Genomic DNA, 113625 nt, shown 5'->3' with positions numbered 1-113625 from the left:
TCCGAATTGGCGAGCCGCTGCTCCCAGGCCTTGCGCGCCTCGGCGCCGCGCGAGCCCGCTTCCTTCCAAGCGGCCGCGATGTCATCGGGGACGACGAAGGGTTCGCTCGTCCAGCCGAGGTTCTCCCGCGCCTCCGCGACGCCTTCCTCGCCGAGCGCCGAGCCGTGAACCTTGGCCGTGCCCGCGTTCTTCGCGCCGAAGCCGATGACGGTCTGGCAGGCGATAAGGGTCGGGCGGTCGGAGGTCTTCGCCTCTTCGAGGGCGCGGTCGACGTCCATCGCGTCCTGGCCGTCGCAGGCGATCGTCCGCCAGCCGGACGCTTCGAAGCGCGCGCGCTGATCGGTCGAATCGGACAGCGAGACCTTGCCGTCGATGGTGATGCCGTTGTTGTCCCAGATCACGCAGAGCTTGCGCAGCTTGAGGTGACCTGCGAGCGCGATCACCTCCTGGCTGATGCCCTCCATCAGGCAGCCATCGCCCGCGATCGCCCAGGTGCGGTGATCGACGACATCGTCGCCGTAGATCGCGTTCAGGTGCGCCTCGGCCATCGCCATGCCGACCGCGTTACCGAGGCCCTGGCCGAGCGGGCCGGTCGTCGTCTCGATGCCCGCGCCGTGGCCGTATTCGGGGTGGCCGGCGGTCTTGGAGTTGAGCTGACGGAAGTTCTTGAGGTTCTCCATCTCCCAGCCCGGATAACCGTTCAGGTAGAGGAGGCTGTAGAGCAGCATGGAGCCGTGGCCCGCCGACAGAACGAAGCGGTCGCGGTCCGGCCAGTCCGGCGTGCTGGCGTCGTACTTGATGTGCTTGGTGAAGAGCGTCGTCGCCGCCGTCGCCATGCCCATGGGCATGCCCGGGTGGCCAGAGTTCGCGCGCTGCACCGCATCCATCGACAGCGCCGCGATGGCGGTCGCCATACGGCTGTGAAGTTCCTGATCCATCGGGTCCCGTTCGTCTTTCGTCTCGCGCGCGATGGGATGCACCGCGCCCCGGTAAGGGTCAAGCGCGCGGCGCGGCCAGGGCCAGCACGCGTCGCGCGGACTTGATGACCGGAAGCTCGATCATCTTGCCGTCGAGCAGGGCGACGCCGCCCTCGGCGGCCTCGAACGCATCGACGATCCGCTGCGCCCGCGCGACCTCGTCGGGCGTGGGGGCCAGTGCCTCGTGGATCGGCCCGAGCTGCGCGGGGTGGATCGCGGCGCGGGCATGAATGCCGAGCGTCTTCGCGCGCCGCGTCTCCGCCTTCAGCCCCTCGGGGTCCTTCACGTCGAGGTAGGGCACGTCGAACAGCACCTTGCGCGCCGCTCCGAAGGCGAGCGCGCAGGCCGACCGCGCGTAGAGTTGCGCCTCCCAGTCGAGTGTGCAGCCGATGTCGGCCGCGAGGTCGATCGCACCGTAGACGCCGGCGACGACCGCGGGGTGATCGGCGATGGCGCCCGCGGTCTGGATCGCGCGCGCCGTCTCCATGACGGGGATCAGCATGGGCGCGTCGTAGGCGGCCGCGACCGCGTCGAGCTCGCCCGTGCCCGTGGGCTTCGGCACCATCACGAAGCGAACGCCCGTCGCGCCCTTCAGCGCTTCGAGGTCGGCCGCGCCGACGTCGGAGCCGACCGCGTTCACGCGCAGGCCGACGGTCGCCTCGCCCTCATACCGCGCGAGGAAGTCGAGCGTCGCTCGCCGGGCTTCGTCCTTGCCGCCCGGCGCGACCGCGTCCTCGAGGTCGATGCAGACGAGGTCCGCCCCCGCCGACGCCGCCTTCTCGAAGCGGTCCGGCCGCGCGCCCGGCACGAAGAGCAGCGAGCGCCAGGGACGCGGTTCCGGTCCGCTCATGGCAGGTCGTAGTCCAGCGTGTAGGCATGCTGTCCGCCGGACACCTCGATGTCCATCGTCCCCTTGATGCCGGAGAGGTCGCCGCTGCCTGAGTCCGGAACGATGCCGATGACGAGGTCCTGCCCCGCCGCGGACATGACGCCTCGATGCGACAGCGCGAAGCCGCCGCTTCGGCCGCCCAGGCTGCCCTCGAACCGCTCGATGGCGACGTAGGCGGCGGAACCCTGGACGGGCGTCATCGCGGTCAGCATCTGACCTTCCGAGCGGCCGGCGAGGTCGCCTTCGAAGGTCTTGGAGAGCGTCATCCGGCCGAGCGTCGCCCCCTCGCCCTCGTTTTCTTCCACCGGCTCCATCGAGACGCTGAACGTCCCCCTTGCCTGGTCCATCGCTTCGGCTCCCGGTGACTGAACGGACAGGAACGCGGCCAGAACTAGCGTGCTCGCGCGCATCCGGCGGCTCCCTCGATCCTTCCGGTAGGGGCTACCACGCGAGGGCAGCGGCAGATACCGCCGCGCTGCTCATAGCACCGGCGCCAAGAGCCGCGCGCCCCGGACCGCCAGCTTGAACAGCACCGAACGCTGCTGATAGTCCGTCTCGACGTGCTCGCGGGCCTTCTCGAAGTCCTTCTCGATCATGTCCTCGACGCAGGCGGCGAAGCCTTCGTCCGCGACGATCACCGTCACCTCGAAGTTCAGGCGGAAGCTGCGGTTGTCCATGTTCGCGGTGCCGATCATCGCGATGTCGTGGTCGATGAGCACGGCCTTCTGGTGCAGGAAGCCCCCCGTGTACCGGTAGGCCTCGATGCCCGCCCGCTCGGCCTCCTCGATGAAGTCGAAGCCTGCGAGCCAGACGGCCAGGTGGTCGGGCTTGTCCGGCACCATCACCCGAACCTCGACGCCCCGCAGCGAGGCCAGCTTCAGCGCGGACATCACCGCTTGGTCCGGTACGAAGTAGGGGCTGACGATCCAAAGCCGCTTCTGCGCCGAGTTGATCGCCGCGACGAACATGAGGCTACCCGTCTCCAGGTTGTCGGCGGGGCCCGTCGGCAGGATCATCGCGATCTGGTTGCCGTTCTCCGCCCGCTGCGCCTGCCATTCGAGCGGCAGGACCTCGCCGGCGGCGAACTCCCAGTCCTGCTGGAAGGCCAGCTGCGCCGCCTGCACTAGCGGTCCTTCGATCCGCACATGCGCGTCCCGCCAGGCGCCGAAGCGTTTGCTCTCGCCGAGGTACTCGTCGCCGACATTGTTGCCGCCGACGAAGGCGACGTTGCCGTCGCAGACCACGATCTTGCGGTGGTTGCGGAAGTTGAGCTCGAACCGGCCCCGCAGCGGACGACGCGCACCGAAGGCGGAGACCTTCACGCCGGCCTTGGTGAACCCGGCCCAGTAGCTGCGCGGCGTCGTGAAGCAGCCGATCTCGTCGTAGAGGAGACAACACCGCACGCCCCGCCCCGCCGCCGCGACCATGCGGTCGCGGAGGCGTCGTCCGAGGTCGTCGTCGCGGAAGATGTAGAACTGGACGAGGACGTAGGCTTCCGCCCGGTCGATCGCCTCGAAGATCGCCTCGAAGGTCTCGTACCCGTCCTGAAGCAGCGTGACGCAGTTGCCGGTCGTGTAGCCCGCACCGCCGATGTCCTCGGCGACCTCCAGGCCGCGCGCTGCGTGGCGCGGGCTCTCGGGTTCGTAGGCGAGGAACCGCTCGACCTCGGCCTTGGTGCGCACCCGTTCCTGCGCTCTTTTGAGGCCGGACGCGTAGGCGCCGAAGTGCCGTCGGCCGAACACGAAGTAGAGCGGCACCGCGGCGTAGGGCAGCGCGAAGAGCGCCAGCATCCAGGCCAGCGTCCCCTGGGCGGTGCGGTTCGCCATGAGCGAATGCAATCCGCATCCGACCGCGCCGATGTAGAACACCACGTCGAACCAGAAGAAGATCGTAGAGCTTTCCACGCGGGCGTCCCTTTCGGCCGTCGTCCTTGCGAGGATCGCGCCGCGCTAAGCGTGTTCGCGGGTCACGTCAGCCTTGATCGGCAGGTGGTCGGAGGCGCTCCGGGCGAGCGGCGTGTCGTGGACGCTCGCCGACACCCTTAGGCTTCCGCAGTGATAGAGGCGATCGAGCCGCGCCACGGGCTTGATCGCCGGGAAGGTCCGGCCGGGCGCGTGCTCGGTGAGGGCGCCCGCCAGGGGCTCGAGGCCCTTCCCGGCCGAGGGCCACTCGTTGAGGTCGCCGCAGAGGATGAGCGGCATCTCCGCCCGGTCCGCATACTCCGCCAGGGTCTCGGCCTGCTTGCGGCGGTAGCGGGTCGTGAGCGCGAGGTGCGCCCCGACGACGATCAAGGGGCCAGAATCGAGTTCGACGACCGCGGCCACCGCCCCCCTCGGTTCGAGGTAGGGCAGGTCCAGCCGCTTCGCCTTCAGAAGCCGGACGTGACGCTTGAGCAGGATCGCGTTGCCGTGCCAGCCGATGCTGCCGGGCCGGACGGCAACGTCGGCGATCCGGTAGTCCGTCATGCGCGCGATCGTCTCGCGCGGCAGGGCGGAGATCCGCTCGCCGAACCGCCGATCCGCCTCCTGCAGGACGACGACGTCGGCATCCATCTCGTTGAGGACCCCCAACGTCCGCTCCGGGCGGCGCCGCATGTCGTGCCCCATGGCCTTCTGGATGTTGTAGGACGCGATCCGGAGCATCCCTCTCCGATAACCCGCAGTCCCAGCCGAAGGAAAGAGGCGCGGCGCGAGGGGCCCGCAGCACCTCCCGCTTTGGTCCCAGGCGAAGTCGCGTAAGGTGATGTTGCAAGGCAGCAGATTTCAGGGACCAACGCATGACCTCGATCGTCCGGACAGAAGGGCGCGGCGCGGCGCTCGGCGCGCTTCTCCTTCTGAGCAGCACAGCCCTCTCGACCGCCCTCGCACAGGACGCGCCGATCGTCCTGCCCGGCGCGCCGGGGCAGGACGCCCAGGCGCTGTCCGCCGAAGAGGCGATCAAGGTCTCGGACGCGCGCTACTCTCCGGCGGACGTCGCCTACCTGCAGGCGATGATCCCGCACCACTACCAGGCCGTGGTGATGGCGCGGATGGCGCCCGAACGGACCAACAACGAGGACGTCCTCGCGGCGGCGGGCCGGATCGAACGCTCCCAGCTCGACGAGATCTCGTTCATGCAGACCTGGCTCTCCGATCGGGGCGAGGACGCCCCCGATCCCGAATCGACCGACCACATGCACGAGGTCTCCGACGAGGCGGCCAAGGCCCACCGCGCCATGGGCATGGCGACGCCCGAACAGATCGCGCAGCTCGAAGCCGCGCAGGGCACCGAGTTCGATCGGATGTTCCTGGACCTGATGATCCCGCACCACGAGGGCGCGGTCACGATGACCGACACCCTTCTGCACCAGCCGGGCTCCGCCTACGAGCCCAGGCTGTTCGACTTCACCGGCGAGCTCGTCAACGACCAGACCGCCGAGATCAACCGCATGAACCGCCTCCTCGCGGGCCTGTCGGAGGACGAGCGGGTCGGCCTCGCGGCCGGCGTGGACGATGCGGGTCAGGCGGCGAAGAACCTGACCCTCCTCGCCTCCCTGCCCAAGCCGCCTGGCTTCTTCGACCCCTCGAACCCCGCAGGCCTGCCGCCGGTCCTTCCCGCAGAAGATGAGGCTGGGGACCAGGACGACACTCCGGAAGATCGGGGCGAGGAGACCGCCGAGGAGGAAGCTGCCGACGAGGCCGAGACCGCCTCGCGCGAGGAGGGCGAAAGCGGCGACTCGATGACCCAGTACGTCGAGCGCTACCCGCACCTCGCCTTCTGGAACACCGACATGGCCTTCGCCGGCGACACGCTCGTCACCGGCAACTATCACGGCTTCAACATCTACAAGCTCGACCAGGAAGGCATGCCGACGCTGACGAGCTCCGTCGTCTGCCCGGGGGGCCAGGGCGACGTGTCGATCGTCGGCGACCTCCTCATCATGTCGGTCGAGCAGACCCGCGGCCGCGTCGATTGCGGCCTGCAAGGCATCGAAGAAGACGTCAGCGAGGAGCGCTTCCGCGGGCTTCGCATCTTCGACATCTCGGACCTCTCGCGTCCCAAGCAGGTCGGCCAGGTCCAGACCTGCCGGGGCTCGCACACCCACTCCGTCGTCGCGGCAGACCGCAGGCGGATCGTCGTCTACAACTCCGGCACCTCCTCGATCCGCGACGAGAAGGAACTCGAAGGCTGCGTCGAGGGCCTGCCGGGCGAAGAGCGCAGCGCCCTCTTCAGCATCGACGTGATCGAGATCCCGGTCCGCCGCCCCGAACGCGCGCGGATCATCTCGAGCCCGCGCGTCTTCGCTGACGACGAGACGGGGCGCATCGCGGGGCTCTGGTCGGGCGGCGACCACGGCGAGGGCACGCAAGAGACGCGGCGTACGGACCAGTGCCACGACATCACCGTCTTCCCCGAGAAGAACCTCGCGGCGGGCGCGTGCTCCGGCAACGGCATCCTCCTCGACATCTCGGACCCGATGAAGCCCAAGCGGATCGACGCCGTGAACGATGACGGCTTCGCCTACTGGCACTCCGCGACCTTCAACAATGACGGCACCAAGGTGATCTTCACCGACGAGTGGGGCGGCGGGGTGCAACCGCGCTGCAAGGCCTCGGACCCGATGAATTGGGGCGCGGACGCGATCTACCGGATCGAGGACGGCAAGCTCGTCTACGAGAGCCACTACAAGATGCCTGCGCCGCAGTCGGACACGGAGAACTGCGTCGCGCACAACGGCTCGGTCGTGCCCGTCCCGGGCCGCGACCTCTTCGTGCAGGCCTGGTACCAGGGCGGGCTCTCGGTGATGGACTTCACCGACGAGAAGGACCCCGTCGAGGTCGCCTACTTCGACCGCGGTCCGATCATGGAGGACCGCACGGTCATCGGCGGCTACTGGTCGACCTACTACTATGACGGCAAGATCTACGGGACGGAGATCGTCCGTGGTCTGGACGTCATGGCGCTGGAGCCGAGCGAGTACCTGACCGAGAACGAGCTTGCAGCCGCCGCGCTCGCCGACTTCGGCGACGCCTTCAACCCGCAGCAGCAATTCCCCGTCAGCTGGCCCGCCGAGCCCGTCGTGGCGAAGGCCTATATCGACCAGCTCGTCCGCAGCGGGACGGTGACGGAGGACGCGGCGTCGCGGATGATGGCGACGCTCGACCAGGCCGCCGAAGCGCTGTCGGGCTCGGGCCGCGACCGAGACCTCGCCGGCGCGGTCGAAGGCCTCGCCGAGGGCGTCTCCGCGAGCGACGCGCAGGGCCAGGAACGCGTCGCCGCCCTGACCGGCACCCTCGCCGGCATTGCGGGCCGCTTGCGCTGAGAACGAAGAGGGGCGGCCGCGCCGCCCCTCTTATCGTTTGCGTCCGCGCCGCCCCCGGCGTAAGCGCCTCCCCGGCCTTAGGGGTATAGCTCAGTTGGTAGAGCATCGGTCTCCAAAACCGAGGGTCGTGGGTTCGAGTCCCTCTGCCCCTGCCAGGCCGCCTTCGGACACCCGCCTGCACGCTTAGGTTGGCCCGGGCTTGCGGTGCGGCGTACAACTCCCGGAATCATCCGGAGTTTCTTCCATGTCTGCCGCCTTCTACGACCGCATCGACGCCGAGATCGACGAGACCAAGTCCGCCGGCCTCTACAAGACCGAGCGTCTGATCGAGGGCAAGCAGGGCCCGACCATCTGCGTTCAGGGCCGAGAGGTCCTCAACTTCTGCGCCAACAACTACCTCGGCCTCGCCGACGACGCCGGGCTCGCCGAAGCGGCGAAGGAGACGATGGACACGCACGGCTTCGGCCTGGCCTCCGTGCGCTTCATCTGCGGCACGCAGGACATCCACCGCGTGCTGGAGCGAGAGATCGCCACCTGGCTCGGCTTCGACGATTCTATCACCTTCGCCGCCTGCTTCGACGCGAATGGCGGCGTGTTCGAGCCGCTGCTCGGGCCAGAGGACGCGATCATCTCGGACGCGCTCAACCACGCTTCGATCATCGACGGCGTCCGCCTCTGCAAGGCCAAGCGCTACCGCTACGCCAATAACGACATGGACGACCTCGAAGCGCAGCTTCGCAAGGCGGACGAGGACGGTGCGCGGACCAAGCTCGTCGTCACCGACGGCGTCTTCTCCATGGACGGCGTCATCTGCGACCTCGCGGGGCTCTGCGCGGTCGCCAAGCGCTACGACGCCCTCGTCATGGTCGACGACTGCCACGCGACCGGCGTCCTCGGCGAGACGGGGCGCGGCACGGCGGAGCATGCGGGCGTCATGGGTCAGGTCGACATCCTGACCTCGACGCTGGGCAAGGCGCTCGGCGGCGGCATGGGCGGCTTCATCTGCGCCCGGCAGAACGTCGTCGACCTCCTGCGCCAGCGGGCCCGTCCCTACCTCTTCTCGAACGCCCTCACCCCCGCCCTCGTCGGCGCCTCGCGCAGGGCGATCGCGATGGTGCGCGATGGCGACGCCCTTCGCCGCCAGCTGGTGCGCAACGCGGAGCGCTTCCGTTCGCGCATGGCGCAGTCCGGCTTCGACCTCATTCCTGGCGAGCATCCGATCATCCCGGTCATGCTGCACGAGGCCCCCCTCGCCCAGGAGATGGCGACGCGGCTGATGGAAGAGGGCGTCTACGTCACGGGCTTCTTCTATCCGGTCGTGCCGAAGGGGAAGGCGCGCATTCGCACGCAGATGTCGGCGGCGCATACGGACGAGCAGGTCGATGCCTGCGTCGACGCCTTCGTCCGGATCGGACGGCAGCTCGGCGTCATCGGCCGCAAGGGCGCCTGATCAGCTTTCTTCCTTCGGCTTCGCGAAGGTGCGCGTCGGCCGTTTCTCGGTCGGCCGCTGCTCCTCGTCCCCCTCCCCTTTCATCATCCGGCCGTAGAGCGCGGAGAGCGGCGAGGCGCTCAGGCCGTGCAGCAGGATGCTCAGGCCTGCGGTCAGAGAAGCCACCACGGCGACCGTGCCGCCGGGGTCGCGGGCGTAGTCGTCGGTGACGATGACGACGTAGAGGATCGTCGCGAGGCCCCTCGGTCCGAACCAGCCGATGAAGAGCGCCGTCGGCGCCCGCACCCCTGCCCCGATCAGGCAGATCGCGACCGGCAGCATCCGGATGACCGTCAGGCTCAGAAGCGCGTAGACCACGTGGTGCGGCCTCACCTCGGCCAGCGCGTCCGGCAGCAAGGTCGCGCCGAAGAGAAGGAAGGCGAGGAGGATGAGGACCTGCCCCTCGCTCTCCGTGAACTCTTCCACGAAGCCGTCCGACGACCGCTCGGCCGACCGGCCGAAGGCGAGCCCCGCGACGAAGGCCGCGATGAAGCCGTTCCCGCCCAAGACCTCCGCGCCGGTATAGGCGAGCGCCGCGATGGCGAGGGCCGTGACGGCGGCGTAGGTCTCCGTCTCCCACCCCTTCTTGCGCGCCGCCTCCGCCGCTCTGCCGCCCAGAACCCCCGCGACCGCGCCCGCGAGCGGGCCGAGCAGCAGCTGACCCGCCACGAAGCTCGTCCAGCCGAGCGCGTCCCGCTGCGCGATCTCGGCGCTCTCGGGCGCCGTCAGCGCGGCGAAGAAGAGGACGGCGGGCAGCGCGATCCCGTCATTGAGGCCGCTCTCGACGTTCAGGGTCTGACGGACCCTGGCGGGCACCGCGGGGTCGGACACCGTCGCCTGGCCGAGGGCCGCGTCGGTCGGGGCGAGGATCGAGGCCAGGAGCGCCGCGCTGGCGAGGTTCAAGGCGGGTAGCATCGCCGCCCCCACCGCCGTGCCGAGCAGGATCGTGAGCGGCAGGCCGATCAGCAGCAAGCGGACCGGCATGCCGCCCTGGCGGCGCAGGGACAGCGGATCGATGCGAGACGCGTCGGAGAAGAGAACGAGCGCCAGCGTCACCTCCGCGAGCGTCCGCACGAGCGACGATTCGAGCGGCGGGAACACCCCGGCCCCGCCCCGCCCCAAGATGAACCCCGCGACCGTCATCACCATCGGTCCGGTGATGGCGTGCCGTTCGAGGGGCTTCGACGCGATGCCGTAAGCGGCGACGACGAGCGCGGCGATCAGCATGGGCAGGGCGTGTTCCATGAACAGGAGCTACAGCCGCGCCGCGCGTTGGGCACGCCCAGTGAGCATCACCGCGCCGCTCGCGCGGGGGCCTCGCAGAACCCAAACCTGCCAAGACCAGCGCTGCCTTCGTGACCCTAGGGCCAAGTGCCCCGCTGATCGGCAGAGTCGGTCTCGGACGGCGACGACCGTTCTTGGATCTCTTGCGGATGCCGCGGCGTCCGGCGATCCCGGACGCCGCGACGCCTCAGGCTCGAGGTGCCATCATCGCGCTATATCGAGCTCGCCGGCAGGATCCACCCACTCCCCGTCTCGCCTGACCTCGAAGTGCAGATGGGGGCCGGTCGACTGGCCGCTGCTGCCGACCGCGCCGATCCGTTGTCCGGCGGCGACGTCTTCGTTCCACTGAACATCGATGGCATCGAGCTGCGCGTAGCGCGTCAACAGACCGGCCCCGTGATCGATCACGACCGTAAGGCCATAGGCCCCCTGCTCGCCGGCTTGGGTCACCCTTCCTCCGCCTGCGGCCGAGACCGGAGTGCCGCGCGGCGCCGCGATGTCGATGCCGCGATGGTTCGCGGGCTCGCCGACGATGGGGTGGGTGCGCGGTCCGAAGGCGCTCGTCAGCTCACCTTGCGTCGGGACCACCGACAGGCCGCGGCCCTGGGCCGCGCCCGCGATGGCCACGGCCAGGGTCGCGGGGACGACGGCCACGCCAAGCGCGAGGGACCGCAAGGGACGCCGCTTGCCGCTCGCGGCCGACGGGCGCAGGATATGGGTCATTCTCATCCGGTGATCTCCTAGGTTCCGGGGTGGGAAAGCCGCCGGGCCGCCGTGCAGGGCGGTTCCGGCGGCGTGCTTCAGCCCTAGGAGGAGAGCCTCCGCATAGGACCGACGCTCGGTGGCCGCGCCCTCGAGGGCGGCGGCATCGCAGGCGATCTCGGCGGCGAGGCGGCATCGGTCCGCCTGGCGCACGAAGAAGGGGTCGTGCCACAGGACGGCCCGCACCGCGGAGAGCAGGAAGAAGAAGCGCGGATCCCCGCGGCGCAGGTGCGCGCGCTCATGCGCTAGAACGAGGCGCGCCGCCGGGGCGCGGCCGAAGTCCTGCGGAACGACGATCCTGCCGAAGGCCGCGATCGGCGCATCGACCTCGGCACTGGCGAACACGCCGTACCCGCCGGCGCCGACCGCCTTCGCCACGACGCGGCGCAGACGGAGGACCGTCCCCGCAAGGAAGGCGAGGCGAACGAGCGCCGCTCCCGCCCACGCCCATAGGACCAGGGAGGGCAGCGCAGACAGCACGTCGAAGGGCCAAGCCATCCCCTGGGCGGTGACGGCCGGTGAGACCGCCGCGGGACCAAAAGCGTCCGCAGCGACGGGCAGCGGCACCGACCATGACCAGCCGCTTCGCAAGCCCAGAAGAGCGAGCCCAGCGCAGACGAGTGGCGCCACCATGGCGGCCGCCGTCGTCTTCTCGTAGCGATCGCCTTCCGGGGGCCGCCCGGGCCAGCGCAGCGCGGCGACGAGGGCGTTGCCGGCGGCGGCGGTGAAGAGAAGGATGAGCGCCTGCGCCGCACTCACGGCGTCTGCTCGTCGCGCAGCAGCGCCTCTAGCTCCTCGACCTCGTCGCGCGTGACGAGCCCAGTTCCGACGAAGGCTGCCGCAGCGGGCGGACGATCGGCGCCGAGAAGGCTGACCGCGAAGCCGCGTATGAGATCCGCGAGCGTTTCGAGGCGAGGACGCGCCGCCGCGAAGGTCTTGACGCCGTGTACGGTCTGCGTCCGCAGCGCGCCCTTCTCCACCATGCGGTCGAGCGTCTTGCGCGTTGCCGAGAGCGACCAGCCCGTCGCCTCCGCGCTCGCCTCGTGCAGCTCGCGAGCGCTTGCCCGGCCGAGCGACCACACCGCGCGCATCAACACGACCTCGGAGGGCGCTAAGCGAGGAGGATCGAACGACGCCATGCGACAGATGTCGCGGACATGCGACAGTACGTCAAGAGCGAGGATCGACGGTCGCCATGACGCTTCGACCGCCAGGAGATGCCGGCCAGCGCGGCCAACCTACCGCACCCGACTCCTCGCCACTCGGCTTGAGGCCCACTCATCGGCGCAGCACGTCGCGCGCTGCGTTGACCCGCGCGGCCAGGTCCGCCGAACCGCCTGCGTCGGGGTGCGCTTGCGCGATCAGCCGCCTGTGCGCTGCGTCGATCTTGGCGTCGGTCGGCGTGCCCTCAAGCCCGAGGATGCGGCACGCTTCGGCCTTCGTCATCGGGCCGGATCGACCCGCCGGATCGGGGGGGGCCGGCGCCCGGCGAGCCAGCAGGCCGCCCGCGACGATGAAGGCCACGACCCCGAGCGGCACGAGGCGCACCGCGCAGAGGATCACACCCACCAACGCGAGCGCTCCTACCGTCACCGCTTTGCGGCGACGGCGGGGGAGGCGCGACAAGCGCCGCCTTACGTCGGTACCGAAGAGAAGTGTGCCCCCACCCAACAGCAGCAGGAGCAGGAGGACGGGGCCTGACACCCCGCCCCTTAGGCCGCTCGGCGGCCGCCCGAAGCGAGCTGCTCGAGCAGCGCGGCGTCGGGCAGGACTTCGTTCGCGGAACGCGGCGCTTCGACCGTCTCGGGCACTTCCGCCTCGGCGACCTCGTCGAACACCTCTTCCGTCTCGGGGGCCTGGGCGTGCTTCGGCATGTCGGGCGCGAGGTCCTTGGCGACTTGCTCGCGCACCTGCGGAAGGCGCAGCGCGGCGAGAAGGCTTCTGACCTCCTGGCGCGCCGCGAGGTGAGACATCGAACCGAGCTTGCGCGGCGCCCCCTTCCCGCCGAGGTCGAGCAGCGTCATCCCCGCCGTGAAGAGCTCGCGGTAGATCACCCGCTCGCCGAAGCCGCGAGCCTGGCGGAACTGGATGCGCTTGGAGAGTTGGTCGAGCTTTTCGCCGACGGCCTTCTTGTTCTTGGCGTTTGTCGCTGACAGGCGGTTCCTGGCGACGACCCAGTCGATCCCGCCGAGGACACCCGACTGCGCGCGGTGCTGGCGCGCCGCCCAGACCATCTCGGCGTAGAGGCTTGGCCCTTGAATCTCGCCCGTACCGGGATCGATTCGTGCGAGGAGGTCGTAGTCGACGAAGCTGTCGTTCATCGGCGTGACGATCGTATCCGCATGCATGTGCGCGATGCGGGAAAGGTGGGTGTCGGCGCCGGGACTGTCGATGACCACGAACTCGCAGCCCTGATACTCCATCAAGGTACGGCCGAACGCATCCTGCTCCTGCGCCTTGGCGGTGGCCCGGCTGTCATGGTTCGAACCCTGCACCGGCAGGAACTTCGGCATGGGAAGGTCTTCGGGCGTCAGCTTCTGCGCCACGCCCCACTTCGCCCGGTTCTCGAGATACCGGCTGAGGCTCTTCTGGCGCAGGTCGAGGTCGAGGACCCCGACTTTGTAGCCCGAGCGGATGAGTGCGATGGCGACGTGCATGGCGACGGTCGTCTTGCCGGACCCGCCCTTTTCGTTACCGACGACGATGACGTGTGTATCTGTCATGATGAGGCTCCTGCCAGGAAACAGTGCATTCGGACGGTGACTTCCCTCAAAGCCTGTCCATCGCCGCTCCCTCCATAGGGATAACAGCGCAGTACGTGCCCTGATCTTCCAGGATCGCGCAAGCGTCTTGCGCGGCTCCCTCGTCGAGCGGACCTGCCAGCAGGCGGACGAATTCCCCCTGCCCCGGCACGTCGACATACATGGTGAGCGGCGATAGCCCGTTTAGGACGTCGCCGAACTGTTTCGTGAGAACCTGCCATCCTTCCTCCGCCTGCGCCATGGCGCGGTAAGAAGCAAGGTGAAGGGCGGCCGCTTCGGGCCCTGCGGACGGCGCAAGGCTGGCTAGGACTTCCGGTTCGGCAACGGGTTCATCGGCCCCCTCAGGCCGTACGACGTCGTCCATCACCGAGCGGGTCTCGCCCGTGAAGGTCTGCCCCGCTTCTGCTTCCGCGGCGGCATAGCGCACGGGCGTCGGCGCCTCTCGGCGTATCACGATCTCGTCAAGGTCGGGCAGAGGGCCGCGCGAAGGCGCTGTCCACGCCGCCGGTTGCCTCAGCGGTGCGGGCTCTACCTTCTCGGCTCGGTAGGCGACCGATCTGTAGACGGTGCCGCTTTCGATCTCCGGCGCCGCGTAGCCCGTGCTGCGCAAGGTACGCGCGGCCGCGGAGGGCGCCTTCGCCGTCACGACCGGCTCCGCCGTCCCGCTTGCGCAAGCGCCGAGCAGGCAGACGACCGGCAGGAGCCGGACCGGGTTGCGGATCGGGAGCGCGTGTCTCATGGACGCTAACGTTAACCCTTCTGGTTTACGAAACCTTTACGCCGGTAAAGAGAATACGAACATCATGCACGACCTAACCGTGAGTCGCAGTCGCGAAGAGCTGACGAAGGCGCTTTCGCGCTGGCGTTCGGGCGGAGAGCGCATCGTTCTCGTCCCGACCATGGGCGCGCTGCATGAGGGGCACCTCACGCTCGTCCATGCCGCGCGGCGGCACGGGGACCGCGTGGTCGCCTCGATCTTCGTCAATCCGACTCAGTTCGCCCCGAACGAGGACTTCGACGCCTACCCCCGCGACGAGGAGGCCGACTTGGGTGCGCTGCGCAGGGCGGGCTGCGACCTCGCCTACCTGCCGGCGCCGGCGGAGATGTACCCCTCTGGAGACGAGACCCGCGTCGTCCCCGGCGCCCTGGCCGAACCGCTCGAAGGGGCGTCCCGACCGGGCTTCTTCACGGGGGTTTGCACGGTCGTCGCGAAGCTCTTCGGTCAGGTCAGGCCCGACACGGCCGTCTTCGGAGAGAAGGACTACCAGCAGCTCCTCGTCGTGCAGCGCATGGCGGCGGACCTCGCCCTCGGTGTTAAGGTCGTCGGCGTTCCGACCGTCCGGGAACCCGACGGCCTCGCTCTATCCTCTCGCAACCGCTACCTCAGCCCGCCAGAGCGCCGCATCGCCGCGCGCCTGCCAGAAACGCTCGGCAAGGTCGCCGGGCGCGTCCGCGGCAGCGTGGCGACGGACACGGCGTTGGCTCAGGGCCTGCAGGATCTGCGTACGGCAGGCTTCGAGCCCGACTACCTCGAGCTGCGCCGACGTGACGACCTTAGCCCCCTGCCCCCGCGCGCCCTGCGCCGTGACGAGCTGCAAGCCGCCCGCCTCTTCGTCGCGGCGAAGCTCGGCAGGACCCGGCTAATCGATAACGTTCCGCTAGCGGAGTAAGCCTTTCGCCTACTCCGCCGCGACCGCCACGGCGCCTTGCTCGGCGAGTTGCGCGAACGCACCGAGGATCGCGTCTATGTCGTCCTCGGTGTGCGCCGCCGACAGGCTGAGGCGAAGGAGGCAAGCGCCCTTCGGCGTCGCCGGCGGCACGGCGAGGTTCACGTAGACGCCCGCCTGCATCAGCTGCTGCCAGCCCATCACCGTCTCGAGGTCCGACGACCGCCGCACGGCGACGATCGGGCTCGGCTCGGCGCAAAGGGTGAAGCCCATCTCCGACAGGCCGGCGTGGAGCTGCTCGGCGCGGGCCCAGAGGTTCTGCCGAAGCCCCTCGCCCTCGCGCAGCTTGGCGAGGGTCACTCGGGTCGACGCGATCGTCGCGGGGCTCGCCGAGGCGGTGAAGGTGTAGGGCCGCATGATGCTGCGGATGCGGTCGAACTCGGCATGCCGCGAGGTGCAGAAGCCGCCCACCGAGGCGAGCGACTTCGAGAAGGTGCCGGAGAAGAAGTCGACCTTGTCCAGGACGCCCTGCATGTCGGCGACGCCGCGGCCTTCCTCGCCGTAGACGCCGACGGAGTGGGCCTCGTCGACGAAGAAGTAGGCGCCGTGCTTCTCGCATACGGCGGCGAACTCGCCGAGCGGCGCGATGTCGCCGAACATGGAGTAGAGCCCTTCGACGACGACCAGGGCGGACCCCTTCGTCTCGGGCAGGAGACGTTCGAGCTTCTGGTCGAGGTCGTCGGGCCGGTTGTGCTTGAACCGCACCATCTTGGCGTCGGACATCCGGCAGGCGTCGTAGATCGAAGCGTGGCTGTCCGCGTCGATCAGGATGAGGTCGTCGCGGCCCGCCAACGTGCCGATCGCGGCCAGGTTGGTCTGATAGCCCGTCGTGAAGACGATGCAGCTCTTCATGCCGAGCCAGTCGGCGATCTCCGCTTCGAGGTCCTGGTGCTCCGCGTAGGACCCGTTCGCCATCCGGCTGCCGGTCGTGCCGGTGCCATGGTGGGCGATGGCTTCCGCCGCCGCCGCCTTGGCGTCTTCGTCGAAGGTCAGGCCGAGATAGTTGTTCGTGCCCGCGAGGATGATCTCGCGCCCGTCGACCCGCGCGCGGGTCGGCGTCAGGATCTCGTCGAACCGCATGCCGAGGGGGTTCTTCGGCATCATCTCGGCCATCTGGTAGCGCTCGAGGAACGCTGCGTACTTGTCGAAGATGCTCATGAATGCCTCGTTAGGGGGCGGCCCTGCCCGGCCTGCGCCCGTGTCAATATCTTCTGATCCGCCCGGGACGTGCCGAGCAGCGGTCGCAGCGCCGCGGCGAGAGGCGGGGAGTTAACGGCGGGGCCCGCGGCCCGCCAGTCGGAATGGAGCATTTCCCGCGCCTTCCCCGCCCCGAACACCGCCGGGCGGCGTGTCACCCTCGCCGCGAAGTCACAAACAAGTCCCGCCATGCGTAGCAGGAAGGGAGGAACGGGCAAGAGCCGCGCGGGATGTCCCGCCGTCGCGGCGGCGCCGGCGAACGCTTCCCAGGAGAGGTCGGGGTAGCTCGCCGGCTCCGAGAGGGCCTGCGGCTGGCTGGGTTGCATGGCGGCGTCGAGGAGGTACTCGGCCAGCGCATCGGCGGGAATCGCGGCGAAGCGGCGTCCGCGCCAGCCCCGTCCACCGGGGACCGGCAGCAGCCCGCGCCGCAGCGCCGCGAGGAGAGGCTCGGTCGCTTCGTCACCGGGACCGAAGACGGCGGGCGGACGCACCACCGCAACCGGCATCTCGCCCACGGCGCGGCGAACCGCGGTCTCGCCGAGCCGTTTGGAGCGCGCATAGGCGGAAAGCGCGGGCGCCCGCGCCGCTTGCGAACTCACGAGGACGAATCGGCCGGCACCCGCCTGGCGCGCCGCCTCGGCGATGCGGGCGGCGCCCACGACGTTCACCTCGTGAAAGCCCCGGTCGCCGAGAGACGCCGTCGCCCCGGCCACGTGCAACACGGCGGTCGCCCCGTCGCACAGGCCGCGAAGCGCCGCCTCGTCACTCAGGTCGCCGCGCACCCACTCGGCCCCCTCCGGCCCGGGGCGGGTCCTGTAGAGCGCGCGCACGGCGACGCCCCGGCCCGCGGCGGCGCGCAGAACCGCGCGGCCGACCAGGCCGGTGGCGCCGGTCAGCGCCAGCACGGGCCGCTCAGTCTGTCCGGTCAAGCCGGGCCGCTCCGGCTGCCCGTCATCAATTCACGCACCGCTCGCCCTCCGGGGATGGGACTGTCCCAGAAAGAGTATTCTGTAACAGTTCGGCGACGAGCCGGGAAGCGCACGAAGGACGGCGGCTTGTTTCACTCCTCCTCGCGGCGCTACCGCGCGGGCCTCGGGCGTTGGCGGACCGGCGACCCTCGGCTGAGCCCCGGCCGGTCGAGCGGGCTAGTCGGCTCTTGCCGCTTGGGAAAGGCCGGCAGGATCGCGCCGGCCGCTGCTGGCGCCGCACGCGCGCAGCTTGGCATCGCAGCGGGCGACGCACCGGCCGTACGGCTCGCTGCCGTGCAGGTAGCGCTCGTTACAGTCCGAGATGCAGGAAGCCCGGTCGGCGTCCCGTACCTCGCAGCGCGCCGCGCTCGTCGTGGGGATGCGCAGCATCTCGCCCTTCCCGTCGCCGTTCCAGTCGGGCACCGGGATGTAGTAGGTCTCGCACGCCGCGAGCACACAGAGGGCGAGGATCCATAAAGGCGGGCGCATGCTCTTCCCCATGCTTTGCGTCCGAAGAAGCTTCGTACCCGAGTGCCTTCTAAAACGCGAACGAGTGAGGCGGGAGGCCAGCGCCGCTTCGCAACGCGGACCGCCAGCGTTCGAGTCGCGCGCGGTAACACCCAGAGTGGAAACCAAACCGTTTCGCGGTTTGGTGCGGACGGCGGGACTCGAACCCGCATGGCCGAAGCCGACGGATTTTAAGTCCGGTGTGTCTACCGATTCCACCACGTCCGCGCCCGAGCATTGAAGCGGCGCCACCATTTTGAAGCAAGCCGCTGTTGTCGGATTAAACTTCGGCGGGTTACCCTTCGTTCAGGGAAGACACCTGCCGCGCTTCGGCGGGGGGTGAGGCAAAGGGGCATCGATGATCTGCGCATGTATCGGCGCGGCGTTCGCCGCCGTCGCGGCGGCCGCACCGAGCGCTTCGCTCGGAGAGGACGTCGACGCCTTCGGCCGGATGCCGACGCTGCGGCACGTCAGCGTCTCACCGAGCGGAAACCGCGTCGCGGCGCTCTACCGCGACGGCGGGGCAGAAGAGTACAGCTTCATCGTCTTCGAGTACGGCGACCAGTTCCAGATGCGCTACGCGGGCAAGCAGAACGAGCAGTTCCGCGTCAGCGAGCCCCACTGGATGCGGGATGACCGGATCGTCTTCTCCGTGCGATTCGGCGCGATGCGGCACAGGACGGATACCGTCGAGACGAGGCTCATGTCGCTCGACGTGGAGACGGGCGAGATCATCCCCCTCTTCGACGCGGAGCAGCGCCAGGGGGTTGCGGAGACCCGCGGCAGCATCGCCGCCCCCGTTCAGATTCAAGACCGAATAGTCTCGCTGACCCGCCAGGACCCGGACAGCCTCCTGGTACAGTACTGGAACGGCGACGTGTACGGTAAGATCAACCACGTCTACGAGGTCGACGTCGACCGGACGAAACGGCACAAGCGGGTGCATAAGGGCCGGGACGACATCTACGATTGGAAGGCGGACGAACTCGGCGAGATTCGTTCGGGCTGGGGCCTGGAGGGCGGCAAGGAACCCCGCCTTCGCATGCTCGACTCCCGAGGGAAGTGGCAGGACCGTTCACGCAGAGTGGCCGAAGATGCCCCTACCTTCAGCGTTCTCGGCTTCCCGCGGGCGCCCGGCAAAGCCTTCGTCGCTTCCGCCCACGAGACCGAGACGGCCGCGCTGTACCTCTACGACGTCGATTCGGACCGGTTCGAGGAGCAGCTGTTCCACAGTCCCGTTTCGGACGTCTACGGCGTTTACCAACAACGCGGTACCGGCGAGGCGCTCGGCGTGATCTACGCCGAGGACGAAAGCCTGATCCACTGGTTCGGGCAGAACTTCGTGCGCGATGCGATCGACGTGATGGAGCGTACCTTCCCAGGCCGGGCCGTTACGCTGACGGACCTGAACGCCGAGCAGACCCACGCCGTCTTCCTCGTCGACGGCACGAACGAAGCCGGCAGCTACTACATCTTCGACATCGCGAACCGGCAGGTCACCGCCCTGCCCACGCAGTATCCTACGCTGGAAGGTCGGGCGATGGGCGCGGTCGTCCGTGTCGACTACGAGGCGCGGGACGGACTTTCCATCCCTGCCTACTTGACGCTGCCGCCGGGGTTGTCGCTCACGGACGCAAAGGACCTTCCCTTCGTCGTCATGCCCCATGGCGGTCCGACCGCGCGCAGCTTCGCTCAGTTCGACTGGCGGACTCAGTTCCTTGCCTCTCGCGGTTACGGCGTTCTGCAGATGAACTTCCGTGGTTCGTCCGGCTACGGTGAGGCCTTCCGCAAGGCAGGCGACCGCCAGTGGGGCCAGGCGATGCAGGACGACATCACCGACGGCGCCGAGTGGCTCGTCGCCCAGGGCTACGCCGATGGCGATCGCCTCGCCATCATGGGCGGTTCTTACGGCGGCTACGCCTCGCTGATGGGCGTGGTGAAGACGCCGGACCTCTACCAGTGCTCGGTCGCCTATGGCGCCGTGACGGACCTTCACGCCCTTCTACGGGACACGCAGCGTTATCGCGGGGGCGAGTACATGACCCGCCACATCGGAACGCTATGGTCCGACCGCGCGATGCACCGGGAGAACTCACCGATGCTGCGGGCCGACGCGATCAAGGTTCCCGTGCTGCTGGTCCACGGCGAAGACGACCGCGTGGTCGACGTCAACCAGAGCCGCGGAATGGCGAGTGCGCTCAAGCGGTCGGGCACGCCTCACCGTTACGTGGAGCTTCCGGCGGGAAGCCACTACGTCGACGTGGGCGACAACCGGATGGTCTTCCTTCGCGAGGTGGGCAGCTTCCTCTCGGAGTGCCTCGGCGGGCCCGAAGAGCGTGCCGATTCAGGCGCCGCTGCCGATCCCCGCGGGTAGAAGCTCGTCGAGGAGTATGCCCAGCGTCTCGCGGTCGACGGGCTTGGGGATGACGAGCCGCTCGGGGTGGGCGCGTACGACCTGCGCCGTCTCCGTGCCGTACCCCGTGACGAAGGCGAAGGGGACGCCCGCCGCCGCGAGGGCGTCGGCGACCGGCGCGCTCGTCTCGCCCGCGTCGAGCGACACGTCGAGCAGCGCCGCGGCCAGTCCGCCCTTCTCCACCGCGGCGCGGGCGGTGTTGGCGTCCCGGTGCGGGCCGACCACGTCGAGGCCCCGATCCTTCACGGCCTGCGCGAGGAGCATGGCGGTCATCGGCTCGTCCTCGACGACGAGGACGAGGTCGGCGGCGCGGGTCGGGGCGGGGTCGATCAAGGCTCTACGGTCTCGGGTTGGAAGAGAAGAACGCTTCCGGCGGGGTGGGGGTTCGCAATCGCAGCAAAAGAAGGCGTCAGCAAGCCACGACGTTGACCGCGAGCCCCCCTTCGGAGGTCTCTTTGTACTTCGCGTTCATGTCCTTACCCGTCTGGCGCATGGTCTCGATCACCTGATCGAGGCTGACCTTGTGGGCCTCGCCGGACCGCAGCGCGAGGCGCGCGGCGTTGACCGCCTTCACCGCGCCGATGGCGTTGCGCTCGATGCAGGGGATCTGGACGAGGCCGCCGACCGGGTCGCAGGTCAGGCCGAGATTGTGCTCCATCCCGATCTCGGCTGCGTGCTCGACCTGCCGAGGCGTCCCGCCCCAGACGGCGGCGAGCCCCGCGGCCGCCATGGAGCACGCCACCCCGACCTCCCCCTGGCAGCCCATCTCCGCGCCCGAGATCGAAGCCTTCTCCTTGTAGAGGAGCGCGATGCCGCCCGCCGTCAGCAGGAAGTCGCGGATGCGCCCGGTCTCGGTCACGCCGTCCATGGCGCAGTAGAACTTCACCACCGAAGGCAGGAGGCCCGCCGCCCCGTTCGTCGGGGCGGTCACGACCTGACCGCCCGCCGCGTTCTCCTCGTTCACGGCCATGGCGAAGACGTTGAGCCAGTCGAACAGCGCCTCGCGCTCGTTGGGCAGGCTCCGCGTCAGGGACGCGTAAAGGGCCGGCGCCCGCCGCGCGACCTGAAGGCCGCCCGGTAGCTCGCCTTCGGTCGAGAGCCCCCGCTCAATGCAGGCCGCCATCGCGCGCCAGACCGCGTCCAGGCCCGCCAGCGTCTCTTCGCGCGGGCGCAGCTGGTCCTCGTTCTCGAGCACCACGTCGGCGATCGACAGGCCGGAGGCGTCGCAGGCCGCCAGGAGCTGCGCGCCGGTCGTGAAGCGGTGCGCGGGCGTCGCGGTCTGCGGGTCCGCGACCCCCATCTCGTCCTCGCGCCGGACGAAGCCGCCGCCGACCGAGTACCAGACCTGGCTGAACAGCGCCTCGCCCTGGCCGTCCAGCAGCGTCAGCCGCATCCCGTTCGGATGCGCGTCCGGCACGTCGCCGGGCGGCGCGAAGCGCACGTCGCGCTTCTTTTCGAAGCCCACTCCATGCCGCCCGAGAAGCGCGATCCGCCCCTCGCTCTCGACCTTCGCCGTCATCTCCTCGATCGCGGCGGTCTCGATCGTCTCCGCCCGCTCTCCGAGCAGGCCGAGCACGCAGGCCCGGTCCGTCGCGTGCCCGATCCCGGTCAGCGCGAGCGAGCCGTAAAGGTCCACGAGGACCCGTTCGGCCTTCTCCAGGCACCCCTCGCCCTCCGCCTCCTCGAGGAAGCGGCGGGCGATCACCATCGGGCCCAGCGTGTGGGAGGAGGACGGACCGATGCCGACCTTGAAGACGTCGAGGACGGAGAGCATCCGTCGCACTTAGGCGTTCGGACGCGCCGCTGCGACCGTTAGTCCCTCACGGGTCCGTAGCCCTCGACCATCTCCGGGTTCACGCCCTGCGCACGGAACAGGCTCTCGACCGCCAGCGCCGCTTGGCGGGCGACCTTCTCGTCGGCGGACTTGCAGACGATGCAGAGCGGCCCGCCTTTGCCCGTCTTGCCCGGATAGGAACCGATCTTCAGCCCGTGCATCGCCTTCTCGAGGCTGACGAGGCCGTCCGCGATCGTGCTCTCCCCGCCCTCGCCGATCACGGTGTAGACCGCCTGGCGCTCGCCCTTGGGCAGGTCGTCCATCACGGCGCCCAGCATGGCCTCGAAGATCGCCGGCACCCCTGCGAAGACGAAGGTGTTCTCGATCCGGAACCCCGGCGCGCCGGAGACCGAGTTCGGCACCAGGCTCGCGCCTTCGGGAATGCGCGCCATCCGCCGCCGGGCGTCCGTCACCTCCTGGTTCTTCTTCGCGTACCATTCGGCGAGCACTGCAAGCGCATCGTCTCGGACGGGCGCCTTCACGCCGAAGGCCTCGGCGACCGCCTCGGCGGTGATGTCGTCATGGGTCGGCCCGATCCCGCCCGAGGTGAAGAGCACGTCCACCCGGCCCGACAGCGTGCGCACCGCGTTCACGATCGCCTCTCGGTCGTCGGGCACGATCCGCACCTCGCTCAGGGTCACCCCCCGCTCGTCCAGCGTCTGCGCCAGGGTGTAGATGTTCGAATCGCGCGTGCGGCCGGAGAGGATCTCGTCCCCGATGGCGATCATCGCTGCGGTGGGCATTTTAGGAGCGTCGTCTGTCATCGCGCCCCGCTAGCGCCTTCGCGCGCGTGCAGGAAGTCCCGCCCTTCCCTGCCCGCCCGGCATGGTCTACGACGGAGCCTTCTTTCGTTCACTCTTCGTTCCAGGGGACCGCCCATGGCCAAGACGGCGCGCGCCGACCTCTTCGAGTCCGACTATTCGGCCAAGGACATCGAGGTCCTGGAGGGCCTCGAGCCCGTCCGGATGCGCCCCGGCATGTATATCGGCGGCACGGACGAGCGCGCGCTGCACCACCTCTTCGCCGAGGTGCTCGACAACTCGATGGACGAGGCGGTGGCGGGCCACGCGACCCGGATCGAGGTCGAGCTCCACGCCGACGGCAGCCTGTCCGTCGCGGACAACGGCCGGGGCATCCCGATCGACCCGCACCCCAAGTTCAAGAACAAGTCCGCGCTCGAGGTCATCCTCACCACGCTGCACGCGGGCGGCAAGTTCACGAACAAGGCCTACGCCACCTCCGGCGGCCTTCACGGCGTCGGCGTCTCGGTCGTCAACGCGCTCTCGGACCTCCTCACGGTCGAGGTCGCGCGCGACCGCACGCTCTACCGGCAGAGCTTCGAGCGCGGGCACCCCACCGGCAAGCTGAAGAAGGTCGGCGAGACCCACAACCGTCGCGGCACCACCGTCACCTTCCATCCGGACGCTGAGATCTTCGGCGAGGGCGCGGCCTTCAAGCCCGCGCGCCTCTACCGCATGGCCCGCTCCAAGGCCTACCTCTTCGGCGGGGTCGAGATCCGCTGGGCCTGCGACCCCTCGCTCCTCAAGGAGAGCGACCCCACCCCCGCCAAGGACAGCTTCCACTTCGAAGGCGGCCTGTCGGACTACCTCCGCTCCGTCATCAAGGAGCGTCCGACCGTCACCGAGGACCTCTTCGCGGGCCGCATCGAGAAGGAGGGCGGGCACGGCACGGTCGAGTGGGCGGTCGTCTGGGGCCAGGCGGGGCTCAACACGCCCGCGGGGCCGATCGCGGACGGTTTCTCGGCCAGCTACTGCAACACGATCCCGACCCCTGAGGGCGGCACGCACGAGCAGGGCCTGCGCCAGGCGCTGACCCGCGGCCTGCGCGCTTACGGCGAGATGACCAACGTCAAGAAGGCCGCCTCGATCACGGCCGAGGACGTCCTCGGCACGGCGGGCGCCCTCCTCTCGGTCTTCGTCTCGAACCCTGAGTTCCAGGGCCAGACGAAGGACAAGCTCGCGACGACCGAGGCGACCAAGCTCACCGACGCCGCCATCCGCCCCGCCTTCGACCACTGGCTCGCCGACCATCCGAAGCAGGCCGACAAGCTCCTCGAATGGGTCATCGACCGCGCGGACGAGCGCCTGCGCCGCCGCAAGGAGAAGGAAGTCTCTCGGGCGTCGGCGATGAAGAAGCTCCGCCTGCCCGGAAAGCTCGCCGACTGCACGGCGAAGGACAGGACGAACACGGAGATCTTCCTCGTCGAGGGCGATAGCGCCGGTGGCTCCGCCAAGCAGGCCCGCGCGCGCGAGACGCAGGCCATCCTCCCGCTCAGGGGCAAGATCCTCAACGTCGCCTCCGCCACGCGCGACAAGATCGCCCAGAACCAGGAGGTCCAGGACATCGCCCAGGCGCTCGGCGTGGGCCTCGGCACCAAGTTCGACCTCGACGACCTCCGCTACGACAAGGTCATCATCATGACCGACGCGGACGTCGACGGCGCCCACATCGCCGCCCTCCTCATCACCTTCTTCCAGTACGAGATGCCGCAGCTCGTCCGAGACGGCCGCCTCTTCCTCGCCCAGCCGCCGCTCTACCGCCTGACCCAAGGCGGAAAGACCGTCTACGCCCTCGACGACGAGGACCGCGAGAAGAAGCTCGCCAAAGAGTTCAAGTCCGGCGCCAAGGTCGACGTCGGCCGCTTCAAGGGCCTCGGCGAGATGAACGCCGGCGACCTCAAGCAAACGACGATGGACCCCCGTACACGGACCTTGGCGCGCGTAAGGATGCCCGCCGACGGCGAAGCCGCGGCGAGCGTGGCTGACCTCTTCGACCGCTTGATGGGCAAGAAGGCGGAGCCGCGGTTCCGGTTCATCCAGGAGAACGCGGCGTTCGTTGGGGAGGAGTTGGATGTCTGAGGAGGAAACGAAAACTTTCACTAGCTATACGCTCGAACTGAAAGATACCTCCGACCTACTTGATCAGTTTCAACTATGCCTTGAGGCATATCTAGAAAACCCCTCGCATTCGGGTAACGCAGTAACCTGTGCTATGCTTGCTTGGCACACACTAGAGTGGCACCTATGGGATATCTGCGCCAGTAAAGATCTATTCTTAATAGAGCGAAAGAATGCGCTTGATGAGCATAAATGTCTTTGGTTTATAAAAGATATTGCCGAGGGAACGAAGCACGGTCGAGATCTCGACAAAAAGAAAAGGTTGGTATTCAGCCATCGAGTTCAGAACGGTGAGTTCGGACCTGATTTTGGTGAGGGTTTCCTCATCGACGATATCTTCCTGACAGAAGAAGATGGTGCTACATATCGAATGAGTGAAATAGTTCGGGAAACTGAACATTTCTTATCATCGGCTATTGGTTCTAAATGTAGCGACTCGCCTCGCTCGTAGGCCGGTCATGTTACGCGGCCCCACCCCAGTATCTCCGGCTCGCGACAGACCAGGAGGCTCCGTTCCCGAACGAACCGCCGGGCCGCACGGCCCCGTGCTGCGACCGCCCTACGCAGGGACCGCCCCGCTCGCGTCGCCCTGGGGCTATATCACTCAGCACTAGCTATCTCGGTCGGGCTTAAGGGAGCAGAAACCGTTCGGAAACTAGGGCCTACGCGGCATCTCATCTACGCGTTACCTTGGGGCCCGCATGCGAAACATCAGTTCCGTTCTTTTGGCAGCATCGATCACGCTGACCGGCACAGCAACCGCGCAGGAGACGAGCTCTTATGCGCAGATTCACGGCGGACTCTTCGTCGTCACCGACGACGCGCTCGACACGAACGCTGTTCTGCCGGGATCGGAAAATTATGATGTTGCAGCGTACATCGACTATGAACCCGGTATCGCGATTGGCGCCCTCTATGGTCACCGCCTATCCGCACGTTTCGCGCTCGAGGCGGAAGTGACGTATCGCACGACGAAAGCTAATGGCGTCGGGCTCATCTTCGATGGCGAAGACATCGGCGAAAGTTCGAAGATCGATCTCGATGGCTCCCTAGACACCTTCGCGTTCATGGCGAACGGGGTCTACACTTTACCCATCCTCGGCAGGTTCGAGCCCTTTGTCGGCGGCGGCGTCGGTTACATCATGCCGGATACCGCGGATGACGTCGATGCGGACGGACTAATTGGGTATCAAGCTAAGGTGGGCGTAGCTGTCCCCATCGGATCGAACAGCTTTGGGATCGAGGCTGCTTATCTAGGCACGGGTGGGTTTGACGAAAGTGATGGCGACACAGAAGTAACCGTTGGATATGGCGGTGTAAGCGTTCTCGCGGCCTACAGGTTCGGGTTCTGAGCTGTTTGCTATTGTCATATCTCGGCCGTCTCGTAGGGCGGACGTGCTCCGGCTTCTCATACTTGCGATAGGCCAGCAGGCTTTGTCCGCGAACGGGCGGCCGCGCGCCGCGACCGCCCTGCTCGCGTCGCCCCGGGCTCGTCCCGGGGCCCAACAGCCGGACCCTCGACCCTCTTGGCGGTAACGCTTGCGCGCCTCCGCGTCGCCGCACCCGACCGACACTTCACGAGATGGACCCCCGGGACGGGCCCGGGGTGACGGTGGGGCTAGCCCGTCCAGCCGCCGAGGTCCCACCACAGGTCGCGCCAGTCGGGGTTCTGCGCCTCGATCAGGTTCAGCTTGTAGGCGCGCGGCCACTTCTTGACCCGCTTCTCGTGCGCGATGGCATCCGCGATGCGTTCGAACCGTCCGTACCAGACGAGCCGCGTGCAGCCCCAACGCGCGCAGAAGGTCGAGCCCGCCCCTGCCCGGTGCTGCCCCACCCGGCGCGGCAGGTCCCCCGTCACCCCGGTGTAGAGCGTCCCGTTCCGCCGGTTCGCCATGATGGTAACGAAGCTGTCGGCCACGAACGGAAGGCTGTGGCCGTTCGCGCGCTTACGCCAGCCCAACCGTCACCCCGGGCTCGTCCCGGGGTCCATCTCCGAGAGGTGCCACGAAGCGCGACGATGGCGAGCCGCCCGGCGGCTCGGACCTGCCGGACCAGGGAGGCCGCGCTAGCGGAGGGCGCAGGTGTTGGGCCCCGGGACGAGCCCGGGGCGACGGGAACCTTATCCCCGCCCTTCCGCTCCGTGCCATTCTCCCCCCGTCGCGGCAGGACCGGGGCGGGGCGGACAGCTGACGTCTCCCCTGCCTGCCGCCACGAGGTCACGTGCTGTCCGAGTCTGGATGATGGAATGCATCCCACTTGGTCAGGTTAGACACGCGCCGGGTGAGCTGAAGAACGGCCCCGGCGGATCGCGCTGAGGAGCGTGGAGGACTTCGTGCCGCGCGCGGCGAGGGTTTGGGACCCCTTGCGCCGCAGACAACCACACTACTCCCCGAACTGCGGCGAGCCGCGCGCGGGACACCCCGGACCATCGTACCACCGCGCAAGCGGACGATGAGCGCTGCCTCGCTTCCGATCTCGCTGCCCCGCACCGCTGGCGCCCGGGGCCGAAGGCCCGTGCCGCCAGCCCGCGCTCAAGCAGGCGGGCGGTCAGCCCGCCGGTAGCGCCACAAAAGAGAGGGCGGACGATCGGGGCTGCGCGTCGCCCGCTCTTGCCAGACGCGCCCGCTCGCGGCATCCCCCGCGCATGGAACATGCGCCCGAGACCATCCAAGAACACGGCCTGACGCTGCAGGAGTACGACCGGATCGTCTCCTCGCTCGGGCGGGAGCCGAACCTCCTCGAGCTCGGCATCTTCTCGGTCATGTGGTCCGAGCACTGCTCCTACAAGTCCTCGCGGCGCCACCTCGCGAAGCTCCCTACCAAGGGCGAGCGGGTGATCCACGGGCCGGGCGAGAACGCGGGCGTCGTGGACATTGGGGACGGCCAGGCTGTCATCTTCAAGATGGAGAGCCACAACCACCCGAGCTTCATCGAGCCCTATCAGGGCGCGGCCACCGGCGTCGGCGGCATCATGCGCGACGTCTTCACCATGGGCGCGCGGCCCGTCGCGATGATGAACGCGCTGCGCTTCGGCTCGATCGGGCACCCCAAGACGAAGCACCTCCTCGCGGGCGTCGTCTCCGGCATCGGCGGCTACGGCAACTGCATGGGCGTGCCGACGGTGGGCGGCGAGACGAACTTCGACCCCGCCTATGACGGCAACATCCTCGTCAACGCGATGTGCGTCGGCATCGCGGATCAGGACAAGATCTTCCTCTCCGCCGCGGAAGGGGCGGGCAACCCCGTCGTCTATGTCGGCTCCAAGACCGGCCGTGACGGCATCCACGGCGCGACCATGGCCTCGGCCGAGTTCGACGACGCCTCCGAGGAGAAGCGACCGACCGTGCAGGTCGGCGACCCCTTCACCGAGAAGCTCCTCTTGGAGGCCTGCCTCGAGCTGATGGCCAAGGACGCGATCCTCGCGATCCAGGACATGGGCGCGGCGGGCCTCACCTCCTCCTCCGTCGAGATGGCTGCGGGCGGCATCAAGGCGGGCGCCGGCGGCTTCGACATGGACCTCGACCAGGTGCCCCAGCGCGAAGAGGGCATGACGGCGTACGAGATGATGCTGTCGGAGAGCCAGGAGCGCATGCTCATGGTGCTCAAGCCCGGACGCGAGGACGAGGCCCGGGCGATCTTCGACAAGTGGGGCGTCGACTTCGCGGTTATCGGCACGACGACGGACAGCGGTAAGCTCGTCATTCGGCACAAGGGCGAGGTGGTCGCGGACCTGCCCGTAGGTCCCCTCGCCGACGAGGCGCCGAACTACGACCGCCCGCACACGCCGCTGCCCGAGGCGGTGAAGCTCGAGGACCCGAAGGTGGTCGTGCGCGAGGCGGAGGTCACGCTGACCGCCGGCGAGCGTTCGCTGGACGAGGTCGCGGGCGCGCTGATCGAGGAGACGCTGAAGGGTCGCCCCGGCGTCGCCGCCGTCGCCGCGCGTGAGGACGACGGCAGGCTGACCCTTTACGCCCGCGCCGCGATCGACGCGGGCTCGGACGTCTTCGCGCCCCTGATCGAGGCGGCGGAGAACCTGAAGGCGGCGGGCATGGTCGCCGACGCCCGGACCGAGACGGCGGAGACGACGGCGAACCTCGCCGACACGCCGTCGGGCGACACCCTCCTGACCGCCCTCGCCCGCCTGGCCGGATCGCCGGACCTCTGCTCGCGCGAGTGGATCTGGTCGCAATACGACCACACCGTCATGGGCGACACGGTAGAGGGCCCAGGCGGCGACGCGGCCGTCGTCCGCGTTCACGGCACGGACAAGTCGCTCGCGATCTCGACGGACGTGACGCCTCGCTACTGCCTCGCGGACCCCAAGATGGGCGGACGCCAGGCGGTCGCCGAGAGCTACCGCAACCTCTGCGCGGTCGGGGCGGAGCCGCTCGCCATCACCAACTGCCTCAACTTCGGCAACCCCGAGAAGCCGGAGATCATGGCGCAGTTCGTCGGCTGCCTCGAAGGCATAACCGAGGCCTGCGAAGCCCTGACCATGCCCGTCGTCTCCGGCAACGTCTCGCTCTACAACGAGACCAGCGGCAAGGGCATCCCGCCGACCCCGGCCATCGGCGCGGTCGGCCTGATCGGCGACGTCGCCAAGGCGGCCCGGATGGACACGGCTCGCCCGGGCGACGCCCTCGTCGCGATCGGCGTCACGCGCGGCTGGCTCGGCCAGTCGCTCTACCTTCGCGAGCTCTTCTCCCTGACCGAGGGCGCCCCGCCCCCCGTCGACCTCGCCGCCGAACGCAAGGCGGGCGAGCTCGTCCGCCGCCTGATCGAGAGCGGACAGGTCGCAGCTGTCCACGACGTCTCGGACGGCGGTATCCTCGTCGCTGCGGCCGAGATGGCGATGGCTTCAGGCGAGGGCCTCGCGCTGACGACCCCGGTCAAGGAGCGTCGCGCCGCCTTCTGGTTCGGCGAGGACCAGGGCCGCTACCTCCTCGCCGTGCCGGCGTCCGAGGCCGACAGTCTCGTCGTCAAGTCGGCGATGGCGGGCGTCCAGGCGAGCCGCCTCGGCGTCTTCGGCGGCGAGGCGGTCGTGCTCGACGGCAAGGACTGCCTCAGCCTCTACGACCTCGCCGCGATCCACGCTGGCACCCTCCCCGCCCTGTTCGAACAGGAGACCGACCCCATGCCCATGGCCGCAGACGACATCAAAACGCTGATCCTCGAAGCCATGCCGGACGCCGAAGTTCAGATCACGGACCTCGCGGGCGACGGCGATCACTACAAGGCACGGATCGAATCGGCCGCCTTCGAGGGGCTGAACCGGGTGCAGCAGCACCAACTCGTCTACCGCGCCCTTAAGGGCCGGATGGGCGGCGAGCTTCACGCTCTCGCGCTGGAGACCGCGCCGAAGAGCGAATGACCGGCCTCGGCTTCGGCGCCACCGGCGCCTGGGCGTCGCGCATCGTTTCCGAACGCCGCGCAGGCGAAGTGCTTGAGGCGGCGCTGGCGGCGGGGGTCCGAGCGATCGACACCGGACCGTCCTATGCTAGCGGCAACGCCGAGCCTCGGCTCGGCCGCGTTCTCAACTCCCTAGCCCCAGACGGCCTCTACGAGGGCGAGCGGCTGCTTCTGAGCAGCAAGGTCGGAACGAAGCTCGGCGAAGGCGGCCGGCTGATCAAGGACTTCCGGCCTGAAACGGTCGAGACGCAGATCGCGAACAGCCTCTCGGCTCTGCGCGTGTCGCAGTTGGACGTCGTCTACCTGCATGGACCCGATGAACATGGCTTCCGCTCCTCCCTTCCGGCGTTAACTCGACTGAAACAATATGGCTCGCTCAAGGCGATCGGCATCTGTGCCGATCGGGACTGGTTGATGCAGGCCGCGCGCCACGAAGCGGTCGATTGGGTGATGGCGCCGTACAACGCGCTCAATTCGCACAACGGCGCCGCGCTTCGTGAAGCGAAGGCGAATGGCAAGAAGATCGCCGTTGTCGCGCCGTTGGCGCAGGCGCTGTGGCGGCGGGACATTCTCCTCCCGAGCGGTCCCGCGGGCATCTGGTATGCAGCCCGCACCTTGCGCAACAAGGGGGAGGGGCTGACCGCGGCCCGCCAGGCCATATGGCTGCGGGACGTACCGGAATGGGATCCCGTCTCGCTCCTACTGGCCTTCGTGCGGGTAACGCTGAGCCCGGACCTTATCCTCACCACTACGACCAACCCGCGCCACGTCGCGCAGTCGGCGCGGGCTCTGAACCGCCCCGTGCCGCCTGACCTAGAGGCGAAGCTTCAGGGTCTGATCGTCTCGTAGAACAGTCGCTCGCCGCGCTGAACGAGGATCTGCACCGCGTCCGCCTGTACCTCGCGAAGCCGCTCGAGCTGCCTCGCGACGTCGGCCGGCTCGCGGGCCTCGTCCCATCCTATTTCGAGGATCACGTCGCCCTGGCGCAGCGTCTGGGAGATCGGACTCGACGGGTCGACGGCAGTGACGACCACCCCCGCCACGTCCTTCGGCAGTCCGTAGGCCTCGCGAACCTCTTCGGTCGCCGCCTGGAGCGTCAGTCCGCCTGCCGAGATGGCGGGGGTTCCCTGCGCGCGCGCCAAGGCCCGCTCGCGCCGGTCGACGGTAACTTCGAGCGTCAGGCGTTCGCCGCCGCGCAGGACGGTGACCGGAACCGTCTTGCCGACCGGCGTCTCGGCGACGGCCCGCGTCAAGTCCCGCCGCTCGCCGATCTCGGCGCGGCCGAAGCGCAGGATCACGTCGTCCGGCAACAATCCCGCCTTGTCGGACGGCCCGCCGGGTGTCGGTCGGACGACCAGAGCGCCTCTACGGTCCGGCAGACCGAGCCGCCTCGCCACCCGGTTGTCGACCTCGTTGAGCGTCACGCCGAGGAAACCCCGTTGCGTTTCGCCGTACTCGATCAGCTGATCGACCACGTTCTGCACGAGGCTGCTGGGCACGGCGAAACCAACACCGACCGAGCCGCCCGTCTGACTGAAGATGACCGTGTTCACACCGATGACCCGGCCCGACATGTCGAAGAGCGGACCGCCGGAGTTGCCTCGGTTGATGGCTGCGTCGGTCTGAATGAAGTCGTCGTAAAGGCCGCTATCGATGTCGCGGTTACGCGCCGACACGATGCCGGCGCTGACCGATCCGCCAAGCCCGAAGGGGTTGCCGATCGCGACGACCCAGTCGCCGACCCGCGCGGCGTCGCTATCGCCGAAGCTGACATTGGCGAAGGTCCGATCCGCATCGATGTCGAGGACTGCGATGTCGGTCAGCGGATCGCTGGCCCGCAGCCGGGCGGGAAGCTCGGTCCCGTCCGAGAGGATCACCAAGATCTCGTCGGCGTTGTCGATGACGTGGTTGTTCGTCACGACGACGCCGTCCTCGGTGACGATGAAGCCGGAGCCGAGCGAGACGCCTTGCCGCTCGTTGCCTTGCGAGTTCTGCGACGTCGAGATGTTCACGACCGCCGGCATGACCGCTTCCACGAGGTCCGCGAAGCTGTCTGGCGCCCCCCGTGCAAACGCGATCGAGGGCAGCTGCAGGAGTAGGAGAAGCGCGAACGCGAGGCGGATCATGAAAGCTCCACGAGGGGTGCCGGGGAGCCTAACCCCTCTGCCCCGCCCGGCAAAGAGGGCGGGGCGTCGCGCGGTGTCGTATCAACGCTCGGCGGGCCGACCACCATCTTGCTCGAAGTAGCGGAAGAACTCCGAGTCGGGAGAAAGGACGACCGTGTCGCCGGAGCGTAGCGACCGCTGATAGGCGTTGAGCGAGCGGTAGAAGGCGAAGAACTCCGGATCGCGGTTGTAGGCCTGAGCGAAGATCGCGTTGCGCTGCCCGTCGGCCTCACCGCGGATGCTTTGCGCTTCCTCCTCCGCCTCCGCCAGGATCGTGACGACCTGCTTGTCGGCCTGAGCGCGGATTTCCTGCGCCCGACGGTCGCCATCCGCGCGGATGCGCTGCGCCTGCTGATCGTAGTCGGACTTCATCCGCTCATAGACGTTCTGCGCGTTCTCGGCCGGAAAGTCCGCCTGACGGATGCGCACGTCGACGATCTGGACCCCGAGGGCCTCGGCCTCCGCCGCGACGCTCTGCTGGATCGCGGACATGACCTCGACCCGCTCGCTGTCGATGATCTGACTGATCTGCTTGCCGCCCGCGACCTCCCGCATCGCCTCGCCGAGCACGTTCGTCAGGCGGTTGTTGAAGCTGTCGCGCATGCTCTCGGGGTCGCGACCGCCCTGGCTGAACCGTTGGAAGTACTGCAGCGGGTCCGTGATGATGTAACGCACGAACGCATCGACGAGCAGGCGCTCCTCGTTCGCGACGATCAACTCGATGGGGTTGCGAAGGTCGAACTCCAGGTTCCGCGAGTCGAGGAAGATGACGTTCTGCGCCAAGGGGACCTTGGCGTGCAGGCCGGTCTCATCGTCGGTCAGAACCCGGACGGGATCCCCGAACTGGAGCACGATGGCCTGCTGGTCCTCTCGCACGGTGAAGAGGACGGAACTCAGGACGAAGAGGGCGATGAAGCCCAGTACGATCAGAAGGACGCGTTTGGGGGTCATGGTCAGTTGCTCCCGCCGGTGTTGGCGCGCCGGTTCTGATCCTGCCGCGCGAGCTCATTGAGGTTGAGGTAGGGCATGGTCCCGCCTGCGTTCTCGTCGATGACGATCTTGTTCATGTCGCCGAGCACTTCTTCCATGGTCTCGAGGTACATGCGGCGGCGGGTGACCTCGGGTGCGCGGGCGTACTCGTCGTAGATGTCGACGAACCGCGCGGCGTCGCCTCGAGCCTCCGCCACCACGCGCGCGGCGTAGGCCTCGGCGTCGAGCACGGTCTGCCGGGCCTGACCCCGAGCGACGGGCACGCGCTGGTTCGCGTAGCCGGTCGCGACGTTGACGCGCTGCTCCGCGTCGGAGCGGGCATTGACGACGTCGAGCTGGCTGTCGCGCACTTCCTGAGGCGGGGTCGCCTCGCCGAAGTTCACGCGGATGACCTGAATGCCGCTGTCGTAGCTGTCGAGCGTCTGCTGAAGGATGTCGGCGGTACCTTCGTTGACGATGCTCCGGCCCCGGCTGATGATCGGACCGAACTCTTCGCCCCCGACCACCTCGCGCAGCGCGGCCTCCGCTGCCGACTTCACGAGGCCCGTGGGGTCCTCGATGTTGTAGGCGAACTTCGCCGCGTTCGGCAGCTCGCCCGGTGCCGTGTCGGCGTCGTCCTTGATGCGGTAGTTCACCTGCATGTCGACATCGACGATGTTGAGGTCAGACGTCAGCATCGAGGTCCGCCCCCCCTGCCCCCGACCGATGGTCACCGCCCGGTCGCCCTGAACGTCGACGTCCACCACGCGCTGGAACGGCCAGGGCATGTGCCAGTTGAGGCCGGGCCCGGTCAGGCCGGTGAACTTGCCGAAGGTCGTCACGACGCCGCGCTCGCCGGGTTGGATCTGGTAGATGCCGGAGGCGAGATAGAGGACGCCGAGCGCCGCCGCCCCGAAGAGGAAGGCGCGGCCCGAAGGCAGCTGGATCGGATCGCCACTGCGCGGCGGCCGCTTGCCGCCGCCGCCCTTACGGAATCGCTCACGGCCCGAGCGAAGCAGCTCCTCGAGGTCCGGCGCGGACTGGCCGGGGCGCCGGCCATTGCCGTTCGAAGGGCGGTTGCCCTCCCCCGGCTGTTGGCCCCAGGGGCCTTTGTTTCCGCTGCCAGGCTTGTCTGTCCAGGGCATGACCGTCCTATTCTATCTATGGAGAGCCTCGTGGCCCACCGTTCCCAGCGTATTCGTCCCCGCTATATGTGTACGCCCGCGCCTCACGCAAACGAGACTTGGGGTACGGGGCCCCGCGACCCGAGGTAGCGCTTATGCTGGACCGAATGAAGAACGCTGCAAGACGCGCGCAGATCGAAACCAAGGGCGCCCGGCTCGTCGACGAGGCCGCGCCCGGCGCTCGCCTGACCTGGCGGGAGGCCGAGGGAGGCCTGGCGGCGACCGTCGTCCTACCCGAAGGCGCGCCTGACACGTTGAAGCCGCGCATCGAGGAAGGCCTCAGCAATCTCGGCGCGACCCGAGTCCTGGTGGTCGAACAAGGCCCTGCGCGACAGCCGTCCCAACCGGCGGCGGCACCGCGCGGCGGCCATGACGACCCGCTGCGCCTTGGCGGCGCTCGCCGGACGGAACCGCCGACCAAGTCGCGCCCGCGCGGTGTGCGCCGTGTCGTCGCGGTCGCGAGCGGCAAGGGCGGCGTCGGCAAGAGCACGGTCGCGAGTCGCCTCGCACTCGCCCTCGCGGAGAAAGGCGAACGCGTCGGCCTCCTCGACCTCGACGTCTACGGCCCCTCCATCCCGGTCATGTTCGGTCTCAGCGAGAAGCCCGCGCTGCGGGACGGCGCCATGCTGCCCCTCCGCGCTCGGGGCTTGTCGCTCCTGTCGATCGGATTCCTCGTCGCCGAAGATCAGGCGCTCGCTTGGAGGGGGCCGATGGTCATGGGGGCCGTGCGCCAGTTGATGGAGGAGGCGGACTGGACCGGCGAGGACGGCGCGCCGCTCGACACGCTCGTGGTCGACACGCCGCCGGGCACCGGCGACGCGCATCTGTCGATGATCCAGCGGCTCGCGCTGGACGCGGCCGTGCTGGTGACGACGCCGAGCCCCCTCGCCCTCGCCGATCTTCGCCGCGGCAAGCAGCTCTTCGAACGAACAGGCGTTCCGGTCCTCGGCGTGGTGGAGAACATGGCGAGCCTGCCCGGCGGCCCCGGCCCGTTCGGCGAGCCGCTGAGCGAGGGCGACCTCGAGGCGTTGAACCTCAAGCGGCTCGCGAGCCTCCCGCTCGACGCGAAGCTGGCGGCGCTGCCGGCCCGGACGGACGCCGTCGGCACGGACTTGCTCGGGTCGGTTGCCGACCTGGTGGCGGCTGTCGAGGTGTGAGTCGAGCGTTCCGCCGACTGCAGGCGTGACCCGGAGAAAGGGCGGGCCGGAGCCCGCCCTCTCAGTTGATCGCGGTGCTGACGGGCGCGCTCGGACGGCCTGCGCCCCCGAGCCTGAACGCTTCCCGGCCCGAGAGCCGCGCGCCGTTCATGGTCAGTCCATCGTCGTCCGCCGACAGCGACAGCGTGTCTCCGTCCGCGACCGCGCCGGAGAGGATGGCTTCGGCGAGCGGGTCCTGCACCGCCTTCTGCACGACCCGCTTCAGGGGCCGGGCACCGAAGGCAGGATCGTAACCCGCCTCGGCGAGCCATGCGCGGGCCGCGTCGTCGAGCGCGATCTTGATCTTCCGCTCGTCAAGCAGGCGCTGTAGCCGCGCGATCTGGATGTCCACGATCGCGCCCATCTGGTCCCGCTGCAGGCGCGAGAACAGAATGATCTCGTCGAGTCGGTTCAGGAACTCCGGCCGGAAGGCCGCCCTCACCGCGTCCATGACGGGTTCGCGCACGTCCTCTACGTCCGCCCCTTCGCGAAGGGACGACATGAACTCGGACCCGAGGTTCGAGGTCAGGATGATCAGCGTGTTGCGAAAGTCGACCGTGCGCCCCTGCCCGTCCGTCAGCCGACCCTCGTCGAGGACCTGGAGAAGGACGTTGAAGACGTCCGGGTGCGCTTTTTCGACCTCGTCGAAGAGGACGACCTGATAAGGCCGCCTGCGGACGGCCTCGGTCAGGACGCCGCCCTCCTCATAGCCGACATATCCCGGCGGCGCGCCGATCAGGCGGCTGACGGCGTGCTTCTCCATGAACTCGGACATGTCGATCCGCTGGATCGCGCTGTCGTCGTCGAACAGGAAGGCCGCAAGCGCCTTGGTCAGCTCGGTCTTGCCCACGCCCGTGGGGCCAAGGAACAGGAACGAGCCCAAGGGCCTGTTCGGGTCCTGAAGCCCGGCCCTCGCCCGGCGAACGGCGGCGGAGACGGCGGTGACCGCCTCGTCCTGGCCGATGACGCGGCGATGCAACGCCTCCTCCATGTGAAGGAGCTTCTCGCGCTCGCCTTCCAGCATCTTATCCACGGGGATGCCGGTCCATTTGGAAACGACCTGCGCGATGCCTTCGGCGTCGACGACCTCTTGGACGAGGCTCGCCTGATCCTCTGCATCCTCGGCGACCGCCAGCTTGCGCTCCAGTTCCGGAATGCGGCCGTACTTAATCTCGGAGGCGAGGCCGAGGTCGCCCCGGCGCTCCGCATCCGTCAGTTCCTGGCGAGCCCGGTCGAGCTGCTCCTTCACTTCGGTTGCGGAGGCAAGGGCCGCCTTCTCGGACTCCCAACGCGCAGTCATCTCGGCGGACTGCTGCTCGAGATTCGCAAGCTCCTGCTCGAGCTTGGCGAGTCTGTCGCGGGAGGCCTTGTCGTCCTCGCGTCGCAGCGCCTCGCGCTCGATCTTCATCTGGATGACCTGGCGGTCGATCGCGTCGAGCGCTTCGGGCTTACTGTCCACCGCCATGCGGAGGCGCGACGCCGCCTCGTCGACGAGGTCGATCGCCTTGTCCGGCAGGAAGCGGTCGGTGATGTAGCGGTTACTGAGCGTCGCCGCGGCCACGATCGCGCTGTCGGCGATCCGCACGCCGTGGTGCAGCTCGTACTTCTCCTTGAGGCCGCGCAGGATCGAGACCGTGTCCTCGACCGTCGGCTCGCTGACGAAGACCGCCTGGAAGCGCCGCGCCAGCGCCGCATCCTTCTCGACGTGCTTTCTGTACTCGTCGAGCGTCGTCGCGCCGACGCAGTGAAGCTCGCCGCGCGCGAGGGCCGGCTTAAGGAGGTTCGACGCGTCCATCGCGCCATCCGCCTTCCCGGCGCCGACCAACGTGTGCATCTCGTCGATGAAGAGGATGATGCCGCCCTCGGCCGACTGAACCTCGGACAGGACCGCTTTGAGCCGCTCCTCGAACTCGCCTCGGTACTTCGCCCCGGCGATGAGCGCGCCCATGTCGAGCGCGAGGAGGCGCTTGTCCTTGAGGCTCTCGGGCACGTCGCCGTTGACGATGCGGAGCGCGAGGCCCTCCGCGATCGCGGTCTTGCCGACGCCGGGCTCGCCGATCAGCACGGGGTTGTTCTTGGTACGCCGCGACAGGATCTGCATCGCGCGGCGGATCTCTTCATCGCGGCCGATGATGGGGTCGAGCTTGCCGCTCTTCGCCCGTTCGGTCAGGTCGGTCGCGTAGCGTTTGAGGGCGTCGTACTGCCCCTCCGCCCCGGCGCTGTCCGCCGTGCGGCCCTTGCGGACCTGGTTGATGGCTTCGTTGAGGCTCTGCGCGTTGACGCCGGCCTTCTTGAGATGCTGAGCCGCCTCGCCTTCGAGGCTCAGCGCGACGAGGAGCCGCTCGGCGGTGACGAAGCTGTCGCCCGCCTTCTTCGCGATCTCCTCGGCGCGTACGAAGACCTTGTTCAGGCTCTGGGAAAGGTAGGTCTGCGCCGACTGCCCCTCGACCTTCGGCAGCTTGGCGAGCGCAGCGTCGACGAGTTGAAGCGCGGTCTCGGGTTGCCCGCCGGCCGAACGGATCAGGTTCGCAGCCAAGCCTTCGCTGTCGTCGAGCAGCGCTTTCAAGAGGTGATCAGGCGTGATCTGCTGGTGCGACTCCCGCACCGCGATCGTCTGCGCAGCCTGGATCATGCCGCGGCTGCGGTCGGTATAGGTCTCGAAGTTCATCCGTCCTCCAAAGAGCAACGAGTTGGTGGCACCCCCGAAGGCGACGCCGGTCCGCATGAATGTGGTGTGGGATTTATGTCACGCAAGAGGGGACGGTATAGGTTCCTTGAAGCGACACCGGGGCAGGCGTACCTCCGATTATCGATAAAGTTCAGAGGTTCCCGATGAAGTCCGTTACGACAGCCGCCCTCCTGACCAGCACCGCCCTACTCGCCCTCGCCTCGGTCGCGACCGCGCAAGGTACGCCCAAGCCAGCCACGACCGAGCAGACCGACAAGGGGGAGACCGACGAAGACGCCAATGCGGCCTTCGACCGGATCGTCGACGAAGCGACGAGCGAACTGTTCAAGCTGCAGCCTGCCTATGCGAGCGTCCTCAACATTCCCGAGGAGCAGGCGGGGGGGAGATACAAAGATCGCTTCGGCACGCCGGGGATCGCGGGCTACGAGGAGATGAAGGCTTACTCGGATGAGGTCGAGGCGGAACTCGAAGGCCTAGACGCCTCTGCGCTCACGCCCGAACGTCAAGAGTACCTCGCGATCCTTCTCGGCGATCAGGAGAACGCCGACGAACTCGACGCGATCGAGGAGAAGACCGGCTACTACCTCGCCGGGGGGTACAATAGCCCGTACGTCGTCAACCAGATCGGCGGCATACACACGAACCTGCCGCAGCTGATGACGCAACTGCACGGGCTCGCCTCGGCGGACGATGCCGACGCCTACGTCACGCGGCTCGGCCTCTTCGGCGAGCAGTTCGACGGCGCGATCGAGGTCATGAACGCCAACGCCGAGGCCGGTGCGATCCCGCCCGACTACGCGATCGACGGCGCCATCGCGCAGGCGAAGATGTTCGTCGACGGACCGGCGAGCGAGAACGTCCTCGTCACGCACCTTACGGACACGCTGCCCGAGATCGGCGTCGACGACGTCGACGGCTACCGTCAACGCGCGACCCAAGCGGTCGAAGAGACCGTCTACCCCGCCTATCAGCGGCTCATCGCCGCGCTCGAGGAGCTGCGGCCGCAGGCGACCCATGAGGCCGGGATCTGGGACATTCCCGAAGGGGAACGCCTCTACGACGCGCTCATCGTCGCGAATGGCGAAAGCGAGCTCGACGGCGACGGCGTCCATAAGCTCGGCCTTAGCGAGGTCGCGCGGATCGAAGGCGAGATGGAGGCCTTGTTCGAAGAGATCGGCATGACCGAGGGAACGGTGGGCGAACGCCTCGCCGCGCTCACCGCCGACCCCGAGCAGGTCTTTCCCAACACGCCGGAGGGCAAAGAAGAGCTGCTATCCTACACGCGCGGGCTCGTCTCGGAGGCCGAGGGCGTGATGGGCGAGTACTTCCTCGTGACGCCTAAGAACTCCGTGGTCGTGGAGCCCGTTCCCGCCTACGCCGAACAGGGCGCCGCGGGCGGCTCTTATATGTCGCCGGCCGAGGACGGGTCCCGCCCCGGCATGTTCATGATCAACCTGCGCGATACCGCTATCCAGCCGCGCTATACGCTGCCGACGCTCGTCTATCACGAGACGGTCCCGGGCCACCACTTCCAGCTCGCGCTCGCGACCGACGCCAAAGAGACGCCTCTGCTCGTGCGCCAGTCCGCGTCCTCCACGGGCTTTGCCGAGGGATGGGGTCTCTACGCCGAGAACTTCGCCAAGGAGATCGGCATGTATAAGGACGACCCCGAAGGCGACATCGGCCGTCTGCAGGCGGAGATGTTCCGTGCCGTCCGCCTCGTCGTCGACTCAGGCATGCACGCGAAGCATTGGAGCCGCGAGAAGGCCGTCGACTACATGGTGAAGACGACCGGCATGGAGCGTTCGGACGTCGAGAGCGAGATCGAACGCTACTCGGTCTGGCCAGGCCAGGCCCTCGCCTACAAGACCGGCATGCTGAAGATCCAGGAACTGCGGGCGCGCGCCGAGGAGGCGCTCGGCGACGACTTCGACGTCGCGGCCTTCCACTACCAAGTGCTGCGCGACGGCGGCGCGCCTCTGCGTGTCCTCGAGAAGCGCATCGACGAGTGGATCGCCAAGGGCGGCCCGGCGCCGAAGCTCGCCGCGAGCGACACGGCGGGAAGCAAGGAGAAGTCCAACGAGAAGGGCTGATCGCCCAGGGGCGGGGAACCCACACCCCGCCCCGCCCGTTCGGCTTCCTCTCACACAAGGGAGCCTTCCCATGCGCTACAACCGTCTCGGCAACACCGGCCTCTTCGTCTCCGAGCTCTGCCTCGGCACTATGACCTTCGGGCACTCCGAGGGGATGTGGAAGTCTATCTCAGGGCTAGGTCAGGACGAGGCCGACGATCTCGTTCGCACCGCACTCGACGCCGGGGTCAACTTCTTCGACACGGCGAACGTCTACTCCGAGGGGCAGTCCGAAGAGACGCTCGGACGCTCGCTGAAGACTCTCGGCGTGGCTCGCGAGGAGGTCGTGATCGCGACCAAGGCCTTCGGGCAGATGCACGAGGGGCCGAACGGACGCGGCGCCTCGAGGTATCACCTGATCGACGCCTGCAAGGCGAGCTTGAAGCGGCTCGGCCTCGATCACATCGACCTCTACCAGATCCACGGCTTCGACCCGGCGACGCCGATGGAGGAGACGCTCGAAGCGCTCGACATCCTCGTGAAGCACGGTCACGTCCGCTACGTCGGACTGTCGAACTGGGCGGCTTGGCAGGTCTCCCGCGCTCAAGGCATCGCCGAGCGGCGCGGCCTCTCCCGCTTCGCCTCTCTGCAAGCCTACTACACGGTGGCGGGCCGCGACCTCGAACGCGAGATCATCCCGATGCTGAAGGCAGAAGGCATGGGCCTCATGGTCTGGAGTCCGCTCGCGGGCGGCCTGCTGTCGGGCAAGTACAGCCGCGACGACAAGGGCGAGGGACGGCGTGCCGACTTCGACTTCCCGCCGGTGAACGAGGACCGCGGGTTCGACACGGTCGACGTAATGCGCCGAATCGCGAAGGAACGCGACGCCAGCGTCGCACAGGTCGCGATCGCTTGGCTCCTTCACCAACCCGCCGTCACGAGCGTCATCGTCGGCGCCAAGAAGAAGCACCAGTTGGAGGACAACCTCGGCGCCCCGGAAGTGAACCTTACAGGCGACGACCTGGCGGCACTCGACGAGGTCAGCGCCCTGCCGAAGGAGTATCCCGGTTGGATGTTCGAGACTCAGGGCACAGCGAGGCAAGAACAGTTGGATAGCCAGCGCTAGTTCGGCCTAAGCCGGCCCGTGCAACGGGCCGGCCGGTCCGCCGGGTGTGTTAAAATTCGTTGACCTCCTCTCATGATGTGAGACCTTATCTCACAAAACAATAACGAGGAGGATGCCATGCCCGATTTCTCACGCCGTCATACCCTTGGGTTGCTCGGAAGCGCTGCCCTCTTGCCCGCTTTCCGTGCCCGTGCAGGGACCGTATCGCAGGCCGGGCAACGTCCGGCAGGGAACGGGCCCGGGCTCAAGGACCTGGCGGCGGAGAAGGGCATCCGCTTCGGCTCGGAGATCAACTTCGATCAGCTTGGCGATGAAGCCTACACCGACCTGTTCAAGCGCGAATGCGCGGTGATGGTGCCGGGTGGCGAGCTGAAGATGTACACGATCGAGGACGAACCGGACGTGTGGAACTTCGCGCCCGGGGATGGCCTCATGGCGTTCTCGAAGGAGAACGATATAGGAATGAGGGGGCATACCCTCCTGTGGAACTATCCGCGCTGGCTGCCCGATTGGGTCAACGCGCAGGAGTTCGGATCGTCGCGCGAGGCGGCGAAGTTCCTGACCGACTACATCTCCCGTGTCGCCTCTCATTACTCGCCGCACGTCTACTCCTGGGACGTCATCAACGAGAGCTTCAACGACGAGACGGGGGAGCTTCGAAGCTCTGTCTTCAGCGACGCGATGGGTTGGGACGTCATCGATCACTGTTTCCACGTTGCGAAGGAGAACGCGCCGACCGCGACGCTCGTCTACAACGACTACATGTCCTGGGAGGACAAGAGCGCGAACCACCGAGCGGGCGTCTTGAAGCTCCTCGAGCGGCTCAAACGCGACGAGGTTCCCGTCGATGCGCTCGGTGTGCAGGCTCACATCATGCTGGACCCCGAGGTTCCGTTCACGACACAGAAGCAGCGGGCTTGGGCGGACTATCTAAAGGAAGTCTCGGACATGGGCTACGACCTTCTGTTCACGGAGTTCGACGTGAACGATCGGCTCTATGACGCCGACGACGAGACCCGCGACGCGGAGATCGCCGCCTTCGCTCAGGATTACATCGACGCCTCGCTCGCCAACGAGAAGGCGACGGACTTCCTGCTGTGGGGCATGGCGGATCATTACAGCTGGCTGCAAGCGTTCCGGAAGGAGGGACAGCCGCCGGCCCGCCCCCTGCCCTTCGGCACGGACTACCAACCGAAACCTCTCTACGACGCGATAGCAGCTTCTCTGCGTGCCGCGCCGGTCAGGTAGCCGAGGCTGAACGGCCGAGCCTACATGTTCGGGTAGTTCGGCCCTCCGCCGCCCTCAGGCACGGTCCAGACGATGTTCTGGGCCGGGTCCTTGATGTCGCAAGTCTTGCAGTGGACGCAGTTCTGGGCGTTGATCCGGAACTGCTGGCCGGTGCCGTGGTTCGCTTTCGGTCCGGCTTCGACGAACTCATAGACGCCCGCGGGGCAGTAGCGCTGCGACGGTCCCGCGTAGACGGGCAGTTCGGTCGTGTACGGCACGTCCTCGTCACGAAGCTTGAGGTGGGAGGGCTGGTCCTCCTCGTGGTTCGTGAAGGAGTAGGCCACGCTCGTCAGCCGGTCGAAGGTCAGGACGCCGTCGGGCTTCGGATAGTCGATCGGCTTGTGCTTCGAGGCGGGCTCGGTCGCCTCCGCATCCGTCTTGCCGTGCGGCAGCGTGCCGAAGGGCGAGAAGCCGCCGGGCAGCTTGGATAGCCAGAGCTCCGCCCCCGTCATGGCGATTGCGCCGAGGATGGTGCCGTGCCGCGACCAGAGCGGCTTCGCGTTGCGGACCTTGTAGAGTTCCTCGCGCACCCAGGACGCATCGTAGCGGGCCTGGTAGCCGTCGAGCAGGGCGGGCGTCTCCGCCTCGCCGAGCGCCTCGAAGGCGGCTTCGGCCGCCATCATGCCGGTCTTCATCGCGTTGTGGTTGCCCTTGATGCGGGGCACGTTGACGAAGCCCGCAGCGCACCCGATCAGCGCGCCGCCGGGGAAGCTCAGCTTCGGTACGGACTGGAACCCGCCCTCGGTGATTGCCCTTGCGCCGTAAGCGACGCGCTCGCCGCCCTCTAGGAAGCCGCGAATGTCAGGGTGCGTCTTGAAGCGCTGGAACTCCTGGAACGGCGAAAGGTAGGGGTTCTTGTAGTTGAGGTGCGTGACGAGGCCGATCGAGACGTAGTTGTCGCCGAAGTGGTACATCCACGAGCCGCCGCCCGTGTCGTTCTTGAGCGGCCAGCCGAAGGTATGCTGGACAAGCCCCTTGCGGAAGTTCGCGTCCGGCACCTTCCAGAGCTCCTTGACCCCGAGGCCGTACTTCTGCGGCTCGGCGTGCTCGGCGAGCGCGAACTCCTCGATCAGCTGCTTGGAGAGCGAGCCCCGCACGCCCTCGGCCAAGAGGGTGTAGGTGCCGAGGAGCTCCATGCCGGGCTCGTAGGCGTCCTTCGGCTCGCCGTCCTTGCCGATGCCCGCCTCGCCGACGATGACGCCGCGCACCCTTCCGTCCTCGGCACGGAGCACGCGGGAGGCCGCCATCATCGGGTAGATCTCGACGCCCATGCCTTCAGCCTTCTCAGCCAGCCAACGGCAGACGTTCGCCATCGAGACGGCGTAGCAGCCCTCGTTCTTGACCATCTTCGGCAGAGCGAAGTTCGGCAGCGGCAGGCTGCCCGCCGCACCGAGGTACAAGAAGCGCTCGGCCGTGACGGGCGTGTCGATCGGGCAGCTCGCATCCTCGCGCCACTCCGGCATCAGCTCGTCGAGGGCGCGGGGGTCGAGGACCGCGCCCGACAAGATGTGCGCGCCGACCTCGGAGCCCTTCTCGACGACGACGACCGAGACCTCGCGGCCGGTCTCGGCTTCGAGTTGCTTGAGGCGGATCGCCGCGCAGAGGCCGGCGGGCCCGGCGCCGACGATCACCACGTCGAACTGCATGCTCTCGCGCGCGGTCGGGGTCTCGTCGATCATGGGCGCTTCCTTTTCGTCTTCTCGCTTTGCCGGGGACTTAGCGCAGAATGCCGCGATTTGTCAGCGCGGCGCGCCGAAGCGTTCCGCCCACTCGGCCAACTGCTCGTCTTCCACCTTGCGGAACAAGACGTCCGGCGCGGTGAACGCGGCGCCGTGCGGCAGCCGGTCGAGGAGCGCCCTCGCCTCGCCTTGCGGCCAGGAAGGCGCGTCCTCGATCCCGAAGACGGCGAGCATCTTGTGCGCCGTGAACGGGATCACCGGCGCGGAGAGCTCGGCGAGGAGGCGGACCAGGTTGAGCCCCGTCCTGACCGATGCCGCGGCTCGGTCCTTGTCCGTCTTGAAGCTGGTCCAGGGGGCCGCCGCCTGCAGGTACTCGTTGCCCGCCGCCCAGATCGCGCGAAGCTCGGCGAAGGCCTTGCGGAACTCCATCCGCTCGAGCTGCTCGGTGTAGGCGGGGATGCGGCGGTCGAGCTCCACGAACAAAGCTTCTTCCGCCTCGCCAGGCGCGCCGCCTTCGGGCACCACGCCGTCGAAGCGGGACGAAGCGAAGCGCGTCACGCGGTTGACGAGGTTGCCAAGCACGTCGGCGAGGTCCTTGTTCACCGCGCCCGTAAAGGCTTCGAGCGTGAAGGCCGTATCGTCGGACTCAGGCGCGTTCGCCATCAGGTACCAGCGCCAGGTATCGGCCGGCATGATCTCGAGCGCCTGGTCCATGAAGATGCCGCGCCCCTGACTGGTCGAGAACTTGCCCCCGTACCAGGTGAGCCAGTTGAGGCTCTTGAGCGTGTCGACCGTCTTCCACGGCTCCTTCGAGCCGAGCAGCGTGCAGGGGAAGCTGACGGTGTGGAAGGCGACGTTGTCCTTACCCATGAACTGAACGTAAGAGACGTCGTCCGCCCCCTGATCGGTCCGCCACCAGGCTTCCCAGCCGTCGGAGTCCATCTCTTTCGTCGCGGCGATGTACTCGATCGGCGCGTCGAACCAGACGTAGAAGACCTTGCCCTCGAACCCCTCGCGCGGGACCGGGATACCCCAGTCGAGGTCGCGGGTGATCGAGCGGTCGCGGAGGCCCTCATCCAGCCACTTGTAGGCGATGGAGCGCGTCAGCTGCGGCCAGTGCGGGTGCGCGTCGACCCAGGCACGCACCTCCGGCTCCAGCTTCGACTGAAGGAGGTAGAGGTGCCTCGTCTCGCGAAGCTCGACGTCTCTGCTGCCCGAGATCGCCGAGTACGGATCGATGAGGTCCGTGGGATCGAGGAGCTTCCCACAGTTGTCGCACTGGTCTCCCCGCGCCCGCTCGAAGCCGCAGTTGGGGCAGGTCCCCTCGACGTAGCGATCGGGCAGAAAGCGGCCGTCGGCGGGGCTGTAGACCTGGCTCTCCTCGCGCGCCTCGATGTAGCCGTTCTCTTCCAGCCTCTGCGCGAAGTGCTGCGTCAGCTCCCGGTTGGCCGGCGAAGAGGATCGGCCGAAGACGTCGAAGCTCAGGCCGAAACCTTCGCAGGCGGCCTTCTGGACCTCGTGCTGCTCGGCGCAGTAGGCCGCGATCTCCTGCCCCGCGGCGGCGGCGGCGAGCTCCGCCGGGGTGCCATGCTCGTCGGTCGCGCAGACGAAGGCGACCTCGTGCCCCCGCGCCCGCATGAAGCGGGCGTAGACGTCCGCCGGCAGCATCGAGCCCACGAGGTTGCCGAGGTGCTTGATTCCGTTGATGTAGGGCAGCGCCGAGGTGATGAGGATGCGGGCCATGTCGTCTTTCGTCCGTTCGGACCTGTCAGATGCGGCAGTGCGCGCCGAACGGCAAGCCGCGCTGAGGCGTGGGCATGCCGCGCCCCTCGCCGCCTTTGCCGAGAAGCTTCGGGCTAGACGACCAGGAACGCTCGTCCCCGACGCCGATCCGTTCGACGGCGGAACAGGAGCCCGCATCCTGTTCCTCCTCGAGAAGCCGAGCCGACTCGCCGCCGAGACCGGGTTCGTCGGGCGGGACAACCCGGCAAGGGGTGCTCACACGCTCGGGCGGTTCCTCGCTGAGGCGAGGGTTCCGCGCGGGGAGAGCCTGATCTGGAACGCCGTGCCTTGGTGGAACGGCACGGCGAAGGTCACCGCGGAGGAGAGGCGGGCGGGCGCGGAAGCCCTGCGCGACCTTCTTGCTCTTCTTCCAAAGCTACGAACTGCCGTTCTAGTCGGCAGAGTGGCGCAGACCGTCTGGACAGCGTCCGGCGGGGCGGCTGTGCCGACCTACGAGACGGCGCACTTCTCGGCCAATGTCCGCGCCGCCTTTCCGGACCGCTGGGCCGCGATCCCTGAGATCTGGGCCGAAGCCTACTCGTCCATGATCCGCTTGGCCGCGTCGCCGAAGATGTAGACCGCGCCGACGAAGAGGCTGAACCGGCCGTCGTCCTCGACGATGGGGCTATTGGTCTGGCTGTCCGGCAGGAAGGAGTAGTCGGCCTGAGCGAAGAGCGCGATCTTGTAAGAGAGCGCTTGCCTCGCGACGACCCCGGCGAACGGCACGAAGGCGTCGCCCGTCTCGTAGGCGGGCCGGAAGGGGCAAGGTTCCTGAACGCAGTTCGCGATCAACGCTTCCTCCGGATCGACGCCGAAGTAGTAATCCGACAGATTGCTCGACTGGTAACGGACGCCGCCGACCGGACGCAGTGAGAGCGGGCGCCAGCTCGACAACTCGTAGCTCGCCTGAGCGGAGAGCTCGTAGCCGCCATGGCGAGAAAGCGCGTCGACAAGCCCCGTCAGAGAGAACTGCGCGCCGAGCGCGTCGGTCTTGATCCGACCGCCGACTTCCAGCGTCCCCTTCCGGTCGTCCATGCCGGTCAGATAGGGGCTGTTCTTCGCCTTGTAGCCCTGGAAGCGCCAGTCGGCGACGGCGCTGAAGGCCAGGCCGCTCGTCTCGTAGAGCTCGGCCTCGAGCGTCTTGCCGACGAACTCGAAGCGCTCGGATTGATAGGAGATCAGCGGGATCGGGAAGATCTCGGTGCCGTCCTCGATGTCTCGGTAAGGCAAGGTGGTGATGCCGACACCCGCGCCGGCGACGAAGGCCGCCTCGCCGAAGATGTCTGTCACCGTATCGTCCAGGTCCTGAAGCAGTCCCGGCTGCGCGGCGGCGGGGAGCGCACCGAGAACGGTCAGAAGAAACGTGGGGAGGAAAGGTCTCATGCTGATCATTCTCCGAGGCGCATCGGGCATCTAGTCGAGGCAACGTAGGCGGAAAGATCGGGCGCGTAGAAGTGCAAGCCCCCGGCCCCCTGGCTGACGGAAAAGCAGGCGTCCGGCTCTCCGGCCTGCGCGCGTTCCGGGTAGCGGAAGCAGAGCCGATCATTCACGACCGACCACTGGCCGAGAAGCTCGTCGGCCTCGGCCACGTTGTAGAAGTTGCCGTTCGTGGCCAGCCGCTCCGAGAAACGCTCGCCGCTCGGGTAGCAGCCGTTCAGCGTGACGCCCGCGACCTCCCCGCGCAACGCTTCGCCTTCGAGGATGGTCCCTACCACCTGATCCCGACGGATCGCGCCGCCCGGCGGTACGTCCGTCCGATCGTCTCCCCAGTTCTCCCAGTCCTGCGCCGGTTCCGGCGCGGGATAGGTCCTCTCGGGCGGCGGCAGCCGCGCGCCCTGGGCGCAAGCCCCCATCAAACCTAACGACGCGACGAGTCCCAGGCGCACCACCCGCATTCGACATCCCCTGCTCTGCTGGACGCCAAGCTAACAAGCCGGCAAGGTCCGCGGTTCCAAAGCGTCGTTGAACCCCATGAACTCGACCCTTCTTTGGGCTGTCACCGGCCTACTCGTCCTTCTTGGCCTGCTTGCCTTCCTGCGGCTCGGCACGGACCCGTCCGATCCGCGCCAGCACCTCCGCGCGGTAAAGCGCGCGGGCTTCGAAGCACGACCGGTGCTGAACCGTTCCGAGATGACGCGCCTCGTCTGGTTCGAAGAGTGGGCGCGCGGGAAGCCCTACCGCGTGCTCGCCCAGGTCCCTTACGGCGAGATGATGCGGACGAAGGAGCCGGCGGCCTTTCGCGCGGTCAACGCGAAGCGGGCGGACTTCCTCGTCATCGACGCCGCCGGCCTCCCGCTCGTCGCGATCGAGTATCAGGGGGAAGGCCACTACCAGGGGGACGCGAAGGCACGCGACGCGGTGAAGCGCGCCGCGCTCGCGAGGGCGAACATCGCCCTCGTCGAACTCTTTCCCGAAGACGACCGGACGGAGGCGATCGCCGCGATCGAGGCTGCCCTTTCGGACTAGCCGCCGAAGCGCCCCGAGCGCGGGAAGCCCTTCGGCACCAGCTTGCCGACCTGGCTGCGCTTACCGACCCAGGACTTCCACTGCGCCTCCGACTGAGTCCGCCCGGCGCGGTCCTGCCAGGTGAAGCCGTCCTTCGCCGAGAACACCTTGGCGTCGGCCAGCGTGCCGGGCGCCACCTTCTGCAACGCGACCCCCTTGCCGCGGGTCATCAGGGGCAGGTCCTGCGCGTCGAAGATCAAGAGCTTCCTGTTCGAGGCGAGCGCCGCCACGAAGTCACCCTTGCCTGGCGCCGTGTCGAGAAGGCGACAGACTGCCGCCTCCGCACCGTCGGCGACGTTCAGGACCTGCTTGCCCTTGCGGGTGTTGGCCACCGCATCCTCCTCCTTCACGAGGAGGCCGTGGCCGGAGGTCGCCGCGAGCAGGATCGTCCGTTCGCCTCGGTAGATAAAAGCGGCAGCGAGGTCGTCGGCATTGCCGAGTTCGACCATCAGGCGGATCGGCTCGCCGTGCCCCCGCCCCCCGGGAAGCTCCGCTACGCTCAGCGTGTAGAACTTGCCATTGGTCCCGAGCAGCATGAGCTTATCGGTGGTCTGGGCGGGCAAGGCGAAGCGGCCCTGGTCGCCATCCTTGTACTTGATGCCGGCCTCGTCCTCGACGTGGCCTTTGAGCGCGCGGACCCATCCCTTCTCCGAGATGACGACGGTAACGGGCTCGCGTTCGATCATGTCCGCCTCGTCGAGGCTTTCGGCAGCGGGCGCGTCTTCGATTGCCGTCCGCCTGCGGCCGAGCGGAGTCGTGGGCGAGAAGGCTTTCTTCGTCTCGCGGAGCTGCTCGGTGATGCGGGTCCACTGCAGGTCGTCCGACTTCAGGAGCGCGCGGAGATCCTTCTGCTCGGCTTGGAGCTCCTTGCGCTCGCGTTTGAGTTCCATCTCCTCGAGCTTGCGCAAAGAGCGCAGGCGCATGTTGAGGATCGCCTCGGCCTGCACGTCCGTCAGATCGAAGGTGGCGATCAACTGCGCTTTGGGCTCGTCCTCGTAGCGGATGATCCGGATCACCTCGTCGAGGTTCAAGAAGGCGATGATGAAGCCGTCGAGAACCTCGAGGCGGCGGGCGATCTTCTCGAGGCGGTGGTTCGTGCCCCGGACGAGAACTTCTTTCCTGTGGTCCGCGAAGCTCTGCAGGACCTCACGCAGGCCCATGACGCGCGGCGTGCCCGACGCGTCGAGGACGTTCATGTTGAGCGGGATGCGGGTCTCGAGGTCACAGAGCTTGAAGACCGTCTCCATGACGACGGCAGGGTCGAGGCTGCCCGAGCGGGGCTCCAGCACGAGGCGGATGTCCTCGGCGCTTTCGTCTCGCACGTCCGTAAGGATGGGGAGCTTCTTCGTATTGATGAGGTCGGCGATGCGCTCGACGAGCTTCGACTTCTGGACCTGGTAGGGCACCTCGGTGACGACGATCTGATAGCGGCCTCGGCCTAAATCCTCCGCCTCCCACTTAGCGCGGATGCGGAAGCCGCCCCGGCCGGTGGCGTAGGCCTCGACCATCTCCTCGAAGCCCTCGACGCAGACCCCGCCCGTTGGCAGGTCCGGGCCCTTGACGTATTTGAGCAGTGTCTCGGTCTTCGCGGCGGGCGTCTTGATGAGGTGGATCGTCGCGTCGATCAGCTCGGCGACGTTGTGGGGTGGCACGCTCGTCGCCATGCCGACCGCGATGCCGTTGGCGCCGTTGGCGAGCAGGTTCGGGAAGGCGGCGGGCAGGACGACGGGTTCCCGCCCCTCCCCGTCATAGGTCTCCCGGAAGTCGACCGTGTCCTCGTCTATGCCCGCAAGCAGAAGCTCGGCCGCCGCCGTCAGGCGGCTTTCCGTGTACCGCATAGCGGCGGCGTTGTCGCCGTCGACGTTGCCGAAGTTCCCCTGACCGTCGATCAGCGGCACGCGGACGGAAAAGTCCTGCACCAGGCGCACCATCGCGTCGTAGATCGCTTGGTCGCCGTGCGGGTGGAAGTTGCCCATCACCTCGCCGACGACCTTCGCCGACTTCTTGTAGCCGCCATTGGGGGTCAGGCGCATGTTGCGCATGGCGTAGAGAATGCGGCGATGCACCGGTTTCAAGCCGTCGCGTACGTCCGGCAGCGCCCGCGCCGTGATCGTCGAGAGCGCATAGGCGAGGTAGCGCCGCGACAGCGCCTCCGAGATCGGCTCGTCGAAGATCTCGTCCGCGCGCGGCTTCGGCGCGGCTTTCGGCTTCGGGGCTGTCTTGGTCGGCTTCCTTGCCATGGCGTCCTCCGGCGGGTCTGCCCTTCTAGCTGGAACGGAAAGAGAACGAAACGCGTCGTTCCGATTTTGTCCTTAACGGATCGTCACCTTCTGGCACGCCGATTGCGAGAGCGAGGTTACCCAGACGTTAACGGGGCGGGGGGCCGCTCGGACGTCATCGACAGGGGGCTTTAAACATGAAGAAACTTCTCTCCACTCTCGCCGGTGCCGCGATCGCGATGACCGGCTTTGCGTCCGCCGCGACCATCGACTTCGCCGGCTATGCCGCCGCCAACGGCGAACAGGGTCTGGATGAGTTCGAAGTCCTGAACATCGACGGCTTCAACCTCGTCTTCGGCGCGGTCGACGGTCTGCCGCTCTTCCCGCACGCTGCGAACCCGTACCTGAACGGCGAGGTCTTCGGCAAGCCGACCGGCCTCGGTGTCTGCTCGACCGGCCTCACCGTCGGTGACCAGTGCAAGCATGCCTCGGACAGCCCGATCGACCTGGGCGAAGGCGTCGGCTTCGGCTTCCTCGAAGGGCCCTTCGACGTGACGAGCTTCGAGTTCCGTGACACGCACGGCAACCTCCTCTCGAGCGCGGCCACGATCGCCATTGCGACCCTGAGCGAAGCGGGCGTCGACCTGCGCATCGACTGCGTCGGTGCCTTCATGGCCATGGCGGCCATGGGCGATGCGTTCTTCCTCGACATCGACGCGATCGGCTTCGCGAAGATCAACAAGCCCTTCTACATCTCGTCGATCGACGTGAACGCCGTGCCGGTTCCGGCCGCCGGCCTCCTCTTCGCCTCGGGCATCGCCGGCCTCGGCTACGCCCGCCGCAAGAAGGCCGCCGCGTAAGACGGCTCAGGCTTCAGGAAAGCCATGCAGGCTGGACCGGCTCTTCGCGAGCCGGTCCAGCTCGACCATTTCGGAGAGGAACCCGCGCAGCCATTTGAGTGGGATCATGTTGGGCCCGTCCGAGGGCGCTTTGTCGGGATCGGGGTGGGTCTCGGCGAAGAGTCCCGCGACGCCCACAGCCATCGCCGCCCTCGACAGGCTCGGGATCATCTCGCGCTGACCGCCCGAGGTGCCGCCCTGACCGCCCGGCTGCTGGACGGAGTGGGTCGCATCGAAGATCACCGGCGCGCGCGTCTCCTCCGCCATCACCTTGATGCCGCGAAAGTCGCTGACGAGCGTGTTGTAGCCGAAGCTGACCCCGCGCTCGGTGACGAGCACCCGGTCGTTGCCCGCGCCGCGCACCTTGGCAACGACGTTCTTCATGTCGTGCGGGCTCAGGAACTGGCCCTTCTTCACCTTCACCACCGCGCCGGTCTCCGCCGCCGCGACCAGAAGATCCGTCTGCCGGCACAAGAAGGCCGGGATCTGCAGCACGTCGACGACCGCAGCGACCGGCGCGCACTGCTCGCGCTCGTGCACGTCTGTCAGGACGGGGACGCCTAAGCGCTCCTTCACCTCGGCGAAGATCGGCAGCGCGTCCTTCAGTCCCACCCCGCGCGCACTGCCCAGGCTCGTCCGGTTCGCCTTGTCGAAGCTCGTCTTGTATACGAAGGGAATGCCCAGCTCGTCCGTGATCTCCTTGATCGCGCTCGACACTTCGATCGCGTGCTCGCGGCTCTCCATCGCGCAAGGGCCCGCGAAGAGCGTGAAAGGCTGACCGTTCCCGATCCTTACGGTTCCGGCGGCGGCCTCGATCTCGACGGTGTTCTCTTCTGGCATCGGGTCGGCTCCGTGGACGCTGGCGGCTTGGGGCCGTACATGGCGGGCAGGCCGAAAGGGAACAAGTGATGAGCCGCGCTCTCGAGACCGCCGCTGCGGCCGTCAGGACCGAGCGCTGCGGAGTGGACGCGCTTCTCGGCGCCCTCGACGACCCCGCCACCCCTTTGGCTCGCGCCTTCGATGCCGCCTTCGACGCGCTCCTTCACACACCGGGTCGAGTCATCGTCACCGGAATGGGCAAGTCCGGTCACGTCGCCCGTAAGATCGCCTCGACGCTGGCCAGTACCGGACAACGCGCCGCCTTCGTTCATCCCGGCGAAGCGAGCCATGGCGACCTCGGCATGATCGGCGAGGAAGACGTGGTGCTCGCCCTGTCGAACTCCGGGGAAACGCCGGAACTCGGCTCGATCGTGACCTATTGCAGCCGGTTCGGCGTGCCGCTCATCGCCGTGACGTCGGTCCCTCAGTCCTCGCTCAGCAAGGCCGCGGACATCGTGCTCCCCCTTCCCGACGCAGAAGAAGCCTGCCGCGCGACGCGGGCGCCGACGACCTCCACGACGCTCGCGGTCGTTCTCGGCGACGCGCTCGCGGTCGCACTGCTGGACGCCCGGGGGTTCACGAGTGACGACTTCCGCACGCTTCACCCCGGCGGCAAGCTCGGTGCCTCTCTGAAGCGGGTCCGCGACTTGATGCATGAAGGGCGCGAGTTGCCGCTGGTGCCGTTGCGAACGCCGGTGCGCGAAGCCGTTTCGGTTCTCAGTCGCGGCGGGTTCGGCTGCGTCGGCGTGCTGGACGGGGACGCGCTCGTCGGCATCGCCACCGATGGCGACATCCGGCGGCATATCGGCGACGACCTCGATCGTCTAACAGTCGAGGCCATGATGACCCGTGGCCCGAAGACGGTGTCACCGGACACGCTCGCCGCCGAGGCGCTGGGCATCCTGTCCCGCACGAAGATCACGGCACTCTTCGTCGTCGAAGGGACGCGGCCCGTCGGCCTTCTCCACGTTCACGACTGCCTCGACACAGGCGTCCTATAGACGGGAGAGCTTGCCGGGTTAGCTCCCTGGGCGAGGAGGAACCCCTTTGATGCCCGACACCGCCCCCGCCCTCGTCTGGCTGCGCAACGACTTGCGCCTCGAGGACAACCCCGCGCTGCGCGCCGCTGCCGATTCGGACCGCCCCGCCGCGTGCCTCTACGTCCTCGACGACGTGACCCCGGGCGACTGGGCCATGGGGGGCGCTCAGCGATGGTGGCTCCATAAGAGCCTCGAGGCGCTCGCGGCGGAGCTCGACCGTATCGGCAGCGCGCTGATCCTTCGCCGGGGCGACTCCCGCGGCGTCGTGCCGAGCGTCGCGCAAGAGGTCGGCGCGGACCTCGTGACCTGGAACCGGCGCTACATCGGCTGGCAGAAGGAGGTCGACGACGACGTTGCGCACGCACTCCAGGAGCAGGAGATCGAGGTGCGAACCTTCCGCGGAACGGTCCTCTTCGAACCAGGAGAGATCAGAACCGGGAGCGGCAACATCTACAAGGTCTTCGGGCCCTATTGGCGGAAGTTGCGCGAGCGGGAGGTGCCCGAGAAGCTCGCAAAGGTGCAGAAGCTCGATGCCCCCGCGAAGCTTCCGTCCTCAGATCACCTCGGCGACTGGAATCTTCTCCCTACCCAACCGAACTGGGCCGGCGCCTTCGAGGAGACTTGGGAGCCCGGCGAGCGCGGCGGGCGGGCGCGCTGGCTCTCGTGGCTCAAGTCGAACGCGACGTCCTATGACGAAGATCGCAACTTTCCCGGCCGCGACGCGAGTTCGCGCCAATCGCCCCACCTGCACTTCGGTGAGACCAGTCCCGTGGTGGCGTGGCACGATCTGCGTGAGAGGATCGAAGACGGCGACGTGCCGGAGGACCAGGGAGAGAGCTGGCTGTCCGAGCTCGCCTGGCGGGAGTTCCACCACCAACTCCTCTGCGCCCACCCCGAGATGTTCGACAAGCCGCTCGATGCGAAGTTCGAGCGGTTCGAGTGGGATACGGACGATGATGCTTACCGCGCCTGGACGAAAGGGCAGACCGGCTACCCCATCGTCGATGCGGGCATGCGGCAGCTCTGGCAGACGGGCTGGATGCACAACCGGGTACGCATGATCACGGGCAGCTTCTTCGTGAAAGACCTGCTTCTCGACTGGCGGCGCGGAATGGCGTGGTTCTGGGACTGCCTCGTGGACGCCGACCCCGCCAACAACACCGCGCAGTGGCAGTGGATCGCAGGCTGCGGGGCGGACGCGAGCCCCTTCTTCCGCGTCTTCAACCCGGTCGGCCAAGGCGAGCGGTTCGATCCCGAGGGTGCGTATGTGAAACGCTGGTGCCCCGAGTTGAAGGACCTACCCAAGAAGCACGTCCACGCCCCTTGGGATGCGCTGGCGGACGTGCTGAAGAAGGCTGGCGTCGTGCTGGGGAAGGATTACCCCGAACCGATCGTCGAGCACGCTGCGCGGCGGGACGAGGCGCTCGCTCGATACAAGGCTATCAAGACATGAAGCTGGCACGTCTCTTGCGTCGGAGCGCCTCGGTGCCATGGTAACCACGAAAGGCCCCAGCATGTCCGACGTTTCGTCTCACAGCCGGATGCGCATCGCGCTGGCGCAGTTCTGCATCGCGCGCGGAATCGACTTCGAGACCCTCTACGCTGCGCTTGGGATCGACATGACGGCCGCCGATTCCGAGGCCTTGTCGCACATGGCTGGCGTGATGGATGGGATGACCGCCGCCGTGGAAGGCATTCGCCAAAATGGGATCGACGAATGGACGAAGGGTCGCTGAGCGGGCTGAAGAAGCGCTCGGTGACGCTCGGTGGTCATAGGACCAGCCTCGCGCTCGAGCCCGAGTTCTGGGACGCGTTGGACGCAGCAGCGGACGCCGAGAAGCTCAGCCTCGCCGGCCTCCTCGCCCGGATCGACGAAGCGCGACTGGACCGGGGACGACCCCTGGCGTCGGCGGTGCGGGTTTACCTGCTCAAGCGGGCGGCCGGCGCATAAAAAAAAGAGGCCCGGAACATTCTCGTTCCGAGCCTCTCCCCCAAGGTTTCTTTAGGCCGGCTTACGAACCGACGCTGACCAGCATGGTGGTCGCGTTTCGGTTCTTGGCCCAAGCGTCCGGCGTGGAGCGGGGATCGATCGGACGTTCTTTCCCGTAGGAGATCGTCGTGATCCGCGAGGGGTCGATGCCGAGGCCCACCAGGTAGGATTTGGCCGCGTTCGCCCGGCGGGCGCCGAGGGCGAGGTTGTACTCACGCGTGCCACGCTCGTCGGCATTGCCGACCAGGCGCAGGCGGACTTCCGGGAACTCCTTCAGCCAGGCCGCCTGACGCGACAGCGTACCCTGCGCCTCGTTCGTCAGGTTGTACTGGTTGTAGCCGAAGAAGACGCGATCGCCCGCGCTCTGCTGGAAGTCTTCGAGCGTGCCCGGCTCCGGCCCGACGGGCTCGGTCCGCGCAGTGGTCGTCGGCGCGACGGTTTCGTAGTCGCTCGCCGTGTTCGCTTCTTCCGGCGTCGAGGCGCAAGCCGCCATCGCGCCGAGGGCCAGGATCAGGCCCGCTTTTCCAAGGGTTCGTTTAATCATCTCTCGCTCCGCTTCGTCGGGGACATAAGATCTCCCGCCATCCCCATGATCGGCGGTCAAAGGCAGCCTACCCGAACTGCCTTACCGCTTCGTTGCCACCCTCCTTGAGGGCGGGGGCCGCCTGGCAAGGGAGGGTGTCAATTGCAGGGCAAAATACCATCGCCCCGCGGCCGATCAACGCGGATCGGAGGGCCTGTTGGTGCCCCCCAGCCACACTGTTCCGTTTACGCAACAGTGCCGGTTCGATCAGTTCAAGGGCGGCGACCAAGCCGGATCGGACGCCTCGCCGGGCGTCGGGACGGGGCGCAGGTTCTGACCGGTCAAGTCGACGGAGTAGAGGCCGACCGGGCCACCCGGTCGCTCCTCGCGGTGGAACATCAAGACCCGACCGTTCGGGCTCCAGGTCGGCCCTTCGTCGAGGTAGCTCTCGGTCAGCAGGCGCTCGCCCGTACCGTCCGTCCTGACGACACCGATGTAGAAGCGCGACTTGTACTGGCGCGTGAAGGCGATGAGGTCGCCGCGCGGGCTCCAGACGGGGGTGCCGTAGGTGCCCTCGCCGAAGGTGATGCGCCGTTGGTTCGTGCCGTCCGCGTCCATGACGTAGATCTGCTGCGACCCGCCCCGATCCGAGGCGAAGGCGATCTGGCGGCCGTCGGGGGACATGGTCGGCGAGGTGTCGATCGCCGGGTTGTCGGTCAGGGTACGCAGCCGGCGTGTGCGCAGGTCCATGATCGCGACGTCGGAGTTGCCGTTCTGCTCGACAGAGAAGAGCACGCTCTGCCCGTCTGGGCTGAAGCGGGGCGCGAAGGTCATGCCGCGATAGGTGCCGAGCGCTTCCTGCTCGCCGGTCTCGATGTTGAAGAGGTAGACCTGCGCCGGCTGGTTATCGAACAGGGCGAGGTAGGTGATCTGCTGGTTCGACGGGCTGAAGCGAGGCGTCAGGACGTCGTAGTTGAGGCCGTCCGTGAGCGCCTGCGGATTGGCGCCGTCCTGATCCATGATCATCAGCCGCTTGGTCCGGTCGAGCTTGTTTCCCGACTCCGAGACGAAGACGATGCGGGTGTCGAAGTAGCCCTCTTCGCCCGTCAGGTTCGAGTAGATGAAGTCGGCCACCTTGTGCGCCGCGCGGCGCCAGTTCTCGCGCGGGGTCTTGTAGGCGACCGAGCCGAGCTGCTGATTGCCCGCAACGTCCCAGAGGCGCGTGTTGAGCTGGACCCGGCCATCGCCGAGCGGCTCGACCTCGCCGGTAACGAGGACCCGCGCGCCGATCACGCGCCAGTCCGCGAAGCGCGGCCGTACGTTGATGGAGCTGATCTGCTCGACGAAGGCGCGCTCATCGATCGGCGCGAAGAGACCGGAGCGTTCGAGGTCAGCCTCGATGACTTCGGTGATCTGCGTCGAAAGTTCGGCCGTATCGCCGCTCGCAACGTAGGACGGCACGGCGATCGGCAACGGATCGGTCCGGCCGCGCGTGATGTCGATCTCGACCTGTGCCGAAGCGTTCGCGGTAAAAGCGAACGCACAAGCGCCGGCGAGGAGGCCGGCGAGGAAGCGTCTCATGGTCACACCCGGATCAAGGCGCGAACGGCGAAGCCGCCGCGCGGTTCTCATGGTTACTCGTCAGGCGGCAAGGTATAAGAAGGGTTACCGCCGGGCCAACCCGGGCAGACGTGACGGGATGCTAAGGCAGTCCGACCTCGGTCCGCCCTCGGAGGCATGTCCAAGCGGCACCGCGCACCCTACTTGAGGAGCAATGCCTCCTCCCTCCGTGACCGCCCCCGACCTCGACAACGCCAAGGAAACGAGCCTGCGAGAGCAACTCGCCTCGCTGCGCTACCTGCTGCCTTACATGTGGCGGGCCGACCGGCCCGGCTTCAAGCTGCGGATCGTCGCCTCGATCGCGGTCATCCTCGCCGGTCAGATCGCGACCGTGATCGCACCCTTCGCGCTCGCCGACGCGATCAACCGACTCGACACGGAAGCGGCCATCGTCGCGACCGTCTTCGCATTGGTCTTGGGCTACGGTGCGCTGCGCCTGCTATCGGCCGCCCTGCCCCAGCTCCGCGAGTTCCTGTTCTCGGTCGTGGGCCAGAGCGCGCAGCGCGAAGTCGCGACCGGCGTCTTCGAGCACCTGCATACCCTTTCCCTGCGCTTTCACCTCGAACGGCGAACCGGCGGGCTTTCGCGTGTCATCGAGCGCGGCATCCGCTCGATCGACTTTCTGTTCCGCTTCCTGCTCTTCAACATCGGGCCGACGATCCTCCTCCTCGGCATCGTCTGCGTGACCTTCGCGATCCGCTACGACCTTTGGCTGTCGCTGATCGCGGCCGTGACGGTGGTCCTCTACTTCTGGTTCACGGTGACGAGCACGGAGTGGCGGCTGAAGTACCGCCGCGAGATGAACAAGAAGGACCAGCTCGCCAACACGCGGGCGGTCGACGCGCTCCTCAACTACGAGACGGTCAAGTACTTCGGAAACGAGGGGTACGAAGCGAGACGCTACGATGCCGCGCTTCGCGATTATCAGGACGCGGCGGTCAAGTCGCAGAACTCCCTCGCCGTGGTCAACATCGGCCAGGCGGTGATCATCAATGTAGGGCTCTTGGCGGCGCTCTGGCTGACGATCAGAGACGTCACCGCCGGAAACTTGGGCATCGGTGAGGTGACGGCCGTCAGCCTCGTGATGATGCAGCTCTACCAGCCGCTCAACATCCTCGGCTTCGCCTATCGGGAGATCAAGCAGGGCCTGATCGACATGGAACGGATGTTCGAGCTTCTGCACGTGGTCCCCGAGGTCGCCGACGCGAAGGACGCGAAGCCGCTCGAAATCTCGGGCGCGGAGGTGGTCTTCGACGACGTCCGCTTCCGCTACGACCCGGACCGGGAGATCTTGAAGGGCGTGAGTTTCACCGCGAAGCCGGGCGAGAAGGTCGCGATCGTCGGTCCGTCGGGGGCAGGCAAGTCCACGATCGCGAGGATCCTCTACCGCTTCTACGACCTCGAAGGCGGGTCGGTCCGGATCGACGGGCAGGACCTCAGGGACGTGACGCAGCGCTCCCTGCGTGCGTCCATCGGCATGGTCCCTCAGGACACGGTGCTGTTCAACGACACCGTCGGCTACAACATCCGCTACGGACGGCCGGGTGCCACACAGGCAGAGGTGGAACGGGCGGCGAAGCTCGCGCAGATCCACGACTTCGTCCTCTCCCTACCGAAGGGCTACGACACCCTAGTCGGCGAACGCGGGTTGAAGCTTTCGGGCGGCGAGAAGCAGCGGGTCGCGATCGCGCGGACGATCTTGAAGGACCCACCCTTGCTGATCCTGGACGAAGCGACCTCCGCGCTCGACAGCACGACGGAAGCGGGCATCCTCTCCGCGCTGCGGGAGGTCGAGAACGGTAGGACGACCCTCGTCATCGCACACCGCTTGAGCACGATCGTCGACTCCGACCGCATCGTCGTCCTGCGGGAAGGACGCGTGGTCGAAGAGGGCACGCACGACGCCCTCCTCGCCCGTGGTGGGCTCTACGCCTCCTTGTGGCGACAGCAGTCGGAGACGCAGAGCTTGGCGGCGGAGTGAGGTTACGCCGCTAGACGCCGGCGCGCCGCGTAGGCCGCGAGGCCCGTCGCGAAGAACACCGCGGCGCCCGGCAGCGGCACGGCCTCACCGATGACCGGGGCCGTCGCCGCCAAGCCGATCTCCGCGCCCGTCAGGTTCGCGCCGAAGAACCCTTCGAGCGCGTCACCGGCGAAGCTGCTCAAGGTCAGCGACAGCATCGGGTCTTCGGTGTCGAACAGCATGTCGATCGACGAAAGGCTGCTGACGTCGAAATCGAAGATGTGCGCATCAGCGATCATGGTGTCGTCCGTACCATCCGACACGGTGACCATTCCCATGATCATGCTCGCTGCCGTGTCGATCACGAAGTTCGTTAGGGAGACAGTGATCCCGCTCTCATTCGTCAATGACAGGCCGCTGCCATCGTGCATGATCATGCCGGCGAGCGAGGCAGGGTCGATGTCGCCGCCCGTGATCGGGAAGCCAAAGACAGGGTTGCCTGCCTCGTTCACTTCCACCGTCGCGGATCCCACCGGCGCTCCGCTCACCTCGAGACCCTCCAGGTCGGCCGTCACCTCGACGACGGTTACGCCGCCAGTAAGCGGCGCGGCCTGGGCGCCGAGGCCGAAGCCGGCAGCGAGAAGGCCCGCCGTCAGACTAGTCGCTAGTTTCTTCATTACTTTCTCCCTGGAACGTCCGGACTACGGCCGAACAAAAGTTCCCTGCCTTACGAAGAGAACACGGAGACTGGCTGCTCATTCCTGCTGTTTGCTTGGACAGAACGTCACACCGGACAGGTGAGTGCGGCCGGGGCAGCTCCCGTCCCTTCATCACATGCGCTCGACATTGGGCAGTCTGTGCCTGGACGAATCGGAACCCTCACCCTTACACCGCTGTCACCAATGCGTCGAAACGTGGAAACGAGGAGTTCGAATTATGGGTAAGGTGATCGCTGCGATCGTCGTCATCGCGATCCTGATCTTCGGCTGGATGTACTTCACCGATACCGATGTCGAGGGTGGCTCGCTGCCGGACGTCGATGTCGAGGGTGGCTCCATGCCCGACGTCGACGTGCGCGGACCCGAAGTTACGACGGGCACCGAGACCGTCGAAGTGCCGACGATCGGCATCGACGTGCCGGAAGACGATGCCGATGGCGAGGAAGACGAGATCGTCGATGACGAAGGCCTGAACGCGCCCGACGTCGACGTCGATGTCGATGCGGACGTCGAGCGCAACCCCGACTGAGCTATCAGCGGCAATCGAGCGGGAAACGGCGCCCTTCGGGGCGCCGTTTCTACTTGAGGGCCTGACGGACCGCGAGCCGAAGCGTCGGCAGCACGTCGGCCTCGAACCATGGGTTCTTCTTGAGCCAAGCGTTGTTACGCCAGGAAGGGTGCGGCAGCGGCATGATGAGGGGTTCGCCCGACGCCGTCTCGGCCACCCGTTCGCGCCAGCCGCCGACCGTCTCGGTCAATGTTCGTCCCCGCTTCTTTCCGAGGTGCCAAGCCTGGGCGTAGGCGCCGACGAGCAGGACGACCTGCAGCTGCGACCAGACGACCGCCATGACCTCGGCGCGCCAGATCTCCGCGCAGACGGCGGGCGGCGGCAGGTCACCTCCCTTCCCGGTCGGGCTCTTGCCATCATAACCTGGGAAGCAGAACGCCATCGGCGCGATCGCGACCCGGCCAGAGTCGTAGAACTCTTCCTCCGTAACCCCCATCCAGGCCCGCAGGCGGACGCCCGAGGGGTCGAGGAAGGGCCGTCCGCCCTGATGCGCGAGGTTGCCCGGCGCCTGACTGAACAGACCGATCGTCGCGCCTTCGGGCAGTTGGAAGACCGGCCGCGCCTTCGGAATCAGGCCGGCCCGCTCGCAGTGGCGGCAGGCCGACAGCCTTCGCCGGAGGTCGTCGAGATCGGCGCTTACGCCGTGCCTCCGACGTCCTCGAGGTCGACGCCGAGGATCGACATGTTGAGGTGGTAGTCCTCGGGGTCGTCCTCGTCGCGGAAGAGGACGCCGATGAACTCGTCACCGATGAAGACCTCGGCGCTGTCCGCCTTGTTCGGACGGGCGCGCACGTCGATCGAGGGGTTGGCGAAGAGGCCTTGCAGGTAGCGTTGCAGGCGGGCGATGTCGGTCGGGGACATGAGGGTCCTCCTCGGGTGTGCCAGCGCGGCGAGGAAGCCGCGTTGCGGGGTTCGCGAAGGGAGGGTAGCGCGCCGTTCGCGCCAGCCCAGAAGAGAGGCCGATATGACCCTTACGTACCGGATTGCCAAGCCGATGGCGCTCTGTGCGCTTCTGCTCGCCGCTTGCGGCGAAGCCGAAGTCTCCTCGCCCGCCGCAGCGCCCCTCGGCTCGGTCGGAGAGGCGGGCGCCGCCATCCGCGTCCTCGACGGCCGGGTCCGGCCGATGGCTGACGGCGTGTCCGGCACCGCTGGCTACCTGCGGATCACTTCGGATCAAGACGACGCCGTGATCAGCGCCCGCTCACCGCTCTTCAAGGCTGTCGAAGTGCACGAGATGAAGGAAGCAGACGGCGTCATGCGGATGCGCCCCGTTCCCCGCCTCCCCCTCCCCGCCGGCGAGACCGTCAGCCTGGAGCCCGAGGGTACGCACCTCATGCTGATCGGCGCCGACGAATCCCTGCGCGAAGGGGACAGCGTGCCGGTCACCCTCACCTTCGAGAGCGGGCAGAGCTTGACCCTGACATTGCCCGTCGAGGAAGGCCGCTAGCCGAGCACCCGACCGGCCACCGCATCGAGCTTCGCGAGGAGCGCCGGGTCGCGCTTGTCGGGCGCGGTGATGAGGGCGGTGTCGAGGACGTGCTCGATCCCGGCGGGGCTGGGCGTCCGCTCGGGCCCGATCGTCGGGATCAGCGCGCGCAGCATCGCGCGGGCGTTCTCGCCGTTCCTGCCCATGACCTTGAGGACGCTGGCGACGTCCACCGCGCCCGACGGCTCGTGCCAGCAGTCATAGTCGGTAATCATCGCGCAGCAGGCGTAGGGAAGCTCGGCCTCGCGGGCGAGCTTCGCCTCGGGCATCCCTGTCATGCCGACGACGTCCATGCCCCAGGCGCGGTAGAGGTTGCTCTCGGCCAGCGTGCCGAACTGCGGGCCTTCCATAGCGAGGTAGGTGCCGCGTTCGAACGCGGTCACCCCCGCCGCTTCGCAGGCGGCGAAGACCTTCGCTGAGAGACCTTCGCAGACCGGCTGCGCCATCGAGACGTGCGCGACGAGGCCGGTGCCGAAGAAGGACGAGGGACGCCCCTTGGTGCGGTCGACGTACTGATCGACGACGACGAAGGTGCCGGGCGCCATCTCCTCGCGGAACGAACCGCAGGACGAGATCGAGAGCACGTCCGTCGCGCCGAGCCGCTTCAATGCGTCGATGTTGGCGCGGTAGGGCACCTCGGATGGGGAGATGAAGTGCCCGCGTCCATGACGCGGAAGGAAGAGAAGACGGACACCCGCATATTCGCCCTCGACGATCGTGTCGGACGGCGCCCCCCAAGGGGTATCGACGTCGTGAGTCGCGGTGACCTCGAGCCCTTCGAGGTCGTAGAGGCCGGAGCCGCCGATGACGGCGAGGACGGTGCGGGCCATGGACTTGCCTCCTGCTTGCTCATCGGCGCTAGCGACGCGTCGCGCTCCGCGCAACGCAAGCACCCAGCGGGCGGCTTGAACCCTTGGCCCCCCGCCCGTAACTGCCGCGCATGATCCTCCTCGTCGGCCTCGGAAACCCGGACGCGAAGTACGCGGGAAACCGGCACAATGCCGGCTTCATGGCCGTGGACGCCATCGCGGAGGCCCAGGGGTTCGGCCCTGAGCGCGAGAAGTTTCGGGGCCTCGTGCGCGAAGGGCGCCTCGGACCCGAGAAGGCGCTGATTCTGAAGCCGATGACCTACTACAACGAGGCGGGGCGGGCCGTGCAGGCGGCGGCCCAGTTCTACAAGCTCGCGCCCGACGACGTCGTCGTCTTTCACGACGAGATCGACCTCGCCCCCGCCAAGCTTCGGGTGAAGAAGGGCGGCGGCCTCGCAGGCAACAACGGCCTGCGGTCGATCGCGGCGCAGTTCAGTGCCGACACCTGGCGGGTCCGGATCGGCGTCGGCCATCCTGGCGACAAGAAGGCCGTCGTCGCGCACGTGCTCAAGGACTTCGCCAAGGAAGAGCGCGAGGGCTGGGTCGCGGAGATGCTGGACGGCATCGGCCGCGCCGCGCCGAAACTCGTGCCTCTGTCGGAGGAGAACGGCAGCCGCTTCGTGTCTGCCGTCATTCAGCCCGGCGCGGCGGACAAGCCGAAGGCGCGCTCCGCGCCACGCCCCTCACCGGCGCCCGCCCCCGTGGCGCCCGAACGTGCCAACCCATTCATCGACGCGCTCGCCTCGCTCGGGCGCAAGAAGGACTGACCCCATGGGCTTCAAATGCGGGATCGTCGGCCTGCCGAACGTCGGCAAGTCCACCCTCTTCAACGCGCTGACCAAGACGGCCGCCGCGCAGGCCGCGAACTATCCTTTCTGCACGATCGAGCCGAACGTCGGCGACGTCGCCGTGCCCGAGCCGCGGCTCGCCAAGCTCGCGGAGATCGCAGGGAGCGCCGAGGTCATCCCGGCGCGTCTCCAGTTCGTGGACATCGCCGGGCTCGTCAAAGGCGCGTCTAAGGGCGAGGGACTCGGCAACCAGTTCCTGGCCAACATCCGCGAAGTCGACGCCGTCGCCTACGTGCTGCGCTGCTTCGAGGACGACGACGTTACCCACGTCGAGGGTCGCGTGGACCCGATCTCGGACTTCGAGACGGTCGAGACCGAACTGATGCTCGCCGACCTCGAGAGCCTCGAGAAGCGGCGGGTGAACCTGGAGAAGAAGGCGAAGGGCCAAGACAAGGAAGCGAAAGAAGCGCTCGTCCTCGTCGACCTTGCCCTCGAGCAGCTCCGTGAGGGTAACCCCGCCCGCGCCGCCGAGGTGCCCGCCGACGCGATGAAAGCATGGCGTGGCCTGCAGCTTCTGACCGCGAAGCCCGTCCTCTTCGTTTCGAACGTGGACGAGGGGTCCGCGGCGGAGGGCAACGCCTACTCGGCCAAGGTCGCCGAGCGGGCGAAGGAAGAGAACGCCGTAGCCGTCGCGATCAGCGCGAAGATCGAGTCGGAACTCGCCACGCTCGACGACGAGGAGGCCGCCGAGTACCTGAGCGAGCTCGGCCTCGACGAGCCGGGCCTCAACCGCCTGATCCGCGCCGGCTACGACCTCCTTGGGCTTCAGACCTACTTCACCGCAGGACCGAAGGAGGCGCGCGCTTGGACCGTACGGCGGGGCGCCAAGGCGCCCGAGGCCGCAGGCGTCATCCACACCGACTTCGAGAAGAAGTTCATCCGCGCCGAGACGATCAGCTTCGACGACTACGTCGCTCTGAGAGGCGAGGCCGGTGCCAAGGAGGCGGGCAAGCAACGCATCGAGGGCAAGGAATACGAGGTGCAGGACGGTGACGTCATGCACTTCAGGACGGGCGCCTAGTGCCGCCGATCCTCCCTAGCGACGCGCCTCTCGCCTTCACGCTTCTGGCCGTCACGACCCTCGCCAGCCTCTATGGCCTGATGATGGACCGCAGCTTCGTATCGGGCGGCATTTTCAACGTCGGCGCGGTCCGCGGCGGCCAGTGGTACAGGATGGTGACGCCGGCCTTCCTTCATGCCGATATCGGCCACCTGCTGGTCAACATGCTGACCTTGTACTTCTTCGGACCGGCGGTCGAGGTCGTGTACGGCACGAGCGGCCTCGCGATCATCTACCTAGGCAGCCAGCTGGCCGCGCAAGGCTACACGCTCTACCGCAAGCGCGACGACGCGAGCTACAACGCCCTCGGTGCCTCCGGCGCGGTGTCTGGCGTCGTCCTGGCCTTTTGCGTCTTCGCGCCGCTGGCGAAGCTCTATCTCTTCTTCGCGATCCCTGTGCCTGCTTTCGCCTTCGGCCTCGGCTACGTCGCCTATTCGTCCTTCGCCATGAGCGGAAAGGGCCGAATTGCCCATGAAGCACACCTTGGCGGGGCGATCGGCGGCGCGGTTCTTGCCATCTTGTTGCCGACCGCGTCGGGGCCTCTCCTCGGTTGAGGAAAGCGCCACCGTGCGGTGCAGCAGTGCAGGTGACCTAGGGCGCCGAACAGGCGTAAGGTGGAGAGCTTGCGAGAAGACGGCGAACAGGGCGAGAGTGCGATGACCGACCGACCCCATGGGCTGAAGGATCTGTTCGGCAGCATCCCCGATTCCAAGAACGAGGCGCCCCGCCCCGCGTCCGACATGAGATCGCCGAGCACGACGTCCGGGACCGATGAAGGGCACAGTCCATCGGGACGAGGTGCGCCCGGCGCACCCGTGATCGACATACCGGGCGGCCCTGCCCCGGACCTACCCACGATGCCCGACCCGGCGCCGGGCACCTTGACCGCAGGCGGTTCTGCGGCACAGGGCACGGCACCGCTCAGCGTCGTGCTGGTCGCCCTACGCGGCTGGTCATCCGTCCGCCGGACGGTCGAGGCACTCGGCCTTCAGACCGAAGCGGCGATGATCGACCTTCTCCTCGTCAGCCCGGGACCGCTCGATGGGCAACTGCCGACGGGCGCGCTGCGCAGCGTCTCGGTCGTGTCGGTCCCCGATGACGCAGGTTACGCGGAGGCGGCGGCCGCAGGCTTGCGCGCAGCGCAGGGCGACCTCATCGCGCTCCTGGACGACTACGCCTTCCCCGCAGTGGATTGGGCGGAGGCCGTCATATCGCATCGACTCGCACGGTTCGGAGCTCTCGGCTCGGCCTACGTGAACGCCAATCCGCGCTCGCCTCATTCCTGGAGCCACATGCTCATCGAGTACGGCCGTTGGCGCGACGGTCTGGCTGGTGGCGAGGTCGACGCCCTGCCCTCGCGAAACCTGGTCTTTCGCCGGGACGTGCTTGCTTCGATGCAGGACGATCTGGCTGCCTTGCTGTCCCATGACGGCGCACTGATCGAACGCTTGCGGCGTCAGAACCTGCCGCTGCTGATGGATGACGGTGCGCGGGTCGGCATCCTGAACCCGTCGACGATGAAGGGCGCTCTCGGCGCACGCTTCGCGGCCGGGCGCCTCGCCGCCGCGCAGGAGAGCCGGTCGATCGGCCTTCCGAAGCGTACTGCGAAGGCGGTCGGCTCGTTGCTGGGCGCGCACCGAAACTATCGGCGCTCCCGCGGCAGCATCTTCGCGGGCAGCGACCCGACCGTTAACCCGAAGCGTCATGGCCGCGCCGTGATGCTCGGCATTCTCAGCGAAGGGGCTGGGCGGGCCGCGGGTTACCTCCGTGGCGCCGGCAAGGCGGCCGAGAACCGCGCGAGGCTGGATACCGACCGGACGGCCCTGCTGAACAAGACCGATCGCCGTCAGTTCGGACCCGACAAGCCGAAACGGCGTTAGCGCGGCCGCCCCGCCTTCCCCCGAAAAGCGAGACTTTGCCGGTTCAGCGCAGGTAGGTCCGCTCGCCCTTCCAATATGGCTTCGCCGAGCGCCACTGCGCGGGAGAGCGCGGCGTCGGACGCGTGGGCGTAGGCGGGCCGCCCCTCCACATGCTTGTACCAGACGTCGCCGAACGCCGCGTCGAGCAGCACGCGCTGGAAGCAATGATCGAATCGGATCGGCCAACCACGCGCCTCGGCGACCGCCGGAAGCTTCCGGCGGGTAAGGTCTAGCCACTCGGCCTCGATCGCGGCACGGTCCATACCGGAAAGCTAGGACCGAGCGGCAGTCTCGGCGAGCCGGGAGGGGTCATGGGGGACGCGTCGGATCGCAGGGCTATCGACCGAAGGGGGTTCCTGAAACGGGGCGCCGCCATCGCGCCCCTCGCGCTCGCCGGTTGCGACTGCGCGGAGCGTTGCGGCGCCGTCGATACGCGCGCCGAAGGCCTCCGGCCCCGCGAGCTCAAGATGGTCACGACCTGGCCGAAGGATTTTCCCGGGCTGGGGGAGGCCGCCGAGCGGATGGCGTCGATGATCGCGCAGCTGTCCGGCGGGGCATTGCGCATCCGCGTCTTCGCCGCGGGCGAACTCGTCGGCGCTTTCGACGCCTTCGATGCCGTCTCCGGCGGTTCGGCCGACCTTTATCACGGTGCGGACTACTACTGGACCGGAAAGGACCGCGCCTATCCCTTCTTCACGGCCGTGCCCTTCGGCATGACGGCAGTCGAGCAGATGGGCTGGACCGAGTTCGGCGGCGGGCAGGCGCTGTGGGACGAACTCGCAGCCCGGTTCGGAATCAAGCCCTTCGCGGCGGGGAATACCGGGCACCAGATGGGCGGGTGGTTCAAGCGCGAGGTACGCAGCCTGGACGAGCTGCGCAGCCTTCGCATTCGAATGCCCGGCCTCGGCGGGGAAGTCATGCGGCGGGCCGGAGCCTCGCCGGTCAACATTCCTGGCAGCGAGATATACCAAGCGCTCCAGTCCGGAGCCATCGAAGCGACCGAGTGGGTCGGCCCATGGAACGACCTCGCCTTCGGCCTCTATCGCGAAGCGCCGTATTACTATTGGCCCGGCTTCCACGAGCCCGGCGCGCAGCTGTCGGTCGGCGTGAACCTTCGTCTGTGGGAGGATATGACGGCGCAGGAACGCGCCGTCATCGAGACAGCGGCACGGGCGGTGAACCACCTTACTCTAGCCGAGTACCAAGCGCGGAATGCCCAGGCGCTCGACCTTCTCGTCCGGGAGCACGGCGTACAGCTTCGCCGGATGCCGGACGACGTCATGGACGCACTCGCGAAGGCCACGGCTGATGTGCTGGAGGATGTCGCCGCCTCCTCCGAAATCGCCCGCCGCATCGCGGAGAGCTACCGCGAAAGCCTCCGTCGAAGCGCTGGTTGGAACAAGATCTCGGACGAGGCCTACTTGGCTGCGCGCGGCCGCGCCTTCGGGATCGAGTAAACGGAGCGAGCGGCACCGATGTTGATCGTCTGCACCTGCCTCAGCCTCGGTTTCCTGGCTTCCTTGCCGTTCTTCGGCCTTCGCAGCGACGCCGCCAGACAACTCTCAGGCCGCCTGGCGGGATCGGCACGAAGGATCGTCCTCGCCGCGTTCGTTCTCGCCTGCTGCGCCACTCTCCTCCTCGCCCTGGCGATGGGCATCGTCGTGCTGCTGCGGTCCGTGTTCTCGATCAGCTTGGTCTGGCTCCAGGAACTGCCCCTCTACCTGTTCGGGGCAACCTTCCTTCTCTCGGGCGGCGCCGTTCTACTCGCTGACGCTCATGTTCGCGTCGACGTTCTTTACAGCAGATGGCCGCCGCGCCGGCGGGCGCTCGTCGATCTATGCGGCCTGACCCTCTTCGTGCTGCCGGTTTGCGGCCTCATCGTCGTCGCGGCGGGGCCTTACGTCGCCCAGAGTTGGGCCGACCTCGAGCGCTCACCCGAGCCGTCCGGCATTCACGCCGTCTACCTCCTGAAGTCGCTGATCCCCGCTTTCGGGGTCCTTGTGGCTCTCGCCGCCTTCGTCAGAGCGGATGGTTTGGCGCGAGGGTTGCGCCGCTGATGTGGGACCAAGTCGTCCTTTGCTTCTGCGCCTGCGCGGGCTGGCTCGACATCGCGATGGTGCTCACGCTCTGCGCGCTGCTCCTCATGGGGTTTCCGGCTGCCTTCACGCTCGCCGGCGTCGCGCTGCTCTTCGGTCTTCTCGGCCTTGCCATGGGATCGTTCGATCCGGCTTTCATCGCCGACCCCTTCCCGATACGGATATTCGGTATCGTGAAGAACCAGATCTTGCTCGCCGTGCCCCTCTTCGTCCTGATGGGCGTGATCCTCGAGCGGGCGAAGATCGCGGAGGAGCTGCTCGACACGATGGCGCGGCTATTCGGCTCGATGCGCGGCGGCCTCGGCCTATCGGTGATGGTCGTGGGTGCCCTTCTCGCTGCCTCCACCGGCATTGTCGGCGCGACCGTCGTCACCATGGGCCTCCTCAGCCTGCCAACCATGCTCAAGCGTGGCTACGACCCGGCCTTGGCGGCCGGCAGCATTGCAGCGGCGGGTACGCTCGGCCAGATCATCCCCCCGTCTATCGTGCTCATCCTGCTCGGCGACGTGATGTCCAACGCCTATCAGGAGAGCCAGCTCGCGAGCGGCGTTTTCTCTCCCGAGACCGTATCGGTCGGCGACCTCTTCGCGGGCGCCCTGATCCCCGGCCTCGTTCTCGTCACCCTGTACGTGACGTATCTTATCGGACTCGCGCTCTTCAAAGGCGATACGAGCCCCGCCGTGCCGCCCGAGGACCGTTTCGGCTTCGGCGAGGGCGTGAAGGCGGCGCTCCGCAGCCTCCCCGCCCCGCTCGTCCTGATCGCAGCGGTCCTTGGGTCCATCCTGACGGGCACCGCCACGGCGACCGAAGCGGCCGCCGTTGGCGCTCTCGGCGCGCTTCTCATCGCGGGCAGTCGGCGGCGCACGGCCCGCCCGGGGGCGCGATGGCTGACGATAGCCGGGCTTCTGGCCGTGCCGGTTCTAGCCGTGCTGGTATGGCACTTCGACCTTCGGCTCGGTCGGCCCGATCGAACGCGGGACGAAGGAATCGCCATCGCCGCCGCAAGCGTAGCCAGCTTGGTGCTCGTCGCCGGTACGCTCGCCGCCGCGTGGTCGTTCGCGCGGTCCGGCCTCCTCGCCCCCGTCGCGCGTCAAGCGACCGAGATCTCGGGAATGGTCTTCACCATCCTGATCGGCGCGGCGCTGTTCAGCTTGGTCTTCCGCGGCCTTGGCGGCGACGAGACGGTGACGGCGGCCCTCGCGCGCACGCCGGGCGGGCCCGTCGGTGCGATCGCGGTCGTGATGCTGGTCATGTTCCTGTTGGGGTTCTTTCTCGACTTCATCGAGATCACCCTCGTCGTCGTGCCTCTCGTCGCTCCGGCGCTCTTGGCGGCGGGCGTCGACCCCATCTGGCTCGGGGTGATGATGGCGGTGAACCTCCAGACAAGCTTCCTCACCCCGCCCTTCGGATTCGCTCTCTTCTACCTGCGCGGCGTCGCGCCGCCCGAGCTGGCGACGAGCGCCATCTACAAGGGTGCCGTGCCCTTCGTGTTCATCCAGCTCCTCATGCTCGGCGTCCTCGCCCTCGTCCCAGGGCTCGCGACGTGGTTGCCGGACCGCCTCTACGGCGGCTAGAGGCTCCTGAACGGAGGAGTGGCAGAGCGGTCGAATGCACCGGTCTTGAAAACCGGCGTGCGCGCAAGCGTACCGTGGGTTCGAATCCCACCTCCTCCGCCACTCATATCCTAATGCCTTCCAGGATCGCCTCAGCGATGGAAGGTGCGAGGAAGCTGCCGACCTAAGCATCGGTTCGCTCGGAGCGATCCGCGCCGGCTCCCAGTTCCGCCCCCTTGCCGGCGAGCCCGAAGAGGCGCGCCCCCGACCAGCCCGCCCCGGTGATCGCCCCCTGACCGAATGCGCCTGCTTCGTGCCTTCGCGGGCGGTTGGGGGCGGCTCGTTCGAAGGTAGCGGCGAAGGGCCTGCCCTGCTCCGACGGGGCAGCTTCACGCTGGCCTTGGCGTTTGGTCGCGGAGGGTGTCGCCTGGCTATCCTCTTCGAGCTCGTACGTCTTGGCCCGGTCCCTCGTCGGGCCGACGTTGAGCGTGCGGGAGCCCTTCTCCGTGACGACCAGCCAGGATTGGACGAGTGGCCGCGTCAGCTCGAAGTAGTAGCCACGATCATTTCGGCGTCGGGAGCCCGAGCATGCTCGTCAAGTTGTCGAGATAAGTCCGAAACGCGGCCTTGCCGTCCTTCGTCAGCCGGCACGTCGTGAGCGTCTTGCGCGCCACGATGCGCTTGTCGACTTCGATGTAGCCAGCATCTTCGAGCTTCCTGATCTGTACGGAGAGATTCCCTTTGCTCGCGCCGAGCGCGTCCATCAGCTCGTTGAACGAGCCGCTCTCGGCGTTGGCGAGGTAGGCCATGATCGCCAGGCGCAGGCGGCCGTGGATGACCTCATCGATCTTCTCGATCTCACTCACGAAGCCTCTCGCCGTCAGCCCGTCCGGCTCAACCGCAGCAGGACGTAGCCGGGCACCGCCATGAAGGCGAACAAAGCGACGGTCAGCACGAGAAGGTAGGCTTCGAGGTTCTCGACGAGGAGCCCTGCGGCCAGGCCGCTGAGGAGCCATCCAGCCGCGACGCCGCCCATCCAACAACGTCGCCTGAGTACGGCGGCGCCGTACCAAACCGCCCCCTGGAGCACACAGACCACCACGGGGTGATAGAGCCACATGGTCATGCTGTCCTGTCGATACGCGCTGACACCGAACACGACGATCAAGACGAGGATCGCGAGACCCGTTCCGCTGAAGGCCGCATCGATGGCTCGCCCGACCGGCCCCTTCACGCCGCCTCCATGGCGATCCGCCCTGCCCGCCGTCACCAGGACCAGGACAAACAGGACCGTCGGCAGCACGGCGTTGGCAAGGTTGACCCATGGGGACAGGCCGCCCGGCCGCCACAAGTGGGCGAGAGAAACCGCACACTGCGTTCCGTAGAGCAGACCTGCCGCGCCGTAGACGATCCCCATGCTGCGACCGAACGGTCGCTCCCCGGACACGACGTTTCGAAGGAAGGCGAGGTCGGCGCGGGCCTGGTCCTCGTTCGCGGGGTCGCGGAGCTGCGAGGTCATGAGCGTTTCCTCCTCGGTCCGTTTAGAAGACTACCGACGAAGCTGTGCCGGACCAGCAGCTGATAGCTCGCGAGCGTCAGGGCGAGCGTCGCGCCCAGGATCACCGCGTACTTCGCAGGCGCAGGCCATGGCAGGTCCATCACCGCGATCTGCAGCGCGAACACGATCGGCAAGTGGACGATGTAGACCCAGTAGGACGAGTCCGCGACGTAGCGCACCCAGCGGCGCTCACCGTTGAGGAAGGTCAGCGCTGCCCCGATCAGGCCGAAGGTCCAGGTCCAGATCGCCAGCGCGTAGCTCGCGGCGTAGCCGACCCGCTCGACGCCCGTGATATCCGATCCGCCAGTCGCCTTTCCGCCGAGGAGGACGAGACAGATCGCGGTGAATGCCCCTGCGGCAAGAAGGTTCGCAGGCCAATTGCTTCGCATGGCGGACAGGGGTTCGCCGGGGCGGTTCAGCACCCAACCGAGTAGGAAGGCGCTGCCGTAGGTCACCAGCGCCGGCGTGTTCGGGAGCAGTCCCGTGTCGGGTGTCCGCACGCCGAACCACAGTGGCCAGCCTTGTTGGCACAGCAGCGCCGTGGCGACGGGAACCGCAAGGACAACCTGCAGCAACCCGCGCCTGATGCTCCACGCCGCGGCGGTGCCAGCGAAGGCACGCAGACGTTCGCCCCGATCGAGGGCCAGCACCGGGCGCAAGATGAGCATGGCCACGTAGAACAAAATCAGGACGTAGAGGAACCAAAGGTGTGTCAGCGGGAAGGTGTCGATGCTCGGCGGGGGCGGCGGGGGAAGCTGCTCAGCCGTCAGGCCGAACTTGCCGCGATAGAGCCAAGCCATCAGTCCAATGAAGGCCGCGGTAACGAGTGGCCAGAAGATGAGGAGCGGCAGAAGGATCCGCTTCGATCGGCTGCGGACGAAGTAGCCATAGCCTTTCCTCTGCAGAACCAGACGCCCGAAGAACCCGGCGAGAAGGAAAAAGGTCGCCATGCGGAAGATATGCAGAACGAAGGTTAGCCAGGCGATGGGAGTGCTGCGTGCCTGGTCCATGACAAGCCACACCTGATCGCCCGGCAGAAAAGACAACCCGGCGTGGAAGGCGAGCCCGAGGAACAGTGCGCCGCCGCGCACGGCATCCAGGGCATGCAATCGTTCGTCTCCAACGTCAGACATCGTCCTCTCCCATACTAGAGACCGCGATATAGATATACCGGTTCACGATGTAAACCGGTATATCCGCTGGGGGGGGCGTTAGGTTCGGTCGTCGCCCGCTTGAAGCGGCGCGACGGACCCGCACTCTCCGGCGAGGTCAGGACCACAGACGGTTCGGTTGCTCGGCGTACTGGTCCTACGCCTCGCCAAACGTTCGATGCGGCCCTAGGCTTGAAGAGTTCGCGAAGGGAGACGCGGCGATGAGTAGTCAGACACGCGACCTCGCGACCTTGCCGATGGACGCGCTGGCCGAGGACCTCTTCGGCCTGAACGTCCGCGGCCTTCGGTCGGTCCGCATGCTTTGGGCTCGGCCGAAGCGCTACTTCGCGGCGGCGCGGTCGCTCGACTGGAACGGGACCTACACGCCCTCGATCCGGCTCTATCTTTCCTTCTTCGCTCTCTACTCTCTCCTCAAGGTCTGGTGGATCGGCGGCAATACCGGGATGATCGACGCCTATGCCGCCGGTTTCGCCGAGGCGGGCGTCATCGTTCCGCCCGGCAAGACGATGGGCGACATCGGCAAGGAAGCGGTGCTTTGGATCTTCGGCCTCGTACCGATCCTTCAGATCGTCACCATGGTCGCGCTTTCGCTCGTCTATCCCTTCTGGGGTGAGCGCACCTCCGCTGCGTTGCGCCAACGCTACTTCTTTGCGGTCATCGTTCCGAGCGCCAGCCTGATGCCGGTCTTCATGACGATGATGCTCTTCGTGCCGGGCGATAGCCTCACGGCCTACGCCCTCGGTCTGGCGGCAATCACCTTCGCCATCGACACGCAGACGGGCTATCGCGGAGCGTTCCGCACGAAGGGCCCGTTCGGGAGGGCATGGCGCGCTGCGCTTCTCGCTGCGGTCGTCGTGTCGCTGAACATCGCTACCAGCGTCGGCGCGCAGATCGCAGGGATCGTTCTTACAAGCCAGAGGTACGGTATAGCGCCGCTGGGTTGAGCTGAAGCTGCTCCTTGCGGAAAGGGGTGGCGCTCGTCGGTCGGCGCGGTGCGCTGGAAGCCTGGTAACAACCATCGGCTCTCCTGCCCTGCCTGTAGCATCGTACAGTCGAGCCGGACGCGTCTGGACCCGGCCTGCGGCGTTCTCACCCGATAGGCAACGAGTAGGTTGCAATTACCACCGTAAGCGACCGTCCGAGGTTTGAGCGATGGACGCACCGCTCGAAGAAGGTTCCGGACCGATCGTGCCTACGCAAGATCGGCGTGCTGAACGGTTCATCGCGCTTACCGAACGGGCGACGGGCTTTTGTATCATCGCCTGAGAATGCTCGGGAGTGCTAGTCAGAGGATGGAGCCCTCATAGCGCGTTGGAACGAAACGCGGGCACTAACGTTCCTTGAGTCCAGGCCGGGGGTGGCTTTCCGCTACGCCAGCCGACTTGACGTAAGAGGTTCCCGATGCGCGCGCTGGTTTGGCACGGAAAAAACGACGTTCGGCACGACACCGTGCCCGACCCTTCGATCGAGGATCCTCGGGACTGCATCGTCAGGGTCACTAAGACCGCGATCTGCGGCTCCGACCTTCACCTCCTCGACGGGCTGGTGCCGAAGATGGAGAACGGGGACGTTCTCGGCCACGAGTTCATGGGCGAGGTCGTCGAGATCGGCAGCGAGGTCCGTCGCCTGAAGGTCGGCGACCGGGTCGTCGTCCCCTTCACCATCTCCTGCGGCGAGTGTTGGTTCTGCCAGCGTGAACTCTACTCGCTCTGCGACAACACCAACCGTACGAAAGAGAACGCGATCGAGGCGATGGGTCACGCGCCCGCCGGCCTGTTCGGCTTCTCGCACCTCCTGGGCGGCTATGCAGGCGGCCAAGCCGAGTACGTCCGTGTACCTCATGCCGACGTAGGGCCAGTGAAGGTCGAGAACGACACGCTTTCGGACGAGAAAGTCCTCTTCCTCTCCGACATCTTCCCTACCGGCTACATGGCTGCAGAGAACGCGAACATCCAAGAAGGCGACACCGTGGCCGTCTGGGGCGCGGGCCCCGTCGGGCTCTTCGCCATCCGCTCGGCCTGGATGCTGGGCGCGGGCCGTGTCATCGCGATCGAGGGCGTGCCCGAGCGGATCGCGCTGGCCAAGAGTTACGGCAACGCCGAGGTGATCGACTTCAACCAGGGCGACGTGAAGGAGCGTCTCGACGAGATGACGGGCGGGCGCGGCCCCGACCGGTCGATCGACGCGGTCGGCGCGGAGAGTCACGGCCACAATCACGGCGCCAGCATCGCCGAGTCGATCCAACTCCACACCACGGGCGCGATGGACCGGCCCCACGTTCTGTCCGAGATGGTCAAGTCCACCCGCAAGGGCGGCACGCTGTCCGTGCCTGGCGTCTACGGCGCGATGACGGTGTTCCCGATCGGACCCTTCATGAACAAGGCGCTGAGCATGAACTCGGGCCAGACCCACGTGCAGCGCTACCTCCGCCCGCTGCTCGAGCGGATCGAAGGCGGCGAGATCGACCCCTCCATGATCATCACCCATAGGGGCGGACTCGAGGCGGGCCCGGACTTCTACAAGACCTTCCGCGCAAAGGACGACGGCTGCGTGAAGTGCGTGATGACGCCGTAACCGATCAGCGCAACTTCGGCTTCGGTTCTCACCCGAAGCCGGACGCTATGTGACCTGCCACTACGACCTGTTCGGTCCGTCGCATCTTCGGACATTCCGCGTGTGCTAGAATGGTCTCCCCGCGGGCTTGCGGGCTGACCATGCCGCTCTCTCCCGCGAGGACTACGGCGACATTCCGCCGTACCGTAGGATCGAGTTCCGCAACGTAAAGAGCGGCAAGCCGACTTGGCGTCCGACGGAGTCGCCGCCGGTTCTCCGTTCCTCGGCTAGAGCTGCCCGTCACCCCGGCCGCTCGTAGGAGGCCTGCAGCACCGCAACTGCGAGGACATGACCGGTCAGCGCGTCTTCGACCGCTGTCCGACCCGACCCGGACTTCAGGTCGATCGGTACGTCTAGCGCGAAGAGCTGGAAGACGTAGTCGTGAGCGCCATGCCCGTTCGGAGGATCGGGGGGCAGCCAAGCCTGTTGCTGGTACGAGTTTCGACCGGTCGACGGCACCGACGCTGAGTCGGCCAAACTGCCCCCTTGCCCGAGGAGGTCCCAGGCGAGCCAATGAACCAACGGCTCGGGGCTAGGCGCATCCGCGTCTTCGACGACCAGAACCAGCGACTTCGTGCCGGCGGGCGGATCGGTCCAAGCGAGGGGCGGCGACACGGCCTCTTCCTTCGCATCGGCCGTGAACCGGGCCGGCAGCGTCCCGCCGGGTTCGAACGCGGGACTGGTCAGAGTGAATCCGTCGGAAGGCGCACGGGGCGCGGTAGACGGCTTCGCCGCCATTAGCTTCGCGGGTCCGGCGCGGACGTTCTTCAACGAACGTCCGAGGAAAGCAGGAACGTTTTCAAGCATGAGGACCCTCGTGCAGTTATCGAACGAACGCGCGAGCTGTGCCCAAGTTCCTTCATTGGCGTGCATGGTCCGGAGTGGTCGGCGCTGCGGTACGCGAACGGATCGTGTCGCTTCGGGCTCGGTCATCGCCCTGGAACGTCAAACCTTTCATGAGCCAGAACCTGACGCCGGAGCTGCGTCCGGCTGACGACGACGTGGCGGTCGCGACAGCGGTGATGTTTCCCGTCAGCGTCGAGGCCCGCGAGACGACGCTCAGGAGAAAGAGGGTGCCGCAGGCAACGCCTCGCGCTCGTGCTGGGGTACATCGCTGACATCGTACTCGCCGTACCGGTCGGCAGAGAACGCTCAACCAGAACAATGAGAAGTCACTCGATCGCGAGGGGTGGGAGGTGGGTCACCCGTCCGAGAAAGCTCAATCTTCATCGCAACTTAATCTGTGCCTTCTTACAGTGTCGTTTGCCGGGGGAACGAATGTTACTGACAGCCATATCGCGAGCGACCGATGCACGGGGGGCCGTCGCCGAGCTTCGTGCTTCGATCGCGAGCCGAACCAACGCGGGCATCAGCCTCCTGGTCGCGTACGCGACCGAAGACGTTGCCACCGACGACTTCGTCCGCGCGCTCTCTCTAGCTTTCCCCGATACGCCGATCTTCGGCGGCACCACGAGTGGTGGCGTCCTGACTGAAACAGGAAGCCACCATGGCGAGGCCGTTACGTCCCTACTCGCAGTCATAGACGAACAGGGATGCTACGGCGCCTCGACCGTCGTCATCGAGGCAAGCGCGGGCGACGCGGCGTCCAAAGCAGTTGAACAAGCGCTGATCGATGCCGGTCGCCCTTACGAAGCGCCCGCTCAGGTTTGGCTGTGCGCACCGCCCGGCCATGAGGAAGAGGTTCTGAGCGGCATCGCTGCCGTCGTTGGACCGAACTGTCCCATCGTCGGGGGTTCCTCGGCCGATAATACGATTGCCGGGAACTGGCGCCAGTTCGGTCGGAACGGCACGTATCAAACCGCCGTCTCAGTGGCTGTGCTCTTCCCATCAGGCGCCAACGGCCTGGCCTTCGAAAGCGGCTACGCGCCGACGGGCCGGACGATGCGCGTCCGCGCTACCGAACGACGAGTGATTCATACGCTCGACGGGCAGCCTGCCGCTAACCGCTACCGCCGCGAACTCTTTGGGCTCGATGCCGACGCCAGCGTGAGCGAAGCGTTAGTCGCGACCAAGCTTCCGACCCCATTCGGGCGGTTTCTCGGCACGTTCGAAGGCGTTGACGAGTACCTACTTCTCCATGCCGCAACCTTCGAAGCCGATGGCAGCGTCGGCGTCTTCGCCGACATTCACGACGGAGAGGAACTTAGCGTCATGACTGGGGACGGCGCGAGTGTCATTCGGCGGGCGGGCATGGCGGTCGCGGATGCGCGGAGCCTGGCAGGCTTCGAAGACGACGAGACAGCTGGTGCTCTGATCATCTTCTGTGCCGGCTGCATGATGGGAATGCCTGATCGACTCGACGAAGTGGTCGATGCGCTCCGTCAGAAGTTGGGTCCAGCGCCTTTCCTCACGGCCTTCACCTTCGGCGAGCAGGGCGCGAGCGTCACTGCCGGCAATCAGCACGGCAACCTCATGATTGCATGTTCGGTGCTTGGCCATGCCGCAGACTGAGGAACGCCTCCGCGAAGCGCTTCGAAGCCTTCAGCGCAAACACGAGAAGGCGCTGTCCCATCTTCATGATGCCGACCTTGTACAGGCGGTAAACGCACGAACCCTGTCGGCAACCACAGAGACTGAAACCTTCGACGCCATGTTCTCCGGCTTCGAGGAAGCCGATGTTGCCTCTGTCTTCGAGTACGCTGACACTGCCTGGGTATGCCGCGCGTCGTCCCGATCCTCTTGGGTTGGCCTAGGCTTGGACGACAACCAGGCACTCAAGCGCGTTCTTTCTGGACAGACAGTCGTCCTTCCAGACCTCCACCGAGTATGGACTGCCGATACCGTCGGCATGCCAGAAGGGTGGCATGGATACCGCGGTGCCGCGCTCCTTCCGTTTCCGGTCCAGAACAGAAGAAAGATCGTCGTTCTACTATCACGGCACTTCGCCCGGTGGCAGGTCTCCGAGACCGAACGGCTCGTTCGACTGACCGGTGCCGCAGCGACGGGCATGGCCCACCTTCAGCGCCTAGCGGCAGAACGAGAGTTGCAGGAAGCCGAGAACGAACGAAGGGTCGCCCTGGAGGCGAGCGCGGCAAAATCCGCCTTCCTCGCAAACATCAGTCACGAAATCCGTACACCGATGAACGGTGTATTGGCGATGGCGGAACTCTTACTCGAAGAGACGCTCGACGAGCAGCAGCGACGTTACGCGCAAACCATCTTCACGTCCGGCGAGGCGCTTCTCACGGTAATCAACGACGTTCTCGACTTCTCTAAGATCGAAGCCGGCCACATCGATCTCGCCGACGCACCGTTCGATCCTCGCACCGTCACCGAAGACGTCGTTCTTCTCCTTCGATCGACCGCCGACCGGAAGGGTTTGAGCCTCGATTTCGCCTGCTGCGATGCCGTCCCAACCATATTCGGCGACGCTGGTCGGTTCCGACAGGTTCTGATGAACGTTGTCGGCAACGCGATCAAGTTCACCGAGAGGGGCAGCGTTACTGTCACTCTCGCCTGCCAGAAGAACGACGCTCAGCTGGCTTGGTCCGTCGCCGTGGATGACACTGGGATAGGCATCGCCGAGGATAAGATCGAGACGATCTTCGAGGAATTCAGTCAAGCCGATGGTGCGATGACGCGTCGGTTCGAAGGAACCGGACTTGGCTTGGCGATCTCACGGCGCCTCGTTTCCCTGATGGGCGGAACGCTGAGCGTCACGTCGGAGCTTGGTCGTGGGTCCACGTTCAAGCTCGACCTTTTCTCCGTCTGCGCTGATCCCGACGAGGCGCTTCAACCCGCTGGATCAGTAACCAGTCGGAACGGCGATAGCGCGACGCGATCCTTCCTCGACGCGAATGAACCACGGATCTCCCGCGTGCTTGTCGTTGACGACAACGCCGTGAACCGGATGGTCGTCGAGCAGTTCCTGAAGGCGGACGGCTATCAGTTGGTCATGGCCAACGATGGCGAGGCGGCCGTCGAGGCTTTCGAGCAGGACCGCTTCGATGTCATCCTCATGGACCTCTCGATGCCAAAACTCGATGGGTACGAAGCGACGGCTCTCATCCGGTCCATCGAGAAGCGGAAAGGGCTGGACCGAACCCCTGTACTGTGCCTGACGGCACATGCTTCCGCGGAACAGGAAGCGATCTGTCGAGAGCGGGATATGGACGGATACCTCTCTAAGCCGATCCGCCGCGATGCCCTCCTGCTCATGGTAGAGCGTCTACTACATGGCTGCCCTCGTAACGGGCCGGCTGATTTGAAAGTAGGTGGCGAAACCGCGAACTGCTAATTGCCCTTCTCAAACGTCGAGCGGACGCAGTCCGCCGAGTCAGATACTGAACCTGCACACTTCGCCGTACCCTGTATCTCCTGCCAGGCGCAGAAGCGGATATGAAGCACTCGTGGATTTCGCGCCGTCTGGGTCGGCAAGAAACAGGCTGAACGCGCCGCTGCGTCGGCGCGTTGCACGTTCTACCGATGGCCTGTGACCGTCAGTTCATTTTGCATTCACGCGAGCCGTATTAGGTACCGGGCGTGGTTCGACTTCCGTCTTCCCTTCGCCTCCTGTTAGCGATCACGGCTAGCCTGGGGCTTGTCGGCGGCATCATGGCGTCGGTCCACGCAACGGAAGAAGCGCTCATCCACGGGGGCGACCTCGATCGAGTCGCAGTGGAAGGCGTGCAGGCTGACCCATCCGAAGCGCCTGACAGTGAGAGGTCTCAGCACGACCATCCCGCCCACGCGCCGTGCGGCTCGTGCCATGGCCACGCTTTAGCAACGAACCCGCTTCGGATAGCGCCCGCCGTTAGGATTGCGGGCAGCGTCGGCCAGCCTTCGTCGGACTCTCTGCCTTTTCCGCTAACCGACGGCCTCTTCCGACCGCCGCGCGGCTGACCTGACGCTCGCGCGCCTCGTGCGCGCTTCAGGTTCAGCCCACGCGAAGGAAGATCCATGCCCATCCGTCATTCGGGCGGGGCCGCATTGGCGGTCCTCGCTCTCCTGCCTGCCGTTCCGGCAGTCGCGCAGGAATCATGCGCCGTGCCGCCAGCGGCGGCCCCCATACCAGCGGACACCGGATCGCTGACCATCCCGGCGATCCTCGACGCCGTCCGGGCGGCATCCCCTGACATCCGCGCCGCCGCTCTGGAAACCGTCGCTCAGCGACACGAGGCGGCGCAGGCCGGACTTTGGGAGAACCCCGTCCTCTCGGTCGAGGCGGAGAACTTCGGCGCCGACGCCCTTGGCAGTGCAGGTCCGCTACGCGGCTACGACGCCGCCGAGACGACGGTTTCCATCGGCCAGACCTTCCGCATTGGCGGTCAGCGTCGGCTGGACCGTCGGGCAGCCGCGGCCAGGGCGGCCGTCGCCGCAGCCGACCGCGACCTCGTCCTACGCACCGTCGAGCGCGAAGCCGTCTCTCTCGCCTACGAACTCGCCGCGGCTCGCGAAGCGGCGTCGCTATTCGAGGAAGCGGCAGGCCTGGCCGAGGATCTCGAGGGGGCCGTCCGGGCTCGCGTCGAGGCAGGCGAGTCGCCCCGCGCCGCGCTCGACCGCGCTGTCGCGGCGCGCGCGGACGCCGAGGCTGCAGCCGAAGAAGCGCTCGGTACGGCGGAAGCCCTCGCCTTTGCGCTCGCTACGCTATGGGGGCGGACAGCGCCGGTCGAGGTCGACCTTCCGTCCTTCTGGAACGAGGCGCAGCTGCCGCCGATCGAACGGCTGACGGCGCGCCTGACTGACCACCCGCAAAGACGCATCGCCGACGCCACCGCGGAAGCCCGCGCCGCCGAACACCGGGCGGCGAGGGCCGAAGCCTATCCCGACGTGACGGCGAGCGTCGGCGTCCGCCGCTTCGAGGCGGACGGGACCGAAGCGCTCGTCGCAGGCCTTAGCGTGCCGCTGCCGCTGTTCGATCGGAACCAGGGCAACCGAAGGGCTGGGAGAGCCAGGGCGGCGGGCAGCGCCTACGAAGCCGAAATCGCGGCGCGCCGCCTCGTTGCCAGGGCGGGCCAGGCCGTTGCCCTCGCCGAGCGGGCCGAGAGACGGCGCCGGACCCTCGTCGAAGAGGCTCTGCCAGCCGCAGAGGCTGCAGCCGAGGCCGCCCGGATCGGATACCGTGAGGGCAAGTTCGACCTCACCACCGCGCTCGACGCGCAGACAAGGCTCGTCGAGACGCGCCGAGCCGCGCTGACGGCCGCCCTCGCCGCTCGACAGGGACAGGCGGACGTCCTCTCTCTTGCGAGCCTGCCCCCCTTCTCGCCGACATATTGTCAGGAGGCGAACCGATGACCCGACTCTCCATGGCCACTGCAACAGCCGCCCTCCTCGTCCTCGTCGCCTGCGGAAGCGAACGCCAACCGACGAACGCCGGGGCAGAAGAACCTCATGAAGGCGAGCACGAAGAGCGTGCCGGCTTCGTCGCACTTACCCCTGACGCGTTGGCCGACCTCGGCATCGAGATCGCCGTCGCGGAAGAAAGCGTCGTCGGTGACACGGCAGACCTGCCGGCCGAGATCCGCTTCGCGGCCGACCGGCTCGCCATGATCGTCCCGCGCGTCGGCGGTGTCGTGCACGCGATCGATGCGACAGAAGGCGACATCGTCGACGCGGGCGACGTTCTTGCCGTCCTCGACAGCGGACGGCTCGCGAGCCTCGTCTCCGCCTACAAAGAAGGCGAGGCGCAGGAGCGCTACGCCCAGGCGACCTACGAGCGAAAACGCCGGCTGTTGGATCAGGGCGTCACCTCCGAAGCGGAGTTCGCCGAAGCGCGGCAGGCGGCAGCGGGCGCCGCCGCCCGGCGCGAGGCGGCAGAGACCGCGCTTCACGCCGCCGGCGTCGATCACGACCGGATCGAGGCGCTGGCGAGCAGTCCGGACGGGGCTGCCGGGCGCTACCGCCTGACCGCACCGATCGCCGGCCGGGTCATCGAGCGGCACCTTGCCCTCGGGCAGTCCGTCCAGGCCGGAGAGGATGGCGGCTCGCCCGCCTTCGTCGTCGCAGACGACGCCGTCGTCTGGGCGGACGTGCAGATCTATGCCGTCGACCTGGATCGCATCAGGGAAAGCCAGCCCGTCCGTCTTTCGGACCGGTCCGGCACAATCGTCGCCGAGGGCGAAGTCGCCTTCGTGACGCCGCAGCTGACGGAAGGCACGCGCACTGCGACCGCCCGTGTCGTCCTGCCGAACGAGAACGGAAGACTGCGTCCCGGTCAGTACGTCCGCGCCAGCATTGAGGCCGGGTCCGGCGCCACCGCCGTGACTGTGCCGAGCGAGGCCGTCGTCCGCGTCGAGGGCGAGGACGTCGTCTTCGTGCCCGAGGGCGATGGATACCTCGCCAAGCCCGTCAGGACGGGACGGACCGCGGGCGGGCGGGTCGTGATCGAAGACGGCCTCGCATCGGGCGACTCCTTCGTCGCGAGCGGCGCGTTCACCCTCAAGGCCGAGCTCGAGAAGGACGCCTTCGGCGGCGGGCATGCGCATTAGCGCCCGCGCCGAGCTTCCCCCCGCATATTCCGTAGGACAACGATCATGACCAGCCTTCTCTCCCGCGTGGTCGGCGGCCGGCTCCTCGCCGGACTCGCCGCCCTCGCCATGACGATCGGCGGACTTTGGGCCTTCCGCGCCCTCCCCGTCGACGCCTTTCCCGACGTCACTCCCGCCCTCGTGCAAGTCTTCACCGAGACCGATGGCCTCGCCCCCGAGGAAGTCGAACGCTACATCACCTATCCGCTCGAGACGTCCATGTCCGGCTTGCCGAAGCTCGAGGAGATCCGATCGGTCTCGAACTTTGGCCTCTCCGTCCTCAACATCTACTTCGAGGACGGAACGGACGTTTACTTCGCCCGGCAGGTCGTCGGCGAGCGCCTGGCCGAGGCGCGCGAGGCGATACCCGAAGGTTTCGGCGAACCGAAGATGGGCCCGATTAGCACGGGGCTCGGCATCATCTTCTACTATAACCTCGTCGACGAGACGGGCACGCGCAGCCTTATCGAGATGCGCGAGATCCAGGACTGGCTGATCAAGGTTCAGCTACAGACCGTTCCCGGGGTCACGGAGGTGCTGTCGCTCGGCGGGTTCGAGAAGCAGTACCAAGTCCAAGTTAGCCCTGACGCCCTACTGCGCTACGACCTTGCGATCGAGGATGTGGTCGCGGCGCTCGAGGCAGGGAACCGCACGACGGGCGCGCAGTACCTCGAGGTCGATCAGGAGCAGTACGTCGTCCGCGGGATCGGCCTTGCTGAGGACTTAGACGACCTCGGCGACGCGGTCCTGAAGACCGTAGAGGGAACGCCAGTCCGCGTACGCGACGTCGCCACGCTCGAGATCGGCGGCGGCGTGCGGCAGGGCATGATGACCGCCGATGGCGAAGGCGAGATCGTCGGCGGCATGGTGCTGAAACTCTACGGCACCAACACCTCCGACGTGATCGCGCGGGCGCGAGACCGCTTCGATGAGATTAACGCCTCGCTGCCGGACGGGGTGCGGGCCGTCCCCTACTACGACCAGGCGACGCTCGTGAACGCGGCCTCATCGACCGTCACGACGGCCCTGTGGCAGGGCGCCCTCCTCGTCGCCGTCCTAATCTTCGTGTTCTTGGGCGGCTGGCGGCCAAGCCTGGTCGTCGTCCTGTCGATCCCCTTCTCGGTCGGCTTCGCCTTCCTCGGCATGAAGCTCTTCGGCGTCTCGGCGAACCTGATGTCGCTCGGCGGTGTCACCATCGCGATCGGCATGATGGTCGACGGCGCGATCGTCATCGCGGAGAATGTCGACCGGGTGCTGACCGACCGTCCGGGCGAAGACCGGCGCCGCGCGGTCGCCGAGGCCACGGCGGAGGTGATCGCCCCCCTCCTCGCCGCCGTCGCGGTCGTGATCGTCGTCTTCCTGCCGCTCTTCGCGCTAGAGGGCGTGGCCGGGAAGACCTTCGGCCCCCTCGCCGCCTCCGCGGCGCTCGCGATGACGGGCTCGCTACTCTACGCAGGGCTCGTCGCGCCGGCGATCGCCGGCTGGGTAATGCGGCCGGAGCTGCAGCGAGAAGCCGAAGGACCGGGTAGGCTTGGCAGGCTGATCGAACCTGCCGCGGCGTTCTTCGTCCGCAGGCGGGCGGTCGCGGTCGGGCTTGCATGCTTCTTGCTTCTGATCGGCGCGGCTGTCGTCCCGCGCGTCGGCTCGGAGTTCACGCCGACGCTCGAAGAGGGCGACATCCTCCTCCGGACGACCATGCCACCGTCCATCTCGCTGACCGAGGCGCGGGAGACCATGACCAAGGTCGAGCGGCGCATTCTCGACAGCTTCCCCGAGGTCGAGCGGGTCGTCACCCGGATCGGGCGCGGCGAGGTCGGGGCCCACGCCGATCCGACCAACAGCGCGGAGTCCTTTCTGGCGCTGGCGCGGAAATCAGAGTGGCGGGACGGGTTGACGGCCCCAGCGCTCAGGGCGGCGATCTCGGAAGAGCTGGAGCGCTTCCCCGGCGTCCTCATCAACGTCAGCCAACCCATCGCCATGTCCATCGACGAGCTTCTGACCGGCACAAAGGCGGAGCTCGCCGTCAAGATCTTCGGTCCCGACACGGAGGAGCTGATCGGGGCCGGCGGCGCCTTGCAGAGCGTCATGCAGGGCGTGCGCGGCGCGAGCGATGTCCAGATGGACCAGGTGACCGGCGCACCGCAGCTCCAAGTCGATCTCGATCGCAGCGCCCTCGCTCGGTACGGCATCACCATCGACAAGGCGCTGACCACTGTCAGGGCCGCCATCGGCGGCGAGACCGCCGGCACCGTGTTCGAGGGCGTGCGGCAGTTCCCGATCCTCGTGCGATACGACGAAGCGGCGCGCGACACACCGGAGGCAGTCCGGCGCCTTGTGATCGAGGCACCGGGCGGGGCGCTCGTCCCGCTCGAGGCCATAGCCGACGTTCGCGAGGTCGTCGGTCCCCGGCAGATCACGCGGGAGAACGGTCAGCGTTTCATCACGGTCCAGGCGAACGTCAGAGGAAGAGACATCGGCTCGTTCGTTCAGGAAGCGCAGACGCTCGCGGCGGCGGAGCTCGACCTGCCGCCCGGCTACCGCGTCGTCTGGGGCGGGCAGTTCGAGTTGCAGCAGCAGGCGAACCAGCGCTTCGCGGTCGTCATCCCGATCACGCTCGGCATCGTGCTCCTGATCCTGCTCTTCACCTTCGGGCGGCTGAAGTCGGCTTTCCTGATCCTCCTCAACATCCCGCTCGCCCTCGTCGGCGGGGCGCTCGCGCTGTGGGTGACCGGCATTCCGGTCTCAGTGCCCGCCACGGTGGGCTTCATCGCTCTCTTCGGCATCGCGCTCGGCAACGGCATGGTGCTGGTCAGCTACCTCGACCGCTTTGCGAAGGAGGGGCGGCCGCTCGACCAGGCGGCCGTCGAAGGCGCCGTCTCCAGAGCCCGCCCGGTGCTGATGACCGCGCTGACGACGGCACTGGGCCTCGCTCCCCTGCTCTTCGCGACCGGCGTTGGAGCCGAGGTGCAACGGCCGCTGGCGACGGTCGTTGTCGGCGGCCTCGTCACCTCGACCTTGCTCACCCTGTTCGTCCTGCCGGCCCTGCACCGCTGGTTCGCCCCGCGGCTGCAGGAGGAGCGGGGTGGCATGCAAAACAGCGAGGCGCCCATGAGCGCAATGCCGGCAGAGTAAGAGAACCCCGTGAGCGGTTCACACGACCACAGCTGCGACGTGCCGCGGCAGAGCGAGCGGAAGCTCGTCGTCGCGGCCGGCTTTACCGGGTGCCTTCATGCTCGCCAAGTTGGTCGGCGGCCGCCCTTCGGGCTCCCTCGCCTCTGCGCCAACGTCCGACCCATGATGACGGGCGTCCGGCACGTTCGCCCTACCGCTTGGCGCCGTCCACGTGTCCCGGCGCCCTGCGACGTGAAAGCGGTGCTAAGGCTACGACCCGCTTCTCCATGCTCGCGGCCTTCGTGAACAGCTTTGCGCTGTTCGCGATCTCGGGGCTCCTCGTCACCATCGCCCCGTTCTGGGTGCTCAGCCGCCGGAAGGGACAGAAACTCAACGTCCGGGCGGCGGCCGTGCACGTACTCAGCGACCTCCCCGGTTCCGTCGGCACCATCGGCGCATCACTCGTCATTATGCCGACGAGATGGATACCGATCGACCCGATCCTCTCCGTCTTCGTCACTACCCTGATCCTGCGCGCCGTCTGCTTGGTCACGAAGGAAAGGGCGTCGATCTTGATCGAAAGCGCGCCGAAGGTCTGCAGGCTAAGAAGATCCGTGCGGTACTCCTCGCGGACGTGCCAGGGATGACGGGCGTCTGGCACGTTCATGTCTGGTTCATCATAGAACAGAGGCCGATACTATTCTGGGGATCGAGGCTGTGCTGGGTACCGATCCTTCACCTGTCCGGTGAGCAGCGAAAGCCCTCCTGCACGAACGCTTCGGGGCGGAGCACATGAGCGCCGATGTCGATCTGGCGAATGCGTCCGTCACCCCAAGTAAGACAACGGGAGCGCCGACCCGAGGACCGTCCTGAACCGCGAGCAGATCGAGAGGCTCTGCGACCGGATCGCCGATCGCTACCACCTTCTCACGCCCGGCTTCCGGGCGTTGGGCTTCGGCTAGTACCAACGTCGTTTGATTGGGAACCTCGGTCTGTCGCCCAATGACGCTGTGGTGGACCTCTGTTGCGGAACGGGCATCAACTTAGGAGGTCTCTCGGCGGCCGTTGGTTTGGGAGGCCAAGTTATCGGCATCGACCTTTCCGACGGCATGCTGGCGAAGGGCGTGGGCATATTCAATCGGCAGGCCTGCAGAACGTCAGCCTCATCCAAACGGACGTAAGAGACTAGTGCCTCCTACGCGACACTGCAGCTGTTCTGTTGACGTTCGGTCTTGAGATGGTCCCATGTTACGACGATGTCGTGCAGCACGTAGCTGACGACCTACCCGACGGCGGCCGTCTCGGCCTTCTAGCCTTCAAGAGGTTGGCCCGAATGGCTCGTCCGGGTCAGCGTGGCGTCGATTGCACCCTTCGGCTTTAGTCGCGACTGCGAGGGTTTCAAACCCCCGGGTGTCTGCTGACAAACGCTTCCGGCGCTGCGTCTTCGGTCAGCGCCCTGCCGATGGTACCTACTTTGGCTCGGGGAGAAGGTCGTCACGGCGTAGGCGCGGACATAGTCCGTAGGCGCCTGTAAGGTCCGAACGGCCGTCGGAGCCGCGCTATTCGACTGGGGCCGGAACTCTTCGCCATCGACCCGGGACGGCCCGACGCCGGCGATCTTCCTTCCGCGCGGAGCGGACACGCGAGCGATCGAAAGGCCAGTCGACATCGCGAGGAGCGCCGCCGCGATCACGACATCACGGAAGCGATCATCGCCGCCATGTCCGACTGGCTGTACGGCTTGCTCAGCCGCGGCAAGCTCTGGCATTCGCCGCCCGGTAGCTCAGCATAACCGGTCGCGAGGACGATCGGGATGTCCGGGCGCAACGATGCGATTCTCATCGCGAGTTCCGCGCCCGTCATCTTCGGCATGGCGTGGTCGGTCAGAACGAGGTCGATCGCGTCATCCTTCTCGATGAGGCTCAAGGCTTCCGAACCCGAGGATGCCGAGATGACGTCGTGCCCGAGGCCGCGCGCCATCATGACGGTGTTCATCTGGATCAAGGCGTCGTCGTCGACGACGAGGATGCGGTACTTCTCGTGGGAAGTTCGCGCCGGCTCTTCGCCCTGATGCGGGGTCGCACGAGGTTCATCGGCGACAACACGCTCCTCGGCGAAGGGCAGCCACAACTCCGCCCGCGTTCCCTCGCCCAGAACGCTCGAGAGGCGCAGGGCGCCGCCCATCTGCTCGGCGAGTCCGTGGATCATGGCGAGGCCAAGACCGGTCCCCTTGCCGACCTCCTTGGTCGAGAAGAACGGCTCGGTAGCGCGGGCGAGCGTTGCCTCGTCCATCCCCTCGCCGGTGTCGGAGACCCGCACACGCAGGTACGAGCCGGCGTCCAGACCTGTCTCCGCCTCAGGGTTCGACCCCGCGACGTCGATGCTGATCGTGCCGCCATCGGGCATCGCGTCCCGTGCGTTCACGACGAGGTTGAGCAGAGCCAGCTCGAGTTGGTTCCGGTCGGCAAGGATCTCTCTCAGCCCCTCCCCGACGGTGGTCTTCAACTCGATCTCCGGCGGGATCGAGCGCTCGAGGAGGGTCCGCATTCCCTCGAGAAGATCGGCGGGATCGATCGGCTCCGCGACCAGTTCTTGCTGCCTCGCGAAGGTGAGCATGCGCCGCGTGAGGGCTGCGCCGCGCTCTGCGCCTTCGCGTGCGCTCGCGAGGAGCGTCATGAGGGGCGGATGGTCTGCGAGCTGCTTCTCCAGCATCTCGACGTTGGCGAGGATCGCCATGAGGAGGTTGTTGAAGTCGTGCGCGACGCCCCCGGTCAGTTGTCCGAGGGCCTCCATCTTCTGCGCTTGAAGCAACTTGCGCTCCGCCTCCTGACGCTGCTGCGCCTCCTTGAGAAGTCGGTCGTTCGCGGCCGAAAGCTCCTCAGTTCGCCGTTCGACTTGCTCCTCGAGCGTGTCGGTCAACCGGCGGAGGCGCGCCTCGCTCTGCGCGAGGTCGGCGAGGCGCGCCCTTGCCTCGTACTGGCGCTCCCGGCTTCGCTTCGCGGTCATCGCGACGCTGATGAAGGTCGTCGGATGGAATGGCCGTTCGACGAAGCTGACGTTGACGAGCAGTTCTTGCAGGCGAGTGGCGGCGGGGTTTCTCTCCGGGCCGCCCCCGCGTCTCGTCAGGATGATGAAGGCAAGGCCCGACCAGCTCGGCTGCGCTTCGACCCAGGCGGACAACGGTCGCAGATCCGATGAGCGAACGGTCTCCTCGGTGAGGACGACGAACGCGGCTTCCTCCCGTAGGGCGCCGACGAGGCTCGGTAGGTCACGATGGACTTCGGACCGTATGCGCCGCTCCTTCAAGAGCCTCACCAGCAGCTCTGCGTCTCGACCCGCAGGCGCGAGGACGAGTGCGACCGGTTCCGGCGGCCTTGCAGTCACTCGGGTTCGTCTTGGCGCAGAAGCGGGCCGTCCTGACCGTGATACTGTGGCGTCCCGCGCAGCACGCCCTGGAAGTGCTCAAGCGGCTCACCGAGCGTCAATCCGCCCCCCCCGATCTTGAACTCGCGGATCGTGTCCTCGTGCGCCCCCGTCCGCTTCTTCATGATCGAGACGGCTCGTCGCACGTGCCCCATCGCCTCGAAGAACCGCAGCAGGATCGCCGTGTCGGCCAGGTAGGTCAGGTCGATGGGCGACCGCATGTCGTCGACCATGCCGCGCTGCGCCAGCGTCAGGAACGTCGTCGCGCCTTGCCGGTTCAGGTACTGCAACAGCTCGTGGACGTGGAGAAGGAGGGCACGCTCCTCGGGCATGGCTGCCATGTAGCCGTTGAGGCTGTCGATCACGACGGTCTTCGCGCCGGTCTCGATGACGGCCCTCGCCACGCGATGCGCGAACTCCCCCGGCGACGACTCTGCCGCGTCGACCTGCTCGATGAGGGCCGTGCCCTCTTCGGCGTAACGCCGCAGATCGAAGCCGAGGTCGTCCGACCGGTTCAAGAGCAGCTCGAGTTCCTCGTCGAACACGAACATCGCGACCCGCTCGCCCCGGGCGGCGGCAGCCGCGACGAACTGAAGAACGAAGACGCTCTTCCCTGCCCCCGAAGGACCGAGGATGAGAGCGCTCGAGCCCTGCTGGATGCCCCCGCCCGTCAGCGCGTCCAGCTCGGTGATGCCTGTCGTCAGTGTACCCCGCTCGAAGGACGTCTTGTGCTCGGCTGCCACGAGACGCGGAAAGACGGCGACCCCGCCCGTCTTGATGCTGAAGTCGTGATAGCCGCCGCGATAGGTCTGTCCCCGCATCTTGTGGATGCGCAGGCGGCGCCGCTCTCCGCCGTAGTCGGGGGCCAACTCCTCAAGACCGATCACGCCGTGAACGACGCTGTGAACGGTCTTGTCCTTCGTCGTCGACGTCATGTCGTCGAGCATGAGCACCGTCACGCCGCGCTTGGCGAAGTCGTGCTTGAGCGCGAGGACCTGACGGCGATAGCGGAGGCTGCTCTCCGCGAGCAGCCTGATCTCGGAGAGGCTGTCGAGCACGATCCGATCCGGCTTCACGCGATCGATCGCGTCGAAGATCATCCTCGTCGTCTCGCCGAGCTCCAAGTCGGACGAGTAGAGAAGGCTCTGCTGTTGGTCGGCATCGAGCAGGCTCTCCGGCGGGACCAGTTCGAAGACGGTGATCTCCTCCGGCAGCGTCCAGCCGTGGGCGGCGGCGCTCGCACGAAGCTCGGCTTCGGTCTCGGACAGCGTGATGTAGAGACCCCGCTCGCCCTCCCGCGCCCCGGCAAGCAGGAAGTCGAGGGCAATCGTCGTCTTCCCCGTGCCGGGGTGCCCCTCGAGAAGGAAGGTATGCTCGCACTGCAGGCCACCGCCGAGGATGTCATCCAGCCCCTCGACACCAGTCGAACACCGCCTTTCGCTCTGACGGGTTTGGTCGTGCGCCACGGCGTCACCTCTCAGCATAGGCCATTGCTGCTATCAGCGGTTCGCTTCGCCCCCTTTAGAGCCTCAAGCTGGTGCGACAAAGCCGTGCGCTCACCGGCCAATGTCAGCGCGGCTGTTGAGCCCGCTCGACGAAGGCTTCCTCGGCGGGATGCCCAAGGGTAGATCACAGCCGCGACGGCGCAGGACCGGACGCGAGCGGCAGCCGAGAATTGGCTACTTCGCGAGCGAGCTGCTTACCGCGCGTTGTCGTCGGCCAGGCTTTCGGCAAGGCCGTCCATCGAAGATAGATCGGGGACAGGCCAATCATGGAGGCGGAACGCGCTCTTTGGGCAGACGCCGACGAGCGTGCTGCCGCTTACATCGCTTCGGTCGGTCGCCGGCCGGCCTTTCCGCCGCGTGAGGCGGTCGCCGCATTGGACGCGCTAGGCGGCCCCCTGCCGGATGGACCTGCCGACCCGGCCGCGACGCTCGACTTACTCGACGATATCGGCTCGCGCGCGACCGTGACGTCGAACGGGCCGAACTACTTCGGCTTCGTGGTCGGGGCGCTGCTGCCGATCGCCGGGGCGGCGGAACGCCTGGCGCTGGCTTGGAATCAATGCGCTTCCAGCGCTGTGAACTCGCCGGTCATGGACGCGGTGGAGCGGACGGCGGCGGGCTGGCTCCTCGAGGTCCTCGACCTGCCGCGAGAGGCCGGCGTCGGCTTCGGAACCAGCGCGACCGCGTGCGGACTTGCCTGCCTCGCTGCCGCGCAGACCTGTCTGCTCGAGAAGGCGGGCTGGGACCTGCAGCGGAAAGGCCTGCGCGCCGCACCGCAGGTGCGGATCGTCGTTCCTGACACCGTCCATGTGACCGTGAAGAAGGCGATCCGCCTTCTCGGCTTCGGGACCGATGACATCGTCGTCGTTCCGACGGACGCCTACGGCCGGCTCGATCCGGCGCTTCTGCCCGCCCTGGACGAGATGACGATCCTCTGTTTGCAGGCAGGCGAGGTGAACACAGGCGAGTTCGATCGCTTCGCCGAGATCGTGCCGCGTGCGAAGGCGGCAGGCGCCTGGGTCCATGTCGACGGCGCGTTCGGTCTATGGGTCCGGGCATCGCGAGACCTGGCGCAGTTGGCGCAAGGCGTCGAACTCGCCGACAGCTGGACGACCGACGGCCACAAGACGCTGAACACGCCCTATGACGGCGCCGTCGCGATCTGCCGCCGCGCCGACGTCCTGGCACGAACGATGAACGCCGAGGCCGTCTACGCGCCGAGCGAACCGGACGCGCAGAAGAACCTGACCTTGGAGTTCTCACGCCGCGCGCGGGGACTCGGCTTCTGGGCTGTCCTGCGCACGCTCGGACGCAGCGGCGTCGCCGACCTCGTCGATGGCTATCATCGCCGCGCGGTCGCGATCTCGGACGGATGCCGGCCGCTCGGCGTCGAGGTCCTCAATCGCGTCGTCTTCAACCAGGTGCTCTGCCGCCTCGAGAGTCCGGCCGCGACCCGCGCGTTGACCGAAGCGGTACAGAGCGACGGCGAAGTCTGGTTCGGCCAGACGGTCTGGCGCGGCGAGCCAGCCTTCCGCCTCAGCGTCTCGTCCTGGCGGACGGACGACGCCTCGGTCGCCCGCGTCCTCGCGGCGATCGGCCGGGCCCGCTCCGCCTAGGTCCGATCGCGCACCGGTCGCGATCTGGATCGAACCGGACGCCAAGGTACAAAAGGACAACCAACCGCCGCAGGGCCCATGCCGCTTCGGCGGTGACCGGTACCTTGTCTAGCTGCGTGCGCGAACGGCCTTGAGCTTGTGGCCGACGGCGACGATCGCATCGAGCGCCGGGATCAGGTCTCGCCCCAACTCGGTCAGGTCGTACTCGACGGTCGGCGGCTTGGTCGGCCGCACGGTCCTCGCTACCACCCCGCGCTCGCGAAGCTCGCTCAGCCTCGTCGACAGGACCTTGCTCGAGATCGGGGGGATGTCGCCCTTCAGCTCGTTGAATCGGCGGGGGCCGCTTCGCAGGCACCAGATCACGTTCGGTGCCCACGCGCCGGCGATCACGGCCATGCACTCGGTTAGCAGGCAGGGTTCGGGCGGCGTGGGTGCCCGCGTCTTGCGGACCTTAACGACCATCTCGGTTTCCGTAGGGTAACTCGAAAGCGCCAGTTACCATCGGAAAGCAGGTTGTCAAAGGATAGCGGCGGAGCGATCGGTAGCTCGAGGAGACCGATGTGAGACCCTGCTACGACCCTGGCGCCTGCTCCCCCGCCGCGCGGATCGCGCCGCTTGAGGCAGGATGCTCGCTGAAGACGTGGCCCGCTCTCGCCAGGCTTCGCGAAGGAGTCAGCGCGCGCCCGGCGGAGAGGCCCCGGTCGCGCGCCGGGCGCCTGCTCGGCGCCGCATGACCTACGATCCGGCCATCGACACGCTGATCGACGTCTACCTCGACGGGCTGTGGCACGCGGACAGCGAGCGGCTGCGGACGGTGTTCCACCCCGCACTCCTCTACGCTACCGCCGACGAGGTGCCGGCCAGGATCTTCGGCCTCGAGGCCTACATGGCCGAGATGGGAAAGCGGATGCCCCCTTCCGAAGCGGGCGCCGAGCGTAACGGCCGGGTCGTCCGCATCCGGCAGGTCGGCGAGGCGACGGCAACGGTCGAGCTGACCTGCGCCTACTTCGGACGGTCGTACACAGACTTTCTTAGCCTCGTGCGCGACGGCGGGCGGTGGCAGGTGATCGCGAAGGTTTTCTCGTTCGAAGAGGAGGCTCTATGCCCTACGTCAATGTGAAAATAACCGAAGAAGGAAACGTGACCCCGCAACAGCAAGCGGACGTCATCAAGGGCATTACGGCCTGCCTCGCCGCGGTGCTGGGAAAGGACCCTGCGACGACCTTCGTGGTCATCGAGCAGGTGCCGTTGGAGGCCTGGGGCGTCGGCGGTCTGCCGGTCGCGCAATACAGGGCGCGGCGCGAGGCGTGAGGAGAGCGTGATGCTCTGCGACCGATGGGTCCAACCATTCGAGAAGACACGCCACGCGCCGAAGAGGGCCGGCCTCCTCGGCGGAAGGCCGCCGGTTCGAGGGGCGCAAAACCGGACATAGCCGGTCTTCGCGGGCCGAGCGGGCTGGCGAGAGTTGCCGTTTGCCTTCTAGTCGGCCGGCCCTCTTCGGCGCTTGGGCGCGGATGCGTCGGCGGAACGGGTCGCATCGACGGCTCTCGCTTCCGTGACCCTTGAGCGAACACCGATCCACTTACCTTGGTGGTGTCGGGGCCCGAAGTGAAAGGGGCGTCGATCGCCGGTCGGCGCTTTCGAATAGGTTCCCGCCTCCCCGTCGCGGGCGGTCCGGTCGGGCGCCGTCATCGTCCACCTCGGAGAACTGCGTTGATCGGTCTGCGCGTGGCTCGATGTGGCTGCCAAGCAAACGATGGCAGCCGACATGATCGCAGTCGTCCTCGTAGCCGTCATCCTATCCTCCTCTAATTCGATATGCCCGTTCTCATGCGGGCGTCGGGGACATGGGGAGGGTTTGTTGCGACGCCTCGACGGCTTGCGTGACGAAATGTTTCTGCGCGGCAGGAGAGGTTTCCAGATCGCGTCCGAGTCCCTTTATCCGCGCTACCGACTGCCTATAGGTTCTCCATGACGCCCGCCGACGCCCCGCCCCGCATCCTGATCGTCGAGGACGACGGCGCGTTGCGAACACTTCTGTCGAGAAGCCTGCGCGAACGCGGCTTCGAGGCGACCGGCGTACGCTCCGGCCCGCAGATGCGCGAGGTCATGGAGGAGAACGGTTTCGACCTGATCATCCTCGACATCATGCTGCCTGGGACAAACGGACTGGACCTGTGCCGCTGGATCAGGAGCCATAGCGAAGTCCCGATCATCATCGTCAGCGCTAGGGGCGACAACACCGACCGCATCGTCGGGCTCGAGCTCGGGGCGGACGACTATGTGCCCAAGCCCGTGGACGTAGGAGAACTCGTCGCCCGCATCCGCGCCGTGCTGAGACGCATCTCCTTCGGCGGACGGGGCGCGGGCGAACCCGCGAGCCGCCTCACGAAGTTCGACGGATGGTCCGTCGACCGGCGCCGCCGCGAAGTCCATACGCCGGACGGCATACAGGTGATCCTCTCCGGCGGTGAGTTCGACCTTCTATGCGTCCTGCTCGACGCGCCCGGCCGGGTGGTCGGACGAGAGTACCTCCTCGAGCAGTCCCGCGACCGGGTCGCGAGCGGCGACGCCTCCGATCGCTCCGTCGACGTGTTGATCAGCCGCCTACGCCGAAAGCTGGGCGCCTATGAGGGCGGCCGCGACCTGATCAAGACGGTGCGGGGCGTCGGCTACACCTTCACGGCCGGCGTGACCCGATGATTCCCAGCGGGCGCCTCTGGCCGTCCGGCTTCGTCGGATGGGTCACCATCGTCCTGTTGGCCGCGATCGCCGCTCAGTGGGCAGGCGCCGCGATCTTGATCGGCCTCTCCGAGCGGCAACTCGAGCGAACCGACATCGCTCGGCGGATCGCCGAACAGCTCGTCGTCGCGGGCCGCATTCTGGAGGACGGCGGCGCCGAAACGATCCCGAACCTCTCGACCGAACACCTCACCTTCTCGCTGACCGACGAACCGATCGACCTCAGCGACGGGACCAGCCCCAGGACGGGAGCGGTCCTCTCCGAGATTTTACGGTGGGAACCGAGTTTGGCCGCCGAGGAACTCATCATCACCGCCGCGCGGTTCTCCGCGCCGGGCGCGCAGGGCCGCATCGAGGGAACGCTCCGCGTCGACGAGAACACTTGGGTCCGGTTCGAAACGGACGAGCCTCTCGGCGGGTTCGCATCGATAATGACGACGATCGTCTGGGTCGCGACGGTCGCGCTGCTCGTCATGGTCGTAGCCGTGTGGCTGGTTCGCACGCTCGGCGCCCCCCTAAGAGCGCTCGCTTCGTCCGCGGATCTCGTCGGTACGGGCGTCCGCATACCCTTCGAAGAAGAACGCGGTCCGCCGGACCTTCGCCGGCTCGCAGGAACGCTCAACCGGATGCAGACGCGGATCGACAACCTCCTGACCTCCCAAACGCGCGCGCTCGCCGCTGTCAGCCACGACCTGAGAACCCCCCTCGCGCGCATGCGTCTTCGTCTCGAGGCGCCGAGTCTCGATGATGAGCGGCCAGGGATGCGAGCCGATCTGGCCGAGATGGACGCCATGCTGTCGTCGCTTCTGGCGTTCCTCAACGACGCCGCCGCGCAGGAGAAGATGGAGCGGATCAATCTCGCGAGCCTGGTCGAGACCGTAGTTGCCGAGGCGGCCGATGCGGGGAGACCCGCAGTCTATGAGGGCCCCGCCCGGGTCGATGCCGTCGTGCGCCCCTTCCTACTCAAACGGGCGATCGCCAACCTTGTCGACAATGCCGTGAAGTACGGGGGCGGCGCGCACGTCACGTTGGACGTCCACGACGAGAAGGCGACGCTCAGCGTCGACGACGAGGGCGAGGGCGTCGACGAGGCCGTGCTGCCGCACCTCACCGAGCCCTTCTTTCGGGGCGATCATGCCCGTGCACGCACGACCGAGGGCTTCGGCTTGGGGCTTTCCAACGCGGCGCAGATCGCGGCCGCCCACGACGGCACGCTCACCTTGTCGAACCGCCCTGGCGGCGGCTTTCGCGCCGTTGTGACGCTTCCCCTCGAGGTCAGACACACTTCGTCACGAGGCTGACGCACAGCAGAAAACTCCGCACGCAAATTCCCCTTTCGATGGCACCCGCAAAGGAGGATACCCACGTGTCCATGCTGCCCCTCGACCTCGCGTCACGTGCGCGCGACGTCTTCTTGCAAGAGAAGCCCCCGTTCGAACGTCTGCCCCAAGACGGTCAGCCGCCTCGCGCGTTGATCGGCGACCGCTCGGATGGCCGCGCCGTCGCAGCGGCCGCGGAGGTTTGATAATGTTGCAGATCTCGAAACCCACTCAGCGTCTTGGCCTGCCGGTCGCCTACGACAGGAAGAGCCTGGTCAAGGACGTCGCGGCCTCCTTCGTCGTCTTCCTCGTAGCGATCCCGCTCTGCCTCGGCATCGCGCTCGCCTCCGGCGTGCCCGCAGAACTCGGCCTGATGACGGGGATCATCGGCGGCATCGCCGTGGGCATGGCCGCCGGCCAGCCGCTTCAGGTAAGCGGGCCTGCGGCCGGCCTCGCCGTCATCGTGTTCGACATCGTTCAGGACTACGGGGTCGAGGCGCTGGCTCCAATTCTGCTCCTCGCAGGCGCGATGCAGCTAGCGGGCTGCTACTTCCGGCTCGGACGCTTCTTTAGAGGTGTCTCCCCCGCCGTCATCAGCGGCATGCTCGCCGGCATCGGCGTCCTGATCGTCGCCGGCCAGATTCACGTCCTCTTCGCCGACGCGCCCAGAGCGCACGGACTCGACAACCTCGCTGCGATACCCTCCGCCTTCTTCGACATCAGCGTGATGACGATCGGCCAGGCCGAGCAGGCGCTGATCGTCGGCATCGTGACCATCGCGTCGATGGTCTTGTGGGACCGCTACAAGCCGGCACGGCTCAAGCTCATGCCAGGTGCGCTGCTCGGCGTCGTCGCTGGCTGTCTTGTTGCCGCCGCCGGTCTCGACGTCGCGACGATCGACGTGCCGGAGAACATCTTCTCGAGTTTCAGCCTTCCTACCACGGCTGACCTGTCCATGCTCGCCATGCCTGGCATCATCTTCACGGCCCTTGCGGTCGCGTTCATCGCCAGTGCCGAGACGCTGCTCTCCGCCGCCGCGGTCGACAAGATGCAGGACCGCGTGCGGACGCGTTTCGACAAGGAGCTCGGCGGGCAAGGCATCGGCAACTTCCTCTGCGGTCTCGTCGGTGCGATGCCGATGACCGGCGTGATCGTCCGGTCCTCGGCCAACGTCCAGGCCGGCGCCGTATCGCGGCTGTCCGCGATCCTGCACGGCGTGTGGATACTGGCCTTCGTTGCCTTCCTACCGGGTGTCCTCGCAGTGGTCCCCACGGCAGCTCTGGCGGGCGTGCTGGTCGTCGTCGGCTGGAAGCTGGTGAAACTCGGCGACGCGGTCGACTTGTTCAAGAAGCATGGCTGGCTCCCCGCGGTGATCTACGTCGCTACGCTCGGGACGACCGTCGCAGTCGACCTCCTCGTGGGTGTCATGGTCGGGCTCGGCTTGTCGCTGCTCGAAGTGATCCCGCACCTGCGGCGGCAACGCAGCAAGGTCGAGGCGCGCTCGAGCGACGGTACGCACGAGCTGCACCTCGATGGACGGGTCAGCATGTTGGAGGTCAGCAGGCTGACCAGAGCGCTCGATGACCTGCCTTCGGAGGGGCCGATCCGTATCCGAACGGAAGGTCTGACTTTCGTCGATCACACGTCGGTCGAGCTTATCTCCGATGCCGTCACGCGCAAACGCAGGAGCGGCGGGATCGCCGAGGTGACCGGAGGCGACAGCCCGGCCAGCCGTGCGCTCGTCGCCGCCGTCGGGTGACCCTGCGCCGGCGTGCCGCTCCGACGGCACGCCGGCTTCGTTCTTGTGGGAATGGATTCCATCATGCCCTACGATGCGTTGATCGAAACCCGGGCCGCCGAGCTGCCGTCCATCTACGGCGAGGTCTGGTGTCTTCTCTGCAAAGAGGATGATCCGGTTGCCCTCGGCGAGAGAGTGGGCGAGGTCGCCGGAGAGAGCGGCGTGCCTCTGTTTCTGACCCCGGTCCGCCACCATCGTTCGCTCAGCGAAGTCGACGACCGCACTGTGTGGGGATTATCGGCCGTGGTCGGGCAGATCTCCCCCCGGCAGCGGCCGCATACGGTCGTTCTGTCGGAGCGCCAGGCGTTACTCGGCCTTCGCGAGGAACCCGTCTCCGGGCGGCGCCTCGTCCTCGCGACGCCGGCTGCTATGAAGGGCCGTACCGCAAGGCATGCGCGTCGATTCATCGATACAGACTTCGTGTTGACGACGCGGGGCGCGGACCTGTCGGCTGCGGCACGCCTTTGGACATGTTCGGACGAAAGCACCGAGGCGCTGAGACGGGGCGCGACCCTCCTCGCGATGTTGGGGGCGAGGCGTGCAACCGTCGCTCGGACTTGGCGTCCGTACGATAGCGCGGTCTTCGCCGCCCCCCGGGACGCGGTCGATCCGAAGAGCGTAGCGGCCTCGCTCGGCTCGTTCGAACGCACCGCGCAGCAAAGCGCGAGACGGCTCGCAAGCGACCTCGCCACCGGGACGACCCACCCTAGCATCGAAGAGGCCGGCGAGCTCTTCGTCAGGTCCTGGCCGGAGGCCGCGGACCGGTACGCACCGGCGGACCGCGGCCTTACCGTTACGGACGAGTGGCAGGCGTTCTACGCACTGGCACGCAGCAGCAAGTCCTGCGCATTCGTCGGCACGTAGGTAGGCCACCGCGCCCGGTTCGGGCCGACTCGTCCCGCGTGAAGGTATCCGGGTGCAGGGCTAGGCACGCCTGGTTCATGACCCCGCCGTCTGTGACGTGCTCGCCCTGCTTGCACGAAGAGCGCCACTCCTTCGGGTCCGGACGGACGAGACTGGTACCGGAGATCGCCCCGCGCGGAATGTAGGACCAGTCCGCCCGGTTCACACCGCGAAACGACGGGCAGCAACTCCGCGCCGCACCTGATGGGCAGTATGCCTACGGCCGTGCCCGGCGAGTGGTGCGAACCGTTCGGCGGACTACGTCTCGATGGCTAAGATACCGACAGGTATCGCCCCACTGTCCACGCGTCGACCGAAGTGATTACGCGAGAATAGATTGGCTACTGGCAGTCGGCGTGATAGCGTTGCGTTCGCATACCCTCCTATTCTGGCACCCGCATCTAAAGCCAGCGCCTCAACGAACATGGTGTCGAACACGGCAGAGCTTGTGGACTGCGAAAGGCGGTCGGAACGTCGTTTGGCGACGCACCACTTGCCGTGCACTTCCCGACGGTCGCGATGTTCGAAGGTAAAGATTGAGGTGATGATTTCTAGAAACAACTCTTGACGGTTGGCTTCGGCAATTGAACCTCCTACCTCCTTCCATATGAACCGAGGAGCAGCGTGCCTAACTAACGCTGCAGGAGAAGCGAAGCATTGCTCTCTTCAGCCTACAGGGCGCCACGACTGGAAATGTCTGCTTTTGGGTGATTTCCGACATCAAAGAGTCGCTCGGAACGGTAATTGGCCTAACCGAGATGTAGAGCACCGCGGTTCAACTCGGCGAGGACATACGTCGACCATTGCTCCATTAACGGCCGGCGACACTTAAGGGCGTCCCCTCGACGATAGGCCAGTTCCACGGCGTTGCCGACTTGGTGCCCGAGGGCGTGCTCTGCGAGTTCACGTGGGAAGTCCGTCGTTTCTCCACACCAGTCTCGAAACGTCGAACGGAAGCAATCTGCAGTGATCTCAGGATGACCCATTCGGCGAAACAGCGCGCGCCAAACGCTATCGGAGTACGGGCCTGTACCCAACTGGTTGGGAAAGACATACCCGGACCTGTCGGCATCGGAAGGTCGCGATACGCCTTGAACCGCGAGCTGCGCGAGAAGCAGCGTCAGCATGGGCGCGCTCAGGGGGACGCGATGCTCTACGTCGGTTATCGATCGTTCTTTCGGGATCGTCCAGACACCAGATGACCAATCGACTTCATTCCACACCATGCCTCGCAATTCGAAAGAACGTACGCAGGTCAATATGAGTAGTTCGAGTGCTCGCGCAGCTGGAGCTGACCGGGCACGCAGTTGGACCATGAAGGCGGGAAGCGCTGCATAGGGTAGCACTTCTTGATGTTTTATAGGCGCGACGCGGGAACGGACGGGAAGAAGAGCGTTGAGCTGACCTCGCCACGTGGCGGGATTGACATCCTTCCTGTAGCCTCGCGCAATTTCGTAAGCGAGCACCGCCTCGATCCGGCCCCGCACCCGGTTTGCTGTCTCCGTCTTCTCGTACCAAAGTGGCTCGATCACGCGCAGCACGTGTTCTGTTTCGATGTCGGCAACGTCCATGTCTCTAATGACTAGATACGCGTACGTCGCGAGCGTATTGCGCCACTGCTGGCGGTGCTTTGGATTCTTCCAGGTCGGTTCGTGCGCGTTGATGTAGGCCTGGGCACAATCTGCGGAGCGGCTCGCTCGTTCGACCTCATTTACCGCTCTTGCTTTCCGAGCCTCGCGATCGGCGATTGCATCGGCTCCCAGTGCGATCGACTTTCTGATGGCTAGGGCCTGCTCCCGCGCTTCCGCTAACGATGTCACCGGATATGCACCAAGGCCAACCTCTCGTCGGCGGCCAGCAAAGCTGTAGCGCAAGAGCCAGGACTTGCTGAGCCGTCCCGCCCTACCCTGTCGCACTTGTAGGATAACCCCCGAGCCACCGTCGGTATTTCGGCCCAGTTCCTTGATATTCTGCACACGGATCGCGGTTAGGCTAGTCGTGATCAGACTCTCCCTTTCGCCAGGAGGGTTATCGATCTCTACCCACCATTAGAGTGGCGACTAAGTTAGCCAAGGTTTGAACGCATACTCAGAACGAGATTGCGGCTGACAGAGATAAGATACTGATCGGACCGACCTTATTGGGTTTGCGCAAGACCATTTTCGACTAGCATGAACTTATAGATGTCTAGCGTTCGAGACTCGCGTTCTCCATCATACATGTTCGACAGTTTTCGCTACCCTTTCGACGTTGCGGGTGCCCTCGAAATCCTCTGTGTTGTACGGACGTTGCGGCGACAGACCTCGGAGGCCCTCCGTTCTAACCGCCACCGCAGACCTAGGTCTCGGCCCATCGTAGGCGCCAGTCTGCCGATGCCATGACGGTGGGTTATGCGGGCGGTGCTGGGGCCGAACGGCGGAACGGAGTGCCCGCTCCTGCTATCCGCAGAGCCCACTGCCCCTTCTACACGGCCTGCCCCGCCGCCCAGCCGGACGACCAAGCCCATTGGAAGTTGTACCCGCCGAGCCATCCCGTCACGTCGACAACCTCGCCGACGAAGTGAAGCCCCGGCAGGGTCCGCGCGGCCATCGTCTTCTGATCCAATTCCTCCGTCGCCACCCCACCCAGCGTCACCTCGGCAGTCCGGTAACCCTCCGTCCCGGCGGGACGCACGGTAAAGGCATGTACGCGCGCCGCGAGTATCTCCAGTGCTGCGTTGGACGTCTCCGCCAGCGGACGGTCCATGTCGGCCGTCAAGGTCGCGGCGAGGCTCTTGGGGAGAAGCGATGCGAGTGCCGTGCGCGGCGTCTGCCGGCCGTTCTGCGCGCGGGCCGCTCGGAGAGCGTCTAGGACGGGGGCGCCTGGGCTGAGGTCCAACGTAACGTCCTCCCCTTCCCGCCAGTAACTCGACACCTGCAGGATGGCGGGGCCGGAGAGGCCTCTATGTGTGAACAGCACAGCCTCGTCGAAGGAAGTCCCGCTATGCGCCGTCCTGGCGGGAACCGCCACGCCGACCAGGCTCTTGAGCCGCTCCTTGGCGTCCTCGTCCAGGGTCAGGGGGACGAGTGCGGGGCGTGTGTCAGTGACGCGCAGACCGTACCGCCTCGCCACATCGTACCCCCATCCCGTCGCGCCCATCTTGGGGATCGACTTGCCGCCGGTGGCGACGACGACATGACTGGCCCGGACGATCTCGCCACCGACTTCGGCGCGGAAGCCTTTTTCGTCCCGCTCGGGGATCATCACCGGCGCCGCCATTCGCAAGGTCGCCCCCGCCCCCGTAGCGCCGTCCACCAGGAGGTCCACGATCGCGCGTGCCGAGCCGTCCAGGAAGAGCTGGCCCAACGTCTTCTCATGATAGGCGAGTCCGGCCTCGGCCACGAGCTCCACGAAGTCCCACTGCGTATAACGGCTAAGCGCCGAGCGGCAGAAGTGTGGGTTCTCGGAGAGGAACGCATCGGGCGTACAGTGCATATTGGTGAAGTTGCACCGACCGCCGCCCGAGATGCGAATCTTCTCGCCGGGCTTCTTCGCGTGGTCCGCGATCAGGACGTTTCGCCCACGCTTTGCTGCCTCCCATGCCGCCATCAAGCCCGCTGCGCCAGCACCGACCACAAGAACGTCGTAGGAGGTTTCGCGGGACACAGGCACGCCGAGCCTATAACGGTGCCACCAGCCCTAGCGATAGGGGGAGCGCTGCGGAGGCATCGGAGGCCGGGGCTATGATGCGGATCGACCGTTCGCACATAACCTTCGGCCCGAAGAGTCGAGCGAATGCAGGCGTTAGCGGCGCCGCCAAGTGAAGCGTAGCGCGTTCCGCACCGATGCGTGCGCGACCCCGACACCTCGAATTGCCGTCTGGAGATCGCAGCGGGGACGGCGCGGTCCGAGGCATTCGGCATCAACCAGACCCACCAGACTGCCCAGATCATGACGGGTTTCCTTTGAGAAGCCTTGCTACCCTCCCGAAGGCGTCGAGCGCCGCCGCGGGCAGGATGATCGTCTCGTTTCCATTCCTCCTGCTCATCACTGCGAGAGCCTCTACCTGCTTCAAGGCGACTTGGTACTCGGCTGCCTGAGTACCGTGCTTGCTCAACGCAGCGGCGACGACCTGCGTCGCTCTCGCTTCTGCCTCGGCCTCCAGCACCCTTGCTTCCGCAGCCTTCTGAGCGGCGTAGAGTTTGCCGTCGGCCTCGAGCCGCATCGTGTCGCGCCTGGCCTGATCTCGGTTCACGTCGAGGACCTCGGCCCGCGGAGTTGGATGCTCCACTCCGGGACCGCATCGGCGACTTCCAACTTGATACGCTCGGTCACTTCGGCTCGCTGAGACTGGACTTCGTTGAGTTCGAGCCTGCCGATCTCGGAGCACATGATGCCCGCCAAGGTCGTAGCGACGGCAGCGTTTATGTCGCGGATACGGTAGACCGTCCCCCCGGGCGCGAGGGTACGGAAGAAGACGCTCATCTCGAGCTTCACGCAGCGTCTAAAGATAGGCTGAACTTAACGTCGTAGCGACACGGTAGCGCGCCGTTTCGTGACAGTGATGCCGTTGTTTTCCGACCCAACGCGCCGCTTACTGCCGCGATGCATGCCGTAGATACAGCGTCGAGTGACAGCCGGCCGCAATCCCGTAAGCTGCGCGTCTTAGTGTACTCCGGCGCTCCCCGCGCGGTGCGCGGCGGGACCCAAGTCGTCGTTGAGGGGCTGGTTCGACACCTCCGCAGCTTAGGACACAACGTCGTCGATGCGTGGGTTGACGAAGACGACGGATCGAGGGGCGATGCGGACGGCGACACGTGGGCCTTGCCCCTCAAAGCGACGCGAAGCGCGAACGAAACAACCGGAGGCGTAGCGCGACGGGTTCTACGCGACGGCGCGGCGCTCGCCCACCGCCTCGCGGGGCTGCGCTTCGACGTCGTCAACGTGCACTTCCCGCGGGGCGAAGCGCTCTACTTCGTCCTCTTGAAGCCGTTCCTCCGCTACCGCCTCGTTCTCTCTTTCCATGGGGCCGACCTGCCCGCCGACAACGTCGCGCTGCGCCGCGCCCTTCCCTGGTACCTGCGCATGGCGGACGAGGTCTCGGTGGTGTCTAAGGAACTCGCCGATGCAGCCGTACACTGCCAGCACGAGGCGAAACCTAGGGTCATCCCGAACGGCGTCGATACCGAGTACTGGCACCCCTTCGAACCGTCTGCCGCAAGCGACGAAGCGAGGCCCCACAACGATCTGCGGATCGTCGCAGCCGGGCGATTGGAATCCGTCAAGGGGTTCGACACACTGATCAGAGCCTTCGCTGCGCACGCCCCCCGGGCCGCCTCGCTCCTGATCGCCGGCGACGGCGCGGAGGAGGAGAACCTGCGCGCCCTCGCTTCGCATCTTGGGGTCGCGGATCGCATCACCTATGCAGGGTGCCTGTCACGCGACGAGCTTCGAGGAGCTTTCCAAGCGGCCGACCTCTACGTTCTGCCGTCGAGGAGCGAAGGCCTCCCACTCGCGCTCCTAGAGGCAATGGCATGTGGCTTGCCGGTGCTGGCGACGAAGGTTGGCGCGGTGCCACAAGTCGTGGATGAAGAGTGCGGACGAACCGTTCCGCCAGAAGACGAGGATGCTTTGGGCGCAGCCTTGGAATCGCTCTTGTCGGACACTAGTGCCCTCTCCGAGATGGGCGCTCGCGCTCGGGACCGCGCACGACAGTACGACGTGGCCTCAACCCTTGACGCCTACACAGATCTCATCGAGCGACGCCAATGAGGGCGCAGACCGTTCTGGACCGCGCAAGGCCGCGCCAACGGGCACGCATAGCCGCGGCGGCGTTGCGCCGCCATCTGCCGCCCAAGGCGTTCGGTCATGCCTGGATGGATCGGCGCCCTTTGAACGCGGCCTCAACTGCTGCCGCTGGTGGCACCTACCAGGTCCTTTCCCCCGCACAGCGTGAAAGCAATCCGCTGCCAATCAACGTTGCCGATCGTTCAGTCCTCCCTGGCGATCCGGGCTGGTGGGGCTACGCCTTCCGTGACGTACCTGAGAGGGTGTCTGGAGAGACCGCCCTCGTCACGCTGCCGAACGCCACCCTAGCCTTCCATACCGACCCCGAGAGTGACTTCCATGTCTGCCTCATCGGAAGAGATGGAAGAGCCCTCCGCACACGGGAAATCGATTACCGGCGACACTTCCGCGAGACTCTGAGCGGGTCGAACGCATCTTCGGTCGCAGACGCCGTTTGGATCGCCGAGCGGGTGTTTCACAACCACTCGCACTGGTTGAGCGCTCACCTGCCGAAGCTCTGCTTGCTGAAGGAACTTGGCATCGCCGACTGCCTCGTCCTGCCCGACCGGCGCAGCGCGGTCATGGACGACACGTTGCGCCGCCTCGGCTGGAACCCGGATACGGTTCGCCGAATACCTACGGACCGGCCGATGGTGGCCGAGCGGCTCACCCTGCTCGTCACCGACCGCTTCAGACCGGACCTACTGCGCCGGGCCGGCGATGCGTTGCGCGTCAAACCGTCGGCGCCTGCGACCGCCCGCGTCTACGTCAGCCGTGCGGGCGCGGAGCGGCGGCGGCTCGTCAACGAGGACGAGGTGTGGCCTTTGTTCCGCGACGCCGGCTTCGAACGCGTCCGCATGGAGGATCTGTCTTTCCCCGAACAGCTGGCTCTGATGGGCCGCACAGCTATGCTGGCCGCGCCGCACGGTGCCGGTCTCACCAACCAGATCTTCTGTCCTGAAGGCGCGACCGTGATCGAGATGGCCGATCCCGGCTTCCCCAATCCCAACTTCTACGCCACGGCGTGCGCCATGAGACACGACTACGCCATCGTCGAAGCGGAGAGCGTCGGGGGATCTCCTTCCAAGCCGGTGGAACGAGACCTTTACGTCGCGCCCCGGCGCGTGGCGGCCGCGCTGGAGGCGGCTGGTCTTTGAGCGTGCTTTCCGACGTCGCCGTCGTCGTCCCTTGTCGGGATGGGGCGGCCTACCTGGCCGCTGCGCTGCGTTCGGTCGCGAATCAGACTCAGCGCCCAGTAGAAGTGGTAGTAGCCGATGACGGGTCGTCGGACGGTTCGGCGGCCGTTGCCCGGGTGAACGGCGCGCGGGTGATCGAAGGTCCCTTTGGCGGCGCGGCGCCCGCTCGCGCCGCAGGACTAGCTGCGACGGACGCGCCGTTCGTTCTGTTCTTGGACGCAGACGATCTCTTGGGTCCTGACGCTCTTCGCTGGCTGCGCGACGCCGTTCGGTCCGGTAGCGCAGCGATCTGCGCTTGGCAGGACCTTAGTCTCGAGAACGAAGCTTGGGTGACAGGTCCGCCCCGCCGCGATCCGCGCGGGTGGGGTCAGGACGACCTCTCCGCTTGGCTGACGGGGTGGTACTGCCCCCCTTGTGCCGTACTGTGGTCCCGCGAAGCCGTCGCGGCAGCGGGGGGCTGGGCGGACAGGCAGTTGGTGAACGACGACGGCGATCTGATGATGCGAGCGCTCGCCGACGGAATGACGCTGCACCGCGCGCAGGGCGGCGTCGCCTATTATCGCGAGGGCACGATGCCGGGCGCAACGCTCAGCGGCCAACGCCTAACTGCGAAGGGTGTCGCCGACCGGTTGCAGATCCTCGATGGGATCGAAGGGCGGCTGCGAGCCAACGGCCAGCTCGCGCGCTACCGAACACCGCTGGCACACGCGCTGAAGGTCGTCGAGGCAGACGCGAAGGCAGCGCCGGACCTAGTCGAAGAGGCGCGACAGCGGCGCCGAGTACTCGGCGTGAAACCATTCCGGCTCCAGGCAGGTCAGATCGCGCGCCGAGGCAGCGCCCGGATCCAGGAAACCTTGCGCCCTGCCCCCTCACGTCGGGAGGTGCCGCTACCGGCTGGGGCGACCCGGGCGCTGGCGGTTCCGAGTATCAGCGTCATCATCCCTACCTACAACCGGCCGGACGCGACGGTGCGGGCGATCGAGAGTGCGCTGGCGCAGGATCCGCCTCCACACGAGGTTCTCGTCGTCGACGACGCTTCGACGGACAGGACCGCAGAGGCGGTATCGTCCCTCGGACACGGCAGGCTGCAGCTTCTGCGGCAGGACAGGAACCAAGGGGTCGCTGCCGCCCGCAACCGTGGCCTACGTGAAGCGACGGGGCACGCCATCGGGCTCTTGGATTCGGATGACGTCTGGCTGCCGGGCAAGCTAGCCGCACAAGGGTCCGCCTTGGCGACAGGCCCACGCGATGCGCTCACTTACACCGGGGCCGAGACGATCGGCGCAGACGGGGGCGTCCAGCGGTTCGAGCCGACAACAGAAGGCGACCTCTTCCAGCGCCTTCTGCACCGTAACGTCATGCACGGCAGCGGCAGCTCCTGCGTCTTTACACGGAACGTTACCGATACGATCGGCGGCTTCGACACGGGGCTGCCGGCGAACGAGGACTGGGACTTTCTCCTCCGCGCGGCGAGGTTCTTCCCGGTGCTTGCGGTACCGGGCGCCTTCGTCCGCTACATGGACGACGCGGTTGCCGAGAGGCGCTCCCGTAACGTCGAGAACGACCTTGCCGCGAGGGCGATCATGCGCAGACGCTACGCACTCGACGTCGCAGCGCTAGGCCTTCGCCAACTCGTTACGATGGAAGCGGCCCGCACCCGCCTCGGCGCCGAGGGCAGGCACGCTTGGCTTGGCCGTGCCGACGTTCTGACCGCGCTCGCTTTGCAACCCCGAAACCTGCGCCTCTACCCTTGGCTCGGTTACATGATGCTTCCCTCCGGTCTAAGGGCGCGGGCGCGCCGCCTCGACGGCAAGACCGAGCCGAGGACGGTTTGAGCATGGCGAGCCTCGCGGAACGAACCACACTGCGGCTGAGAAACGTGATGGCGAAGCGGTCCGCTCGCGCGTCCGTGCAGAGCGCACAAGTCGGTCCTGCCGAAGAGCAGGAAGAAGGCGGCTTCCTTGCCTACTTCGCTCGCGCCTACCCGCTGCGGACGGCGCTGATGATCGCGCTTCTGATCCTGGCGGGCTTGGCGGAGGGAGTCGGCCTCGTCGCTCTGCTGCCGCTCGTCGGACTGGTTCTTCCAAACGCCGGCGGAGGGTCTTCCGAAGCGCCGCCCGGCGCCACCGAACGCTTCTTCGAGACGCTAGGCATCGAGCCGACGCTAGGGTTGATTCTGACCTTGATCGTTCTCCTGATGACGCTGCGGGCCATCGCGATGTGGCTCGCCATGCGCCAAGTCGGGTTCACGGCCGCCATGGTCTCCACTCGCCTGCGGCAGCGGTTGATAAAGGCCCTCACGGAGGCGGACTGGCGGCACTTCTCGCGCCAGCCGACCGGTCACCTGACGGCGGCAGTGTCGGATCAGGCGAACCGTTCGGCGGGGGCTTACGCGGACAGTTGTGCGTGCGCCGCCGAGGCGATCCAGGGGATCATCTACCTGGCGGTCGTCCTCGTCATCTCGCCGCTTGCAGCCTTGCTGGCAGTCGTCAGCGGCGCGTTCATGGCCTTCGTCTTCGGTCCCTTCGTTCGCCGGACGCGAAACGCCGGGAAGCGGCAAGCGATCGTGATGCGGACGATCATCAGCCGCCTGACGGAGGTCCTGGCGGCCATTAAACCGGTCAAGGCGATGGGTCAGGAGACGGAGGTCTGGCCGCTCCTCGAGCACGAGACCCGGGCGTTCGAGGAGACGCAAAGGCAAGCGATCGTCGCTCGCGAGAGCGCAGCGGCTTTCTGGGACCCGATCGCTACCTTGATCATCGCCATCGGCCTCTACCTAGCGCTGACGAAGACGAGCGTACCGTTGACCGAACTGGTCGTGCTTGCCGTCGTCTTCTACCGCTTGATCACGAAAGCCAGTCAGGTGCAGCGCCGTTATCAGGCCGCCGTCCTCAACGGACACAGCTTCGGCATGCTGATGACGGCGGTGCACGCGGCTGAACGGGCGCGCGAGCCTCGCGTTCACGCCGGAAGGGTACCGCAACTCGGAGACGGCATCACGCTCCGAGGCGTCGCCGTCACCTATGGCGAACACCAAGTCCTCTCAGGCATCGACCTGACAATCCCGGCTGGCCGCATGACCGCGATCACGGGGCCGTCCGGCTCGGGCAAGACGACGCTCATGGATGTCATCACTGGCCTCTCCCCTGTCAGCGCCGGCATGGTCTCGATCGGTGGCACTCCCCTCGGTGAGGTCGACATGGGCGCATGGCGCCGGTCGATCGGCTACGTCCCCCAAGAAGTCCTGCTCTTCTTCGATACGATCAGAGCGAACGTGGCGCTCGCTGGCACCGCGACCGACGAGGAGGTCGAGGCGGCGTTGAAGGCCGCTGGGGCCTGGTCGTTCGTCCGCGAGCTTCCGGGGGGTCTTGACTACGTCGTAGGCGAACGAGGCACCCGCATCTCCGGCGGCCAGCGGCAGCGCATCGCCATCGCCCGCGCGCTCGTGCGCCGGCCGAAGCTCCTCATCCTCGATGAAGCAACGGCGGGGCTCGACACTGCAACGGAGGCGGCCGTGCTCGAGACGGTCCTGGCGCTCAGGCCCGGGGTCACGATCATCGCGGTCTCTCACCAGCCGGCGGTCCCTGCGGTCGCGGACCGGATCATCGAAGTCGGCGGCGGCTCGGCACGGGTCGTGTCGTCGTGACCCCGTCGATGCGTGCTTGCGACCGGCCGGTCTTCGTCGTCGGCGCCGGACGGTCCGGCACCACCTTGATGCGAACCATGCTCGCCGCTCATCCGGTCTTCGCGGTGCCGACCGAGACCCACTACATGAAGCTGGCCTACGCGCATGGCGCAGGATCACGCGAGGCACCCGAAGACTTCGACGCCTTCTGGTCCGAGCTCCGGCAGTCTCGGAACGTCAGGAACACGGGCATCGATCTGGATCGCCTCCTGACCGTGATCGACGAGGACGGCGAGCGCAGCTTCAAATCCTGCTTCGCGGCGCTTCTGTCGGTACACGCATCCGAACATGGCAAGACCCGCGCAGGCGAGAAGACGCCCGGCCATTACCGCTATCTCGAGCGTCTCCTCGACTGGTTTCCAAAGGCGGTCGTGATCTTCCTTCATCGCGACCCTCACGCGACCGTCGCCTCCGCGCTCAAGTCTCCTTGGGTGACCGAGCAGCTTCGGCCCGGACGGCTGGCGGCGCCTCTCATGCGACGTTCGCTCGCGGTGCACACGGCGGATAGGACCGTGGACTGGAGAGACGCGGCACGCAGCATCATGCGATGGCGAGACGACGACAGGGTCGTGCCGGTATCCTATGCATCGCTGGTGAAGGCACCCGAGGCAGAGCTACAGCGCGTTTGCGATCGCCTAGGCGAGACTTTCGATTCCGCCATGCTGACGCAGCGAACGGCGGTACCTCGCAGTCAGGCGACGGCCGAGACGGCGTGGCGCGGCTGGATCGGAGAGCATGAGGACCGAGCGGCTCGTCCCGTATCGAGCGATGCGCTCGAGCGCTGGCGCGAAGAGCTCGCGCCTTGGCAAGTCGCAATGATAGAAGGGTACTGCGAAGACGAGATGCGTGCACTGTCCTACCCGTTCAGCTGCGACGAGCCTGCGAGGCGGCACGGAAGGGCAAGCGCGCTCTGCCTGCTCGCTGCGGACGGCGCCGAACGACGGGTCCGAAAGACGCTAGGCCTTCGGGAAATGTGATGCGCGGCGGACCGAGGTTCATCCGTGAGGCGATCGCCCGTGCGAAGCGTCCTCCCCTCCCGCTTCTGCGTCCATCTGCAGAACCTCACGGCATAGAGCGGGTCGTCTTCGTATGCGGCTTGCACCGCAGCGGAACCACGATCCTCGAGCAACAACTTCACGCGCGTTACGATCTGTCCGCCCTCCGTGCACCAGTGCCTGAGAACGAGGGGCAGTTCTTACAGGACGTCTATCCGGCGGCGATGGTGCATGGCGGCGTCGGACGCTTCGCCTTCTCGCCGCAGATGCACCCATTGCCGCCGGGCCCCGAGGAGGCGAACTCGGCGCGTGAGAGGCTTCTTTCGTGTTGGTCCTCTTGGCGGGTAGGCGACTCGCCGGTCCTGTTGGAAAAGAGCCCGCCGAACTTGACCAAGATCGCTTGGCTTCGCACCGTGTTTCCTGGCGCCGCCTTCATTCTCCTCGCCCGCGATCCGCGCGCGGTCGCAGGAGCAACGGCAAAGTGGCGCGACGCGAGCCATACGGATCTCGTCTACCATTGGCACGTCGCCTACGACGCGGCGCTAGATGCGATCGACCAGAACGACAGTATCGTCTTGCGTTACGAAGACATGGTGGACGATCCTGATACCGTCCTGACGCATATCGGAAGCGCTTTGGGGCTGCCGCCCAGAAAACACGAACTTCAACTCGAAGACAGGTTCGCTACCCTCAGCAATCAGAACGCCGGTTACCTGAACGGCCTTCAGCCTCGGTGCTATGGCCGGGGGGCGTGGGACCGTTTGGGCTACGAGCTTTGACTCACGTATCGACGCAAGACGTATTTGGCCTAGATACGCTGCCGGCAACTCGCCCTACCCGGCGTTCGGGTCTCGCCGATGCAGCGCAAGGCAATTCATTCCGGTCGAGGTATTCTTTGGGGCCTTTCGGTTGATCAGACGGCGCCGCTTTCGCCGACGCGCCTACGTATGGCTTCCCGAGCGAAACCGATCGTCGTCAGTAAAGGCGAGCCATAGCCCGCGAGCCTCGCTCGCTCCCAGGTTCCGCGCCCGTGCCGGGCCGGCGTTCGCCTGTCGGATACAGCGTATGTCGAGTTGCGGCTTGAACCGCTTGACGATAGGCGCGACCGGTTCGGGCGAACCGTCGTCGACCACGACGACTTCGAACGTCACTTCATCATTGAGACGGCACAAGCTCCGAAGGCATGCCGCAAGTTTGTCCGGCCGTGCGTAGGTCGGATTGACGATGCTCGCTTCGAGAACCTCCCCGTCGACGCGAGCCGTCAGCATTCGACACTTCTGATGGCTTCCATGCGCTGAGCACTCATCGTGTTGGCACCGCGGCGGCGCCGTTCATGGGGCCTTGTTCTTGTCGTTTGGTCTTCTCTTCGGTGGTGAAGTCTTCGTGGTAGGAGCGT

Annotated in this window: 102 protein-coding genes and 3 tRNA genes (1 of these 105 only partly in view); 56 read left to right on the top strand and 49 right to left on the bottom strand. The window is 66.9% G+C overall.

Annotated features, from left to right (window positions below):
- The 5 genes from tkt to GGQ59_RS08465 form a co-directional block, all read right to left on the bottom strand.
- Positions 1-938, bottom strand: partial view of a transketolase gene (tkt, locus tag GGQ59_RS08485; protein ID WP_183817535.1) — the start only. Its footprint begins 1039 nt before the window's first position; the window shows 938 of its 1977 coding nt (coding positions 1-938); it begins with the start codon at positions 936-938; the stop codon falls past the left edge of the window.
- A gap of 58 nt (positions 939-996) precedes the next feature.
- Positions 997-1827 carry an HpcH/HpaI aldolase/citrate lyase family protein gene (locus GGQ59_RS08480; protein ID WP_183817534.1) on the bottom strand — a complete coding sequence of 277 codons (831 nt, stop codon included), beginning with the start codon at positions 1825-1827 and terminating at the stop codon, positions 997-999.
- On the bottom strand, positions 1824-2213 hold the full coding sequence (locus GGQ59_RS08475; protein ID WP_183817532.1) for a DUF3224 domain-containing protein: 390 nt from the start codon (positions 2211-2213) through the stop codon (positions 1824-1826). The genes GGQ59_RS08480 and GGQ59_RS08475 overlap by 4 nt, the downstream gene beginning before the upstream one ends.
- Positions 2214-2345: 132 nt before the next feature.
- On the bottom strand, positions 2346-3770 hold the full coding sequence (gene cls, locus GGQ59_RS08470) for a cardiolipin synthase (protein ID WP_221400960.1): 1425 nt from the start codon (positions 3768-3770) through the stop codon (positions 2346-2348).
- Positions 3771-3815: 45 nt separating this feature from the next.
- Positions 3816-4508, bottom strand: a complete 693-nt coding sequence (locus tag GGQ59_RS08465) for an endonuclease/exonuclease/phosphatase family protein (RefSeq protein ID WP_183817530.1) — start codon at positions 4506-4508, stop codon at positions 3816-3818.
- A 134-nt stretch (positions 4509-4642) separates the two neighbouring features.
- Here GGQ59_RS08465 and GGQ59_RS08460 point away from each other — a divergent pair, with 134 nt between their 5' ends.
- The 3 genes from GGQ59_RS08460 to kbl all read left to right on the top strand — a co-directional run bounded on the left by GGQ59_RS08460 (position 4643) and on the right by kbl (position 8618).
- Positions 4643-7168, top strand: coding sequence for a DUF305 domain-containing protein (locus GGQ59_RS08460; RefSeq protein WP_183817528.1), 2526 nt, complete (start codon positions 4643-4645; stop codon positions 7166-7168).
- A 79-nt stretch (positions 7169-7247) separates the two neighbouring features.
- Positions 7248-7323: transfer RNA gene (locus GGQ59_RS08455), tRNA-Trp, on the top strand.
- Between the two features lie 89 nt (positions 7324-7412).
- Positions 7413-8618, top strand: a complete 1206-nt coding sequence (gene kbl, locus GGQ59_RS08450; protein WP_183817526.1) for a glycine C-acetyltransferase — start codon at positions 7413-7415, stop codon at positions 8616-8618.
- Here kbl and GGQ59_RS08445 read toward each other — a convergent pair whose 3' ends face one another.
- The 6 genes from GGQ59_RS08445 to GGQ59_RS08420 all read right to left on the bottom strand — a co-directional run bounded on the left by GGQ59_RS08445 (position 8619) and on the right by GGQ59_RS08420 (position 14204).
- A complete protein-coding gene (locus tag GGQ59_RS08445) occupies positions 8619-9902 on the bottom strand; it encodes a cation:proton antiporter (protein WP_183817524.1) in 1284 nt (427 codons plus the stop codon).
- A 243-nt stretch (positions 9903-10145) separates the two neighbouring features.
- Positions 10146-11462: a peptidoglycan DD-metalloendopeptidase family protein gene (locus tag GGQ59_RS08440; protein ID WP_183817522.1), complete on the bottom strand. Its 1317-nt coding sequence runs from the start codon at positions 11460-11462 to the stop codon at positions 10146-10148.
- Positions 11459-11842 carry a BlaI/MecI/CopY family transcriptional regulator gene (locus GGQ59_RS08435; protein ID WP_183817520.1) on the bottom strand — a complete coding sequence of 128 codons (384 nt, stop codon included), beginning with the start codon at positions 11840-11842 and terminating at the stop codon, positions 11459-11461. Before GGQ59_RS08435 ends, GGQ59_RS08440 begins: the two co-directional genes overlap by 4 nt.
- A gap of 139 nt (positions 11843-11981) precedes the next feature.
- Positions 11982-12272, bottom strand: a complete 291-nt coding sequence (locus tag GGQ59_RS08430; RefSeq protein WP_183817518.1) for a J domain-containing protein — start codon at positions 12270-12272, stop codon at positions 11982-11984.
- Positions 12273-12415: 143 nt separating this feature from the next.
- On the bottom strand, positions 12416-13426 hold the full coding sequence (locus tag GGQ59_RS08425) for a division plane positioning ATPase MipZ (protein ID WP_183817516.1): 1011 nt from the start codon (positions 13424-13426) through the stop codon (positions 12416-12418).
- Positions 13427-13472: 46 nt separating this feature from the next.
- Positions 13473-14204: a hypothetical protein gene (locus tag GGQ59_RS08420; protein ID WP_183817514.1), complete on the bottom strand. Its 732-nt coding sequence runs from the start codon at positions 14202-14204 to the stop codon at positions 13473-13475.
- Positions 14205-14268: 64 nt separating this feature from the next.
- On the opposite strand from GGQ59_RS08420, the gene panC reads away from it, so the two are divergent.
- Positions 14269-15135, top strand: coding sequence for a pantoate--beta-alanine ligase (gene panC / locus GGQ59_RS08415; protein WP_183817512.1), 867 nt, complete (start codon positions 14269-14271; stop codon positions 15133-15135).
- A gap of 9 nt (positions 15136-15144) precedes the next feature.
- Here the strand turns inward: panC and spt are convergent, their stop codons facing one another.
- The 4 genes from spt to GGQ59_RS08395 form a co-directional block, all read right to left on the bottom strand.
- Entirely contained in the window at positions 15145-16350 is a 1206-nt protein-coding gene (gene spt / locus GGQ59_RS08410; protein WP_183817509.1) for a serine palmitoyltransferase, read from the bottom strand.
- Positions 16347-17318: an NAD-dependent epimerase/dehydratase family protein gene (locus tag GGQ59_RS08405; RefSeq protein WP_183817507.1), complete on the bottom strand. Its 972-nt coding sequence runs from the start codon at positions 17316-17318 to the stop codon at positions 16347-16349. The genes spt and GGQ59_RS08405 overlap by 4 nt, the downstream gene beginning before the upstream one ends.
- Before the next feature lie 216 nt (positions 17319-17534).
- Positions 17535-17846 carry a hypothetical protein gene (locus GGQ59_RS08400; protein ID WP_183817504.1) on the bottom strand — a complete coding sequence of 104 codons (312 nt, stop codon included), beginning with the start codon at positions 17844-17846 and terminating at the stop codon, positions 17535-17537.
- A gap of 161 nt (positions 17847-18007) precedes the next feature.
- A tRNA-Leu gene (locus GGQ59_RS08395) sits at positions 18008-18092 on the bottom strand.
- A 130-nt stretch (positions 18093-18222) separates the two neighbouring features.
- On the opposite strand from GGQ59_RS08395, the gene GGQ59_RS08390 reads away from it, so the two are divergent.
- Positions 18223-20238: an alpha/beta hydrolase family protein gene (locus GGQ59_RS08390; RefSeq protein WP_183817502.1), complete on the top strand. Its 2016-nt coding sequence runs from the start codon at positions 18223-18225 to the stop codon at positions 20236-20238.
- Here GGQ59_RS08390 and GGQ59_RS08385 read toward each other — a convergent pair.
- The 3 genes from GGQ59_RS08385 to GGQ59_RS08375 all read right to left on the bottom strand — a co-directional run bounded on the left by GGQ59_RS08385 (position 20209) and on the right by GGQ59_RS08375 (position 22875).
- On the bottom strand, positions 20209-20610 hold the full coding sequence (locus GGQ59_RS08385; RefSeq protein WP_183817500.1) for a response regulator: 402 nt from the start codon (positions 20608-20610) through the stop codon (positions 20209-20211). The two genes, GGQ59_RS08390 and GGQ59_RS08385, sit on opposite strands and share 30 nt — an antisense overlap.
- A gap of 76 nt (positions 20611-20686) precedes the next feature.
- A complete protein-coding gene (locus GGQ59_RS08380; protein ID WP_183817498.1) occupies positions 20687-22051 on the bottom strand; it encodes an L-serine ammonia-lyase in 1365 nt (454 codons plus the stop codon).
- A gap of 38 nt (positions 22052-22089) precedes the next feature.
- Positions 22090-22875 carry a competence/damage-inducible protein A gene (locus GGQ59_RS08375; RefSeq protein WP_183817496.1) on the bottom strand — a complete coding sequence of 262 codons (786 nt, stop codon included), beginning with the start codon at positions 22873-22875 and terminating at the stop codon, positions 22090-22092.
- 114 nt (positions 22876-22989) lie between these two features.
- On the opposite strand from GGQ59_RS08375, the gene parE reads away from it, so the two are divergent.
- From parE to GGQ59_RS08360, 3 genes are all read left to right on the top strand, one after another.
- Positions 22990-24990, top strand: a complete 2001-nt coding sequence (gene parE, locus GGQ59_RS08370; RefSeq protein WP_183817494.1) for a DNA topoisomerase IV subunit B — start codon at positions 22990-22992, stop codon at positions 24988-24990.
- On the top strand, positions 24983-25480 hold the full coding sequence (locus tag GGQ59_RS08365; RefSeq protein ID WP_183817492.1) for a hypothetical protein: 498 nt from the start codon (positions 24983-24985) through the stop codon (positions 25478-25480). The genes parE and GGQ59_RS08365 overlap by 8 nt, the downstream gene beginning before the upstream one ends.
- 250 nt (positions 25481-25730) lie before the next feature.
- On the top strand, positions 25731-26381 hold the full coding sequence (locus GGQ59_RS08360; RefSeq protein ID WP_183817490.1) for an outer membrane protein: 651 nt from the start codon (positions 25731-25733) through the stop codon (positions 26379-26381).
- A 266-nt stretch (positions 26382-26647) separates the two neighbouring features.
- On the opposite strand, the gene GGQ59_RS08355 is transcribed toward GGQ59_RS08360, so the two are convergent.
- Complete coding sequence (locus GGQ59_RS08355; RefSeq protein WP_246408613.1) at positions 26648-26989, bottom strand: GIY-YIG nuclease family protein; 342 nt, start codon at positions 26987-26989, stop codon at positions 26648-26650.
- 684 nt (positions 26990-27673) lie between these two features.
- Between GGQ59_RS08355 and purL the strand changes: the two genes are divergently transcribed.
- Together purL and GGQ59_RS08345 are read left to right on the top strand one after the other, a co-directional pair.
- Positions 27674-30400: a phosphoribosylformylglycinamidine synthase subunit PurL gene (purL, locus tag GGQ59_RS15185; RefSeq protein ID WP_183817488.1), complete on the top strand. Its 2727-nt coding sequence runs from the start codon at positions 27674-27676 to the stop codon at positions 30398-30400.
- The gene (locus GGQ59_RS08345; RefSeq protein WP_183817486.1) at positions 30397-31287 is read left to right on the top strand and encodes an aldo/keto reductase; all 891 of its coding nucleotides are present in this window, start codon (positions 30397-30399) and stop codon (positions 31285-31287) included. Before purL ends, GGQ59_RS08345 begins: the two co-directional genes overlap by 4 nt.
- Here GGQ59_RS08345 and GGQ59_RS08340 read toward each other — a convergent pair.
- The 3 genes from GGQ59_RS08340 to hflK form a co-directional block, all read right to left on the bottom strand.
- Positions 31266-32564 (bottom strand): Do family serine endopeptidase, encoded by a 1299-nt coding sequence (locus tag GGQ59_RS08340; RefSeq protein WP_183817484.1) that lies wholly within the window; start codon positions 32562-32564, stop codon positions 31266-31268. The two genes, GGQ59_RS08345 and GGQ59_RS08340, sit on opposite strands and share 22 nt — an antisense overlap.
- A gap of 81 nt (positions 32565-32645) precedes the next feature.
- A complete protein-coding gene (gene hflC / locus GGQ59_RS08335) occupies positions 32646-33554 on the bottom strand; it encodes a protease modulator HflC (protein WP_183817481.1) in 909 nt (302 codons plus the stop codon).
- 2 nt (positions 33555-33556) lie between these two features.
- Positions 33557-34717 carry an FtsH protease activity modulator HflK gene (gene hflK / locus GGQ59_RS08330; protein ID WP_183817479.1) on the bottom strand — a complete coding sequence of 387 codons (1161 nt, stop codon included), beginning with the start codon at positions 34715-34717 and terminating at the stop codon, positions 33557-33559.
- A 146-nt stretch (positions 34718-34863) separates the two neighbouring features.
- Here hflK and GGQ59_RS08325 point away from each other — a divergent pair, with 146 nt between their 5' ends.
- A complete protein-coding gene (locus GGQ59_RS08325) occupies positions 34864-35913 on the top strand; it encodes a P-loop NTPase (RefSeq protein WP_221400957.1) in 1050 nt (349 codons plus the stop codon).
- A gap of 61 nt (positions 35914-35974) precedes the next feature.
- Here GGQ59_RS08325 and clpB read toward each other — a convergent pair whose 3' ends face one another.
- Positions 35975-38620, bottom strand: a complete 2646-nt coding sequence (gene clpB / locus GGQ59_RS08320; RefSeq protein ID WP_183817475.1) for an ATP-dependent chaperone ClpB — start codon at positions 38618-38620, stop codon at positions 35975-35977.
- A 164-nt stretch (positions 38621-38784) separates the two neighbouring features.
- On the opposite strand from clpB, the gene GGQ59_RS08315 reads away from it, so the two are divergent.
- The 3 genes from GGQ59_RS08315 (at position 38785) to GGQ59_RS08305 (ending at position 43087) form a co-directional block, all read left to right on the top strand.
- On the top strand, positions 38785-40734 hold the full coding sequence (locus tag GGQ59_RS08315) for a DUF885 domain-containing protein (RefSeq protein WP_183817473.1): 1950 nt from the start codon (positions 38785-38787) through the stop codon (positions 40732-40734).
- A 70-nt stretch (positions 40735-40804) separates the two neighbouring features.
- Positions 40805-41839 (top strand): aldo/keto reductase, encoded by a 1035-nt coding sequence (locus GGQ59_RS08310; protein WP_183817471.1) that lies wholly within the window; start codon positions 40805-40807, stop codon positions 41837-41839.
- A gap of 117 nt (positions 41840-41956) precedes the next feature.
- Positions 41957-43087 carry an endo-1,4-beta-xylanase gene (locus GGQ59_RS08305; protein WP_183817469.1) on the top strand — a complete coding sequence of 377 codons (1131 nt, stop codon included), beginning with the start codon at positions 41957-41959 and terminating at the stop codon, positions 43085-43087.
- Between the two features lie 20 nt (positions 43088-43107).
- Here GGQ59_RS08305 and GGQ59_RS08300 read toward each other — a convergent pair whose 3' ends face one another.
- Together GGQ59_RS08300 and metG are read right to left on the bottom strand one after the other, a co-directional pair.
- Positions 43108-44805, bottom strand: a complete 1698-nt coding sequence (locus GGQ59_RS08300; protein WP_183817467.1) for an electron transfer flavoprotein-ubiquinone oxidoreductase — start codon at positions 44803-44805, stop codon at positions 43108-43110.
- Between the two features lie 60 nt (positions 44806-44865).
- Positions 44866-46548, bottom strand: a complete 1683-nt coding sequence (gene metG, locus GGQ59_RS08295) for a methionine--tRNA ligase (protein WP_183817465.1) — start codon at positions 46546-46548, stop codon at positions 44866-44868.
- Here metG and GGQ59_RS08290 point away from each other — a divergent pair.
- On the top strand, positions 46547-47164 hold the full coding sequence (locus GGQ59_RS08290; protein ID WP_183817463.1) for a uracil-DNA glycosylase: 618 nt from the start codon (positions 46547-46549) through the stop codon (positions 47162-47164). The genes metG and GGQ59_RS08290 overlap by 2 nt on opposite strands.
- Here GGQ59_RS08290 and GGQ59_RS08285 read toward each other — a convergent pair.
- Both GGQ59_RS08285 and GGQ59_RS08280 read right to left on the bottom strand, forming a co-directional pair.
- Positions 47122-47970 (bottom strand): MipA/OmpV family protein, encoded by an 849-nt coding sequence (locus GGQ59_RS08285; RefSeq protein WP_183817460.1) that lies wholly within the window; start codon positions 47968-47970, stop codon positions 47122-47124. The two genes, GGQ59_RS08290 and GGQ59_RS08285, sit on opposite strands and share 43 nt — an antisense overlap.
- A gap of 5 nt (positions 47971-47975) precedes the next feature.
- Positions 47976-48440 (bottom strand): hypothetical protein, encoded by a 465-nt coding sequence (locus tag GGQ59_RS08280; RefSeq protein ID WP_183817458.1) that lies wholly within the window; start codon positions 48438-48440, stop codon positions 47976-47978.
- Positions 48441-48558: 118 nt separating this feature from the next.
- Between GGQ59_RS08280 and GGQ59_RS08275 the strand changes: the two genes are divergently transcribed.
- Positions 48559-49053, top strand: coding sequence for a DUF2726 domain-containing protein (locus GGQ59_RS08275; protein ID WP_183817456.1), 495 nt, complete (start codon positions 48559-48561; stop codon positions 49051-49053).
- Here GGQ59_RS08275 and parC read toward each other — a convergent pair.
- On the bottom strand, positions 49050-51332 hold the full coding sequence (gene parC, locus GGQ59_RS08270) for a DNA topoisomerase IV subunit A (RefSeq protein WP_183817454.1): 2283 nt from the start codon (positions 51330-51332) through the stop codon (positions 49050-49052). The genes GGQ59_RS08275 and parC overlap by 4 nt on opposite strands.
- Before the next feature lie 176 nt (positions 51333-51508).
- Here parC and GGQ59_RS08265 point away from each other — a divergent pair, with 176 nt between their 5' ends.
- Positions 51509-52171 carry a VPLPA-CTERM sorting domain-containing protein gene (locus GGQ59_RS08265; RefSeq protein ID WP_183817452.1) on the top strand — a complete coding sequence of 221 codons (663 nt, stop codon included), beginning with the start codon at positions 51509-51511 and terminating at the stop codon, positions 52169-52171.
- Between the two features lie 6 nt (positions 52172-52177).
- Here GGQ59_RS08265 and kdsA read toward each other — a convergent pair whose 3' ends face one another.
- Positions 52178-53050, bottom strand: coding sequence for a 3-deoxy-8-phosphooctulonate synthase (gene kdsA, locus GGQ59_RS08260; RefSeq protein WP_183817450.1), 873 nt, complete (start codon positions 53048-53050; stop codon positions 52178-52180).
- A gap of 68 nt (positions 53051-53118) precedes the next feature.
- On the opposite strand from kdsA, the gene GGQ59_RS08255 reads away from it, so the two are divergent.
- The 4 genes from GGQ59_RS08255 (at position 53119) to GGQ59_RS08240 (ending at position 56080) form a co-directional block, all read left to right on the top strand.
- The gene (locus GGQ59_RS08255) at positions 53119-54090 is read left to right on the top strand and encodes a KpsF/GutQ family sugar-phosphate isomerase (protein WP_183817448.1); all 972 of its coding nucleotides are present in this window, start codon (positions 53119-53121) and stop codon (positions 54088-54090) included.
- Positions 54091-54139: 49 nt separating this feature from the next.
- A complete protein-coding gene (locus GGQ59_RS08250; protein ID WP_183817446.1) occupies positions 54140-55582 on the top strand; it encodes a cryptochrome/photolyase family protein in 1443 nt (480 codons plus the stop codon).
- A gap of 61 nt (positions 55583-55643) precedes the next feature.
- Entirely contained in the window at positions 55644-55865 is a 222-nt protein-coding gene (locus GGQ59_RS08245) for a hypothetical protein (protein ID WP_183817444.1), read from the top strand.
- Positions 55847-56080, top strand: coding sequence for a ribbon-helix-helix domain-containing protein (locus GGQ59_RS08240; protein WP_221400956.1), 234 nt, complete (start codon positions 55847-55849; stop codon positions 56078-56080). The genes GGQ59_RS08245 and GGQ59_RS08240 overlap by 19 nt, the downstream gene beginning before the upstream one ends.
- A gap of 61 nt (positions 56081-56141) precedes the next feature.
- Here GGQ59_RS08240 and pal read toward each other — a convergent pair whose 3' ends face one another.
- Both pal and tolB read right to left on the bottom strand, forming a co-directional pair.
- A complete protein-coding gene (gene pal, locus GGQ59_RS08235; RefSeq protein ID WP_183817442.1) occupies positions 56142-56663 on the bottom strand; it encodes a peptidoglycan-associated lipoprotein Pal in 522 nt (173 codons plus the stop codon).
- A 246-nt stretch (positions 56664-56909) separates the two neighbouring features.
- Entirely contained in the window at positions 56910-58223 is a 1314-nt protein-coding gene (tolB, locus tag GGQ59_RS08230; protein ID WP_183817440.1) for a Tol-Pal system beta propeller repeat protein TolB, read from the bottom strand.
- Between the two features lie 193 nt (positions 58224-58416).
- Here tolB and GGQ59_RS08225 point away from each other — a divergent pair, with 193 nt between their 5' ends.
- A complete protein-coding gene (locus GGQ59_RS08225) occupies positions 58417-60243 on the top strand; it encodes an ABCB family ABC transporter ATP-binding protein/permease (RefSeq protein ID WP_183817438.1) in 1827 nt (608 codons plus the stop codon).
- A 2-nt stretch (positions 60244-60245) separates the two neighbouring features.
- On the opposite strand, the gene GGQ59_RS08220 is transcribed toward GGQ59_RS08225, so the two are convergent.
- A complete protein-coding gene (locus GGQ59_RS08220) occupies positions 60246-60899 on the bottom strand; it encodes a PEP-CTERM sorting domain-containing protein (RefSeq protein ID WP_183817436.1) in 654 nt (217 codons plus the stop codon).
- Positions 60900-61158: 259 nt separating this feature from the next.
- On the opposite strand from GGQ59_RS08220, the gene GGQ59_RS08215 reads away from it, so the two are divergent.
- Positions 61159-61470, top strand: a complete 312-nt coding sequence (locus GGQ59_RS08215; protein ID WP_183817434.1) for a hypothetical protein — start codon at positions 61159-61161, stop codon at positions 61468-61470.
- 49 nt (positions 61471-61519) lie between these two features.
- On the opposite strand, the gene GGQ59_RS08210 is transcribed toward GGQ59_RS08215, so the two are convergent.
- Positions 61520-62053 carry a uracil-DNA glycosylase family protein gene (locus tag GGQ59_RS08210; protein WP_221400973.1) on the bottom strand — a complete coding sequence of 178 codons (534 nt, stop codon included), beginning with the start codon at positions 62051-62053 and terminating at the stop codon, positions 61520-61522.
- Positions 62054-62145: 92 nt separating this feature from the next.
- Positions 62146-62370 (bottom strand): DUF3126 family protein, encoded by a 225-nt coding sequence (locus tag GGQ59_RS08205; RefSeq protein WP_183817432.1) that lies wholly within the window; start codon positions 62368-62370, stop codon positions 62146-62148.
- Between the two features lie 103 nt (positions 62371-62473).
- Here GGQ59_RS08205 and GGQ59_RS08200 point away from each other — a divergent pair, with 103 nt between their 5' ends.
- The gene (locus tag GGQ59_RS08200) at positions 62474-62956 is read left to right on the top strand and encodes a copper chaperone PCu(A)C (RefSeq protein ID WP_183817430.1); all 483 of its coding nucleotides are present in this window, start codon (positions 62474-62476) and stop codon (positions 62954-62956) included.
- Here GGQ59_RS08200 and GGQ59_RS08195 read toward each other — a convergent pair.
- Positions 62953-63825, bottom strand: coding sequence for an S-methyl-5'-thioadenosine phosphorylase (locus GGQ59_RS08195; protein ID WP_183817428.1), 873 nt, complete (start codon positions 63823-63825; stop codon positions 62953-62955). The genes GGQ59_RS08200 and GGQ59_RS08195 overlap by 4 nt on opposite strands.
- 110 nt (positions 63826-63935) lie before the next feature.
- Here GGQ59_RS08195 and pth point away from each other — a divergent pair, with 110 nt between their 5' ends.
- The 4 genes from pth (at position 63936) to GGQ59_RS08175 (ending at position 67652) form a co-directional block, all read left to right on the top strand.
- Positions 63936-64631 carry an aminoacyl-tRNA hydrolase gene (pth, locus tag GGQ59_RS08190; protein ID WP_183817426.1) on the top strand — a complete coding sequence of 232 codons (696 nt, stop codon included), beginning with the start codon at positions 63936-63938 and terminating at the stop codon, positions 64629-64631.
- A 4-nt stretch (positions 64632-64635) separates the two neighbouring features.
- A complete protein-coding gene (gene ychF / locus GGQ59_RS08185; protein ID WP_183817424.1) occupies positions 64636-65733 on the top strand; it encodes a redox-regulated ATPase YchF in 1098 nt (365 codons plus the stop codon).
- Positions 65733-66326: a rhomboid family intramembrane serine protease gene (locus tag GGQ59_RS08180; protein ID WP_183817422.1), complete on the top strand. Its 594-nt coding sequence runs from the start codon at positions 65733-65735 to the stop codon at positions 66324-66326. The genes ychF and GGQ59_RS08180 overlap by 1 nt, the downstream gene beginning before the upstream one ends.
- A 102-nt stretch (positions 66327-66428) precedes the next feature.
- Positions 66429-67652 carry a hypothetical protein gene (locus GGQ59_RS08175; RefSeq protein WP_183817420.1) on the top strand — a complete coding sequence of 408 codons (1224 nt, stop codon included), beginning with the start codon at positions 66429-66431 and terminating at the stop codon, positions 67650-67652.
- Here GGQ59_RS08175 and GGQ59_RS08170 read toward each other — a convergent pair.
- A complete protein-coding gene (locus GGQ59_RS08170) occupies positions 67649-67954 on the bottom strand; it encodes a GCN5-related N-acetyltransferase (protein ID WP_183817417.1) in 306 nt (101 codons plus the stop codon). The genes GGQ59_RS08175 and GGQ59_RS08170 overlap by 4 nt on opposite strands.
- Before the next feature lie 48 nt (positions 67955-68002).
- Between GGQ59_RS08170 and GGQ59_RS08165 the strand changes: the two genes are divergently transcribed.
- The 4 genes from GGQ59_RS08165 (at position 68003) to GGQ59_RS08150 (ending at position 71463) form a co-directional block, all read left to right on the top strand.
- Positions 68003-69148 (top strand): TRAP transporter substrate-binding protein, encoded by a 1146-nt coding sequence (locus GGQ59_RS08165; RefSeq protein ID WP_183817415.1) that lies wholly within the window; start codon positions 68003-68005, stop codon positions 69146-69148.
- 18 nt (positions 69149-69166) lie between these two features.
- Positions 69167-69748 (top strand): TRAP transporter small permease subunit, encoded by a 582-nt coding sequence (locus GGQ59_RS08160; RefSeq protein WP_183817413.1) that lies wholly within the window; start codon positions 69167-69169, stop codon positions 69746-69748.
- Positions 69748-71361: a TRAP transporter large permease gene (locus GGQ59_RS08155; protein WP_183817411.1), complete on the top strand. Its 1614-nt coding sequence runs from the start codon at positions 69748-69750 to the stop codon at positions 71359-71361. Before GGQ59_RS08160 ends, GGQ59_RS08155 begins: the two co-directional genes overlap by 1 nt.
- Positions 71362-71373: 12 nt before the next feature.
- A tRNA-Ser gene (locus tag GGQ59_RS08150) sits at positions 71374-71463 on the top strand.
- Between the two features lie 440 nt (positions 71464-71903).
- On the opposite strand, the gene GGQ59_RS08145 is transcribed toward GGQ59_RS08150, so the two are convergent.
- From GGQ59_RS08145 to GGQ59_RS08140, 3 genes are read right to left on the bottom strand one after another with little or no spacing between them, the layout of a single operon-like run.
- Complete coding sequence (locus GGQ59_RS08145) at positions 71904-72206, bottom strand: transcriptional regulator (RefSeq protein WP_221400955.1); 303 nt, start codon at positions 72204-72206, stop codon at positions 71904-71906.
- Between the two features lie 14 nt (positions 72207-72220).
- The gene (locus GGQ59_RS14765) at positions 72221-72859 is read right to left on the bottom strand and encodes a hypothetical protein (protein ID WP_221400954.1); all 639 of its coding nucleotides are present in this window, start codon (positions 72857-72859) and stop codon (positions 72221-72223) included.
- Positions 72856-74031: an acyltransferase family protein gene (locus GGQ59_RS08140; protein WP_183817407.1), complete on the bottom strand. Its 1176-nt coding sequence runs from the start codon at positions 74029-74031 to the stop codon at positions 72856-72858. The genes GGQ59_RS14765 and GGQ59_RS08140 overlap by 4 nt, the downstream gene beginning before the upstream one ends.
- A gap of 239 nt (positions 74032-74270) precedes the next feature.
- Here GGQ59_RS08140 and GGQ59_RS08135 point away from each other — a divergent pair, with 239 nt between their 5' ends.
- A complete protein-coding gene (locus GGQ59_RS08135) occupies positions 74271-75014 on the top strand; it encodes a hypothetical protein (protein WP_183817405.1) in 744 nt (247 codons plus the stop codon).
- Between the two features lie 457 nt (positions 75015-75471).
- On the top strand, positions 75472-76644 hold the full coding sequence (locus GGQ59_RS08130; protein ID WP_183817403.1) for a zinc-dependent alcohol dehydrogenase: 1173 nt from the start codon (positions 75472-75474) through the stop codon (positions 76642-76644).
- A 279-nt stretch (positions 76645-76923) separates the two neighbouring features.
- Here GGQ59_RS08130 and GGQ59_RS08125 read toward each other — a convergent pair whose 3' ends face one another.
- On the bottom strand, positions 76924-77421 hold the full coding sequence (locus GGQ59_RS08125) for a YbhB/YbcL family Raf kinase inhibitor-like protein (RefSeq protein ID WP_246408629.1): 498 nt from the start codon (positions 77419-77421) through the stop codon (positions 76924-76926).
- Positions 77422-77639: 218 nt separating this feature from the next.
- Here GGQ59_RS08125 and GGQ59_RS08120 point away from each other — a divergent pair, with 218 nt between their 5' ends.
- The 3 genes from GGQ59_RS08120 to GGQ59_RS08110 are packed head-to-tail and all read left to right on the top strand — an operon-like array spanning position 77640 to position 80941.
- On the top strand, positions 77640-77801 hold the full coding sequence (locus tag GGQ59_RS08120; RefSeq protein WP_183817400.1) for a hypothetical protein: 162 nt from the start codon (positions 77640-77642) through the stop codon (positions 77799-77801).
- A gap of 46 nt (positions 77802-77847) precedes the next feature.
- Positions 77848-79155, top strand: a complete 1308-nt coding sequence (locus GGQ59_RS08115) for an FIST signal transduction protein (RefSeq protein ID WP_183817398.1) — start codon at positions 77848-77850, stop codon at positions 79153-79155.
- The gene (locus GGQ59_RS08110; RefSeq protein ID WP_183817396.1) at positions 79142-80941 is read left to right on the top strand and encodes an ATP-binding protein; all 1800 of its coding nucleotides are present in this window, start codon (positions 79142-79144) and stop codon (positions 80939-80941) included. Before GGQ59_RS08115 ends, GGQ59_RS08110 begins: the two co-directional genes overlap by 14 nt.
- A 278-nt stretch (positions 80942-81219) precedes the next feature.
- Here the strand turns inward: GGQ59_RS08110 and GGQ59_RS08105 are convergent, their stop codons facing one another.
- Positions 81220-81414, bottom strand: coding sequence for a hypothetical protein (locus tag GGQ59_RS08105; RefSeq protein ID WP_183817394.1), 195 nt, complete (start codon positions 81412-81414; stop codon positions 81220-81222).
- A 189-nt stretch (positions 81415-81603) separates the two neighbouring features.
- Between GGQ59_RS08105 and GGQ59_RS08100 the strand changes: the two genes are divergently transcribed.
- The 5 genes from GGQ59_RS08100 (at position 81604) to GGQ59_RS15560 (ending at position 88462) form a co-directional block, all read left to right on the top strand.
- A complete protein-coding gene (locus GGQ59_RS08100) occupies positions 81604-82938 on the top strand; it encodes a TolC family protein (RefSeq protein WP_183817392.1) in 1335 nt (444 codons plus the stop codon).
- On the top strand, positions 82935-84131 hold the full coding sequence (locus tag GGQ59_RS08095) for an efflux RND transporter periplasmic adaptor subunit (protein ID WP_183817390.1): 1197 nt from the start codon (positions 82935-82937) through the stop codon (positions 84129-84131). Before GGQ59_RS08100 ends, GGQ59_RS08095 begins: the two co-directional genes overlap by 4 nt.
- A gap of 45 nt (positions 84132-84176) precedes the next feature.
- Positions 84177-87302: an efflux RND transporter permease subunit gene (locus GGQ59_RS08090; protein WP_183817388.1), complete on the top strand. Its 3126-nt coding sequence runs from the start codon at positions 84177-84179 to the stop codon at positions 87300-87302.
- A gap of 266 nt (positions 87303-87568) precedes the next feature.
- Positions 87569-87928: a cation efflux transmembrane domain-containing protein gene (locus GGQ59_RS15565; protein WP_183817386.1), complete on the top strand. Its 360-nt coding sequence runs from the start codon at positions 87569-87571 to the stop codon at positions 87926-87928.
- Between the two features lie 363 nt (positions 87929-88291).
- Positions 88292-88462 carry a methyltransferase domain-containing protein gene (locus tag GGQ59_RS15560; protein WP_425511356.1) on the top strand — a complete coding sequence of 57 codons (171 nt, stop codon included), beginning with the start codon at positions 88292-88294 and terminating at the stop codon, positions 88460-88462.
- Positions 88463-88970: 508 nt separating this feature from the next.
- On the opposite strand, the gene GGQ59_RS08075 is transcribed toward GGQ59_RS15560, so the two are convergent.
- Together GGQ59_RS08075 and GGQ59_RS08070 are read right to left on the bottom strand one after the other, a co-directional pair.
- Positions 88971-90596 carry an ATP-binding protein gene (locus GGQ59_RS08075; RefSeq protein ID WP_221400952.1) on the bottom strand — a complete coding sequence of 542 codons (1626 nt, stop codon included), beginning with the start codon at positions 90594-90596 and terminating at the stop codon, positions 88971-88973.
- Between the two features lie 65 nt (positions 90597-90661).
- A complete protein-coding gene (locus GGQ59_RS08070) occupies positions 90662-92170 on the bottom strand; it encodes an ATPase domain-containing protein (RefSeq protein ID WP_221400951.1) in 1509 nt (502 codons plus the stop codon).
- Positions 92171-92475: 305 nt separating this feature from the next.
- Between GGQ59_RS08070 and GGQ59_RS08065 the strand changes: the two genes are divergently transcribed.
- The gene (locus GGQ59_RS08065) at positions 92476-93825 is read left to right on the top strand and encodes a pyridoxal phosphate-dependent decarboxylase family protein (protein WP_183817379.1); all 1350 of its coding nucleotides are present in this window, start codon (positions 92476-92478) and stop codon (positions 93823-93825) included.
- A gap of 108 nt (positions 93826-93933) precedes the next feature.
- Here the strand turns inward: GGQ59_RS08065 and GGQ59_RS08060 are convergent, their stop codons facing one another.
- Positions 93934-94287: a winged helix-turn-helix transcriptional regulator gene (locus tag GGQ59_RS08060; protein WP_183817377.1), complete on the bottom strand. Its 354-nt coding sequence runs from the start codon at positions 94285-94287 to the stop codon at positions 93934-93936.
- Positions 94288-94555: 268 nt separating this feature from the next.
- On the opposite strand from GGQ59_RS08060, the gene GGQ59_RS08055 reads away from it, so the two are divergent.
- The 7 genes from GGQ59_RS08055 (at position 94556) to GGQ59_RS08025 (ending at position 100548) form a co-directional block, all read left to right on the top strand.
- Positions 94556-94945 carry a nuclear transport factor 2 family protein gene (locus tag GGQ59_RS08055; protein ID WP_183817375.1) on the top strand — a complete coding sequence of 130 codons (390 nt, stop codon included), beginning with the start codon at positions 94556-94558 and terminating at the stop codon, positions 94943-94945.
- Entirely contained in the window at positions 94927-95136 is a 210-nt protein-coding gene (locus GGQ59_RS08050; protein WP_183817373.1) for a tautomerase family protein, read from the top strand. The genes GGQ59_RS08055 and GGQ59_RS08050 overlap by 19 nt, the downstream gene beginning before the upstream one ends.
- Before the next feature lie 660 nt (positions 95137-95796).
- Positions 95797-96528 carry a response regulator transcription factor gene (locus GGQ59_RS08045; RefSeq protein ID WP_183817371.1) on the top strand — a complete coding sequence of 244 codons (732 nt, stop codon included), beginning with the start codon at positions 95797-95799 and terminating at the stop codon, positions 96526-96528.
- Complete coding sequence (locus tag GGQ59_RS08040; RefSeq protein ID WP_183817369.1) at positions 96525-97868, top strand: ATP-binding protein; 1344 nt, start codon at positions 96525-96527, stop codon at positions 97866-97868. The genes GGQ59_RS08045 and GGQ59_RS08040 overlap by 4 nt, the downstream gene beginning before the upstream one ends.
- Before the next feature lie 65 nt (positions 97869-97933).
- Positions 97934-98092 (top strand): hypothetical protein, encoded by a 159-nt coding sequence (locus tag GGQ59_RS08035; protein WP_183817367.1) that lies wholly within the window; start codon positions 97934-97936, stop codon positions 98090-98092.
- 2 nt (positions 98093-98094) lie between these two features.
- Positions 98095-99645, top strand: coding sequence for a SulP family inorganic anion transporter (locus GGQ59_RS08030; RefSeq protein ID WP_183817365.1), 1551 nt, complete (start codon positions 98095-98097; stop codon positions 99643-99645).
- Positions 99646-99696: 51 nt separating this feature from the next.
- Positions 99697-100548, top strand: coding sequence for a hypothetical protein (locus tag GGQ59_RS08025; protein ID WP_183817363.1), 852 nt, complete (start codon positions 99697-99699; stop codon positions 100546-100548).
- 788 nt (positions 100549-101336) lie between these two features.
- On the opposite strand, the gene GGQ59_RS08020 is transcribed toward GGQ59_RS08025, so the two are convergent.
- The 4 genes from GGQ59_RS08020 to GGQ59_RS08005 all read right to left on the bottom strand — a co-directional run bounded on the left by GGQ59_RS08020 (position 101337) and on the right by GGQ59_RS08005 (position 105063).
- The gene (locus GGQ59_RS08020) at positions 101337-102569 is read right to left on the bottom strand and encodes a tyrosine-type recombinase/integrase (RefSeq protein ID WP_343074310.1); all 1233 of its coding nucleotides are present in this window, start codon (positions 102567-102569) and stop codon (positions 101337-101339) included.
- A 481-nt stretch (positions 102570-103050) separates the two neighbouring features.
- Positions 103051-104232: a BaiN/RdsA family NAD(P)/FAD-dependent oxidoreductase gene (locus GGQ59_RS08015; RefSeq protein ID WP_343074300.1), complete on the bottom strand. Its 1182-nt coding sequence runs from the start codon at positions 104230-104232 to the stop codon at positions 103051-103053.
- Between the two features lie 283 nt (positions 104233-104515).
- On the bottom strand, positions 104516-104791 hold the full coding sequence (locus GGQ59_RS08010; RefSeq protein WP_183817359.1) for an SPFH domain-containing protein: 276 nt from the start codon (positions 104789-104791) through the stop codon (positions 104516-104518).
- A 26-nt stretch (positions 104792-104817) separates the two neighbouring features.
- Positions 104818-105063 (bottom strand): SPFH domain-containing protein, encoded by a 246-nt coding sequence (locus GGQ59_RS08005; RefSeq protein ID WP_183817357.1) that lies wholly within the window; start codon positions 105061-105063, stop codon positions 104818-104820.
- A gap of 108 nt (positions 105064-105171) precedes the next feature.
- Here GGQ59_RS08005 and GGQ59_RS08000 point away from each other — a divergent pair, with 108 nt between their 5' ends.
- From GGQ59_RS08000 to GGQ59_RS07975, 6 genes are all read left to right on the top strand, one after another.
- Positions 105172-106338 carry a glycosyltransferase family 4 protein gene (locus GGQ59_RS08000; protein ID WP_246408609.1) on the top strand — a complete coding sequence of 389 codons (1167 nt, stop codon included), beginning with the start codon at positions 105172-105174 and terminating at the stop codon, positions 106336-106338.
- Positions 106339-106616: 278 nt separating this feature from the next.
- Positions 106617-107510 (top strand): glycosyltransferase 61 family protein, encoded by an 894-nt coding sequence (locus GGQ59_RS07995; protein ID WP_183817353.1) that lies wholly within the window; start codon positions 106617-106619, stop codon positions 107508-107510.
- Between the two features lie 2 nt (positions 107511-107512).
- Positions 107513-109384, top strand: coding sequence for a glycosyltransferase family 2 protein (locus GGQ59_RS07990; protein WP_343074309.1), 1872 nt, complete (start codon positions 107513-107515; stop codon positions 109382-109384).
- Positions 109385-109458: 74 nt separating this feature from the next.
- Positions 109459-111195 (top strand): ATP-binding cassette domain-containing protein, encoded by a 1737-nt coding sequence (locus GGQ59_RS07985; protein WP_183817349.1) that lies wholly within the window; start codon positions 109459-109461, stop codon positions 111193-111195.
- Positions 111196-111203: 8 nt separating this feature from the next.
- Positions 111204-112211 (top strand): sulfotransferase family protein, encoded by a 1008-nt coding sequence (locus tag GGQ59_RS07980; RefSeq protein WP_183817347.1) that lies wholly within the window; start codon positions 111204-111206, stop codon positions 112209-112211.
- A complete protein-coding gene (locus tag GGQ59_RS07975; protein ID WP_281373798.1) occupies positions 112211-113008 on the top strand; it encodes a sulfotransferase family protein in 798 nt (265 codons plus the stop codon). Before GGQ59_RS07980 ends, GGQ59_RS07975 begins: the two co-directional genes overlap by 1 nt.
- A 162-nt stretch (positions 113009-113170) precedes the next feature.
- Here the strand turns inward: GGQ59_RS07975 and GGQ59_RS07970 are convergent, their stop codons facing one another.
- Positions 113171-113497, bottom strand: a complete 327-nt coding sequence (locus tag GGQ59_RS07970; RefSeq protein WP_183817342.1) for a glycosyltransferase family 2 protein — start codon at positions 113495-113497, stop codon at positions 113171-113173.
- Positions 113498-113625: the final 128 nt, after the last annotated feature.

The sequence above is a fragment of the Parvularcula dongshanensis genome, assembly GCF_014199615.1.
Lineage (GTDB): Bacteria > Pseudomonadota > Alphaproteobacteria > Caulobacterales > Parvularculaceae > Parvularcula > Parvularcula dongshanensis.
Note: the sequence above shows the minus strand (reverse complement) of the source record. Positions and strands in the feature narration are given on the sequence as shown.

Bases quoted from the DNA above. Each gene is read 5' to 3' on its own strand.
- GGQ59_RS08250 (WP_183817446.1), top strand. From the start codon at position 54,140: ATGCCCGACACCGCCCCCGCCCTCGTCTGGCTGCGCAACGACTTGCGC.
- GGQ59_RS07975 (WP_281373798.1), top strand. From the start codon at position 112,211: ATGCGCGGCGGACCGAGGTTCATCCGTGAGGCGATCGCCCGTGCGAAG.
- GGQ59_RS08315 (WP_183817473.1), top strand. From the start codon at position 38,785: ATGAAGTCCGTTACGACAGCCGCCCTCCTGACCAGCACCGCCCTACTC.
- GGQ59_RS08095 (WP_183817390.1), top strand. From the start codon at position 82,935: ATGACCCGACTCTCCATGGCCACTGCAACAGCCGCCCTCCTCGTCCTC.
- GGQ59_RS14765 (WP_221400954.1), bottom strand. From the start codon at position 72,859: ATGACCTCGCAGCTCCGCGACCCCGCGAACGAGGACCAGGCCCGCGCC.
- parE (WP_183817494.1), top strand. From the start codon at position 22,990: ATGGCCAAGACGGCGCGCGCCGACCTCTTCGAGTCCGACTATTCGGCC.
- GGQ59_RS08105 (WP_183817394.1), bottom strand. From the start codon at position 81,414: ATGGCACGAGCCGCACGGCGCGTGGGCGGGATGGTCGTGCTGAGACCT.
- panC (WP_183817512.1), top strand. From the start codon at position 14,269: ATGCACGACCTAACCGTGAGTCGCAGTCGCGAAGAGCTGACGAAGGCG.
- GGQ59_RS08045 (WP_183817371.1), top strand. From the start codon at position 95,797: ATGACGCCCGCCGACGCCCCGCCCCGCATCCTGATCGTCGAGGACGAC.
- GGQ59_RS08215 (WP_183817434.1), top strand. From the start codon at position 61,159: ATGGGTAAGGTGATCGCTGCGATCGTCGTCATCGCGATCCTGATCTTC.
- spt (WP_183817509.1), bottom strand. From the start codon at position 16,350: ATGAGCATCTTCGACAAGTACGCAGCGTTCCTCGAGCGCTACCAGATG.
- GGQ59_RS08170 (WP_183817417.1), bottom strand. From the start codon at position 67,954: ATGGACCGTGCCGCGATCGAGGCCGAGTGGCTAGACCTTACCCGCCGG.
- GGQ59_RS08435 (WP_183817520.1), bottom strand. From the start codon at position 11,842: ATGGCGTCGTTCGATCCTCCTCGCTTAGCGCCCTCCGAGGTCGTGTTG.
- GGQ59_RS08040 (WP_183817369.1), top strand. From the start codon at position 96,525: ATGATTCCCAGCGGGCGCCTCTGGCCGTCCGGCTTCGTCGGATGGGTC.
- GGQ59_RS08090 (WP_183817388.1), top strand. From the start codon at position 84,177: ATGACCAGCCTTCTCTCCCGCGTGGTCGGCGGCCGGCTCCTCGCCGGA.
- GGQ59_RS08280 (WP_183817458.1), bottom strand. From the start codon at position 48,440: ATGGGGGCTTGCGCCCAGGGCGCGCGGCTGCCGCCGCCCGAGAGGACC.
- GGQ59_RS08055 (WP_183817375.1), top strand. From the start codon at position 94,556: ATGACCTACGATCCGGCCATCGACACGCTGATCGACGTCTACCTCGAC.
- kbl (WP_183817526.1), top strand. From the start codon at position 7,413: ATGTCTGCCGCCTTCTACGACCGCATCGACGCCGAGATCGACGAGACC.
- GGQ59_RS08120 (WP_183817400.1), top strand. From the start codon at position 77,640: ATGAGCCAGAACCTGACGCCGGAGCTGCGTCCGGCTGACGACGACGTG.
- parC (WP_183817454.1), bottom strand. From the start codon at position 51,332: ATGGCAAGGAAGCCGACCAAGACAGCCCCGAAGCCGAAAGCCGCGCCG.
- GGQ59_RS08475 (WP_183817532.1), bottom strand. From the start codon at position 2,213: ATGGACCAGGCAAGGGGGACGTTCAGCGTCTCGATGGAGCCGGTGGAA.
- GGQ59_RS08445 (WP_183817524.1), bottom strand. From the start codon at position 9,902: ATGGAACACGCCCTGCCCATGCTGATCGCCGCGCTCGTCGTCGCCGCT.
- GGQ59_RS08285 (WP_183817460.1), bottom strand. From the start codon at position 47,970: ATGAGACCTTTCCTCCCCACGTTTCTTCTGACCGTTCTCGGTGCGCTC.
- GGQ59_RS08390 (WP_183817502.1), top strand. From the start codon at position 18,223: ATGATCTGCGCATGTATCGGCGCGGCGTTCGCCGCCGTCGCGGCGGCC.
- pal (WP_183817442.1), bottom strand. From the start codon at position 56,663: ATGATTAAACGAACCCTTGGAAAAGCGGGCCTGATCCTGGCCCTCGGC.
- GGQ59_RS07980 (WP_183817347.1), top strand. From the start codon at position 111,204: ATGCGTGCTTGCGACCGGCCGGTCTTCGTCGTCGGCGCCGGACGGTCC.
- hflK (WP_183817479.1), bottom strand. From the start codon at position 34,717: ATGCCCTGGACAGACAAGCCTGGCAGCGGAAACAAAGGCCCCTGGGGC.
- GGQ59_RS08195 (WP_183817428.1), bottom strand. From the start codon at position 63,825: ATGGCCCGCACCGTCCTCGCCGTCATCGGCGGCTCCGGCCTCTACGAC.
- GGQ59_RS08325 (WP_221400957.1), top strand. From the start codon at position 34,864: ATGAAGAACGCTGCAAGACGCGCGCAGATCGAAACCAAGGGCGCCCGG.
- GGQ59_RS08160 (WP_183817413.1), top strand. From the start codon at position 69,167: ATGTTGATCGTCTGCACCTGCCTCAGCCTCGGTTTCCTGGCTTCCTTG.
- GGQ59_RS08125 (WP_246408629.1), bottom strand. From the start codon at position 77,421: ATGGCGGCGAAGCCGTCTACCGCGCCCCGTGCGCCTTCCGACGGATTC.
- ychF (WP_183817424.1), top strand. From the start codon at position 64,636: ATGGGCTTCAAATGCGGGATCGTCGGCCTGCCGAACGTCGGCAAGTCC.
- GGQ59_RS08460 (WP_183817528.1), top strand. From the start codon at position 4,643: ATGACCTCGATCGTCCGGACAGAAGGGCGCGGCGCGGCGCTCGGCGCG.
- GGQ59_RS08345 (WP_183817486.1), top strand. From the start codon at position 30,397: ATGACCGGCCTCGGCTTCGGCGCCACCGGCGCCTGGGCGTCGCGCATC.
- GGQ59_RS08135 (WP_183817405.1), top strand. From the start codon at position 74,271: ATGAGTAGTCAGACACGCGACCTCGCGACCTTGCCGATGGACGCGCTG.
- GGQ59_RS08340 (WP_183817484.1), bottom strand. From the start codon at position 32,564: ATGATCCGCCTCGCGTTCGCGCTTCTCCTACTCCTGCAGCTGCCCTCG.
- GGQ59_RS08245 (WP_183817444.1), top strand. From the start codon at position 55,644: ATGTCCGACGTTTCGTCTCACAGCCGGATGCGCATCGCGCTGGCGCAG.
- GGQ59_RS08290 (WP_183817463.1), top strand. From the start codon at position 46,547: ATGTCGTCTTTCGTCCGTTCGGACCTGTCAGATGCGGCAGTGCGCGCC.
- metG (WP_183817465.1), bottom strand. From the start codon at position 46,548: ATGGCCCGCATCCTCATCACCTCGGCGCTGCCCTACATCAACGGAATC.
- tolB (WP_183817440.1), bottom strand. From the start codon at position 58,223: ATGAGACGCTTCCTCGCCGGCCTCCTCGCCGGCGCTTGTGCGTTCGCT.
- GGQ59_RS08025 (WP_183817363.1), top strand. From the start codon at position 99,697: ATGGATTCCATCATGCCCTACGATGCGTTGATCGAAACCCGGGCCGCC.
- GGQ59_RS08365 (WP_183817492.1), top strand. From the start codon at position 24,983: ATGTCTGAGGAGGAAACGAAAACTTTCACTAGCTATACGCTCGAACTG.
- GGQ59_RS08465 (WP_183817530.1), bottom strand. From the start codon at position 4,508: ATGCTCCGGATCGCGTCCTACAACATCCAGAAGGCCATGGGGCACGAC.
- hflC (WP_183817481.1), bottom strand. From the start codon at position 33,554: ATGACCCCCAAACGCGTCCTTCTGATCGTACTGGGCTTCATCGCCCTC.
- GGQ59_RS08380 (WP_183817498.1), bottom strand. From the start codon at position 22,051: ATGCTCTCCGTCCTCGACGTCTTCAAGGTCGGCATCGGTCCGTCCTCC.
- GGQ59_RS08115 (WP_183817398.1), top strand. From the start codon at position 77,848: ATGAGAAGTCACTCGATCGCGAGGGGTGGGAGGTGGGTCACCCGTCCG.
- GGQ59_RS08130 (WP_183817403.1), top strand. From the start codon at position 75,472: ATGCGCGCGCTGGTTTGGCACGGAAAAAACGACGTTCGGCACGACACC.
- GGQ59_RS08175 (WP_183817420.1), top strand. From the start codon at position 66,429: ATGACCGACCGACCCCATGGGCTGAAGGATCTGTTCGGCAGCATCCCC.
- GGQ59_RS08360 (WP_183817490.1), top strand. From the start codon at position 25,731: ATGCGAAACATCAGTTCCGTTCTTTTGGCAGCATCGATCACGCTGACC.
- pth (WP_183817426.1), top strand. From the start codon at position 63,936: ATGATCCTCCTCGTCGGCCTCGGAAACCCGGACGCGAAGTACGCGGGA.
- GGQ59_RS08265 (WP_183817452.1), top strand. From the start codon at position 51,509: ATGAAGAAACTTCTCTCCACTCTCGCCGGTGCCGCGATCGCGATGACC.
- GGQ59_RS08300 (WP_183817467.1), bottom strand. From the start codon at position 44,805: ATGATCGACGAGACCCCGACCGCGCGCGAGAGCATGCAGTTCGACGTG.
- GGQ59_RS08030 (WP_183817365.1), top strand. From the start codon at position 98,095: ATGTTGCAGATCTCGAAACCCACTCAGCGTCTTGGCCTGCCGGTCGCC.
- GGQ59_RS08165 (WP_183817415.1), top strand. From the start codon at position 68,003: ATGGGGGACGCGTCGGATCGCAGGGCTATCGACCGAAGGGGGTTCCTG.
- GGQ59_RS07970 (WP_183817342.1), bottom strand. From the start codon at position 113,497: ATGCTGACGGCTCGCGTCGACGGGGAGGTTCTCGAAGCGAGCATCGTC.
- GGQ59_RS08240 (WP_221400956.1), top strand. From the start codon at position 55,847: ATGGACGAAGGGTCGCTGAGCGGGCTGAAGAAGCGCTCGGTGACGCTC.
- GGQ59_RS08110 (WP_183817396.1), top strand. From the start codon at position 79,142: ATGCCGCAGACTGAGGAACGCCTCCGCGAAGCGCTTCGAAGCCTTCAG.
- GGQ59_RS08200 (WP_183817430.1), top strand. From the start codon at position 62,474: ATGACCCTTACGTACCGGATTGCCAAGCCGATGGCGCTCTGTGCGCTT.
- clpB (WP_183817475.1), bottom strand. From the start codon at position 38,620: ATGAACTTCGAGACCTATACCGACCGCAGCCGCGGCATGATCCAGGCT.
- GGQ59_RS08420 (WP_183817514.1), bottom strand. From the start codon at position 14,204: ATGAGACACGCGCTCCCGATCCGCAACCCGGTCCGGCTCCTGCCGGTC.
- kdsA (WP_183817450.1), bottom strand. From the start codon at position 53,050: ATGCCAGAAGAGAACACCGTCGAGATCGAGGCCGCCGCCGGAACCGTA.
- GGQ59_RS08140 (WP_183817407.1), bottom strand. From the start codon at position 74,031: ATGTCTGACGTTGGAGACGAACGATTGCATGCCCTGGATGCCGTGCGC.
- GGQ59_RS08275 (WP_183817456.1), top strand. From the start codon at position 48,559: ATGAACTCGACCCTTCTTTGGGCTGTCACCGGCCTACTCGTCCTTCTT.
- GGQ59_RS08480 (WP_183817534.1), bottom strand. From the start codon at position 1,827: ATGAGCGGACCGGAACCGCGTCCCTGGCGCTCGCTGCTCTTCGTGCCG.
- GGQ59_RS15565 (WP_183817386.1), top strand. From the start codon at position 87,569: ATGCTCGCGGCCTTCGTGAACAGCTTTGCGCTGTTCGCGATCTCGGGG.
- GGQ59_RS08220 (WP_183817436.1), bottom strand. From the start codon at position 60,899: ATGAAGAAACTAGCGACTAGTCTGACGGCGGGCCTTCTCGCTGCCGGC.
- GGQ59_RS08155 (WP_183817411.1), top strand. From the start codon at position 69,748: ATGTGGGACCAAGTCGTCCTTTGCTTCTGCGCCTGCGCGGGCTGGCTC.
- GGQ59_RS08050 (WP_183817373.1), top strand. From the start codon at position 94,927: ATGCCCTACGTCAATGTGAAAATAACCGAAGAAGGAAACGTGACCCCG.
- GGQ59_RS08000 (WP_246408609.1), top strand. From the start codon at position 105,172: ATGCATGCCGTAGATACAGCGTCGAGTGACAGCCGGCCGCAATCCCGT.
- GGQ59_RS08060 (WP_183817377.1), bottom strand. From the start codon at position 94,287: ATGGTCGTTAAGGTCCGCAAGACGCGGGCACCCACGCCGCCCGAACCC.
- GGQ59_RS08010 (WP_183817359.1), bottom strand. From the start codon at position 104,791: ATGCGGCTCGAGGCCGACGGCAAACTCTACGCCGCTCAGAAGGCTGCG.
- GGQ59_RS08255 (WP_183817448.1), top strand. From the start codon at position 53,119: ATGAGCCGCGCTCTCGAGACCGCCGCTGCGGCCGTCAGGACCGAGCGC.
- GGQ59_RS08100 (WP_183817392.1), top strand. From the start codon at position 81,604: ATGCCCATCCGTCATTCGGGCGGGGCCGCATTGGCGGTCCTCGCTCTC.
- GGQ59_RS08400 (WP_183817504.1), bottom strand. From the start codon at position 17,846: ATGCGCCCGCCTTTATGGATCCTCGCCCTCTGTGTGCTCGCGGCGTGC.
- GGQ59_RS08305 (WP_183817469.1), top strand. From the start codon at position 41,957: ATGCCCGATTTCTCACGCCGTCATACCCTTGGGTTGCTCGGAAGCGCT.
- GGQ59_RS08065 (WP_183817379.1), top strand. From the start codon at position 92,476: ATGGAGGCGGAACGCGCTCTTTGGGCAGACGCCGACGAGCGTGCTGCC.
- GGQ59_RS08205 (WP_183817432.1), bottom strand. From the start codon at position 62,370: ATGTCCCCGACCGACATCGCCCGCCTGCAACGCTACCTGCAAGGCCTC.
- GGQ59_RS08225 (WP_183817438.1), top strand. From the start codon at position 58,417: ATGCCTCCTCCCTCCGTGACCGCCCCCGACCTCGACAACGCCAAGGAA.
- GGQ59_RS08310 (WP_183817471.1), top strand. From the start codon at position 40,805: ATGCGCTACAACCGTCTCGGCAACACCGGCCTCTTCGTCTCCGAGCTC.
- GGQ59_RS08425 (WP_183817516.1), bottom strand. From the start codon at position 13,426: ATGACAGATACACACGTCATCGTCGTCGGTAACGAAAAGGGCGGGTCC.
- purL (WP_183817488.1), top strand. From the start codon at position 27,674: ATGGAACATGCGCCCGAGACCATCCAAGAACACGGCCTGACGCTGCAG.
- GGQ59_RS08375 (WP_183817496.1), bottom strand. From the start codon at position 22,875: ATGACAGACGACGCTCCTAAAATGCCCACCGCAGCGATGATCGCCATC.